98 protein-coding genes and 2 pseudogenes (2 of these 100 running past the window's edge) are annotated in these 115343 nt (G+C 64.2%); 68 read left to right on the top strand and 32 right to left on the bottom strand.

Annotated features, from left to right (window positions below; translation table 11 throughout):
* The 4 genes from P5W99_RS20360 to ampC all read right to left on the bottom strand — a co-directional run.
* Positions 1-279, bottom strand: the beginning of a protein-coding gene (locus P5W99_RS20360) for a PhoX family protein (protein WP_421026915.1). It extends 1689 nt beyond the left edge of the window; the window shows 279 of its 1968 coding nt (coding positions 1-279); the start codon lies at positions 277-279; the stop codon falls past the left edge of the window.
* 206 nt (positions 280-485) lie between these two features.
* Positions 486-1598: an alanine racemase gene (gene alr / locus P5W99_RS20365; protein WP_421026916.1), complete on the bottom strand. Its 1113-nt coding sequence runs from the start codon at positions 1596-1598 to the stop codon at positions 486-488.
* Between the two features lie 144 nt (positions 1599-1742).
* The gene (locus P5W99_RS20370; RefSeq protein ID WP_421026917.1) at positions 1743-2072 is read right to left on the bottom strand and encodes a DUF2322 family protein; all 330 of its coding nucleotides are present in this window, start codon (positions 2070-2072) and stop codon (positions 1743-1745) included.
* Between the two features lie 73 nt (positions 2073-2145).
* Positions 2146-3309, bottom strand: coding sequence for a class C beta-lactamase (gene ampC / locus P5W99_RS20375; RefSeq protein ID WP_421026918.1), 1164 nt, complete (start codon positions 3307-3309; stop codon positions 2146-2148).
* A 171-nt stretch (positions 3310-3480) separates the two neighbouring features.
* Here ampC and P5W99_RS20380 point away from each other — a divergent pair, with 171 nt between their 5' ends.
* A complete protein-coding gene (locus P5W99_RS20380; protein WP_421026919.1) occupies positions 3481-4353 on the top strand; it encodes a LysR substrate-binding domain-containing protein in 873 nt (290 codons plus the stop codon).
* A gap of 21 nt (positions 4354-4374) precedes the next feature.
* Here P5W99_RS20380 and P5W99_RS20385 read toward each other — a convergent pair whose 3' ends face one another.
* Together P5W99_RS20385 and shiA are read right to left on the bottom strand one after the other, a co-directional pair.
* Complete coding sequence (locus tag P5W99_RS20385; protein WP_421026920.1) at positions 4375-5145, bottom strand: IclR family transcriptional regulator domain-containing protein; 771 nt, start codon at positions 5143-5145, stop codon at positions 4375-4377.
* Positions 5146-5225: 80 nt separating this feature from the next.
* Positions 5226-6545: a shikimate transporter gene (gene shiA, locus P5W99_RS20390; RefSeq protein ID WP_421026921.1), complete on the bottom strand. Its 1320-nt coding sequence runs from the start codon at positions 6543-6545 to the stop codon at positions 5226-5228.
* A 268-nt stretch (positions 6546-6813) separates the two neighbouring features.
* Here shiA and P5W99_RS20395 point away from each other — a divergent pair, with 268 nt between their 5' ends.
* From P5W99_RS20395 to P5W99_RS20410, 4 genes are all read left to right on the top strand, one after another.
* Positions 6814-7932 (top strand): 4-hydroxyphenylpyruvate dioxygenase family protein, encoded by a 1119-nt coding sequence (locus P5W99_RS20395; RefSeq protein WP_421026922.1) that lies wholly within the window; start codon positions 6814-6816, stop codon positions 7930-7932.
* Between the two features lie 105 nt (positions 7933-8037).
* A complete protein-coding gene (locus P5W99_RS20400) occupies positions 8038-8985 on the top strand; it encodes a dihydrodipicolinate synthase family protein (RefSeq protein WP_434662682.1) in 948 nt (315 codons plus the stop codon).
* A gap of 225 nt (positions 8986-9210) precedes the next feature.
* Positions 9211-10977 carry an L-arabinonate dehydratase gene (gene araD, locus P5W99_RS20405; RefSeq protein WP_421026923.1) on the top strand — a complete coding sequence of 589 codons (1767 nt, stop codon included), beginning with the start codon at positions 9211-9213 and terminating at the stop codon, positions 10975-10977.
* 213 nt (positions 10978-11190) lie between these two features.
* A complete protein-coding gene (locus tag P5W99_RS20410) occupies positions 11191-11985 on the top strand; it encodes a TSUP family transporter (protein WP_421026924.1) in 795 nt (264 codons plus the stop codon).
* Positions 11986-11989: 4 nt separating this feature from the next.
* On the opposite strand, the gene P5W99_RS20415 is transcribed toward P5W99_RS20410, so the two are convergent.
* Both P5W99_RS20415 and P5W99_RS20420 read right to left on the bottom strand, forming a co-directional pair.
* Positions 11990-12826 carry an NAD-dependent epimerase/dehydratase family protein gene (locus P5W99_RS20415; RefSeq protein ID WP_421026925.1) on the bottom strand — a complete coding sequence of 279 codons (837 nt, stop codon included), beginning with the start codon at positions 12824-12826 and terminating at the stop codon, positions 11990-11992.
* 73 nt (positions 12827-12899) lie between these two features.
* Entirely contained in the window at positions 12900-14168 is a 1269-nt protein-coding gene (locus tag P5W99_RS20420) for an MFS transporter (protein ID WP_421027099.1), read from the bottom strand.
* A gap of 327 nt (positions 14169-14495) precedes the next feature.
* Between P5W99_RS20420 and P5W99_RS20425 the strand changes: the two genes are divergently transcribed.
* Both P5W99_RS20425 and P5W99_RS20430 read left to right on the top strand, forming a co-directional pair.
* Complete coding sequence (locus P5W99_RS20425; RefSeq protein ID WP_434664448.1) at positions 14496-15428, top strand: aldose epimerase; 933 nt, start codon at positions 14496-14498, stop codon at positions 15426-15428.
* A gap of 132 nt (positions 15429-15560) precedes the next feature.
* Positions 15561-16250, top strand: coding sequence for a FadR/GntR family transcriptional regulator (locus P5W99_RS20430; RefSeq protein WP_421026927.1), 690 nt, complete (start codon positions 15561-15563; stop codon positions 16248-16250).
* A gap of 164 nt (positions 16251-16414) precedes the next feature.
* Here the strand turns inward: P5W99_RS20430 and phaP are convergent, their stop codons facing one another.
* On the bottom strand, positions 16415-16975 hold the full coding sequence (gene phaP, locus P5W99_RS20435) for a TIGR01841 family phasin (protein WP_421026928.1): 561 nt from the start codon (positions 16973-16975) through the stop codon (positions 16415-16417).
* 352 nt (positions 16976-17327) lie between these two features.
* Here phaP and P5W99_RS20440 point away from each other — a divergent pair, with 352 nt between their 5' ends.
* From P5W99_RS20440 to P5W99_RS20460, 5 genes are all read left to right on the top strand, one after another.
* Positions 17328-18791, top strand: a complete 1464-nt coding sequence (locus tag P5W99_RS20440) for a catalase (RefSeq protein WP_421026929.1) — start codon at positions 17328-17330, stop codon at positions 18789-18791.
* Positions 18792-19101: 310 nt separating this feature from the next.
* Positions 19102-19677 carry a cytochrome b gene (locus tag P5W99_RS20445; RefSeq protein WP_421027100.1) on the top strand — a complete coding sequence of 192 codons (576 nt, stop codon included), beginning with the start codon at positions 19102-19104 and terminating at the stop codon, positions 19675-19677.
* A 20-nt stretch (positions 19678-19697) separates the two neighbouring features.
* Positions 19698-21167, top strand: coding sequence for a glycosyltransferase family 2 protein (locus P5W99_RS20450; protein WP_434664451.1), 1470 nt, complete (start codon positions 19698-19700; stop codon positions 21165-21167).
* A gap of 184 nt (positions 21168-21351) precedes the next feature.
* On the top strand, positions 21352-23028 hold the full coding sequence (locus P5W99_RS20455) for an acid phosphatase (protein ID WP_421027102.1): 1677 nt from the start codon (positions 21352-21354) through the stop codon (positions 23026-23028).
* Positions 23029-23580: 552 nt separating this feature from the next.
* A complete protein-coding gene (locus tag P5W99_RS20460) occupies positions 23581-25008 on the top strand; it encodes a sugar efflux transporter (protein ID WP_434662686.1) in 1428 nt (475 codons plus the stop codon).
* A gap of 47 nt (positions 25009-25055) precedes the next feature.
* Here P5W99_RS20460 and P5W99_RS20465 read toward each other — a convergent pair whose 3' ends face one another.
* Positions 25056-25535, bottom strand: coding sequence for a hypothetical protein (locus P5W99_RS20465; protein ID WP_421026931.1), 480 nt, complete (start codon positions 25533-25535; stop codon positions 25056-25058).
* 628 nt (positions 25536-26163) lie between these two features.
* On the opposite strand from P5W99_RS20465, the gene P5W99_RS20470 reads away from it, so the two are divergent.
* The 10 genes from P5W99_RS20470 to P5W99_RS20515 all read left to right on the top strand — a co-directional run bounded on the left by P5W99_RS20470 (position 26164) and on the right by P5W99_RS20515 (position 41750).
* On the top strand, positions 26164-27711 hold the full coding sequence (locus P5W99_RS20470) for an NADH-quinone oxidoreductase subunit M (RefSeq protein WP_421026932.1): 1548 nt from the start codon (positions 26164-26166) through the stop codon (positions 27709-27711).
* A 356-nt stretch (positions 27712-28067) separates the two neighbouring features.
* Positions 28068-28955: a ubiquinol oxidase subunit II gene (cyoA, locus tag P5W99_RS20475; RefSeq protein WP_035533912.1), complete on the top strand. Its 888-nt coding sequence runs from the start codon at positions 28068-28070 to the stop codon at positions 28953-28955.
* 6 nt (positions 28956-28961) lie between these two features.
* Positions 28962-30998 carry a cytochrome o ubiquinol oxidase subunit I gene (gene cyoB, locus P5W99_RS20480; RefSeq protein WP_421026933.1) on the top strand — a complete coding sequence of 679 codons (2037 nt, stop codon included), beginning with the start codon at positions 28962-28964 and terminating at the stop codon, positions 30996-30998.
* A complete protein-coding gene (cyoC, locus tag P5W99_RS20485; RefSeq protein ID WP_421026934.1) occupies positions 30998-31609 on the top strand; it encodes a cytochrome o ubiquinol oxidase subunit III in 612 nt (203 codons plus the stop codon). The genes cyoB and cyoC overlap by 1 nt, the downstream gene beginning before the upstream one ends.
* Positions 31610-31939, top strand: a complete 330-nt coding sequence (gene cyoD / locus P5W99_RS20490; RefSeq protein WP_421026935.1) for a cytochrome o ubiquinol oxidase subunit IV — start codon at positions 31610-31612, stop codon at positions 31937-31939.
* A 211-nt stretch (positions 31940-32150) separates the two neighbouring features.
* Positions 32151-32753, top strand: a complete 603-nt coding sequence (locus P5W99_RS20495; RefSeq protein WP_434664454.1) for a TetR/AcrR family transcriptional regulator — start codon at positions 32151-32153, stop codon at positions 32751-32753.
* Between the two features lie 201 nt (positions 32754-32954).
* Positions 32955-33638 carry a type 1 glutamine amidotransferase domain-containing protein gene (locus P5W99_RS20500; protein WP_421026936.1) on the top strand — a complete coding sequence of 228 codons (684 nt, stop codon included), beginning with the start codon at positions 32955-32957 and terminating at the stop codon, positions 33636-33638.
* A 317-nt stretch (positions 33639-33955) separates the two neighbouring features.
* Positions 33956-35053, top strand: a complete 1098-nt coding sequence (locus tag P5W99_RS20505; protein ID WP_434662691.1) for an NADH:flavin oxidoreductase/NADH oxidase — start codon at positions 33956-33958, stop codon at positions 35051-35053.
* A 157-nt stretch (positions 35054-35210) separates the two neighbouring features.
* Positions 35211-41186, top strand: coding sequence for an excinuclease ABC subunit UvrA (gene uvrA / locus P5W99_RS20510; RefSeq protein WP_434662693.1), 5976 nt, complete (start codon positions 35211-35213; stop codon positions 41184-41186).
* Between the two features lie 333 nt (positions 41187-41519).
* On the top strand, positions 41520-41750 hold the full coding sequence (locus P5W99_RS20515) for an H-NS family nucleoid-associated regulatory protein (protein WP_035533873.1): 231 nt from the start codon (positions 41520-41522) through the stop codon (positions 41748-41750).
* A 97-nt stretch (positions 41751-41847) separates the two neighbouring features.
* On the opposite strand, the gene P5W99_RS20520 is transcribed toward P5W99_RS20515, so the two are convergent.
* Positions 41848-42045, bottom strand: a complete 198-nt coding sequence (locus P5W99_RS20520; protein WP_421027109.1) for a hypothetical protein — start codon at positions 42043-42045, stop codon at positions 41848-41850.
* Between P5W99_RS20520 and P5W99_RS20525 the strand changes: the two genes are divergently transcribed.
* On the top strand, positions 42005-42583 hold the full coding sequence (locus P5W99_RS20525; RefSeq protein WP_421026939.1) for an NnrU family protein: 579 nt from the start codon (positions 42005-42007) through the stop codon (positions 42581-42583). The two genes, P5W99_RS20520 and P5W99_RS20525, sit on opposite strands and share 41 nt — an antisense overlap.
* Positions 42584-42718: 135 nt before the next feature.
* On the opposite strand, the gene pcaG is transcribed toward P5W99_RS20525, so the two are convergent.
* Both pcaG and pcaH read right to left on the bottom strand, forming a co-directional pair.
* Positions 42719-43309, bottom strand: a complete 591-nt coding sequence (gene pcaG, locus P5W99_RS20530) for a protocatechuate 3,4-dioxygenase subunit alpha (protein WP_421027104.1) — start codon at positions 43307-43309, stop codon at positions 42719-42721.
* Positions 43309-44013, bottom strand: coding sequence for a protocatechuate 3,4-dioxygenase subunit beta (gene pcaH, locus P5W99_RS20535; protein WP_421026940.1), 705 nt, complete (start codon positions 44011-44013; stop codon positions 43309-43311). Before pcaH ends, pcaG begins: the two co-directional genes overlap by 1 nt.
* A 137-nt stretch (positions 44014-44150) precedes the next feature.
* On the opposite strand from pcaH, the gene pcaQ reads away from it, so the two are divergent.
* The gene (pcaQ, locus tag P5W99_RS20540; protein ID WP_421045914.1) at positions 44151-45191 is read left to right on the top strand and encodes a pca operon transcription factor PcaQ; all 1041 of its coding nucleotides are present in this window, start codon (positions 44151-44153) and stop codon (positions 45189-45191) included.
* Positions 45192-45203: 12 nt separating this feature from the next.
* Here pcaQ and P5W99_RS20545 read toward each other — a convergent pair whose 3' ends face one another.
* Positions 45204-45887, bottom strand: a complete 684-nt coding sequence (locus P5W99_RS20545) for a helix-turn-helix domain-containing protein (protein ID WP_421026942.1) — start codon at positions 45885-45887, stop codon at positions 45204-45206.
* 326 nt (positions 45888-46213) lie between these two features.
* On the opposite strand from P5W99_RS20545, the gene P5W99_RS20550 reads away from it, so the two are divergent.
* Positions 46214-46417 carry a DUF6900 domain-containing protein gene (locus P5W99_RS20550; RefSeq protein WP_421026943.1) on the top strand — a complete coding sequence of 68 codons (204 nt, stop codon included), beginning with the start codon at positions 46214-46216 and terminating at the stop codon, positions 46415-46417.
* Positions 46418-46715: 298 nt separating this feature from the next.
* Here the strand turns inward: P5W99_RS20550 and P5W99_RS20555 are convergent, their stop codons facing one another.
* The 4 genes from P5W99_RS20555 to P5W99_RS20570 form a co-directional block, all read right to left on the bottom strand.
* Positions 46716-47222, bottom strand: coding sequence for a metal-dependent hydrolase (locus P5W99_RS20555; RefSeq protein ID WP_421026944.1), 507 nt, complete (start codon positions 47220-47222; stop codon positions 46716-46718).
* 116 nt (positions 47223-47338) lie between these two features.
* Entirely contained in the window at positions 47339-47692 is a 354-nt protein-coding gene (locus P5W99_RS20560) for a sugar ABC transporter ATPase (RefSeq protein WP_421026945.1), read from the bottom strand.
* 376 nt (positions 47693-48068) lie between these two features.
* A complete protein-coding gene (locus tag P5W99_RS20565) occupies positions 48069-49232 on the bottom strand; it encodes a porin (protein ID WP_421026946.1) in 1164 nt (387 codons plus the stop codon).
* Positions 49233-49236: 4 nt separating this feature from the next.
* On the bottom strand, positions 49237-49653 hold the full coding sequence (locus tag P5W99_RS20570) for a hypothetical protein (RefSeq protein ID WP_434662699.1): 417 nt from the start codon (positions 49651-49653) through the stop codon (positions 49237-49239).
* Positions 49654-49961: 308 nt separating this feature from the next.
* Here P5W99_RS20570 and P5W99_RS20575 point away from each other — a divergent pair, with 308 nt between their 5' ends.
* Positions 49962-50498 carry a hypothetical protein gene (locus P5W99_RS20575; protein ID WP_421026948.1) on the top strand — a complete coding sequence of 179 codons (537 nt, stop codon included), beginning with the start codon at positions 49962-49964 and terminating at the stop codon, positions 50496-50498.
* A gap of 50 nt (positions 50499-50548) precedes the next feature.
* On the opposite strand, the gene P5W99_RS20580 is transcribed toward P5W99_RS20575, so the two are convergent.
* Complete coding sequence (locus P5W99_RS20580) at positions 50549-50980, bottom strand: hypothetical protein (protein ID WP_421026949.1); 432 nt, start codon at positions 50978-50980, stop codon at positions 50549-50551.
* 368 nt (positions 50981-51348) lie between these two features.
* On the opposite strand from P5W99_RS20580, the gene P5W99_RS20585 reads away from it, so the two are divergent.
* The 8 genes from P5W99_RS20585 (at position 51349) to P5W99_RS20620 (ending at position 60061) form a co-directional block, all read left to right on the top strand.
* Positions 51349-52017 (top strand): CDP-alcohol phosphatidyltransferase family protein, encoded by a 669-nt coding sequence (locus P5W99_RS20585; protein ID WP_434662702.1) that lies wholly within the window; start codon positions 51349-51351, stop codon positions 52015-52017.
* A complete protein-coding gene (locus P5W99_RS20590; RefSeq protein ID WP_421026951.1) occupies positions 52014-52859 on the top strand; it encodes a HalD/BesD family halogenase in 846 nt (281 codons plus the stop codon). Before P5W99_RS20585 ends, P5W99_RS20590 begins: the two co-directional genes overlap by 4 nt.
* Positions 52856-53866 (top strand): flippase-like domain-containing protein, encoded by a 1011-nt coding sequence (locus P5W99_RS20595; RefSeq protein ID WP_421026952.1) that lies wholly within the window; start codon positions 52856-52858, stop codon positions 53864-53866. Before P5W99_RS20590 ends, P5W99_RS20595 begins: the two co-directional genes overlap by 4 nt.
* A 21-nt stretch (positions 53867-53887) precedes the next feature.
* Positions 53888-54667, top strand: coding sequence for an NTP transferase domain-containing protein (locus P5W99_RS20600; protein WP_421045922.1), 780 nt, complete (start codon positions 53888-53890; stop codon positions 54665-54667).
* A gap of 218 nt (positions 54668-54885) precedes the next feature.
* On the top strand, positions 54886-56289 hold the full coding sequence (locus P5W99_RS20605) for an MFS transporter (protein ID WP_434662706.1): 1404 nt from the start codon (positions 54886-54888) through the stop codon (positions 56287-56289).
* 167 nt (positions 56290-56456) lie between these two features.
* Entirely contained in the window at positions 56457-58223 is a 1767-nt protein-coding gene (ggt, locus tag P5W99_RS20610; RefSeq protein ID WP_434662708.1) for a gamma-glutamyltransferase, read from the top strand.
* 504 nt (positions 58224-58727) lie between these two features.
* Positions 58728-59009 carry a hypothetical protein gene (locus tag P5W99_RS20615; RefSeq protein ID WP_421026956.1) on the top strand — a complete coding sequence of 94 codons (282 nt, stop codon included), beginning with the start codon at positions 58728-58730 and terminating at the stop codon, positions 59007-59009.
* Between the two features lie 26 nt (positions 59010-59035).
* Positions 59036-60061 (top strand): VTT domain-containing protein, encoded by a 1026-nt coding sequence (locus P5W99_RS20620; protein ID WP_421026957.1) that lies wholly within the window; start codon positions 59036-59038, stop codon positions 60059-60061.
* 77 nt (positions 60062-60138) lie between these two features.
* Here the strand turns inward: P5W99_RS20620 and P5W99_RS20625 are convergent, their stop codons facing one another.
* Entirely contained in the window at positions 60139-60840 is a 702-nt protein-coding gene (locus P5W99_RS20625) for a carbonic anhydrase (protein WP_421026958.1), read from the bottom strand.
* A 436-nt stretch (positions 60841-61276) separates the two neighbouring features.
* Positions 61277-62521 (bottom strand): MFS transporter, encoded by a 1245-nt coding sequence (locus P5W99_RS20630; RefSeq protein WP_421026959.1) that lies wholly within the window; start codon positions 62519-62521, stop codon positions 61277-61279.
* 114 nt (positions 62522-62635) lie between these two features.
* Here P5W99_RS20630 and P5W99_RS20635 point away from each other — a divergent pair, with 114 nt between their 5' ends.
* Together P5W99_RS20635 and P5W99_RS20640 are read left to right on the top strand one after the other, a co-directional pair.
* On the top strand, positions 62636-63517 hold the full coding sequence (locus P5W99_RS20635; RefSeq protein WP_421026960.1) for a LysR substrate-binding domain-containing protein: 882 nt from the start codon (positions 62636-62638) through the stop codon (positions 63515-63517).
* Positions 63518-63926: 409 nt separating this feature from the next.
* A complete protein-coding gene (locus P5W99_RS20640) occupies positions 63927-64337 on the top strand; it encodes a BON domain-containing protein (protein ID WP_421026961.1) in 411 nt (136 codons plus the stop codon).
* Between the two features lie 152 nt (positions 64338-64489).
* On the opposite strand, the gene P5W99_RS20645 is transcribed toward P5W99_RS20640, so the two are convergent.
* On the bottom strand, positions 64490-65443 hold the full coding sequence (locus tag P5W99_RS20645; protein WP_421026962.1) for a LysR family transcriptional regulator: 954 nt from the start codon (positions 65441-65443) through the stop codon (positions 64490-64492).
* 252 nt (positions 65444-65695) lie between these two features.
* On the opposite strand from P5W99_RS20645, the gene P5W99_RS20650 reads away from it, so the two are divergent.
* Both P5W99_RS20650 and mmsB read left to right on the top strand, forming a co-directional pair.
* Complete coding sequence (locus P5W99_RS20650) at positions 65696-67222, top strand: CoA-acylating methylmalonate-semialdehyde dehydrogenase (protein ID WP_421026963.1); 1527 nt, start codon at positions 65696-65698, stop codon at positions 67220-67222.
* Between the two features lie 42 nt (positions 67223-67264).
* Positions 67265-68155 carry a 3-hydroxyisobutyrate dehydrogenase gene (gene mmsB / locus P5W99_RS20655; RefSeq protein ID WP_421026964.1) on the top strand — a complete coding sequence of 297 codons (891 nt, stop codon included), beginning with the start codon at positions 67265-67267 and terminating at the stop codon, positions 68153-68155.
* A gap of 53 nt (positions 68156-68208) precedes the next feature.
* On the opposite strand, the gene P5W99_RS20660 is transcribed toward mmsB, so the two are convergent.
* Both P5W99_RS20660 and P5W99_RS20665 read right to left on the bottom strand, forming a co-directional pair.
* The gene (locus tag P5W99_RS20660; protein WP_421026965.1) at positions 68209-69285 is read right to left on the bottom strand and encodes a phytoene/squalene synthase family protein; all 1077 of its coding nucleotides are present in this window, start codon (positions 69283-69285) and stop codon (positions 68209-68211) included.
* A 102-nt stretch (positions 69286-69387) separates the two neighbouring features.
* On the bottom strand, positions 69388-70338 hold the full coding sequence (locus tag P5W99_RS20665; protein WP_421026966.1) for a LysR substrate-binding domain-containing protein: 951 nt from the start codon (positions 70336-70338) through the stop codon (positions 69388-69390).
* 123 nt (positions 70339-70461) lie between these two features.
* Between P5W99_RS20665 and P5W99_RS20670 the strand changes: the two genes are divergently transcribed.
* The 5 genes from P5W99_RS20670 to P5W99_RS20690 all read left to right on the top strand — a co-directional run bounded on the left by P5W99_RS20670 (position 70462) and on the right by P5W99_RS20690 (position 79741).
* On the top strand, positions 70462-71637 hold the full coding sequence (locus P5W99_RS20670) for a M20 aminoacylase family protein (RefSeq protein ID WP_421026967.1): 1176 nt from the start codon (positions 70462-70464) through the stop codon (positions 71635-71637).
* Between the two features lie 81 nt (positions 71638-71718).
* Entirely contained in the window at positions 71719-73047 is a 1329-nt protein-coding gene (locus P5W99_RS20675; RefSeq protein ID WP_421026968.1) for an MFS transporter, read from the top strand.
* A 326-nt stretch (positions 73048-73373) separates the two neighbouring features.
* Positions 73374-75077 (top strand): efflux RND transporter periplasmic adaptor subunit, encoded by a 1704-nt coding sequence (locus P5W99_RS20680; RefSeq protein ID WP_434662712.1) that lies wholly within the window; start codon positions 73374-73376, stop codon positions 75075-75077.
* Between the two features lie 3 nt (positions 75078-75080).
* Positions 75081-78242, top strand: a complete 3162-nt coding sequence (locus P5W99_RS20685; RefSeq protein WP_421026970.1) for an efflux RND transporter permease subunit — start codon at positions 75081-75083, stop codon at positions 78240-78242.
* A gap of 2 nt (positions 78243-78244) precedes the next feature.
* Positions 78245-79741, top strand: coding sequence for an efflux transporter outer membrane subunit (locus P5W99_RS20690; protein ID WP_434662715.1), 1497 nt, complete (start codon positions 78245-78247; stop codon positions 79739-79741).
* A 17-nt stretch (positions 79742-79758) separates the two neighbouring features.
* Here the strand turns inward: P5W99_RS20690 and P5W99_RS20695 are convergent, their stop codons facing one another.
* Positions 79759-80124: a hypothetical protein gene (locus P5W99_RS20695; protein ID WP_175196501.1), complete on the bottom strand. Its 366-nt coding sequence runs from the start codon at positions 80122-80124 to the stop codon at positions 79759-79761.
* Between the two features lie 355 nt (positions 80125-80479).
* Here P5W99_RS20695 and P5W99_RS20700 point away from each other — a divergent pair, with 355 nt between their 5' ends.
* The gene (locus P5W99_RS20700) at positions 80480-81136 is read left to right on the top strand and encodes a peroxiredoxin (protein WP_421026972.1); all 657 of its coding nucleotides are present in this window, start codon (positions 80480-80482) and stop codon (positions 81134-81136) included.
* A gap of 122 nt (positions 81137-81258) precedes the next feature.
* Here P5W99_RS20700 and P5W99_RS20705 read toward each other — a convergent pair whose 3' ends face one another.
* From P5W99_RS20705 to P5W99_RS20715, 3 genes are all read right to left on the bottom strand, one after another.
* Positions 81259-82122, bottom strand: a complete 864-nt coding sequence (locus P5W99_RS20705; RefSeq protein WP_421026973.1) for an ABC transporter permease — start codon at positions 82120-82122, stop codon at positions 81259-81261.
* Between the two features lie 46 nt (positions 82123-82168).
* On the bottom strand, positions 82169-82963 hold the full coding sequence (locus tag P5W99_RS20710; RefSeq protein ID WP_421026974.1) for an ABC transporter ATP-binding protein: 795 nt from the start codon (positions 82961-82963) through the stop codon (positions 82169-82171).
* A gap of 85 nt (positions 82964-83048) precedes the next feature.
* A complete protein-coding gene (locus P5W99_RS20715) occupies positions 83049-84068 on the bottom strand; it encodes an ABC transporter substrate-binding protein (protein ID WP_421026975.1) in 1020 nt (339 codons plus the stop codon).
* Positions 84069-84271: 203 nt separating this feature from the next.
* On the opposite strand from P5W99_RS20715, the gene P5W99_RS20720 reads away from it, so the two are divergent.
* From P5W99_RS20720 to P5W99_RS20730, 3 genes are read left to right on the top strand one after another with little or no spacing between them, the layout of a single operon-like run.
* Complete coding sequence (locus P5W99_RS20720; RefSeq protein ID WP_421026976.1) at positions 84272-84949, top strand: response regulator; 678 nt, start codon at positions 84272-84274, stop codon at positions 84947-84949.
* A 22-nt stretch (positions 84950-84971) separates the two neighbouring features.
* Positions 84972-86378: a sensor histidine kinase gene (locus tag P5W99_RS20725; protein ID WP_434662720.1), complete on the top strand. Its 1407-nt coding sequence runs from the start codon at positions 84972-84974 to the stop codon at positions 86376-86378.
* Positions 86379-86410: 32 nt separating this feature from the next.
* Positions 86411-86689, top strand: coding sequence for a hypothetical protein (locus P5W99_RS20730; protein WP_434662723.1), 279 nt, complete (start codon positions 86411-86413; stop codon positions 86687-86689).
* A 42-nt stretch (positions 86690-86731) separates the two neighbouring features.
* Here the strand turns inward: P5W99_RS20730 and P5W99_RS20735 are convergent, their stop codons facing one another.
* Positions 86732-87586, bottom strand: a complete 855-nt coding sequence (locus P5W99_RS20735; RefSeq protein WP_421026979.1) for an IclR family transcriptional regulator — start codon at positions 87584-87586, stop codon at positions 86732-86734.
* A 301-nt stretch (positions 87587-87887) separates the two neighbouring features.
* Here P5W99_RS20735 and P5W99_RS20740 point away from each other — a divergent pair, with 301 nt between their 5' ends.
* The 7 genes from P5W99_RS20740 to P5W99_RS20770 are packed head-to-tail and all read left to right on the top strand — an operon-like array spanning position 87888 to position 94702.
* Positions 87888-88979, top strand: coding sequence for an ABC transporter ATP-binding protein (locus P5W99_RS20740; RefSeq protein ID WP_421026980.1), 1092 nt, complete (start codon positions 87888-87890; stop codon positions 88977-88979).
* The gene (locus P5W99_RS20745; protein WP_421026981.1) at positions 88972-89889 is read left to right on the top strand and encodes an ABC transporter permease; all 918 of its coding nucleotides are present in this window, start codon (positions 88972-88974) and stop codon (positions 89887-89889) included. The genes P5W99_RS20740 and P5W99_RS20745 overlap by 8 nt, the downstream gene beginning before the upstream one ends.
* A gap of 27 nt (positions 89890-89916) precedes the next feature.
* The gene (locus P5W99_RS20750) at positions 89917-90711 is read left to right on the top strand and encodes an ABC transporter permease (protein ID WP_421026982.1); all 795 of its coding nucleotides are present in this window, start codon (positions 89917-89919) and stop codon (positions 90709-90711) included.
* Positions 90712-90763: 52 nt separating this feature from the next.
* Positions 90764-91093, top strand: coding sequence for a (2Fe-2S)-binding protein (locus P5W99_RS20755; protein ID WP_421026983.1), 330 nt, complete (start codon positions 90764-90766; stop codon positions 91091-91093).
* Positions 91090-92514, top strand: a complete 1425-nt coding sequence (locus P5W99_RS20760; protein WP_434662729.1) for an FAD-dependent oxidoreductase — start codon at positions 91090-91092, stop codon at positions 92512-92514. The genes P5W99_RS20755 and P5W99_RS20760 overlap by 4 nt, the downstream gene beginning before the upstream one ends.
* A complete protein-coding gene (locus P5W99_RS20765; RefSeq protein WP_421026985.1) occupies positions 92507-93643 on the top strand; it encodes an NAD(P)/FAD-dependent oxidoreductase in 1137 nt (378 codons plus the stop codon). The genes P5W99_RS20760 and P5W99_RS20765 overlap by 8 nt, the downstream gene beginning before the upstream one ends.
* A 12-nt stretch (positions 93644-93655) precedes the next feature.
* Positions 93656-94702: an ABC transporter substrate-binding protein gene (locus tag P5W99_RS20770; RefSeq protein WP_421026986.1), complete on the top strand. Its 1047-nt coding sequence runs from the start codon at positions 93656-93658 to the stop codon at positions 94700-94702.
* An 83-nt stretch (positions 94703-94785) separates the two neighbouring features.
* Here P5W99_RS20770 and P5W99_RS20775 read toward each other — a convergent pair whose 3' ends face one another.
* Complete coding sequence (locus P5W99_RS20775; RefSeq protein ID WP_421026987.1) at positions 94786-95406, bottom strand: alpha/beta fold hydrolase; 621 nt, start codon at positions 95404-95406, stop codon at positions 94786-94788.
* A gap of 317 nt (positions 95407-95723) precedes the next feature.
* Here P5W99_RS20775 and hutC point away from each other — a divergent pair, with 317 nt between their 5' ends.
* The 6 genes from hutC to hutG all read left to right on the top strand — a co-directional run bounded on the left by hutC (position 95724) and on the right by hutG (position 102635).
* On the top strand, positions 95724-96437 hold the full coding sequence (hutC, locus tag P5W99_RS20780) for a histidine utilization repressor (RefSeq protein ID WP_421027105.1): 714 nt from the start codon (positions 95724-95726) through the stop codon (positions 96435-96437).
* 264 nt (positions 96438-96701) lie between these two features.
* Positions 96702-98390 carry a urocanate hydratase gene (hutU, locus tag P5W99_RS20785; RefSeq protein ID WP_421042689.1) on the top strand — a complete coding sequence of 563 codons (1689 nt, stop codon included), beginning with the start codon at positions 96702-96704 and terminating at the stop codon, positions 98388-98390.
* Positions 98387-99076 carry a HutD/Ves family protein gene (locus P5W99_RS20790; RefSeq protein WP_421025304.1) on the top strand — a complete coding sequence of 230 codons (690 nt, stop codon included), beginning with the start codon at positions 98387-98389 and terminating at the stop codon, positions 99074-99076. The genes hutU and P5W99_RS20790 overlap by 4 nt, the downstream gene beginning before the upstream one ends.
* 36 nt (positions 99077-99112) lie before the next feature.
* Positions 99113-100339: an imidazolonepropionase gene (hutI, locus tag P5W99_RS20795; RefSeq protein ID WP_434662735.1), complete on the top strand. Its 1227-nt coding sequence runs from the start codon at positions 99113-99115 to the stop codon at positions 100337-100339.
* Positions 100340-100374: 35 nt separating this feature from the next.
* The gene (locus P5W99_RS20800; RefSeq protein WP_434662737.1) at positions 100375-101775 is read left to right on the top strand and encodes a formimidoylglutamate deiminase; all 1401 of its coding nucleotides are present in this window, start codon (positions 100375-100377) and stop codon (positions 101773-101775) included.
* A gap of 50 nt (positions 101776-101825) precedes the next feature.
* Positions 101826-102635 (top strand): N-formylglutamate deformylase, encoded by an 810-nt coding sequence (gene hutG, locus P5W99_RS20805; RefSeq protein ID WP_421025307.1) that lies wholly within the window; start codon positions 101826-101828, stop codon positions 102633-102635.
* A 92-nt stretch (positions 102636-102727) separates the two neighbouring features.
* Here the strand turns inward: hutG and P5W99_RS20810 are convergent, their stop codons facing one another.
* Positions 102728-103600, bottom strand: coding sequence for a LysR family transcriptional regulator (locus tag P5W99_RS20810; protein WP_421026989.1), 873 nt, complete (start codon positions 103598-103600; stop codon positions 102728-102730).
* A 114-nt stretch (positions 103601-103714) separates the two neighbouring features.
* Here P5W99_RS20810 and P5W99_RS20815 point away from each other — a divergent pair, with 114 nt between their 5' ends.
* From P5W99_RS20815 to P5W99_RS20845, 7 genes and pseudogenes are all read left to right on the top strand, one after another.
* Complete coding sequence (locus P5W99_RS20815; protein ID WP_421025308.1) at positions 103715-105352, top strand: gamma-glutamyltransferase family protein; 1638 nt, start codon at positions 103715-103717, stop codon at positions 105350-105352.
* A 145-nt stretch (positions 105353-105497) separates the two neighbouring features.
* Complete coding sequence (locus P5W99_RS20820) at positions 105498-106814, top strand: MFS transporter (protein WP_421026990.1); 1317 nt, start codon at positions 105498-105500, stop codon at positions 106812-106814.
* Positions 106815-106922: 108 nt separating this feature from the next.
* Entirely contained in the window at positions 106923-107168 is a 246-nt protein-coding gene (locus tag P5W99_RS20825) for a hypothetical protein (RefSeq protein WP_421025309.1), read from the top strand.
* A gap of 338 nt (positions 107169-107506) precedes the next feature.
* Entirely contained in the window at positions 107507-108793 is a 1287-nt protein-coding gene (locus P5W99_RS20830; protein ID WP_421025310.1) for a TolC family protein, read from the top strand.
* A 10-nt stretch (positions 108794-108803) separates the two neighbouring features.
* Entirely contained in the window at positions 108804-110270 is a 1467-nt protein-coding gene (locus P5W99_RS20835; protein WP_421025311.1) for an efflux RND transporter periplasmic adaptor subunit, read from the top strand.
* Positions 110271-110276: 6 nt separating this feature from the next.
* Positions 110277-112771, top strand: a pseudogene (locus P5W99_RS20840) (efflux RND transporter permease subunit); the annotation flags it as partial.
* Positions 112767-113351: pseudogene (locus P5W99_RS20845) on the top strand (ATP-binding protein); the annotation flags it as partial. The pseudogenes P5W99_RS20840 and P5W99_RS20845, both read left to right, overlap by 5 nt.
* A 58-nt stretch (positions 113352-113409) precedes the next feature.
* Here the strand turns inward: P5W99_RS20845 and P5W99_RS20850 are convergent.
* The gene (locus P5W99_RS20850) at positions 113410-113691 is read right to left on the bottom strand and encodes a DUF4148 domain-containing protein (protein WP_421025312.1); all 282 of its coding nucleotides are present in this window, start codon (positions 113689-113691) and stop codon (positions 113410-113412) included.
* Positions 113692-114095: 404 nt separating this feature from the next.
* Here P5W99_RS20850 and P5W99_RS20855 point away from each other — a divergent pair, with 404 nt between their 5' ends.
* Positions 114096-115343, top strand: partial view of a xanthine dehydrogenase family protein molybdopterin-binding subunit gene (locus P5W99_RS20855; protein WP_421025313.1) — the 5' end (the start) only. Its footprint extends 1617 nt past the window's final position; 1248 of the gene's 2865 nt are visible here — the first part of the coding sequence; it begins with the start codon at positions 114096-114098; its stop codon lies beyond the right edge, outside the window.

A 115343-nucleotide genomic window follows, 5' to 3' on the forward strand; every position in this document is an offset into this window, starting at 1 on the left:
ATTGCTCGATGAGCCATCGGAGAAGGCCACCGAGAGGGTCGAGCCGACCGTCGTGGTGGCCATGGCGGCTGCATCGTCGAGCGTGGGCGCGGCCATTCCCGAAAACATCGCGGAGGCGAAGGTAGCGGCGGCGGCAGTCGGCGTTGCCGCCGGGCTGTCGTTGCCGCCGCCACACCCCGTCAGCAAGGCGGGCAGAGCGGCGCCCGAAAGCGGAAGCATGGGGGCGCCGGCGAGAAACTTCAGGAGCTGGCGGCGAGAAGTGTTGGGCAACGCGGGCATGAGGGATTCAATTGGGGTTGTTTGAATCCCGTAAGACTAATGTTTGAATATGAAAGTTAAATGAAATGAAATTGTGGGCATTCGTTTGAATGCTCCAGGAAATGGGGAAATGGGGAAATGGGGAATTGGGGAGCCGTTGCATGCCGTCGATTACGACGCGGGTCTTGTGGCGCCCTTGCTGATCGTGCTGCCTTCCGTTTGCGTCCTCAGGCCGTCACGCTCTCGGCAGCTTCGCGCTGTGCGGATGTGAGCGTGTCGACCTGCACCGGCACGCGCCGCGCGACGGCGCACATCAGTTCATAGCCGATCGTGCCCGATGCTTCGGCCACCTCATCGACTTTCACGTTCTCGCCCCACAGCTCCACCTGCGAGCCGATGCCCGCGTTCGGGCAAGGCGTGAGGTCGGCGGTCAGCATGTCCATCGACACGCGCCCGACCACGTGTGTGCGCACGCCATCGACAACGATGGGCGTGCCAGTAGGGGCGTGGCGCGGATAGCCGTCGGCATAGCCGCACGCGACCACGCCGATGCGCATGGGCCGCTCGGCCTCGTAAGCACAGCCATAGCCGACCGTTTCGCGCGGCGCCAGCGTTTGCACGCCGATGATCTTGCTCGCGAGCGTCATGGCCGCGCGCAGCCCGACGCCCTCGACATGCCGCGCCACGCCCGTGGGCGACGCGCCGTAGAGGATCGTGCCGGGCCGTACCCAGTCGCGATGCGCGCGCGGATGCCAGAGCACCGCCGCCGAGTTCGACAGCGAGCGCTCGCCGGGAATGCCTTCGGTGGCGGCATCGAAGCGGTCGAGCTGCCAGTCGATGGCGCTGTCGTCGGCGTTCGCGAAGTGCGTCATGAGCGCGATCTTGCCGATGGTGGGCGTGGCGCGCGCGCGCTCCCAGGCCGCGCGGAAAACGTCGGGCCGGTAGCCGAGGCGGTTCATGCCCGAGTTCATCTTCAACTGGATGTCGATCGGCTGCTGCGTGCGCGCTGCCGCGAGCAGCGCGAGCTGCTCGTCGCAATGCACGGCTACGGTCAGGCGATGCGCGACGGCGGTGGCGACATCGGCGCTATCGAAAATGCCTTCGAGCAGCAGGATGGGCTTGGTCCAGCCGAGCTCGCGCACGCGCACGGCCTCGTCGAGGTCGAGCAGCGCGATGCCGTCCGCGCCGGCCAGCGCCGGATAGATGCGCTCGATGCCATGACCATAGGCGTTGGCCTTGACGACGGCCCAGACGCGCGCGCCGGAGGCGCTTTGCTGCGCGGTCTGCAGATTGTGACGAACGGCTTCGGGATGGATGCGAACGGAAATCGGGCGCGGCATGAGCGATCCTGATGGCGAGGGTGAGTGGCGTTAGCTAGTGGTTTCCGCAATCGTATTGATTTTTACCCAGTTATTTTTAATGTATTTTTCCGGGAATTTGGGTTTATCCACTGCTGACGCGCCACTCGCATCAGGCCCTCGGGATCAGGCGGCGAACACGTCGATGCGCAGCGGCTCGCCGCCCGCCACGATTTCGAGCAGGCGGTCGACGTTCGGGTGCGCACCGGGACGGTTGCGCGCGTCGGCCGTGTGCTCGGCGAACACGGCGAGGCCATGCTCGGCCGCCTTGGCGTCGAGCGTGCCGAAGGCCTGCTGCAGATAGTGGTAGACCGCGAGCGAGCCTTGCTTGCCCGGCTTGTTCTCGATGCTGGCCACCACCGCGCCCTGGCCGTTCACGAGATCGATGCGCTCGATGCCCTCGATGGCGGGCAGTTGCGCGAGATTGTCCTTGAATGTGGTGCCGGGTTGGATCACTGGAAACACTCCGTTTGAGTTCGATGGATTGCGTGGGGTCCGTATCTTAGCCGATGCGTTAGCCGATCGATGTTCAGCGCTTCGCATTCGCAATCGCTCCGAGGATCGCGTAGGCCGCCTTCACGCGCGCCTCGTTCGGATACGACTTGTTGGCGAGGATCACGACACCGATTTGCTGCGCCGGTATGAACGCCACGTAGGTCGAAAAGCCGTTGGTCGACCCGGTTTTATTCAGGAGCGCCTGGGATTGCGGCGGCATCGGCGGCGTGAGCGCTTGCGCAGGCAAGCCCTTGTAGAGCGCATCGGGGCTGTTGCCGCGCTGGAGCGTCGGCAGGGGGACCGGCCACGGATACTGCTCCCACACGAGGTCCTGCGTGAACACGCTCGCCGTGTAATAGCCCGTGTGCGTACAGGCGATCGCGCGTTGCCACGGCGCGTCGAGCGGCGCGAGACCCATGTTGGCGTCGAGATAGCGCACGAGGTCGCCCGTGGTCGAGCGCAGGCCATAGGCTTCGTCGGCGAATACGCCGGGATGCAGCCGCACAGGCGCGTCGTGCTTGTCGTAGCCCTGCGCATAGCGCGGCATGCTGGAGGCGGGCACGTCGAGCCACGTGTGCGTCATGCCGAAGGCGGGCAAGAGATCGTTCTGCACGGCGTCGCGAAACGGCCTGCCCAGGCCTTGAGCGGCCGCCCGCCCCAGCAGGCCGATGCCGAGATTCGAATACACGCGCTGCGAGCCGATCGGACCCGGCGGTTGCCAGTCGCGCAGCCAGGCCGTCATTTGCGCGTCGTTCGTGATGTTGTCCGGCACGAACAGTGGCAGGCCGGAGGTATGCGTGCCGAGGTTGAGCACGCTCACGCGGTCGAACGGGCTGCCGCGCAATGCGCTGACGTACTGGCTCGCGGGCGCGTCGAACGAGAGCTTGCCGCTCGTTTGCGCATGGCAGGCCAGCGTGGCGGTGAACGTCTTGGTGAGCGAGCCGAGTTCGAACAGCGTCTCGCTGTCGAGCGCCGGCGCGCCCTTGGCCTTCGATGCGACGCCGTAGTTGTAGAACGCATGCTTGCCGCCCACGGTAATGCCCACCGCCACGCCCGGAATGCCGTATTGCGCCCGCAGCGGGGCGATGGCGCCATCCACGGCGGCTTTCACATCGGATTGGGCGGCGCTGGCGGTGGCTGCCGCGCACGCGAGCGTCATCAGAAAGAGTTTTAGCTTGGTTTTCATACGATGGGCCATGACCAGGTTTTCGGAAGGGCTTCGTGAAGCGCGCGAGCAGGCGAAACAGCACGAAACCAGAGGCATGTCCGCGAAAAAGCACGACATGCGCCGGGGATTGTGGTGCGTTGCCGGGCTCGCGACAAGCGACGATAATTTGGCTCTGACAAAAGCCAATCTAATAGGTCGCTCATGCGCCCCAATTTACCGCTGCATGCGCTCAGAGCCTTCGAGGCGTCGGCGCGCCACTTGAGCTTCACGCGTGCGGGCCTCGAATTGAAGGTCACGCAGGCCGCGGTCAGCCAGCAGGTGCGCACGCTCGAAGAGTGGCTCGGCGTGCCGCTCTTCAGGCGGCTGCCGCGCGGGCTCGGCATGACCGACGAGGCGCGCGCGCTCCTGCCCGTGCTCAGCGACGCGTTTGGCCGCATCGAGGCTGTGCTCAAGCAGTTCGAGGGTGGGCGCCTCCACGAGGTCTTGACGGTGGGTGTGGTGGGCACCTTCGCGATTGGCTGGCTGATGCCGCGGCTCAAGTTGTTTCGCGAGGCGCATCCGTTCGTGGAACTGCGCCTGCTCACCAACAACAATCTCGTCGATCTCGCGGGCGAAGGGCTCGATTTCGCGATCCGCTTCGGCGACGGCATGTGGCCCGCCACCGAGAACACGCGCTTGCTCGACGCGCCGCTTGCCGTGCTGTGCGCGCCCGAGATCGCCCGGCGGCTTGCCGCGCCCGCCGATCTCGCGAAAGAGACGCTGTTGCGCTCCTATCGCACCGACGAATGGCTGCGCTGGTTCGTGGCCGCCGGGCTCGAGCCGTGGACGGTGAGCGGGCCGATCTTCGATTCGTCGCGGCTGATGGCCGAGGCGGCCATGCAGGGCGCGGGCGTGGCGCTCGCGCCCGCGCGCATGTTCGCGCGCGAGTTGCAGGCGGGACTGCTGGCGCGGCCGTTCGATGTCGAGGTGCCGACCGGCAGCTATTGGCTCACCTGGCTGCGCTCGCGCGCGATGTCGCCGGCGATGCAGCTGTTTCACGACTGGGTCGTGCAGGAGGCGGGGGCCGGCGGGTGAGGCGTTGCCCGCCTGCACCGCTCATAAGACGTTCAACATCGCCAGCGCCGTTTCCTGCAGATGCGGGAGCACGCGTTTGAGCGCGGCTTCAGCGTTTTCATTGCCTATCGACATGTTGGTGCTGAGTGCGGCCACCACGTCGCCGCTGCGGTTGCGCAACGGCACGGCCACGCCGCGCACGCCCACCTGCAATTGCTGCTCGATGAGCGCATAGCCGTCGGCGCGTGCGCGCACGATTTTCTCGCGCAAGCGCGCGGCGCTCGTGATCGTATGCGGCGTGAACGGCACGAGTTCGACCGTATCGAGCCAGGCCGATACCGCCTGCTGATCCTCGAGGTGAGCAAGCAGCACCACGCCGGGCGAGATCAGCGGCGCGGGCACGCGCGCGCCGAGCACGAAGCCCGTGGTCATCACGCGCGAGACGCCGTTGCGTGCAATCACCACGAGATCCCAGTCGTCGAGCACGCTCACGTAGGCCGATTCGTTGAGCGTCGCGCTCAGCTGCTGCAAGTACGGCTGCACGGTGCGGGGCAAGCGCGCCGAATCGAAATACGACCAGCCCACGCGCAGCACGCGCGGCGTCAGCCCGAAGAGCCGCCCGTCGGTATGGACATAGCCCAGCGATTCGAGCGTCAGCAAATAGCGCCGCGCGGCGGTGCGCGAGAGCCCGGTGCGTTCGGCGGCTTGCGTCGCGGTCATGCGCGCGTGCTGATTGTCGAAGGCTTCGAGAATGGCGAGGCCTTTTTCGAGTCCGGCGATCCAGTCGCGTTTGGCAAGGGACGTGGTTTTCATGAGCGGATCGCGCAAAGGCCGGGCATGTGCCCGGCCTTGTTCTGTGTTGATTGCGAGCGCTGGAATGGGCGCGTCGCGGCTTACGCTTTCGCGGGCTTCATGCTCGCGGCCACGATCAGCGAGATCAGGCAGCCGATGGCGAGGTAGGCGGCCACCAGATGCCACGTGCCGCCGCCGAAGCTCACCAGCGCCACAGCGATGAATGGCGTGAAGCCTCCGCCCACCACGCTGGCGAATTGATAGCCCACGCCCGCGCCGCTATAGCGGTATTCGGCGCCGAACAATTCGGTGAAGAGCGGCTGCTGCACGCTCACCACCATGTCGTGAGCGAGATTGGCGAGCGCCACCGAGAAGATCACGATCCACACCGTCGAGCGCGCTTCGAGCGCGAGAAAGAACGGCACGGCGCTCGCAAGGCCGACCACCGCGCCGATCAGATAGATGCGGCGCAGGCCGAGACGGTCGGCGAGCCACGCGAAGCAGGGAATGGTCACGCACGAGAGCGCGCCGACGAACAGGCCGATACCGAGAAACAGATCGCGCGAAAGGCCGAGGTTGGCGGTCGAATAGCTGAGCGCGAAAGCGGTCACGATATACATCGTGAAGAGTTCGGCGAGGCGCAGCGCGACGATATAAAGAAACGCTTTCGGATGACGCGTGAGCGCTTCGAGCACCGGCATCTTGAGCTTGCGATGTCCGTGCTCGACCTTCTCGACGAACTCGTGCGACTCGTCCATGCTCGAGCGCACCCACAGGCCCACGAGGACCAGCACCACGCTGAAGATGAAGGGCAGGCGCCAGCCCCACGAACGGAACGCGGCGTCGCCGAGCGCGTGGCTCAGTAGCGTGACGATGCCGGTCGCGAGCACGAGGCCCACGCCGTAGCCCACCTGCACGCCGCTGCTGTAGAACGCTTTTTTGCCAGCGGGCGCGCTTTCCACGGCCATGAGCGCCGCGCCGCCCCATTCGCCGCCCACGGCGAAGCCCTGGATCGCGCGAAACAGCACGAGCAGCACAGGCGCCCACCAGCCGATCGAGGCGAAGGTGGGCAAAAAGCCGATGGCGACCGTGGAGAGGCCCATCATCATGACGGTGAGCACGAGCATGCGCTTGCGCCCGAGCCGGTCGCCGTAGTGGCCGAACACCACGCCGCCGAGCGGCCGGAACAGGAAGCCCACGCCGAAGGTGGCGAAGGCCGCGAGCGTGCCCATGTTGCGGCCGATGTTCGGGAAGAATTCCGCGTTGAAGACCAGCGCGGCAACGATGCCGTAAAGCAGAAAGTCGTACCAGTCGACGACCGCGCCGACGAAGCTGCCGAGCGCAGCCTTCTTCGCCTGGCTGCGCGAGCGGTGGAGGTTGGCCGGGTCGGCGGCGTCCGTGGTGTCGAGGGTGGGGGTCATGAGGGTGTCTCCTTACGCTGGTCTCATGCAAAGCCGCTTGCCTGGGGAGCCGCGACGGTGAGACGGAGCATAGGACCGCGCAGGCGCCAGGGCAATGCGCCAGGCGCGCACGATGCGCGATAATCGCCCAGGCGCGTGCGATTATCGGACGTTTTTCGGGTTAGCACCAAGGCCGGCGAGGGGGGCGGGCATCCCTCGGCTTGGGTGAAGTGTACGATCTGGTTAAAATCTGCGTTGCCCTTTCTCGTCCGTTTCAGGAGTCTTCCGCATGTCGTCCAACCCCCGTTCTGCCTCGCAGGATCAGGCCAATCCGCTTGGCATGGCCGGTCTGGAGTTCGTCGAATTCGCAGCGCCTGAGCCCGCGGTGCTTGGGGCGCAGCTCGCGCAACTGGGGTTCAAGGCCATCGCGCGCCACGTGAGCAAGAACGTCACGCTGTATCGCCAGGGCCAGATGAATTTCCTCGTCAACGCCGAGCCCGATTCGTTTGCTTCGCGTTACGCCGAGGAATACGGCATGGGCATTTGCGCGATCGGCGTGCGCGTGGAGAACGCGCGGCGCGCCTTCGAGCACGCCTTGCGGCTGGGCGCATGGGCATTCGAAGGCGAGCGCCTCGGCAGTGGCGAGCTCAAGATTCCGGCTATCCAGGGCATTGGCGATTCGCATATTTATTTCGTGGACCGCTGGCGCGGCCGGGGCGGCCAGCGTGGCGGCGTGGGCGATATTTCGATCTTCGACATCGACTTTCGGCCCATCGATGTCGCGACCGCACAGGCCGATCTCGACCACGGCGGCACCGGCCTCCAGCGCGTCGATCACCTCACGCAGACGGTGGGCGCGGGGCGCATCGGCGAATGGCTCGACTTCTATCGCGATCTGCTGCATTTCCGCGAGATTCACGAGATCGACGCGAATTGGCATGTGGCGCAGGGCTCGCGCGTGATGGTGTCGCCGGACGGCGAAATCCGTATTCCTGTGTACGAAGAGGGCACGCGCCGCACCGAGCTCATGCACGACTACCTGCCCGATCATCCGGGCGAGGGCGTCCAGCACATCGCGCTCGCGACCGACGACATCGTGCCGTGCGTCGACGCGTTGAAGGCCAATGGGGTGGAGTTCGTCGAGCCGCCTGCCGCGTATTACGACTCGGTCGACGCGCGCCTGCCGGGCCACGGCGTCGATCTCGATGCGCTGCGCCAGCGCCATGTCCTGATCGACGGCGAGATTGGCGCGGACGGCGTGCCGCGGCTGTTTTTCCAGACCTTCGTGAAGCGCCGCCCCGGCGAAATTTTCTTCGAAGTGGTGCAGCGCAGCGGCCATCATGGCTTCGGCGAAGGCAATCTCGACGTGCTGGCGCGCTCGCGCGCCAGTCAGCCGACCCAGCCCTGACCACGACGCCAGGCGCCCCTCCAGGCCAACCCTAACAAATAGATCAAGTTGTTTGACAACCAAGCGAGGCGCGGATGTCGATCACCCATCCCAGCGCGAGGCCTCATGAACGTGTCCCCGATCGTCGAGCGTGAATTCGCCTCGACCGTGATGGCAGTGCCGCCTCTGGCACGCCGCGCCGATTTCTCGCTCGATGTCGAACAAAACTGTAAGCTCGTTCGCCACATGGAAGCGGGGGGGCTGCGCACGCTGCTGTACGGCGGCAACGCGAATCTTTATCACGTCGCCGCGAGCGAGTTTCGCGACCTGCTCGACATGCTGGCGGAGGCGACCTCGCCCGGCACTCGCGTGATCCCGGCCATCGGCCCCGACTACGGCAAGATGCTCGACCAGGCGCGCATCCTCGCGCAGACGCGGCACCAGACCGCCATGGTGTTGCCGCTTGCCGGCTTCACCACGCCCGCGGGCGTCGAGGCGGGCCTCATGCGCATCGCCGACACAGCCGGCATTCCGCTCACGCTCTATATCAAGAGCGAGAGCTATGTCGACGCGGACACGCTGGCGCGCCTCATCGATCGCGGCGCGCTCATTGCGGTGAAATACGCCATCGTGCGCGAGGACCCATCGAACGATCCTTATTTGCGCCGCCTGCTGCAGAGCGTGAGCGCGTCGCGCGTCGTCTCGGGCATGGGCGAGCGTCCGGCGCTCGTGCATGTGCGCGATTTCGGCCTCGCCTCGTGGACCACGGGCTCGGGCTGCATCGCCGCGCGCGCCGTGACGGCGCTGCTCGAGGCCGCCAAGGAAGGCCGCGCCGACGAAGCACAACGGCTCTACGAAGCTTTCATGCCGCTCGAAACGCTGCGCGACGACATCTCGCTGATTCGCGTGCTGCACGACGCCGTCACGCTTTCGGGCATCGCCGACATGGGCGCGATCCTGCCGCTGCTCTCGCATTCGCCGGCCGAGGCGCTGCCCGCCATCGGCGCGGCCGCGCGGGCTTTGCTGGCGTTCGAGCGGTCGCTGGCGGGTTCGGCGCAGGCGGCGCATGCATGAGCGGAACGAACACGCAGATCACCACTGGAGCGATGCTGCTAGCGCCTGTATGACAGGCATTCCGGCAAACGTCCAATAAAGGCTCACAACGCTTCCTCCTGTTGCTTGACAACTTCAGGCGCGGATCGGCATCCTTTGATGCGCAGCGAGCGTGAAGGCGTGGCGCTAGCGGAGCGCCGACGGTTTGACTGGAACATCCGCGGAAACACCTGGGGCCAAGGCAAGATGAGCAACAAGCGAAAGACCCCCGAAACACTGCGCAGTCACCGCTGGTATGGCGCGAACGACCTGCGTTCGTTCGGCCATCGCTCGCGCACGGCGCAGATGGGCTACAGCCGCGAGGAGTACGCGGGCAAGCCGGTCATCGCGATCCTCAATACGTGGAGCGAGATGAACCCCTGCCACACGCACTTCAAGCAGCGCGTGGAAGAGGTCAAGCGCGGCATCTGGCAAGCAGGCGGTTTTCCCATCGAGCTGCCGGTGCAGACGCTCTCCGAGCCGTTCCAGAAGCCCACCACGATGCTCTATCGCAACTTCCTCGCGATGGAGGCCGAAGAGACGCTGCGCTCGTATCCGGCCGATGGCGTGGTGCTGATGGGCGGCTGCGACAAGACCACGCCCGCGTTGCTGATGGGCGCGATCTCGATGAACCTGCCGACCATCTTCCTGCCCGCCGGCCCGATGCTCAACGGCAATTGGAACGGCATGACGCTCGGCTCGGGTTCGGACACGTGGAAGTACTGGGCCGATCTGCGCGCGGGCAACATCACCGAGGACGACTGGAAGGGCGTTGAAGGCGGCATTGCGCGCTCGCCGGGCCACTGCATGACGATGGGCACGGCCTCCACCATGACGAGCGCCGCCGAGGCGCTCGGCTTCACGCTGCCGGGCTTTGCGTCGACGCCCGCGCCCGATTCGCGCCACGCGCAGCTGGCGGCGAAAACGGGCATGCGCATCGTCGAGATGGTGTGGGAAGACCTGAAGCCCTCGGACATCGTCACGCGCCAGGCGGTCGACAACGCCGTGACCACCTGCCTCGCGCTCTCGGGCTCGACCAACGCCATCGTCCACATGATCGCGCTCGCGCGCCGCGCGGGCGTCGAGCTCACGCTCGCGCAGTACGACGAGATCGCGCGCCGCACACCGGTGCTCGCGAACATCCGCCCGACCGGCCAGTACCTCATGGAGGACTTCTATTATGCGGGCGGCCTTTGCGCGATGCTCAAGGAGCTCGGCGACCTGATCGACGGCACGCAGATGACCGTGAACGGCAAGACGCTCGGCGAGAACATCGCCGATGCGCAAATCCATAACGAAGCGGTGATCTATCGCCGCGCGAAGCCGCTGATGCCGGATACGGGCCTCGCCGTTCTGCGCGGCAATCTCGCGCCCGACGGCGCGGTGATCAAGCCGGGCGCGGCCGAAAAGCGCCTGCACGTGCATACAGGCAAGGCCATCGTGTTCAAGGACTACAACGACATGGCTGCGCGCATCGACAGCGAAGCGCTCGATTGCGACGAGAACAGCGTGATCGTGCTGCAGCACGCGGGGCCAGTGGGCGCGCCGGGGATGCCCGAATGGGGCCAGCTGCCGATTCCGCAGAAGATCCTCAGAAGGGGCGTGCGCGACATGCTGCGCATTTCCGACGCGCGCATGAGCGGCACGAGCTACGGCGCCTGCGTGCTGCACGTGGCGCCGGAATCGTTTATCGGCGGACCGCTCGCGCTTGTGCAGGACGGCGACCTGATCGAGCTGAACGTGCCCGAACGCCGCCTCAACGTGCTCATCTCCGACGCGGAAATGGCGCGCCGCAAGGCCGCATGGGTCGCGCCCGCGCCGCGCTTCACGCGCGGCTATGGCGCGATGTACCAGATGCACGTGATGCAGGCGGACAAGGGGTGCGAATTCGATTTCCTGCAACGTGACGGCGTGGCCGGTACGAGCGGCGGCGGTGGTGGCGATAGTGGTGGTGGCGAGCCCGAAATTCACTAAGGGATTCCCAGCGGGATCGACAGCGCGATCGACAGCGGGCATGCGACGCGTCGTAGCCCGTGCGGTCAGTCCGCGATTTTTTCGGGAGCGTGCAATTTAGTGCGCCAGGTGCGCTTCGCGCGGCTGCGCTATCATGCAGTCCGCTTTTCAAGATAAATCTGGCCGAATGCGCGGGGACGCCTCGCGTGCCTCGCCACGCACCCGACCTCTTCAATGTTCGACTTCCATCTCTCCGGGGGCGTCCTGCTCCCGCACATGCAGGCGCTCGATGTGCTCGAACTCTGCGGCATTGCCATTGCGCTGGTGCTCGGCGGCATGGTGAAGGGAGTGACCGGCATTGGCGTGCCGCTCGTCGCCATGCCAATCCTCACGCATTACCTGCCCGTGAAGCAGGCCGTGCTGCTGCTCTCGATGCCGATCATTCTCGGCAATATTCCGCAGGCGCTCGAAGGCGGGGAGCTGTGGAAGACCGTCAAGCACATTGCCGCGCCGCTGCTCGGCACCGTGATCGGCAATATCGTGGGCGTGGCCGTGCTGATCCGGCTCGAGCCGCACCACGCGCTGGCCGCTTCGGGCATCACGCTGATCGTGGCCGCTGCGTTGATGCTGGCTTCGCCGCGGCTCAAGCTCGCGCCTTCGATCGTCAAGCCGGTGGGCTTCGCGCTGGGGTTCGGCGCGGCGCTCATGGAGAGCATTGCGTCGGTGCCCGGGCCGCTGCTCGCGATGTATCTGATCGCCACGGGCGCGACGGGCCGTGCGTTCACCAAGCAGATCGCGATCATTCTCGTGGTTTCGGTGCTCACGCTGGTCACCACCTTCAGCGGCGGCGCGCACGCCAGCGGCGCCGACCTCGCGATCTCGGCCGCGGCAAGCCTGCCGTCCATCGCGGGCATGTTCCTGATCCGGCCGTTGCGCGACAAGTTGCATCCGCTGGCTTTCCGGGTCATCGTGCTCGTGTGCGTGCTGGCGGCGGCGGTGCAGATGATCATCAAATCAGGCGTGATTTGAGGCGTCACGCCTGCTTGCCGCGCTTTTCCACCGGCGTGAAATCGAAGCTCGCGAAACTTCCGCCCTGATAGCGCTGTGCAACGGCATCGAGCGGATTCTCCCTGGCGAGAATTTCGTCGGCGTAGTCTTCGGCGTTTTGCTTCGGCTGGTAGCCCAGGCGCTCGGCATCGTCACGCTCGCCGCTTTGCATCCCGTGTTGTACCCAATAGCTGCGCGTATTGTTCGACACGCCCCACACGAGCGCAAAGCCGATCGACTCCGCATTGATCACGCGATCGACGAGATGGAACAGGTCGTCGTGGCCGAACCAAGTGCTCAAATGGCGGAACTCGGTGGGCTTCGGCAGGCAACTGCCGATGCGCACGTTCACAGTCTCGATGCCGTGCTTGTCCCAGTAGAGCCGCGCGAGCGATTCGCCCCACGCCTTGCTGAGCCCATAAAAACCGTCGGGGCGAAATGCGCAGTCGAGCGTGAGCTTGTCTTCCACCGGATACATGCCGATCGCGTGATTCGAGCTCGCGAACAGGATGCGCCTGGTGCCATGGCGGCGCGCCCCTTCGTAGACTTCGACAAGGCCGCGCAGGTTGTTCTCGATGATCTCGGGCAGGGGGCGCTCGACGCTCGTGCCGGCCATGTGGATCAGCACGTCGACGCCTTCGAGCAGGCGGTCGACCACTGCGGGATCGCGCAGATCGCCGTGCATGACATCTTCGCCGGGAACGAGCGGCTCCAGCGGCTTCGAGCCAGCCGCGGAACGCAGGTTCACGCCGCGTTCGAGCAGGCCCTTGCGCAAGACGGTGCCGAGCTGACCGGCCGCGCCGGACAATGCAACTTTCTTCACGGTGGAGTTACCTCACATAAGAACGCCGAAAGCCGGCGCCCGAGCGTGCCCCGGGCGCCGGCCGATGAAGCGCTCAGGCTTTCGCCTGGTGCGCCGGCTGCAGCGCGGCGCCAACTGCCTGGTCGCGTTCGTTGTCGTTGTGCTGGTTCGAAATCAGTCGCCAGGCCACCACTGCGCCGATCACATCGAACAGCATGAGGCAGACGAACAACGGGTTATAGCCGATCGTGCTCGCCATTGCGCCGACGACAAGCGAGAACACCGTTGCGCCGAGGTAGCCGAGCATGCCCGAGAGGCCCGTGGCGGTGGCCACTTCGTGCTGGCCGAAGACATCCGAGGCGAGCGTGAACAGGGCGCCCGAAATGGTCTGGTGCGCGAAGGTGCCGACGCAGAAGAGCGCGATGGCGGCATACGGGCTCGCGACGAGCCCGACGCAGGCCGGGCCGATCATCAGCACCGCGCCGGTGGTGATGACGAGCTTGCGCGAGGTGATGAGCGAGCAGCCGAACCAGCGGATGAAGAGCGGCGCAAGATAGCCGCCGACGAGGCAGCCGAGGTCGGCGGCGAGGAACGGCATCCACGCGAACAGCGCGATTTCCTTCAGGTTCATGTGGCGCACGGTGAACATATACAGCGGAATCCATGCGCCGAAGGTCTGCCATGCCGGCTCCGCGAGCATGCGCGGGATGCCGATGCCCCAGAAGCGGCGCTGCTTGAGCACTTCCTTCCACGACGGGCGCTTGCCGGAGATGCGCTGTTGCGCGGCGTCCTGGCCTGCACGAATGTACTCGGCCTCGTCCTGCGAGAGCCGCGGGTGTTCGGCCGGCGAGCGGAACAACACGAGCCACAGCGCGACCCAGATCAGCGCGGCGCCGCCGGTCACCACGAAAGCGAATTGCCAGTTGTACTTAAGAATGCACCAGACCACGAGAGGCGGAGCGATCATCGCGCCGATCGACGTGCCGGTGTTGAGCCAGCCCGTTGCGACCGAACGCTCCCTGGCCGGAAACCACTGGCTGATGGCCTTCATGCCGGCCGGGAAGATGGCCGCTTCGCTTGCGCCGAGCAGGCCGCGGAAGAAGGCGAGCGCGGGCCAGCTGGCGGCAAGGCCGTGGAGCATGTTGGCGATGGCCCAACCGAACGCGAAGATCGCAAAGCCGATTTTGACGCCCACGGAGTCGAGCACGAAGCCGGCGATGGGCTGAGAGAGTGCATAGCAGGCCTGGAAGGCCGTGACCACGTACGCATACTGTTGCGTGGACATGTGCAGCGTTTCGGTGAGCGTGGGCGCCGCGACGGAAAGCGAACTGCGCGCGAGATAGTTGAAAACGGTGCCGATCATGATGAGGCCGATGATCCACCACCGCAGCCCCTTGATAGTCTTGCGTTGCACTGCTCGTCTCCTGGTGTGCCGGGTGATCGGCATCTACATGTAAGACAGCATTCTATTTGCCGTGAAGTTGTAAAGCAAATTGTGTCTCGATGGGGATTTCCCTGGGCGCGCTGCGGCGCCCATGCTTGCGGGGCGGGCTGAGTTGATCGACGGCTTGGCTCGTGATCGAGACGAGGCGGCGAGTTGATAATGATTTTGTTGTATTACAACAATGCGAGCGAGGCCGACGCGGTACCAAAAGGCCACGTCGAAATTTTTCTCCTTTTCCGATACGAAATGGCGCAGTTTCAGGGGCAGGACATCATCGAAATCGTGCGCGGCGGCTCGTGTCTGCGGGTTGCGCCGCAAGCCGGCGGGCGGCTGCTCTCGTGGCATGTGCATGGTGCGCCGATCATTCACTGGCCCGATGAGGCCGACTGGAGCCAGCCCGCGCTGGTGCGCGGCGGCAACCCGCTGCTGTTTCCTTTCATCGCCCGCCATCGCGTGGACGGGCGCATCGGGCTATGGCGCGACGCGCAAGGCGTGGTGCGCGAAGTGCCGATGCATGGCTTCGCGCGCGATCTGCCATTCGATGCGCACGTGGACGCGCAGGACCATGGCGTGCGCCTGACCTTGACCGACAGCACGGCTACGCGCACGGGCTTTCCGTTCAGTTTTCGCTTCGAAGCCGTTTATCGGCTCGTGGACGAAACCACGCTCGACGTCGAGTTGATGACGACGAACACGGCCACGGCGGGCGCAACCGCGACGCACGATGACCGCATGCCGTACTACGCCGGCCATCACTTCTATTTCGCCTTGCCGCATGGGCAGCGCAGTGCGTCGACGCTCGCGCTGCCGCGCAACGTGTACCGGCATCAACTCGCGGACGGCACGACGACAACGCCCGAGGCAGGCGCCGAGCGCTATCGCTTCGACGACGCGCGGATCGTCGACCGGTTTCATTGCCTCGAAGGCGCGCCGGCGTCTCCGGTGCGCATCGAAATGCCTGCGCTGCGGCGCGCCGTCGAGATCGATTTGCGCCGTCCTGGCTCGATACCCTGGTATGCCGTGACGTCGTGGACGCTCGCGCCCGATTCGGACTTTTACTGTGTGGAACCCTGGCTCGGCCTGCCCGATGCGATCCACAGCGGCCTTGGATTGCGGTGGCTGGAGCCGGGGCAGACAGAAGAGGCTTCGTTGCGCATCAGCGTGAGCACGCTCGATTGACGGGCGGGTTGGGCAACTCAGGCGGTTTCGCGTTTGCGGCAAGCCGCGCGGCAGGCCCGGTGCGCTCAATGCGCGCGCCGTATGACTTACAATCCGAAACACACCTGACAACTTCGCACGTAGCACTTCACCATGGCTGAGCAGAAAGCGCCGAACATGCCGGCGCGGATTTACAGCGACATCCTGAGCCGCATCATCGAAGGCGAATACAAGGAAGGGGAGCGGCTGCCGACCGAGCACATGCTCGCGGAACGCTTCGCGACCTCGCGTCCGACCGTGCGCGAGGCGCTCGCGCAGTTGCGCGCGGACGGCATCATCGCCACGCGCCATGGCTCGGGAACGACGGTCATGCGCCGCCCGGACCCGGACGTGCGCCGCTTCGCGCCACTCGAAACGTTGTCGGACATCCGGCGCTGCTACGAGTACCGCGTGGTGGTCGAGGCGGGCGCGGCGGCCCTCGCCGCGCAGAAGGCCGACGACGCCGATGTCGCCGCGATTCGCCACGAATGGGACAACCTCCAGACCATCGTCGAAACGTCGGGCATTGGCGCGAAGGACGACTTCGCGTTTCATATGGCCGTGGCGCGCGCATCGAAGAATCAGTTCTTTATCACCGCGCTCTCGGGCATCCAGGAGCAGATGGTGTTCAGCATGAACCTGTCGCGCAACCTCTCGCTCGTGAAGTCCATCGAGCGGCAGCGCATCGTGCAGCAGGAGCATCTCGAAGTGCTCGAAGCCATTCAGGCGCACGACTCCGGGCGCGCGTCGCGGGCCATGCGCGAGCACCTCGAGAACGCGGTGAGCCGCATGTTCGGTTCTTGATCCACGCTTGGGGCCGTGTTCGGCCCATGAATGAAAAAAGCGGGCTTCGCTGGTGCGAATCCCGCTTTTTGTTTGACCGAGACACCCGTTCGGGCACCCGGTCAGCAACGCCGAGAGGCGTTGTTTTTAATGGCCTGGCTTAAGTGGCTTAAGTGGCTTATGGCTTAAGCGGATTGCTTCGCGCCACGCGTGGCTTGAGCGGCGGCCTTCGATGCAGCCTTGGTGACCGCTTCGAAGTTGCTTTCGGCCATTTCGGCAGCCTGCTTGGCAGCCTTGTTCACCGACTCGTAGGCGCCTTGAGCAGCCGTGATCGCCGACTTGAATGCCGCGACAGCGGTTTCCGAACCGGCCGGTGCGTTTTTCGCTGCGTTGTCGATCAGCGATTGCACGGCGTGCTGCTGCTGCTCGAACTGGCTTTGCGCGGCTTGCGCGAATTCCGTGTGTGCGGCCGAGACGATCGCGTAGACGTTGCGGCCATAGGCCAGCGCCTTTTCGGCGGCCGGTTGTGCGAAGCCTGCTTGCAGGGCGAAGAAACCTTGCGGGTCCTTGGCCGACAGCGTGCGCTGGGCGTGCTCCTGGCCTTCCACGATGGCGGCGCGAGCCGTCTCGATGTTCAGTTCGGCGAGCTTGACTGCGCCTTCGAATGCCTTGTTCGTGAGGCCGAAGAGGGCTTCAAGACCGGCTTTCTGGGTCGCGGCGAATTGTTCGGGGGTAGGCAGAGTCATGTCGTCGTTCCTGAGGGTGGACCGCTACGTCGGTTCCGTTACGAAAAAAAGAAAGCTTTTCTGTCGATCGATCACCGGTTCGCGCATTGGTGCGATGCAGCAATCGATTCCATGATATCTCAAAACAAATACGTGTCAAGCAATTTTTTGTGCGTCGCACCAATTTCGTAAGCACCTGATTCACCTCGGAAAATCGAGACACAGCGAAGGCGTTCCGAAAGCGTCGTTGTGCACCCGGAATTTCCGATGCGAAACGCATGAAGCGCGCGCTGAACTGCCCACGCGCAGCCTGTTGTGACCGAAGGCACAATGGCGCTCTCTGGCCACCTCTGGTCGACACAGGAGATGTGAAATGGCTGATTCGAGCGGCAAGTCTTTCGGCAAATCCACGACGAGCACGGGCGCGCCGGCCGTCAGCGACCGCAATTCGCTGACCATCGGCCCCGATGGCCCGATTCTGTTGCACGACGTGCATTTTCTCGAGCAGATGGCGCACTTCAACCGCGAGAAAGTGCCGGAGCGCCAACCCCATGCGAAGGGCGCCGGCGCGTTCGGCGAGCTCGAAATCACGGAGGACGTCTCGAAGTACACGAAAGCGGCCTTGTTCCAGAAGGGTGCCAGCACGGAAGTGCTCGCGCGTTTTTCCACGGTGGCCGGCGAGATGGGCAGCCCCGACACCTGGCGCGACGTGCGCGGTTTTTCGCTGAAGTTCTATACGTCCGAAGGCAATTACGATCTGGTCGGCAACAATACGCCGGTGTTCTTTGTGCGCGACCCGATGAAATTCCCTCACTTCATCCGCAGCCAGAAGCGGCTGCCCGATTCGGGCTTACGCGACAGCCACATGCAATGGGACTTCTGGACCAGCAATCCGGAGACGGCGCACCAGGTCACGTATTTGATGGGCGAGCGCGGGCTGCCGAGGACATGGCGCCATATGAACGGCTACGGCTCGCATACGTACATGTGGATGAACGCGCAGGGCGAGAAGTTCTGGGTCAAGTATCACTTTCATACGAACCAGGGCATGCAGTTCTTCACCAACGCCGAGGCGGAAGCCATGTCTGGCCGCGACGCCGACTTTCATCGCCGCGACCTCTTCGAGGCGATCCAGCGCGGCGAGCATCCGTCGTGGACAGTTTCGGTGCAGGTCATGCGCTATGCCGACGCCAGGACCTATCGCTTCAATCCGTTCGATCTCACCAAGACGTGGTCGCACAAGGACTACCCGCTCATCAAGGTCGGCACGATGACGCTCAATCGCAACCCGGAGAACTTCTTCGCGCAGATCGAGCAGGCGGCGTTCTCGCCGGGCAACACGGTGCCGGGCATCGGGCTGTCTCCGGACAAGATGCTGCTGGGCCGCGCGTTTGCCTATAACGATGCGCAGCGTGCGCGCATTGGCACGAACTTTCATCAATTGCCGGTGAACCGTCCGAAAGTGCCGGTGCAGACCTATATGTTCGATGGCAACATGACTTACGAGCACAGCGGCAGCGCGCCGGTCTATGCGCCGAACAGCGGCGGGCGTCCGTGGGCCGACCAGACCGGCTCCGTAGAAGCGGGCTGGGAATCCGATGGCGAAATGGTCCGCAGCGCCTATACGTTGCATGCCGAAGACGATGATTTTGGCCAGGCGGGTCATCTCGTGCGCAACGTTTTCAATGACGCGCAACGCGTGCAACTCGTCGACCAGGTGGTGGCGAGCATGAACGGCGTGCGCAGCCCGGTGCGCGAGCGCGTATTCGAGTACTGGAAAAATATCGATGCCGAGGTTGGGCGCGCGATCGAAGCCAGGGCGGGCAACAGCAAGTAAGGCCACTGTTAGCTGGCTTGTTATTGCGTTGAATGTTTGAACCGGCGCGGTGCTTGTGCACCGCGCCGTTTTTTATCGATGCGTGGCTGTGCGTGCCTCGTGTCATCGGCACGAAGTGTGCCGTGGTGCTTCTGCGTGAGCGCGAGGTGAGGGCGCATAATGCGCGGATCGTCGTGCGGTGCATGCAGTCTGCGCGGTCCGCATTGCACGCGAGGGAATAAATCCGCCGCGCGGCGCGTTATTCCAGACTGAAACGTTACGGCATGCTCACGTGAAAACTTCCCTTTCCACCGCACCCGGTCCCGCGGCCATGGCATCCGCGCAAAAGTACACGCACGTTGCCGTGCTGCTGCACTGGTCGATCGCCTTGCTGATCCTCGCTAACGTCGCACTCGGCCTGACCGCCGCGCTGTTGCCCGACGGCGCGCTTTCCGACGAGTCGATTCGCTTCATCATCGACACGCACAAATCCATCGGCATCACCGTGCTCGGCCTTGCGATCCTGCGTGTGCTGTGGCGCTTCACGCACCGGCCGCCGCCATTGCCCGCCGAGTTCCCCACGTGGGAGCGCACGGCGGCGCATGCCGCGCACATTGCGCTTTACGTGCTCATCTTCGCAATGCCGATTTCGGGCTGGCTGCACGACTCCGCGTGGGCGGCCGCCGCGTCGCATCCCATGTATCTGTTCGGCCTGTTTGAGTGGCCGCGCATCGGCTTCATCATGAATCTCGATTTGGCGACCAGGAACCAGCTGCACGATCAGTTCGGCGCGCTGCACACGGCGTGCAGCTATGCGCTGTATGGCGTGCTCGCGCTGCATGTCGCGGGGGCGCTCAAGCATCAATGGATCGATCGCCATTCGGTGCTGCGCCGGATGATGCCGTGAACACCGCAACGAAGACTGCCTTGAACAACTCGCTAGAGGAGGCGCTCGCTCGCACGTCGCCGCGCCTCGCGCCGCCGCGAACGCCGTTTGCCAGCATCGCGATTCACCTGGGCGTCATGGTGCTGTGGTGCGTGTTGTTTGCGCGCGCATTTCTTCTGCAAGGCGTGGTTGCGTGGTCGACCGGCATGGCCTATGTGATTTACGACACGCTGCTGCTCGTGTTCGTGGCATGGCAGGCGCGCGTGCTGCTGCGTCCAGCCGGCGCGGCGGCGATCACGGCTGCTGCTGCGCCCGGTTCGCAGCCGACGCTCGGCGTGATCGTCGCCGCGCGCAATGAGGCGGCAGTGCTGCCCATCACGCTGGACGCGCTGTTCGCGCAGACTCGCGCACCGCAACAGATCGTGATTGCCGACGATGGCTCGAGCGACGGCACCGCAGTGTGGCTTGCGCAGCGCTATGGGCTGGCCGATCCGGGCGAAGGGTGCTTGAGCCCGCCTTCACCTGACTATCCGACTCTGCGCTGGCTGAAGCTGCCGCACGGCGGCAAGGCGCGCGCGCTCAATGCGGCGCTCGGCGTGATCCGGACCGACGCGGTGATGACGGTCGATGCCGACACGCTGCTCGAACCCGACGCTTGCGCGGCCATGATCGACGCGTTTGGCCGCGAGCCAGTGCTCGTGGCAGCGGCGGGGCTGCTCATGCCGGTTTGCGGACACTCGCCGAGCGGGCGCTTTTTTCAGTGGTTCCAGACCTACGAGTACATTCGCAATTTCATCTCGCGCTTCGCGTGGATGCGCGCGGACAGCCTGCTGCTCGTCTCCGGCGCGTTCGCGGCCTTCCGGCGCGACGCGGTGATGGCGGTGGGCGGGTTCGATCCGCATTGTCTTGTAGAGGATTACGAACTGATCCACCGGCTGCGGCGCTATTCGGCGCGTGAAGGTCTCGGCTGGGACGTGCGCGTGATTGGCGCCGCGCGCGCCCGCACCGACGCACCCGGCACGCTTGCGAGCTTTCTGCGGCAGCGCCGCCGCTGGTTCGCGGGTTTCTTGCAGACCCAATACTGGTATCGCGATATGACCGGGAACCGTCGCTACGGCAAGCTCGGTCTCATGATGCTGCCGGTGAAGGCGTTCGATACCGTGCAGCCCATTTACGGCCTGACGGCGTTCGCGCTGTTGCTCGGATTTCTCGTCGATGGGCGCTTCACGATCGTGCTGCCGGTGCTCGCGGTGATCGTCGGGAAGATCGTGATCGATCTCGCGTTTCATCTGTTTTCGGTGCATTTATACCGGCGCTGGAGCGGCGACCGTACGACCTCCAGTTTCGGCATGGCGCTGCTTGCGGCGATCTTCGAGCCATTCTCGTTCCAGTTGATGCGCCACGCGGGCGCCGCGCTCGGCTGGCTGTATTTTTTGCTCGGGCGCCGCAAGTGGGGCGTGCAGCAGCGCACCGGCCTGGGCGTACCTCGGGGGCGCGGGACGGTGGTGTAGCCGGTTGCGCCGAATGCGGCTGAATGTGCTGCGGAGCCCGCATATCGGCGCGCTCACGGTATCCTCCTCGTGACATGCGGAGCGCACGCGCTCGCGTGATTTCCGATACGACACAGGAGGCAAGCCGATGCGGCAAGACGACCCGAAGGCACCGGACCCGCAAAGCCATGACCAAGCGCTGGGCATGAGCAGCCCCGACCACATCGGCACGGACCATCATGGCCCGGACGATCCCGCCCGTCGCCGCGTGCTGGGCGGAATCGCAGCGGTTGGCGTGGGCCTCGCGCTCGGCGGCTGCCAGTCGTCCGCCCGCAGCGCGGGCGAGGCGCCGCGCAATGCCGGCGACGCGCGCCTCGACGCGGCGCTGCGCGACCAGGTGCGCCACATCGTCGTGATCTATGCGGAGAACCGCAGCTTCGTCAATCTCTACGGCGACTTCCCGGGCGTGCAGACGCCGCTTTCCCGCGTGCCTGCGCAGCGCTACATGCAACTCGACCGCGACGGCAAGACGCCGCTCGCGCAGTTGCCGAAGATCTGGGGCGGACTGGTTCCGCAGGCGCAGGAACTCGACGGCAAGCGCTACATGATCGGCCAGGAGGACATTACGGGGCTTGCGAACCGGCCGTTTCGCATCGGCGACGCGCACGGCAATCCGTTGCCGAACGGAATCAAGACGCGCGATCTCATCCATCGCTTCTACCAGAACCAAATGCAGATCAACGCCGGCCGCAACGACCAGTTCGCCGCGTGGGGCGATTCGGGCGGCCTCGTGATGGGCTATTACGAGAACTCCGCCGTAACACTGCGGCTCTGGAAACTCGCGCAGCAATACACGTTGTGCGATAACTTTTTCATGGCGGCGTTCGGCGGCTCGTGGCTCAACCACATCTATCTGATCTCCGCGCAGGCGCCGTACTATCCCAACATTCAGTCGAGCCCGGCGAAGCACCTCGTCTCCGTGCTCGAGGGTGACGACCCGCTCGGCACGCGCCTGAAGCTCGCGCCCGCATGCCCGCCTTCGGCGCTGGGCGGGCCGCCGAAATTCGTGAACGACGGCCTGTTCACGCCCGACGGTTATGCGGTCAACACCATGGCGCCGCCGTATCAACCGAGCAGCGTGCGGCCGGCCGAAGACGGCAATCCCGCATGGGCCGATCCCGCCAATCCGCGCGTGATGCCGCCGCAAACCTACGCGACGATCGGCGACCGGCTCTCCGCGAATGGCGTCGACTGGGCCTGGTACAGCGGCGCCTGGCAATACGCGCTGGACCACCGCGACACGGGCGCCGTGCCCGACTTCCAGTATCACCACCAGCCGTTCAACTACTTCGCCAACTACGCGCCCGGCACGGCCGCGCGCGCACGACACCTGCGCGATGCGGGCCTCGGCGACGATCCGGCCACCAACCGCCTGCTCGCCGACATCGACGCGGGACGGCTGCCCGCCGTCACCTTCTACAAGCCGCAGGGCAACCTGAACATGCACGCGGGCTACGCCGACGTGGCGTCGGGCGACCGCCATATCGCCACCGTGATCGAGCATCTGCAGCGCAGCGAGCACTGGGCGAATACCGTGATCGTGATGACGCACGACGAGAACGGCGGCTGGTGGGATCCAGTCGCGCCGCCCCAGGGTGACCGCTGGGGGCCGGGCTCGCGCGTCCCGGCGCTCGTGGTCGCGCCGTTCGCGAAGAAGGGCTTCGTGGACCACACTTTCTACGACACCAACTCGATCCTGCGCTTCATCAGCCGCGTGCACGGACTCGCGCCGCTCGACGGCGTGGCATCGCGTGAGCGCGCGTGCGCCGCGCGCGGGCAGATGCCGCCGGGCGATCTGACTGCGGCACTCGATCTGGCGTGATGGCATTCGTGGTCGCATGGAGCGGGGAGCGGCGGGTTGCTCATTGGAAACGCAGTTGCCGCTTCCGTGACTGAATCGATGAACTTGTCGTCCGATCAATGAGTTGGCGAGATCCCCAGGCGGTTATCAACAGAGTTGTCCAGAAAAACTGTGGACAACTTTTTCGTGCAAAATTTGTGCATTCGCCGTGGCTCCCGCAGGCTTGTTTTTTAAAATCATGGACTTGGCATCGATGTCCCAAGGTTGCCCACAAGGCTGTGAACAAAATCTGTGGACAAGCGTGGCGCTAGTTTTCGTTTCTGCGGCAAATTTGCTGCATTCGGAAACGGCACGCACAATCCGATACGCATCAGACACTTGCCGCACTCGTCCCTGAGTTACGCACAGGCCTATGCACGAAATCTGTGGATAGCGCACCCAGATGCTGACACGCCTGGCAAGCGCCTTGCGCGCGGCGCGGCTTGCGCCCGATAATCGCCCTCGATACGCCTGATTACGACATGATCGCGACGCCTGCGTGTCGCGGCTTCTCCTCCCACTCTGCGTCGCGCCGTGCTCAAGAACTCGCGCTTTGCCGGTCTTCTGCGTATTCCCGGTTTTCTGCCGCTCGCCGGCGCCACGCTCATGCTGGGCGTGGCGATGTCGTTCACCGCACCGTACCTGTCCTTGTTCGGCGTCGAACGCGCCGGCATGACGCCGTTGCGGCTCGGCGTGTTCATGACTGCGATCGCGGCGAGCGGCGTCATCGCCAGCACGGCGGCCGGGCGCTGGAGCGATGCCTCGGGCAAGCATCGGCCGCTGTTGCTCGCTTCGCTGTGTGCGGCCACGCTTGGCTATTTGTGCTTGTGCGTCGTGCGCGATTACCGCTTGCTGCTCGCGGTGGGCGTGGTGTTCATCGGCGCGGGCGGCTGCGCGCTCTCGCTCGTGTTTTCGTTCAGCCGTGCGGCGCTGCCGGCCGCCGACGATGCCGAGCGCACCTTCGCGAGCGCGACCTTGCGCACGATTCTGTCAGCAGCCTGGGTGTTCGGGCCGGCGGTTGGCGCACTGGTGCTCGCGGCCACCAGCTTCTATGGGCTATTCCTGTTTGCGGCGGCGAGCTTTGCTGTGTGCGGCACGATCGTCTGGCGCATGCGCGAGCCGCGCCAGGACGAGCACGCGACTCAGCATCTGATGACGCGGCCCACGGCCGAGGAGGTGGCCGCGGAGCTGGCGCAAGAGGCCATGGCGCCGTACGAAGGCCAGCCGCTCACCCAGGCCGAGGTGCAGCCTGCCGTGACGCAGCGCGCGCATGCGAGCGCCCCCGACGTCTCGCAGAGCGACATCATGCGCGCGGTGGTGGCGCTCACGCTCATCGGCCTCGCCGCCAACGCGACGATGATCGTGCTGCCGCTCTATATCGTGCATGGCCTGCAGGGCTCGCGCCTCGACGTTTCGATCATGCTCGGGCTCGGCGCGTTCATGGAGATTCCGATGATGCTCGCGCTCGGCGCGAAAGCGTCGCGGCTGAACAAGTTGCGCTGGCTCGCGGCCTGCGCCGTCGTGCACGCGGTGTATTTCGTGTCGATGTCGGCAGCGCCGGGCGTGTACGCGCTGATTCCCATGCAGATCCTCAACGCATTCGTGGTGGCCGTCACCTCGTGTCTCGGCATGACCTATGTGCAGGACCTGATGCCCGAATCGCCCGGGCGCGCCACCGCGCTGTTCTTCAACGCATCGCGGCTTGGCTCGATTCTGTCCGGCGTGCTCTCGGGCCTGCTCGTGCAGGCGTTCGGGTATCGCGGCACGTTTCTGTTCTGCGGCGTGCTCGCGCTTTGCGCGCTTGTGCTGTTCGCGGTCCCGGGCGAAATGTACCCGCGCCTGGCGTACGCGGCGCGGCGTTATGCGCGCACCCGCAGCACCCGCAGCACCCGCAGCACCCGCAGCACCCGCAGCACCCGCAGTACGAAGCAACACAACAATGTAGTTGGCGATCCTGATTGATTTTCCGCTGGCGAAAAACCGCGCACTCGTTGCGCGGCCCCAAGCATTCAATGCATGTACGTAACGCGGCGCGCGCGGTGGCTCAGCCGCAAGCCAGCATCGAGCAGCGCGATGGCGAACCAGCGCGCGGTCTTGAGCATGCCGCTCACGCTCGATGTCGGCAGCCAGTCGTTGAGCAGTTGCACGGCGGCCTCGCTGCGGGTCGATTGCAGCAGCGCGATGACCTGCAGCAGCGAGCCTTCGTCCTTCGCGAGCTCGGATGCGCAGCGGCAGCGCGTGTCGAGCGGCCGGCACGAGGCGCGGCACAGGGTGGCCATCAAGTGTTCGAAGTGGTCGATGCCGTGAGGGGCGAGCCCGGCCTCGGCTAGCACGCCGCGCCAGTTTTCGGCTTTGCCATGCGCATCGCAGTGCGGACGCAGCCAGGTGCGCACCGCGCGCAGCACGGTTTGCTCGGCGCTGTCCGGATGCTGGACGAAGGTTTCGTCGATCAGCGTGTCGTTTCTCGCGAATAGGGTAGTCGGGTTCATGAAGCCTCCTGTCGGCTGGAAGGCGTGCTTCAGCACGGACTCTGGCATCATGATGCTGCAAATCCTTCTTAAATGCAAATGATTATCATTTAATAAATTAACCATGGTGGAATTGAGGCTATTTGGCGTGCTGACTGTGCGGCGCGAAACGAACGGGAGGTTTTTTGCACCGCGCAAACGCGTGCGGGGCGGGGCAGGCACGGTTTCTCGCCCCTGAGTTTTGTGTATAAGTCATTGAACCGAAAGAAACAAGTAAGGTATTATTCGGGCCGCGCGGAGCGACGACATGTCGCTCCTGGGTTGATCAAGGAAGTCTCAAGGGGGACTTTCCAGATCAAAAAACATGCGTCTGACGCAATGTGTTGTATTTCGTCTTAGTATGAATCTGAATAAAAACAATGACTTGTATCAAGCTTTGATCCGGTGCGAGTTGTTGCGCTGCAAAACTTCCGTATTCCGATTACCCTCGTTAACCCTTGAACGTGTGTTGCATTTCGCCTTGTAGCTGACAAATTCGTTACAGCGCGGCTGGTCCGATTTTCACCCCACGTCAATCTTTCAAATTGCTTGCGCACCAATCCGTGCGCCGAGGAAGCTATTCGCTCCGCATTTTTAGGGTCCCGTTGAAATGCATTCCGTTCCATTCCTGAGTCTGGCGATCTGGATTCCCATCCTGTTCGGCGTGGCCGTCCTGCGCGTCGGATCGGATCGTCAACCGCAGCGCGCGCGCTGGCTGTCGCTGATCGGCGCCATCGTTGGCCTGCTGTTGACCTTGCCGCTGATCACTGGTTTTGACAACCACGCTGCCGGCATGCAGTTCGTCGAATTTCGCAACTGGCTGCCCGAGTTCGGGGTTGCCTGGCGTCTCGGGATCGATGGCATTTCGATGTGGCTCGTCGTGCTGACCGCGTTCACCACGCTCGTGATCGTGATCGCCTCGTGGGCGTCGATCACGGAGCGCGTCGCGCAGTACTTCGGCGCGTTCCTGATTCTCTCGGGTCTGATGGTCGGCACCTTCGCGGCCACCGACGGCATGCTGTTCTTCGTGTTCTTCGAAGCGACACTGATTCCGCTGTACCTGCTGATCGGCACATGGGGCCACGCTCGTCGCACCTACGCGGCGGTCAAGTTCTTCTTCTTCTCGCTCGCGGGCTCGCTGCTGATGCTGCTGTCGATGCTGTATCTCTACAGCCAGTCGCACACCTTCGACATGTCCGTGTGGCATAACCTCACGCTCGGCTTCGTTCCGCAGATTCTCATCTTCATTGGTTTCTTCGCGGCCTTCGCGGTCAAGGTGCCGATGTGGCCGTTCCACACCTGGCTGCCCGACGTCCACCTCGAGGCGCCCACCGGCGCGACCGTGCTGATGGCGATGCTCAAGCTCGGCGGCTACGGCTTCCTGCGCTTCACGCTGCCGATCACGCCCGACGCCGCGCACTTCTTCGCGCCGGCGATCATCACGCTCTCGCTCGTGGCGGTGGTGTACTCGAGCCTGCTCGCGCTCGCGCAGACCGACATGACCAAGATGCTCGCGTACTCGACGGTGGCTCACATGGGTCTCGTCACGCTGGGCCTGTTCCTCTTCAACCAGATCGGCACCGAAGGCGCGATCGTGCAGATGATCTCGTACGGTTTTGTCTCGGGCGCGTTGCTGCTCTCGGTCGGCGTGCTGTTCGACCGCACGAAGACGCGCACGATCTCGGCCTATGGCGGCGTCGCCAACGTGATGCCGCGCTACGCCGCTTTCATGATGCTGTTCTGCATGGCCAATCTGGGCCTGCCGGGCACCTCGGGCTTCGTGGGCGAGTTCATGGTCATCATGGGCGCGATCCGCGTGAACTTCTGGGTCGGCGCGATTGCCGCGACGACCGTCATTCTGAGCGCTGCGTACACCCTCTGGATGTACAAGCGCGTGATCTTCGGCGCTGTGGCGAACAAGCGCGTGGCGAAACTGGCCGACCTCGGCCGCCGCGAAACGCTGATCTTCGCTTCGCTCGCAGCGCTGGTGCTGGCAGTGGGCCTCTACCCGAAGCCCATGACCGATGCGATCGAGCTCTCGGCAGCGAACCTCGTGAACCAGGCAGGCCGCTCGAAGCAGCCCGCTGACGACGGTGCGCCTGCGGAAGCCGTGCGTGCGGGCACCGACGTGCGTGCCGCGCAGCACTCGCCGACGTAACGACGTAAAAGTCGTGATCAGCAAGGAATGACGGCGCACCTCGCGCGCCGCCCCGCCATGAGGCGGCGCGGCGCGCAGGTGCGTCCAGAAGGTTTCGAATTTTGATGTTCGAAAAAAGCCGCTGCGGATCGGTGTCAAGGCCGTATCGGGGCGCGATGTGCGTGTGTTTCCGAGGCGCGACAAACCTCGCGAACACATGCGACATAGTGTCTCGATTTCGGTTTTGACAAAGATCATTTCTGCATTCATTGATTGTCTTCGATCAGAGCGGCTGTATGATTCGGGCGCGCTTCCCTTGTCTCATGTCAAAGGGGTGTGTCCGGAACTATTCAATGAATGAATTTCAGGCAAACGTGATGAAAAGAACGACCTTGCAAAGGTTATTGCTTCCCGTGAGTGCCGGATTGGCCATGTGTCTTTCCGGATGCAACTTGGAAGTCCTCGACCCCAAAGGCAGCGTGGGGATGGCGGAAAAGTCGCTGATCGCGACCTCCACCTGGGCCATGCTGATCGTGGTGATCCCCGTGATCATCCTGACGCTGTGGTTCGCGTACCGTTACCGCGCGTCGAACCGCAACGCCACTTATGCGCCCAAGTGGTCGCACTCGACGGCTATCGAAGTCGTCGTCTGGACCGTGCCGACGCTGATCATTCTGTTCCTCGGCGTGCTCACGTGGAAAACCACGCATGAGCTCGACCCGTACAAGCCGCTCGAATCGAACGTCAAGCCGATCAACGTCGAAGTGGTCGCGCTGGACTGGAAGTGGCTCTTCATCTATCCGGACCTCGGCATTGCCACGGTGAACCAGCTGGCTGTGCCCGTTGGCACGCCGGTGAACTTCAGCATCACGTCCGACTCGGTGATGAACTCGTTCTTCATCCCGCAACTGGGCACCCAGGTCTACGCGATGGCCGGCATGCAGACGCGCCTGCACCTGATCGCGGACGAAGCCGGCGATTACGCGGGCCTGTCGGCGAACTTCAGCGGCAAGGGCTTCTCGGACATGAAGTTCCGCACGATCGCAACGAACCAGCAAGACTTCGACGCATGGGTCCAGAAGGTCAAGGCGTCGCAAACGTCGCTTTCGATGGATCAGTACGCGACGGTCGCCAAGCCGAGCGAAAAGGCTCCGGTTGAGTACTTCTCGACGGTCGACCCGAAGCTCTTCAACAACATCATTGCGAAGTACAACAACGGCCACGTCACGAATTTCAGTGACCCGTCGTGCGTGACCAAGGGGTAACCAGGCATGTTCGGAAAACTTACACTGGATGCCGTTCCGTATCACGAGCCGATTATTCTCGGCACGATGTTCGGCATGGCGGTCATCGGCGCACTCTTGCTCGGTGGCATCACTTACTTCGGTAAGTGGAAATACTTGTGGACGGAGTGGCTGACGAGTGTCGACCACAAGCGTCTGGGCGTGATGTACATCATCGTCGCTCTCGTCATGCTCGTGCGCGGCTTCGCCGACGCCATCATGATGCGTAGCCAGCTCGCGCTCGCGTACAACGCGCCGGGCTTTCTCCCGCCGCATCACTACGACCAGATCTTCACGGCGCACGGCGTGATCATGATTTTCTTCATGGCCATGGCCTTCATGGTCGGCCTGATGAACATCGTCGTGCCGCTGCAGATCGGTGCGCGCGACGTGGCGTTCCCGTTCCTGAACTCGCTGTCGTTCTGGATGACGGCCGTTGGCGCGGCCCTGCTGATGATCTCGCTGGTCGTCGGTGAATTCGCGCAGACCGGCTGGCTCGCGTATCCGCCGCTTTCGGAGCTCGCATACAGTCCAGGGGTTGGTGTCGACTACTATCTGTGGGCGCTCCAGATCTCCGGTGTCGGCACGCTGCTGACCGGCGTGAACTTCTTCGTCACCATCATCAAGATGCGTGCCCCCGGCATGACGATGATGAAGCTGCCGGTGTTCACGTGGACGGCGCTGTGCACGAACGTGCTGATCATGGCTTCGTTCCCGGTCCTGACCATCGCGCTCGCGCTGCTCGGCCTCGACCGCTACTTGGGCATGCACTTCTTCACGAACGATGCCGGCGGCAACGCCATGCTGTACCTGAACCTGATCTGGGCCTGGGGTCACCCTGAGGTGTACATCCTGATCCTGCCGGCGTTCGGCATTTTCTCGGAAGTCGTTTCGACCTTCTCGAAGAAGCCGCTGTTCGGCTACAAGGCAATGGTCTATGCGACCTGCGCGATCATGGTGCTGGCGTTCCTCGTGTGGCTGCACCACTTCTTCACGATGGGTTCGGGCGCGGACGTCAACGCGTTCTTCGGCATCGCCACGATGATCATCTCGATCCCGACGGGCGTGAAAATCTTCAACTGGCTGTTCACGATCTACCGCGGCCGCCTTGAGTTCAACTCGGCCGTACTGTGGACGCTCGGCTTCATGGTCACCTTCACCATCGGCGGCATGACCGGCGTGATGATGGCGATCCCGGGCGCGGACTTCGTGCTGCACAACTCGCTGTTCCTGATTGCTCACTTCCACAACGTGATCATCGGCGGCGTGGCGTTTGGCTACTTCGCCGGCATGAACTTCTGGTTCCCGAAGGTATTTGGCTTCAAGCTCAACGAAAAGCTCGGCAAGCGCGCGTTCTGGTTCTGGCTCACGGGCTTCTATGTCGCGTTCACGCCGCTGTACGTGCTCGGCTTCATGGGCGCAACGCGTCGTCTGAACCATTACGACAACCCGGCATGGCATCCGTGGATGATCATCGCCTGGTTCGGCGCCGTGCTCGTGCTGATCGGCATCGTGCACCAGTTCGCACAGCTGTACGTTTCGGTTCGCGACCGCAACCTGCCGGAAAACCGCGACCTGACGGGCGATCCGTGGGGTGGCCGTACGCTGGAATGGTCGATCTCGTCGCCGCCGCCGTCGTATAACTTCCCGGTTATCCCGCACGTGAGCGAGCTCGACGAATTCGCGCACATGAAGGAAATGGGCCGCGAAACGCCGGACGTCGCGAACACGAAGTACACCGATATCCACATGCCCTCGAACACGAGCGCAGGCGTCTTTATCGGCTTCTTCAGCCTGGTGGTCGGCTTTGCGGGCATCTGGCACATCTGGTGGCTCATGATCGCTGGTTTCGTCGGCATTCTCGCGACGGCAATCGGCTACAGCTTCCAGAAGAACGAGGGTTACTACATCCCGGCCTCCAAGGTCCGGGCCGATGAAGAAGCGCGTAATCGCGCACTGGTCAAGGCGTTCGAAGACAAGCAGCGCCGTGGCAAGGTTGACGAAGCAGCACTGGAGGCCAACTGATGTCGACGAATACAAGTGCGGCCGCACTGGCGGCGCACGATCACCACGATCACCCGCCGTCACATTCGGTGTTCGGCTTCTGGCTGTACCTGATGACGGACTGCATTCTGTTCGGCTCGCTGTTCGCAGTGTTCGCCGTGATGCAGCACCAGTTCGCAGGCGGCCCGACCGGCAAGGACCTGTTCGACATTCCGGGCGTCGCGCTGGAAACGGCAGTGCTGCTGCTGTCGTCCATCACGTACGGCTTCGCGATGATCGGCGCGTACAAGAAGCGCACCGGCCAGGTGATGTTCTGGCTGGCCGTCACGTTCCTGCTGGGCGCGACCTTCCTGTACTTCGAACTGCATGAATTCGCGCACCTGATCGAAGAAGGCGCGGGCCCGCAGCGCAGCGCGTTCCTCTCGTCGTTCTTCACGCTGGTGGCCACCCACGGTATCCACGTGACGTTTGGCATGCTCTGGATGATCGTGCTGATGGTGCAGACCCTGAAGGCGCCGGAAATCGGCGAGCGCGAAATTCGCCGCCTGTCGTGCCTGAGCCTTTTCTGGCACTTTCTGGACATCGTCTGGATCTGCGTGTTCTCCTTTGTTTACCTTGCGAGCGTGATCTAAATGAGTGCTCATTCCATCCACGAAGAAGAAAGCCACGGCAGCCTCGGCGGTTACCTGGCAGGTTTCGTCCTGGCGGTGGTGCTCACGGCCGCTTCGTTCTGGCTCGTGCTGCATGGCGGCTTCTCGCGCGAAACCGCGCTGCTCGGCCTTGCCGTGCTGGCGGTCGTGCAGATCCTCGTGCACCTCGTGTTCTTCCTGCACATGAACTCGTCGTCGAGCCAGCGCTGGAACGTGACCGCGTTCACCTACACGGTGCTGACGGTGTTGATCATCGTCGGCGGTACGCTGTGGGTCATGCATAACGTCGGCATGAATATGATGTCGCGTTAATTTCTTGTCTTGTCAAGTCCGGCGCTCGCGCCGGGCGCGACGGCCAAGACAACGCCGTCTGGGTTCGCGCCCGGCGGCGTTTTTCGTTTTTGAGCCTGGAGTTTCGTTTCGGAAACGATGCGGAGCGCTGGAATTTCCGATCGTGGAAAACACTACGCCGGATGCGTGTTTACTAGACGACTGGTCTATTCCGCCGGTAACATGGCAACCCATGAACGCAGCGCCAGCCGTCGAAACGCGGCAACACATTCTCGATACTGCCATGCCTATCTTGCTGGGCAAGGGTTTTTCGGCCGTGGGTCTCAATGAGATCCTCGCGGCTGCGGGGGTCCCCAAGGGGTCGTTCTATCACTATTTCGGCTCGAAAGAAGCGTTCGGTGAAGCGTTGCTGACGTCGTATTTCACCGAGTACTCGGAACGCCTCGCGGCGCAACTCTCGAGCGAGGTGGGTACGCCGGCCACGCGGCTCATTGGTTATTTCGACGCGTGGCGCGTGATGCAATGCGCGGACGGTCCGGACGGCAAGTGCCTGGCGGTGAAACTGGGTGCGGAAGTCAGTGATCTTTCGGAGACGATGCGCGCGGTCCTGCGCCGCGGCACGGACGAGATCATCGGACGCATTGCGGCATGCATCGAAGAAGGTCGCGCGGATGGGTCGCTTGCGGGCGTGAACGATGCTGTCGTAACGGCGGGGGCCCTGTATCAGCTATGGCTGGGTGCGACGTTGATGGAGAAGATCCGCCGCGACCGCAGCCCGCTCGACGCTGCGATGGCGACTACGCGGCAGTTGTTGAATCTCCCGGCAGGCGATTGATCGAACGCGAGCCGGCGTTTCCGGGCATCAGCATTGCAATGAAGCGGCGCGCTTGAGCGGGCGCCATGCAAATGGGCTGGTGCAGCCTGTTACTAGACGACTGGTCTAATAGTCCGTTTCCGGCGTGCTGTGCGGAGCAGTTTTCGAGGTGGGTCGCGCAGATTGCGCAAGCGACGGACATCACCGAAAAGAGGAACCTTGATGAAAGTACTGATCGTTTTGACTTCGCACGAAGACCTCGGCAACACGGGCAAGAAGACCGGTTTCTGGCTCGAAGAATTCGTCGCGCCGTACTACGCGTTGCGCGACGCGGGGGCGCAAATCACGCTGGCTTCGCCCATGGGCGGCCAGCCGCCGCTCGATCCAAAGAGCGGCGACCCCACGGCTCAGACCGACGCGACGCGCCGTTTCGACGCTGACGCCACGGCGCGTGCCGAGCTTTCCAATACGAAACGCCTCGTCGAGATCGACGCGAGTGCGTTCGACGCGGTGTTCTACCCCGGCGGCCACGGCCCGCTGTGGGACCTCGCGGAAGATCCGGTCTCGATCGCACTGATCGAGAAGACAATTGCGGCGGGCAAGCCGGTCGCTGCCGTGTGCCATGCACCGGGCGTGCTGCGTCATGTGAAGGGTGCGGACGGCCAGCCGCTGGTGGCGGGCAAGGCGGTCACCGGCTTTTCGAATAGCGAAGAAGCCGCGGTGCAGCTGACCGATGTGGTGCCGTTCCTTGTCGAGGACGTGCTCAAGGAAAACGGTGGCAAGTACACGAAAGCCGCTGACTGGGCACCGCACGTCGAAACTGACGGATTGCTCATCACGGGGCAGAACCCAGCTTCGTCGGAGCCGGTTGCCCACGCGCTGCTTGCGGCGCTGCGCAGCAAGTAAGCACGGGCTGGTCGCCTGTAAAGAACTGCAGGCACGGCGAGTCCAGCTTCGAGTCTCGTCACCGGATGCTTCGCACGCGAGTTGTATCCGGTGAGCGCGCCGGTTTGCCCGTTGCGGGCCGGTGCTCAATCGATGGCGGCGGCGAATTCATGACCGCCGTCGTCCGCTTCTGGTCTCTATTTCCTTTCGGCAACGCCAGGAAATCCCGATTTTTCAGCCGATCCGCGCGCATTGCGCGCTTGCGTCAATCAGTAACCGTTACGTGATCGGAGCGAGCCACTAAAGTGGCGGCTCCGGTTAATACAGGAGAGCATTTGATGTCTGCATTGTTCGAGCCGTTCAAGCTCAAGGGCGCAACGCTGCGCAACCGCATTGCCGTTCCGCCGATGTGCCAGTACATGGCTGTCGACGGCATGATCAACGACTGGCATCACGTCCACTACGCTCAAATCGCACGCGGCGGCGCAGGCCTCGTGATTGTCGAGGCCACGGCGGTTTCTCCGGAAGGCCGCATCACGCCGGGCTGCGCGGGCATCTGGAACGATGAGCAGGCCAAGGCCTTTGCGCCGACGGTCGCCGCAATCAAGGCGGCGGGGGCGGTGCCGGGCATCCAGATCGCGCACGCGGGCCGCAAGGCGAGCGCGAACCGCCCGTGGGAAGGCGACGACCATATCGCTGAAGGCGACGCGCGCGGCTGGCAGGCGATCGCGCCGTCCCCGATCGAGTTCGGCGCGCATCTGCCGAAGGTCCCGCGTGCAATGACGCTCGACGACATCGCGCGCGTGCGCGAGGATTTCGTTTCGGCGGCCAAACGTGCGCTCGACGCCGGCTTCGAATGGCTCGAACTGCACTTCGCGCACGGCTATCTCGGCCAGAGTTTCTTTTCCGAACATTCGAACCAGCGCAACGACGCCTATGGTGGCAACCTCGAAAACCGCAGCCGTTTCCTTCTGGAAACGCTGGCCGCGGTGCGCAAAGTCTGGCCGGAGCATCTGCCGCTGACTGCGCGTTTCGGCGTGATCGAATACGATGGCCGCGACGAGCAGACGCTCGCCGAGTCGATCGAACTAGCCAGGAGCTTCAAGCGCGAAGGGCTCGACATGCTCGGCGTGAGTGCGGGCTTCTCGACGCCGGCTGCGCGGATTCCCTGGGCGCCGGCGTTCCTCGCGCCGATCGCGCAGAAGGTGCGCTGCGCCGCGGGGCTGCCGGTGTCATCGGCGTGGGGTATCGGCACGCCCGAGCTTGCGCAACGTTGCGTGGCCTCGGAGCAACTCGATCTGGTGATGGTCGGCCGCGCGCATCTCGCGAATCCGCACTGGCCGTACTTCGCCGCGCAAGAGTTGAAGGTCGAGCGCGCTGCATGGACGCTGCCCGCGCCTTACGCGCATTGGCTCGAACGTTACAAAGTGAGTTAAGCGGGGCGACGGGCAAATATTGCCCATCGGAAATCGAGCGGTGCACACGTCCGGCGTGCTGTATAAATATACAGTAGAATTCTGACCACGACAGCCCGCGCCGGGCTGCGAACGGCCGGGCGGCACCGCCCGGTATCCTGCATTTGATCCAGCCGGAATGCCAGCGCAAGTGAGCGATAACCGATCCATTCGAATCCGCGGTGCCCGCCAGCACAACCTCAAGAATCTCGACCTCGATTTGCACACCGGCCAAATGACGGTGGTGACCGGACCGTCCGGTTCGGGCAAGTCGAGTCTCGTATTCGACACCCTTTACGCGGAGGGTCAGCGCCGTTACGTCGAAACCTTCAGTGCCTATGCGCGTCAGTTTCTTGACCGCATGGACCGGCCTCAGGTCGATCGCGTCGACGGTGTGCCGCCCGCCATTGCCATCGACCAGACCAATCCGGTGCGCAGTTCGCGCTCCACGGTCGGCACGATGACGGAACTCAACGACCACCTGAAGCTGCTCTACGCGCGTGCCGCGAATCTTTTCGACCGCGTGACCGCGCAGCCGGTGCGCCACGATACGCCCGAGACGATTTACGCGGAATTGCGCGCACGCACGGCGGCAGACGACCCGCGCCTCGTCGTGACGTTTCCGGTCGAACTGCCCGAGACGACTACTGAAGAAGAAGTCGCGCAGTGGCTTTCCGCGAGCGGCTATACGCGCGTGCAGGCGCAGCGCGAAGTCAAGACCGCCGACGGCACGCGCAAGATGCTCGACGTGGTGGCCGACCGCTTCCGCTTGCAGAACGCCGAAAAGAGCCGCGTGATCGAGGCGATCGAGGCTTCGCTCAGGCGCGGCGCTGGACGCGTGAACATTTATGTCGTATCGGAAACCAACGGCGCCGCCGACGTTTCCGATGCGAAATCCGAGCCGCTGATCTGGCGTTTTTCCACCGGCCTCCATTGTCCCGACAGCGATCTGCGCTATGCGGATCCGCAGCCGGCGCTGTTCTCGTTCAACTCGGCTTACGGTGCGTGCGAGGTGTGCCGCGGCTTTGGCCGCGTGATCGGCGTCGACTGGGGGCTCGTGATTCCCGACGCGCGCAAGACGCTGCGCGGCGGCGCGATCAAGCCGCTACAAACGCCCGCGTGGAAGGAGTGCCAGGACGACCTGATGCGCTACGCCGCCAAGGCCGGCATCCCACGCGACACCGCGTGGTTGGAACTGACGCAGGAGCAGCGCGACTGGGTGCTCGACGGCACGCCTGACTGGAAGGGCAGTTGGCAATCGCAGTGGTATGGCGTCAAGCGGTTCTTCCAGTATCTGGAGTCGAAGGCGTACAAGATGCACATTCGTGTGCTGCTTTCGAAGTACCGCAGCTATACGCCGTGCGAAACGTGTGGCGGCGCGCGTCTGAAAACGGAAGCGCTGCAATGGCGCCTCGGCACCGGCGAGAACGCCAGCGAAGTGCTCGCGCCCGAAGCGCGCTTTATGCCGCACGGCGTGGAGTGGTCGCGCGCGCAGCTCGAAGCGCTGCCCGGCCTCACGCTGCACGATGTCATGCTGCTGCCGATCGAGCGCATTCGCCGCTTCTTCGACAGTCTTTCGCTATCCTCAGCACTGCTTGACGACGCGCTCAAGTTGCTGCTCGCTGAAGTGCGCACGCGGCTGAGGTATCTGTGCGACGTCGGCCTCGGCTATCTCACGCTCGACCGCCAGAGCCGCACGCTCTCGGGCGGCGAGGTGCAGCGCATCAACTTGACCACCGCACTCGGCACGTCGCTTACGAAAACGCTGTTCGTGCTCGATGAGCCGAGCATCGGCCTGCATCCACGCGATCTGAACCGCATCGTCGAGGCCATGCAGCGCCTGCGCGACGCCGGCAACACGCTAGTGGTCGTCGAGCACGATCCCTCGGTGATGCTGGCCGCCGACCGTCTGATCGACATGGGGCCGGGTCCCGGCGAGCGTGGCGGCACGATCGTCTACGATGGCACGCCCGACGACATCCGCTCGTCCGGCACCTTGACGGGCGAGTATCTGGGCGGTCGCCGGGCCGTCGCCGACGCGTCGCACTGGACACGCCGAGCCGTCGATGCGGACACGCCGCGCCTCGTGCTCGAAGGCGCGAGCGAGCACAACCTGCGCGATGTCACGGTGGACATTCCGTTGCAGCGGCTCGTGTGCGTGACGGGCGTATCGGGCTCGGGAAAATCGACCCTGGTGCAGGATGTGCTGTATCCGGCGCTCGCGCGCCATCTCGGCAAGGCGACCGAAGCGCCGGGCGTCTATCGCCAGCTAAGCGGCGCCGGGCAGATCAGCGACGCCGTGTTCGTCGACCAGTCGCCGATCGGCAAGACCGCGCGCTCGAATCCGGCCAGCTACGTGGGCGCGTTCGACGAGATTCGCAAGCTGTTCGCCAAGGCGCCGCTCGCGAAGCAGCGCGGCTACACGGCGGGCATGTTCAGCTTCAACTCGGGCGAGGGGCGTTGCCCGACCTGTGGCGGCTCGGGCTTCGAACATATCGAAATGCAGTTCCTGAGCGACGTCTATCTGCGTTGCCCGGACTGCGACGGTAGCCGCTACCGCCCTGAAGTGCTCGAAGTGAAGATCGAGCGCGGCGGCCGCTTGCTTTCGGTGGCGGACGTGCTGGATCTCACCGTGAGCGAGGCGGCGCAGTGCTTCAGTGAGGACGTCGAAGTATTGCGGGTGATTCAGCCGATCGTCGACGTGGGCCTCGAATACGTGAAGCTCGGGCAGCCCGTACCGACGCTTTCAGGCGGCGAGGCGCAGCGCCTGAAGCTCGCGGGCTATCTCGCGGAAACGGCGCAGGCGAACGGCAAGGGGAGCAAGGAGACCGCAGCGGGCGGGCGCCTTTTCATGTTCGACGAGCCCACCACCGGCCTGCATTTCGACGACATCGCCAAGCTGATGCGTGCGTTCGGCAAGCTGCTGGCGAGCGGCCATTCGCTGCTCGTGATCGAGCATAACCTCGACGTGATCCGTGCTGCAGACTGGCTGATCGACCTCGGCCCCGAAGGGGGCGACGCGGGCGGCGAGGTGGTGTGCGTGGGCACCCCGGACGACGTGACCGCTTGCCCGCGCTCGCATACGGGCGCGGCGCTCGAACGTTATGAAGCCGCGCTCGGCAACGGTGTCGGCACGCTAGTTGCCGAAGAAGAAGGCGTGGCGCTGCAGACGGCGTTGCGCGCGGCGCAGGCGCGCCGCGAGATTCAGGGCGAAGACGTGGTGCGCATCGTGAACGCGCGCGAGCACAATCTCAAGGCGCTCGACGTCGACATTCCGCATGGCCGGTTCAACGTCATTACCGGCGTGTCGGGCTCGGGCAAGTCTACGCTCGCGTTCGATATTCTGTTCCATGAGGGCCAGCGCCGTTACCTCGAATCGCTGAACGCCTACGCACGCTCCATCGTGCAGCCCGCTGGGCGGCCGGAGGTCGATGCGGTCTACGGCATTCCGCCCACGGTCGCCATCGAGCAGCGTCTGTCGCGCGGCGGCCGCAAGAGCACGGTGGCGACCACGTCCGAGGTGTGGCACTTCCTGCGGCTGTTGTATGTGAAGCTCGGCGTGCAGCATTGCGTGCACGATGGCACGCCCGTGACGTCGCAAAGTACCGATGCCATCGTCGCGCAGCTGCTGCGCGAGCATCGCGGCCAGCACGTGGGACTGCTCGCACCGCTCGTCGTGAACCGCAAGGGCGTGTACACGGATCTCGCGAAATGGGCCAGGGCGCGTGGCAATACGCATCTGCGCGTGGATGGCGAATTCGTGCCGGTGGCGCCGTGGCCGAAGCTCGACCGCTTCCGCGAGCACACGATCGAGTTGCCGGTCGGCGATCTCGTGATCGAGCCCGAAAACGAGGCGCAATTGCGCCAGTTGCTCGACACGACGCTCGAAGCCGGCAAGGGTGTCATGCATCTGCTGGCGCCGCTCGACGGGCTCGATCATGCAATTGGCAACGGCAATTCGACTGCGCGCATCGGCATGGTGAAAGTGCTCTCGACGCGGCGTGCCTGCCCCGTGTGCGGCACGAGCTATCCCGAGCTCGATCCGCGCATGTTCTCGTACAACAGCAAGCACGGCTGGTGCACGACCTGCGTGGGCACCGGCCTTGCGCTCACGCGCGAGCAGCGCGCGGTCTATGACGATACCGTCCTTGCCGCCGACGATCGCGGCCGCGAGCAGACTTTGCCATCGGAAGAGCAGGAGCCGGAGGGCATGGTCGACGAGCCGTGCCCGGATTGCCACGGCACGCGCCTGAATCCCGAGGCGCGCGCGGTGACCTTCGACGCGCATGCGATCGTCGATGTCGCACAGTGGACCGTGGCCGAAACGCGCCGTTGGATCGAATCGCTCGAATTGAACGGACGCGACGCGCAAATCGCGCGCGACGTGGTGAGCGAAATCCGCAGCCGTTTGCAGTTTCTCGAAGAAGTCGGGCTCGGCTATCTGAGCCTCGATCGCGCCGCGCCGAGCCTCTCGGGCGGCGAGGCGCAGCGCATCCGCCTGGCTGCGCAGCTCGGCAGCAATCTGCAGGGCGTGTGCTACGTGCTCGACGAACCGACGATCGGCTTGCATCCGCGCGACAACCAGATTCTGCTCGATGCGCTGCGCAGTCTCGGCGAGAAGGGCAACACGCTCGTCGTCGTCGAGCATGACGAAGACACGATCCGCCGCGCGGATCACATCATCGATATCGGGCCGAGCGCAGGCAAGCGCGGCGGACGCGTAGTCGCGCAGGGCAAGGTCGCCGATCTCGCGGCCCAGGCGGACTCCATCACGGGCCGCTATCTTGCGCATCCGATCGTGCATCCGTTGCAGTCGCGCCGCGAGGTGAAACCGGCGCGCGCGGGCCGCGAAGCGGTGCCCGCGCAGTGGCTTACGGTGCATGGCGGCAAGCTGCACAACCTGCGCGATGTGACCGCGCAGATTCCGCTCGGCCGCCTCGTCGCGATCACGGGCGTGAGCGGCTCGGGCAAATCGACGCTCGCGCGCGACGTGCTGCTTTCGAATCTGCTCGACGCGGTGGGGCGGTCGGTGCTGTCGTCGCCGGCAGAGCGCCGCGCGCGCAAGGCGGCGAAGGAAAGCGCGCCAGGCGCGGCTGAGCGCCGCTCGAGCGTTCTGGCGCGCACGAGCGTGAAGCCGAAGCTCGATGTTTCGCATGTGTGGCAGGGCTGCGACTCAATTAGCGGATGGGAAACCATCGACCGCGTGCTCGAAGTCGACCAGACGCCGATCGGAAAAACGCCGCGCTCGTGTCCCGCCACCTATATCGGCGTGTGGGACGCGATTCGCCGACTCTTTGCCGATACGCTCGAGGCGCGCGCGCGTGGCTACAGCGCGTCACGGTTTTCGTTCAATACCGGCGACGGCCGCTGCCCGGCGTGTGAGGGCCAGGGCGTGCGCACGATCGGCATGAGCTTCCTTCCCGATGTGAAAGTTCCGTGCGATGTCTGCCATGGCCAGCGTTTCAATCCGGAAACCCTGGCTGTAACGTGGCGCGGCCGGAATATTGGCGAAGTGCTGACGATGGAAATCGACGAGGCCGTGGAGTTCTTCGGCGCGATCACGAACATTGCCCATCCGTTGCAACTCATGAAGGACGTCGGGCTTGGCTATCTCACGCTCGGTCAGCCGTCGCCGACGCTCTCGGGCGGCGAGGCTCAGCGCATCAAACTCGTCACGGAGCTTTCCAAAGTGCGCGACGACGTCACCCGGCGCGGGCAGAAGGCGCCGCATACGCTCTACGTGCTCGACGAGCCCACCGTGGGCCTGCACATGGCGGACGTGGCGCGCCTCATTCGCGTGCTGCATCGCCTCGCCGACGCAGGGCATAGCGTGGTCGTGATCGAGCACGACCTCGACGTGATCGCCGAAGCCGACTGGATTATCGACCTCGGCCCCGAGGGCGGCGTGGGCGGCGGCACGATTGTCGGCGCGGCGCATCCGGAGGGGCTCGTGAAGGTGGCCGCGAGCCACACCGGCGCGGCACTGCGGCCCGTGCTCGCGCGCACGGCGAGCGGCGCGCAGTCGTTGCCGTCCTTGGTGGTGCGCGACGAGGGAGCGGACGATGCCGACTCCGATGGCGCGCGTGCCGCGAATCGGCGGGCCAGCGCTTCGTAAGTGGTCCCGTGGCGGCTCCATGGGCGCGTCGTGCTCGACGCCCGCGAGCGCTCCGTGTGGGCCTCGCGGGCGTCAAACCGCTTGATCTGGGCGGCTCGCGCAAGGTATGATGGGCTCCGCTTGCAGCAAGTCGCCGTGCATTTTTAGCGGCACATTCTGGCGAGTGGAGCAGCGGACCTCAGATCCCCTCCGAACCGGTCGCGGGTTTCATACCCCGGCCACCTCATCAGTGCAGCAGGGCTTCGCGGCAACTGGCGAAGCCTTCGTCTTTTCAGGGCAGACGAATCGATATCGATCGACGCCTGGTTCTTGCGATGCGAGAGGAATTATCCGATGTTCGACCTCGACGGTGAGGCGCGCGAACGGCTCATCCTGTGGATTAAACGCCGCATGGAAGAGTACGACATTACGCTCGAAGATCTTGAATTATCCATTGCCGAAAGTGAACGGCAGCCGATGTACCGTGATGCATACGGCAATACCTGGAATGGGGAAGGCGACATGCCGTCCTGGTTGTTGCGTTACAAGCATGCGGGGCAGGACATAGAGCATTTCCGCTGCTAGTGGCGAGGTGTTGCGCGGCAGGCTGTCTGGTGGTTTTGCCGGTTCTGGCAGTATTTTCAGTATCGTTTTAAAAATACCTTTTGGTGGATATTGCCATTTAATCAATGGCGCTTCGTATCCGCCCGTTCCGGTTTGACCATAAGCCGTTTAAGCGCATATTCATCGGCAGGTTGTTGCTCTTGCCGATTGGCCGCGCCATGGCGTTGCGCAACAATGCCGGCCATTGCGCTAGTGCCGCATTCAGGGGGGCTAATATGGCGTTGCTGGTGTTGGGGCTGGCAATTTTCATCGCCATGCATTTGATTCGTGTCGTGGCTGCACCATGGCGCGAGGCGCAGATCGAGCGGTTCGGCATGCCTGTGTGGCGCACTTGCTTCGGGCTGTTGTCGATTCTCGGCGTCGTGTTCATCGTCCGGGGCTACGGCCTTGCACGGCGCTATCCCGTGCCGGTCTGGCTCCCGCCGTTCGGAATGGCGCATGTCACCGCATTGCTTACCGCGATTGCCTTCGTGATGATTGCGGCCGCCTGCGTGCCGGGCAATCACCTCAAGCGTGCGCTGGGCCAGCCCTTTTTGAGCGGCGTGGCGCTCTGGGCGTTCGCGCATCTGCTCGCCAACGGCACGCTGCACGCCATCGTCCTGTTTGGCGCATTGCTGGTTTGGGCGCTGATCAAACTGCGTGCAGACCGGCGGCGCGATCGCGAGGCTGGCGTCGTACGCGCGCAGGGCACGTTTGCATGCGACATGCTGGTCGTCGTGAGTGGACTCGCCGCGTGGGCCGTATTCGCTTTCTGGCTCCATGGCGTGCTGATCGGCGTGCGCCCGCTCGGCTGACGCGCTGCAAAAAAGAAGCCTGCTCAAGGCAGGCTTCTTCACGGTACGACTGGGAGTTCCGCGATCAAATCGCAGCCGCTGCGATTTTTTGAGGCGTCCGTGAAAGCCGCATGAAAGTGCGCGACGGATTTCAGGTCACAGATCGAAGAACACCGTTTCGCGTTCGCCCTGCATGCAGATATCGAAGTGATAGACGATATTGCCAGACTGCTCGGTGCGCCGCGCGACCAGGGTGTGGCGACGCGCTTCGGGTACCGAGGCGAGCACCGGATCAGCGGCATTCGCGGCGGCCTCGTCGTCGAAATAGAGCCGTGTGAACGTGTGCGTGAGCATGCCGCGCATCATGACGATCACGTTGATGTGCGGGGCTTCGTCCGGTTGCTCGCGTCCCGGCTTTACCGTGCGTACGATGAAGCGCTGCTCGGGGTCCGTGCCGGTGCCCACCCGCGCGAAGCCGCGAAAGCCGGTTTCGGCCACTTGCGCGCGCGACGCGGGATATTGGCCGCTGGCATCGACTTGCGAGAACTCCAGCATGGCGTCGAAGACCGGCTTGCCGTCGCCGTCGATCACGCGGCCCATCAGCGTGATGTGCTCGCCGGGTGTTTGCGGGCCGGCCATCTCGGGCGTGAAGAGGCTCTTGAAGTCGAAGTCGTATTGCTGCGGGCACAGCCCGTAGGCGAAGTACGGGCCGACGGTTTGCGAAGGCGTTTCCTTGAGTGCCATGATCAACGCTCCATGGGAGTCTGGTTCGGGCCGCGCAGCACGATGTCGAATTCGTAGCCGAGTGCAAAGCCTTCTTCGGTGGTGTCGAGCGAGAAGCGCGAGATCATGCGATCGCGCGCCTGCTCGGGCGTGCCCTGGAAGATCGGGTCGTAGGCGAGCAGCGGGTCGCCGGGAAAATACATTTGCGTGACGAGGCGCGAGCCGAAGTAATCACCGAATAGCGAGAAGTGAATGTGATTCGGCCGCCACGCATTGGGGTGGTTGCCCCACGGGTATGCGCCCGGCTTGATCGTGAGAAAGCGATAGCGGCCTTCGTCGTCGGTCAGGCAGCGTCCCGCGCCCAGAAAATTCGGATCGAGCGGCGCATCGTGCTGGTCCTGCTTGTGAACATAGCGTCCCGCAGCGTTGGCCTGCCAGATTTCCACGAGCGAGTTGCGCACCGGCTTGCCGCCGTCGTCCAGCACGCGGCCTGTGACGATGATGCGCTCGCCGAGCGGTGCGCCATTACGCGCCGCATTGCGCGTGAGATCGTGATCGAGCGCGCCGAGTTCTTCCGCGCCGTACACAGGCGCATGCAGATTGCGCAATTTTTCCTTTAGTGGAATCAGCGGCAAGGTCGGGCCGCGCTTGACCGACGAGCGGTACGGCGGATAGACATACGCCGGATGCGAGTCGAAGTCGCGCGGCGACAGGAAGGACTCATCCATGGGGTGTCTCCTGGCAGGATGGTGGTAAGAGGGTGCGAAACGCGGCGGACGGTCGCAGCGCGCGCATGCAGCCACTTTATCCAAGGCGAAAAGTTATGCAAAATGACGTTTTCTCGCGTCTCGTATAACCAATCGTTATGCAAAACCGGCTTGCGGACTCGCGCGTCAAATTTCGTCACCTTCAGTGCTTTCTCGCGGTTGCGCAGTTCGGCAGCGTGCAGCAGGCGGCTGAGAGCCTTTCGATTACGCAACCTGCGGTGTCCAAGACGATCGCCGAACTGGAATCGGCGCTCGGCGTGAGGCTGTTCGAACGCGGCCGTCACGGGGCGGTGCCCACGCGGGAGGGCCAGCTTTTCATGCCGCACGCGAGCGCATGCGTGAGCGCGCTGCGCCAGGGGGTTGCGCTGCTGGCACGCGAAGAGGGCGTGGTGGCGGCAACGCTCGATATCGGAGTGTTGCCGACCGTGGCGACCGCACTCGTGCCTGCCGCGTTGCGGCGCTTCGGCAGCGAGTGGCCGCGCGTGAGCGTGCGGCTCATGACGGCTGCCAACGCAGAGTTGCTCGAGCGACTCAAAGCAGGGGCGATCAGTTTCGCGGTCGGCCGTCTTGCGGATCCGGAGCGCATGGTGGGACTGAGCTTCGAGCAGCTTTATAACGAACCGCTGGCGGTGGTCGTGCGCTCGGGTCATCCGCTCGCGCAGGAGGTTGGATCGGCGCCGCTGCTTGCGCCGTTTCCCACGCAGTTTCCGCTCGTGCTGCCGCCGTTCGGAACGCTGATTCGTCAGGCCGCGGACAGTCTGCTGGCGGCGTGGGGCGCGCCTCCGCTTACCTCGTTCGTCGAATTATTGTCGGTCTCGGTGGGGCGCGCCCTTGCACTCGAAAACGAGGCTGTCTGGTTCGTGCCATCTGGGGCGGTCGAATACGATCTGCGCGAGGGGACGCTGGTGCGTCTGCCGGTGCCAAGCGCGGGCGGCGAGGAGCCCGTCGGGCTGATCCAGCGCACCGACACCCAACCGACGGCCGCGGGCCGAGCATTGATAGACGCAGTGAGGGAAGCCGCGCGCGAACGCAATGCGGCAGCGCATACCACCCCGGCGGTGCGGCGCGGGCGCCAACGCTCGCACGCGGCCGCCGTCACCGGAGGCAAGGGGCGCTCGGGCGGTGCCAAAGGCAAATAAAGCGTTCGTGCCTCAGGTTGCAGGAAGTTTCTTTTTGGAACGGGGCGGCTTGCTGGGCGGCGGGGCCGCTTCCGTGGCTTCGGCGGCTTCGAGTGCGCCGGGCACCGTGGCGCCCGTCGACATCCAGAGCACGAGCGCGTCTTCCTTGCTGGTGGAAACGGCAAAGTGGCCGGTGCGGCTGTCGAAGTAGAGGCTGTCGCCGGCCTCAAGATGTGTGGGGGTGTAGAGCTCGGTGTGCAGACATACGCTGCCGCTGATCACATAGATGAATTCTTCGCCTTCGTGCCGTCCCCAGTCTTCGAATGCGTCCGCCGAATGGGCCGTGACGCGCACGAGAAACGGCAGCATGGCCTTGTGCGCAAGCTCGGTGGCGAGCAATTCCATCTCGTAGCCGCGATACGCGTGCGGCTTGCCTGCGCCGCGCCGCGTCAGTGCGCGGCGGCCGCCGAAGTCGAGCTTCGGCGTCGAGCCGAATAACTCGCCCAAGTCGATTTTCAGGCCGGCAACGATCTTCTGCAGCACGTCGAAGGTGGGCGACATCAGCCCATTTTCGATTTTGGAGAGCGTGGAGCGCGACACGCCGCACGCTTGGCTCGCGTGTTCGAGCGTCAGGTCGAGAACGAGGCGGGCGGCGCGGACGCGGCGGCCGAGGTCTGCGGTCGACGAAGCCGCTGATTGCGTGAGCGTGGAGTCCATGAGTGGTGACGAGCAGGATCGGGTGTTCTGACACGTTTCCGATCATAGCAAACCGTCGCCTTTAGGAAACATCGGCCGGATGACTAACGTTTGCAATCTGACTATCGGCGTCACGCGGGTTCGACAGATCGTATGGTTTCGATTCGCGCTACTAGGGAACCGAATTGACCATCTTTAAAGATTGCCATGGATCTTGTCGTCGTGGAAAAGGTCTTTCAGTAAGAATTTTGATTAGAGCCTCGATCAGCGTCGCGTGGTCACGCGGCGAATCGTATGGCGATCCTTGCTATTTGATTGGACGATATAGATCAAGTTTGGAGAAGAAAATGCGCGACGAACGTCTCGAACTGCTGTTGGCCATTTCGCGTAGAACGCTCGGCATCGAGCGCTTCGAGTTGACCGGCAAGCAAACTGTGGACTGCCATCTGGTCAGTGCGGAAGCCGTTGGCCGCGCGCTGGAATCCGCGTATGACGCAGGGCTGATCATCGGTCGAAGGGTGGGGCGCGACGAATGCGTCGAAGGGTCGTGAAAGGGCTTGGTCGGGCAGCGGCGTTATTTTTCCGACCGGAAACCGCGCTGCGTATTCGAAGTTTCCGATAGGAAATTCAAATAGCGCTTTGGACGTGCGTTTCTCGAACCCGGCGGTAACAACGCCAACCGCGAACGGGCCCTGCGCGCGATCCTGTTCTCCGCACCAGGCACGGCCGGACAGCCGTCAGGCGGCGCGCTCATTTAATTTGGATAGCAGATCAAACTGTGTGTCGCGTGCGCACCGCGATCTGCTGCGCAGTCAGTCAATCAATGCGACCGTTGCTAGCTTGCAAGCGTCAGGCAAGCCGGCGTAGCGGCTCGAGCGACCACCCATGCGGTACGCCATGCACGGCGAAGAACCACGCGGCAACCCACGAGGCCGCGACAACGATCAGATCACATCGGCCGCTGCGCCACAAATTCAACGAGTGGCGCTGCACGATCCACGGCACGCCGAGAGGATTCGGCCAGTCCGCGAACAAATGGATCAGACCGCCGCACGCGAAGCCGAATGCCGGTGCGGCAACGGGCAGATGCCCGAGTTCGCGATACGACCACCAAAGCAGGGCAATCCAGCCCACGCCCCAATGCGTGAAGGTCCGATGGGTAATCCAGAGTCGGCGCTTCTTGCTCCACCATGCAACCTCCAGCCAGTCGGGCGCAGTGCCGCCGGCCACGCCCGCAACGAACGCTAGTGCGGCATAGAGATGCCATGGGCTGTCCGCTCCGGCGTGCGTGACGATTGCAGCGGCGATAACGCCGGCAGCCCAGCCGGTGGCGTGATGTGCGGTCCCTGATGCCATGAAGCAGTGTGAGTGCAAAGTCGAAAGAGGGCGCAATCTTCGCAGATGCGACGGCTTCGTGACAGGGGGTACACGAGGAATTCACCGCGCGCCGATCGAGACCGCCGCTTGATAACTCAGGTTGCGCAGCGCGCCACGGCGAAGCGCAGATTTTCCTCGGGCAGATCGTTCGAGCTGGACGCTCCGTGCGTCACGCGAATTACCGATCCGCTGCCGTTCGGCGTGAGTGAGACGAAGTATGAGGCGTTCGAACTCGAGCCAATCGCGAGTTCGGTGGCGTTGCCCGAGTGCGATTCATGCGTGTGCGACAGATGGCTTCTGAGGCAACTCGCGATTGACGAAGGCGAGCGTGCCGAGGATGCGTAGACCATTGCGCCATTGCCCGAGCTGGTGCTGGGCGGCGACGATCCGCAGGCGGCGACGAGTGCGAGCGGCAAGGCGGCGGCAAGACGTTGCGTGAGCATATTCATGGGCGTCGTAGCGAATGCAGGGAAAAAGCAGCGCGCGATGCGCTGCGGCGGGCGTGTAGATGAGTATACGCACAGGTCTGACAGTGCAGGTTCACGCAGAAGTAAGAAGATGCAACACGGCGAACCTGGCGTGCGAGCTAGCCGCGATAGCACTACGAAAGTTGCCGATACGAAATTGAGAAAACGCGCGAGAAAAATTCGGAGCAAGGCCCAGGGAACGAGTCGGGGGAAGGCAGCGCAACAATCCGCATGAACGAAGCGAAACAAAAAACGCACATGCGGTTGTGCCGCATGTGCGTTGGGTAGAAAGCGGGCAGAGCGGCGAACCTCGCGGCCTGCCCGAAGGCTTGCGCTGCGAGGCGCAAGCCGGTCCGTTTTAGAAGCGGTGACGCAGGCCGATCGTTGCGGCAACCTGGTTGCCCGTCGACGAAGGCGACAGCGTGTTGATTGCCGCGACGTTGGCGATCGGCACGCCGTTCTGCATGCCGAGCGAACCCGATGCGTGCTGGTACACGCCGGCGAGATAGACGTCGGTGCGCTTGCTGAGCGAGTAGTCGGTGCCGACCATGACGGTGTGCCACTTGGGATGCTGATCGCCAGCGCCGGTGCCGGTCACGGTGCCGTCAGTGAATGTGTACGAACCCATGAGCGAGAGCGCCGGCGTAAAGTGGTAGGAACCGTTGATTTCGTAGTTGTTGAGGTGCAGGTTCAGGCCGCTGACCCCAGCGATATTCATGCCGCCGCTGCCGAGGCTTTGCAGACCGTCGATCTGCGAGTGCGAATACACAAAACCGAACTGCGCCGCGCCGTACGTATAGTTCGCACCGGCGCCGAAGCTGCGTTGCGAGCGGGCCGAGATGTTCTGGTCAGCCGAGGCTGCGCCATTGGCGTTGCCGCCATAGGTGCCCGAGTTGTTCAACTGCAGGTAGCCAGCCGCAAGATTGAGCGGGCCGCGGTTGTACGATGCGCCTGCGCTCCATGCGCGGCTGTTGGAGAAGCCCCCGGCCTCATTCGAAAAGCCGTACATGCCGCCGAACTGGAAGCCCGCGTAATTCGCGCTCGAGTACTTGACCGCATTCTTGATCGAGAACGACTGCGCGAAGTTATCGTTGTCGAACGGGTGGCCGGCCAGGTTGTTGCCGTAGCCCATGCCCGCTTCCGAAAGCGGCGCGAGGTACTGGTTCATCGAGTCGTACTGGCGGCCGAGAGTCAGCGTGCCGTACTTGTCGCTCTGCAGGCCGACAAAGGCTTGACGGTTGAAGCCATTGTCGCCGTTCTGGTAGCCGCCGTTATTGAGGTTGAAGCCGCTCTCCAACGTGAAGATCGCCTTCATGCCGCCGCCAAGGTCTTCAGCGCCTTTGAGGCCGAAGTAGTTGTGCGACAACGCCCCGGTGCCCTGCGCCCACTGGCTGTGGCCACCAGCGTTGTTCGCATAGAGGAGGCCGGCATCCAGCGAGCCATAAAGGGTTACGGTGCTTTGTGCATGTGCGCTCATTGCAAATGCACCAATAATGCCTGCGACAATAAAGGTTTTTTTCATGCTTTTAACTCCGAACTGTACTTGGGAATCTCACGGGGAACGAATGCTGCGGTGTTCCTGTGGTCTGAAGATTCGGAGCGAAGTTTATTCCGGCAATCTCGATGTTTTGTTCTGTGCGGCGAAACAATACATTTTCAAAATCGTAATAGCGATTTTTATATTTGTAAGTTGCTGCGTTGAAACGATTTTTCTGGATAAATGGACGATGCGACAAAATGCGCCATTTGAGACATGTTGTGTGGGCGCGACGCCGTAGGTGGCCTATCGGTCGGGATTGAGCGCTATCATGACGTGTATTACGAGATATTTCAATCGATTTGTGCAAGGTACTGTTCCAAATCGGGGTCTCTATTGAAAGAGATGTCGGCGTTACAATTGCACCCAGCCCTCGACCAAGGGTGGTCTTTTTCATCTGTTTCACGCGGCCTCCGGGCCGCGTTTTTTTTTTGGCCCGTTGATATTGAAATATTTTCAGTTCGAATTGATGCGCGCAAAATAGTGTTGCGAGAAACGATGAAAGTCTATTGCCGCGTTTTGGCGCGCACAGGTCGCGGCCATTTTCGGATGCATGCGCTAAAGGACTGCGCTATTTGAAATCGGGCAAATTCACGGCGAACCGAACAATGGCGCGGGAAGGGAGCATGGCCGCTGGCCGGACGCTTGCGGTTAAAATCTTGCCCCTGCCCGCGATGCAACGGGCAGCTTCCGCAGAACCCGATGGAAACCGCCATGACCGATTCTTCGCCCGCTGTCTCTCCCGCCGATCCCTCCGGGGACACCTTGCACGATCCGGATGCCGGCTCGTCCGAAGTGGTCCAGGACCCGCGCTTGTGGCACAAGGACGGCTGGATGGCGCGTGTCATCAAGAATGAGGACGATGACGGCTGGGCCGTCGAAATGATCAAGGATGGCGAGCCCGAGCCCGCACTGGTTGGTCCCTGGACCATGGGCCGCGACAAGAAGAATCCGAAGCCGCTCGACACGTCGGCGTTCAACACGCTGGTGAAAACGGCATCCGAGGTGTTGCGCCGCCACGAGCAGCAATTGCATGCGATGCTGCACAAGCGCCTGGGTGTGCAGACCGACGACGGCGACATCGACGTGACTCTCGATATCGTGCCCGACGAATACGAACCCTACGCGCTGCTCACGGCGCTCGACGCGTTCGGCGAGCAGATCGCGCAGGTGCGAGTCGCACCCACCTTCAAGCTGACCAAGGCGCGAGCCGAGTCCTGGGTCGAAGGCGGCTTCGGCCGTATCGATTGACGTGACGGCGCAATCACACGGTAATCAATAAGGCGCCGGCGAGAGGGCGCTCAGTCCTGCTGGCAGAAAATCGCGGTCAGCAACGGCCCGGCATGATGGACGATGGCGGTATTGCCGGCCGCGTCGAGCGCTTCCTGCACCCGGGCCTGCGTGGCCACGACCACCGCGCCATATGCCGAGCGCGCGATCGGCTTGCCGCTGCCGGTCTGGAATAGCGGGTCGTCTTGCTGGAAGCCGACGATCGCGAACACGCTGAAGCCATAGGCCGTAAGGTGCTGACCGCTCGCGGGCCAGAACGCGTTGATCGAATTGCTTTCGACCCTCATGGGCTTTGCGTTGATCAGCTTCTGGTCGATGAGCCCGGAGATGAACTGGTGCGCCGATTCCTTGCAGGTCAGCCCATCGTCGAGTGCAGCGGCATGGCCTGCGAGAGGCACGAAGGGCAGCGTTCCAAGCAGAAAAGCAGCAGTAAGACGTTTCATTGAAATTCTGGCGAGTGAGTCGCGCTGATGCCCGGCATCCCCACGCGTTGCCTGGGGCGCGCGCACAGCGGATTGCACTGTACGCGGGTTCGGGCGAACTTGCTTGCGGTGCCGTTTCCGGTGCCACATTGTGGGACCCTCTTGCGAGTCCCGGGCGACGTGGTCTCATTGTTCCTTTCAATTTCGCTTGCGCATCCGGAAAATCTGCAAGTTTTCTGGAAGCCGTATATTATTTCGCGGTTATGACTGGAAAAGACAAATCTGCCGAGTCGGTCCCAAGCGTGGTCCCAAACGGGGTCCCAAACGCGGTCCCAAGCGCGGTCCCAAACACGTCCCCCAGTGCGGCCCCGAAACCCGCTCCGCGAACGGTGCCGCAGCCGCGCACATGGGACGCGCGCGCGGCGCGCTGGCTCGTGACGCCGCTCGTGCCGACCTGCGTTACGCCCAATCATCTGACCACGCTGCGTTTGCTGATCGGCCTCGTCGGGGCTTACTATCTGGCGCGCGGCGACTTCCTGAATGTCAATATTGGCGCATTCTTGATTGTCTTGTCGAATTTCGTTGATCACACGGATGGTGAGCTCGCGCGGATCAGCGGTAAGACCAGCCGCATCGGCCATTTCTACGATCTCGCCGCCGACGCGGTAACGACCGTTCTGTTGTTTCTCGGCATGGGCTACGGGCTCGGCGCCGTGGCTGCCGCAACCGGCGCCCCCGCGACCGAATGGCGAGTGCCGCCCGTCGTGCTTGGCGGGATCGCGGGCGTGGCGGTTGCCGTGATCTTCTTCCTGCGCATGCGCATCGAGGAAATGGCGGGCAAGGCCGGCACCCAGCAGGCGTTCATCGGCGGCTTCGAAACGGAGGACGTTCTCTATCTGTTGCCGCTCGTCACGCTCACCGGGATCGTCGGGCCGTTCGTGGTGGCCGCTTCTCTCGGCGCGCCGCTTTTCGCCATCTACGTGGTGCTCGACTACTGGCGCGTCACGCGCCGCGTGAGCTCGGGCAAGGAAACCCGTCAGGTCTGGATCAGCAGATGAGTGTGCAAGCAGAAGAACAAGTCGCGTCCACCGGGCGTTTCGCTGGTGCACCGACCGCCGCGTCGGCAGCCGGACTGGCGTCACGGCCTGATGCCGCAATCGGCCAGGCGCTGGGCAAGCTGGACGCCGCGCAACTGCGCGACGAGTACGTGAATCAGGGCTCGTTCCTCTATCTCTCCGATTTCTTGCCTCGCGACGCGACGCAGCGGCTCATCGATGCCGCCAACGCGCTCATGCCCGAGGTCAATCGCAATTTCATCCCGGGCCACAAGGCCGGTGGCAGCGTGAGCCGTCACACGATCGACCGCTTGCAGCCGTATATCGCGGAGCTGTACCGCTCGCCGAAGCTCATCGCGTGGCTCGAAAAAATCACCGGGGACCGGCTTCAGCTTTCTCCCGAAGACGATCCGCATGCTTACGCGCTCTATTACTACACGCGCGCGGGCGATCACATCGGCTGGCATTACGACACCTCGTATTACGACGGCCGTCGCTATACGGTGCTGTTGGGCGTGATCGACGAATCGTCGTGCATTCTCGACTACGAACTGCACACGCGCGACGACAGCAAGCCTGACGAGCCGGGTGCCGTGCAATATCCGCCAGGCGCGCTCGTGCTGTTTGACGGCGACAAGCTGCGCCATCGCGTGACGCCCAGCCGCGAAGGCGAGGTACGCGTGTCGCTTACGTTCGAATACGTGACGAACCCGAATATGCGCCCGTGGCGGCGTTTCATCTCGAACATGAAGGACGCCATCGCGTACTTCGGTTTTCGCCAGGTGTTCCGCAAGGCGCTCCAGTCCGCGCGCGCGGGCGGCGGCAAGGCCGGAGGCCCGGTGTGAGCCGCATTGCCATTTTGCTGTTGTCGGTCGGCACGGCACTCTTCATCGCACTGCTTGCATGGCAAGGCATCGGCTCGGTGACGGGCGCGCTCGCAGCGGCCGGCTGGGGGCTCGCGCTGGTGGCTGCGTTCCACGTCGTGCCGCTCGTGCTCGATGCCGGCGCGATCGCGGTGCTGTTTCGCAAGAGCGGGCAAGTTGACCGGCGCGACGCGGTGCTCGCGCGCTGGAGCGGCGAGTCCGTGAACAGTCTGCTGCCCGCAGGGCAGATCGGCGGTCCGGTCGTCATGGTGCGTCAGCTTGCGCAGCGCGGCATGGCCATGCGCGACGCAGCTGCGGCCATCACGGTGAGCACGACGCTGCAGGCGCTCGCGCAAATCGTCTTCGCGGTGTTCGGCATCGTGCTCTTTTCGGTCTGCGCAGCGGACGACGCGCCGCGCAATCTCGGCATGGCCGCGCTGATCGCGACCGGCGTGCTCGCCGGCCTGATCGGCCTTTTTTACGCCGCGCAACGGCGCGGTTTGTTCGGCCGCGTGCTGCGTCTCGCTTCGAAGGTGTTCGGCAAGCGCGACTGGTCGGCGCTCGCCACGCGAGCCGATGCCGTCGACGCCGCTGTCAAGGCGCTCTATGCCGATCGCTCCCGCGCGGCGGCCAGCTTCGCGTTGAGCTTCGTGGGCTGGCTCGTCGGCACCGTGGAGGTGTGGCTCGCGCTGCATTTCCTCGGTCACCCCGTTAGCTGGGTCGATGCGCTGCTGCTCGAAAGCATCGGCCAGGCGATTCGCGGCGCGGCTTTCGCCATTCCCGGCTCGCTCGGCGTGCAGGAGGGCGGGTATCTGCTGCTCGCGCCGCTCGTCGGTCTGCCGCCCGAGGCGGCGCTCGCGCTCTCGCTCGCCAAGCGCGCGCGAGAAATCGTACTGGGCCTGCCGGGCCTGCTTTACCTGCATATCAGCGAACGTAGCTGGCAGCGGCGGCGTGCGGTGAGCGTGCCGGCTGTCGAAGTTGCCGATTGATTTTTTTCACCCAAGGAACGCATGCGCGCCATTATTCTCGCGGCAGGTCTCGGCCTGCGCCTTCAGCAACCCGCTGGAGAACAGTTTCCGAAATGTCTGCTGCAATTCGAGGGCCTGACGCTGCTCGAGCGCCATCTGCAGATGCTCGAGTCGGCGGGTGTGACCGAAGTCGTGCTCGCACTCGGCTTTCAACCGGAGCTGGTCGAGGCCGAGATCAAGCGCATCGGCTGGCCGCATGAAGTGGAGGTGGTGCTCAATCCGCGCTTCGATCTCGGCAGCGTGCTCACGGTGCATCGCACGGCGCAAGCGCTCACGCGCGGCGGCGACGTGTTGCTGATGGACGCCGACGTGCTTTACGACGAGCGCGTGTTCGCGCCGCTCGTGGCGGGCGAGGCGCCGGCCAACCGCCTGCTGATCGACCGCGACTTCGAGGCGGGCGACGAACCCGTGAAGCTGTGCCTGCGCGATGGCGTGCCCGTCGAACTGCGCAAGCAGCTCGCAGTCGGTTTGAAGTACGACACGATTGGTGAATCGGTGGGTTTCTTCCGCCTGAACGAAGCGACGGCGCGCCGCTTTGCGCAAATCGTCGAAGGCTATGTCGATACGGGTCGTGCGAACATGCCGCACGAAGAAGCGTTGCGTGATTTGCTGCTCGAACGCGGCAGCGAATTCGAAACCGCGGACGTCACCGGCGCGCCGTGGATTGAAATCGACTTCCCGAATGATGTGAAACGCGCTGCGGAAGAAGTGCTGCCGCAATTGGCGCCGGCCGTGAGCCGCGTGAAGCAGGCGGCGTTTTGAGGGCAGGCTGAGCCGCATTTCGTCTCCGCCATGCAGGGGCCGTGAAGGGCGTTGCCGCGTGAATGCGGTAATGCACCGCACGGCCCTCGTGATTTTCCCGGCGCGCTGCTTCATGTTTTTGTGCGCCGCTTCATCTGTTGCGGATTCACCGTTTTTGGCAACACAGTGCCATAATGGCAGCTTTACGCCATCAGCCCCGCTGATTGTCGTTTCCGCCCATGCCCCTTGCCCTAGGCACTTTCATCGTTCCGCTCATCGTCGCGTGCTCGATGTTCATGGAGAACGTGGACGCGACGGTCATCGTCACATCGCTCCCCGCGATGGCCCGCGATCTCGGCCAAAGCCCCATCACACTCAAGCTTGCTGTCACGAGTTACGTGATCGGATTGGGCGTGTTCATTCCCATTTGCGGCTGGGTTGCCGACCGCTTCGGCTCGCGCAACGTGTTTCGCACCGCCATCGGCATTTTCATGGCGGGCTCGCTGCTGTGCGCCGCGTCCAGGTCGCTCGAGATGTTCGTGGCCGCACGTTTCGTGCAGGGTATCGGCGGCGCGATGATGGTGCCCGTGGGGCGCATCATCATCTTTCGCTCGCTGCCCAAATCGGACTTCATTCGCGCCGTCAACTATCTCACCGTGCCGGCCTTGCTCGGTCCCGTGATGGGGCCGCCGCTCGGTGGCTTCATCACGACGTATCTGCACTGGCGGCTGATTTTCTTCGTCAACATTCCGATTGGCCTGCTCGGCATCTGGCTTGCGAACCGCCACATCGCGAACATGCACGAGGAGCATCCCGGACCCATCGACTGGATCGGCTTTCTCCTCTCCGCGGGCGGTGCTTCGCTCTTCATGCTCGGCCTCTCGCTCGTGGGCGGAGAACTGGTTTCCAATGCGAAAGCCGTGGCGATGTGCGTGGCCGGCGCGCTGCTGCTGGGCGCTTACTGGCTCTACGCGCAACGCGTCGAACGGCCCGTTCTCGATCTGAAATTTCTGCGCATCCCGAGTTTTAACGCGAGCGTGGCTGGCGGGTCGCTGTTTCGCATCGGACTGGGCGCCGTACCGTTTCTGTTGCCGCTCACCCTGCAGGAAGGGCTCGGCATGACAGCGTTTGTTTCAGGCGCCATCACGTGCGCGTCGGCATTCGGCTCGATCTTCATGAAGTCGGTAGTTTCGCGTGTGCTGGGCCGCTTTGGCTTTCGCCGCACCTTGATCGTCAACGCCGCGCTGGCGGGCGCGTCCATTGCCGTCTATGGGCTGTTCACGCCGGGCACGTCTGTCTGGCTCATCTGGCTCGTGGTGCTGTTGGGCGGCGTGTTTCCCTCGCTTCAGTTCAGCGGCCTCAACTCGCTCGCTTACGCCGACATTCCCACCCGGGACATTGGCCGCGCCACCAGCGTCGCCAGCGTGATCCAGCAGGTTTCGCTGGGGCTCGGCGTGACCATCGCGGGCATCGTGCTGCAGATTTCGCATCGGATACAGGGGCATTCGACCATCGTGTGGTCGGACTTCTGGCCGGCGTTCTTTGTCGTGGCGCTGTTTTCTGTGGCTTCGATCCCGGTGACGATGCGCTTGCCCGCCAACGCAGGCGAAGAGATCGCGCGCGGGCGGCACGGCAATACCTGATTTTTTCGCCCGATTTCGCTTTTGCTTGTCGGGGGATGGCTATCGGCGGATGGCCTGATCGCAAACGTTTTCTGTGCGTGCTATAAGCGCAGGATCCGGGCTGAAAGTCGAATGAAAAACCGGGTCGTAAGTTGGTGCTCGATGAACCGAATCATGGAGGTCACTCAATGAAGCTGGTCGATAGAACGAAAATTTCCGCTGCTGCTCTCGCACTCGTTTCGCTTTCCGCCTTGTCCGCGGGCTTTCTCGAAGCCACGCCCGCCATTGCGAAGGACACGCAGCAGCGTCCCGCCGTACTGAACGCATCGGCGGTGGCCGTTGCCGACAAGTACGCTGCCGACGCCGCAGAACAGATCTTCAAGGAAGGCGGCAATGCCGTCGATGCGGCGGTCGCGATTGCCTTCTCGCTGGCGGTCACGTACCCGGAAGCCGGCAACATCGGCGGCGGCGGATTCATGACGCTGTATGTGAACGGCAAGCCGTACTTTCTCGACTATCGCGAGCGCGCGCCGCTGGCGGCCACGCGCAACATGTACCTCGACGACAAGGGCAATGTGATCGAGGGCAAGAGCCTCTATGGCTACGACGCCGTGGGCGTGCCGGGCACCGTCGAGGGCATGTGGGAGGCCCAGCGCCGCTTCGGCAAGCTGCAATGGAAGCAGGTCCTGCAGCCCGCGATCAAGTACGCGCGCGACGGTTTCGTCGTCGACGAGCAACTGGCCAAGCGCCGCGAGGAGGCGTCGAAGGAGTTCGGCGGCAAGACCAATTTCGACCAGTTCTTTGGCGAGATGAAAGAGGGCGCGAATTTCAAGCAGCCTGATCTTGCGGCCGTGCTCACGCGCATCGCGACCCAGGGCGCGAAGGACTTCTACGACGGCAAGACCGCCGACCTGATCGCGGCGTCGATGAAGGGCCACGGACTCATCACCAAGCGCGACCTGCAGGAGTACAAGGCCGTCTGGCGTCAGCCGGTGGAAGCCAGGTGGAACGGCTATGAGGTGATCACGGCGCCGCCTCCGAGCTCGGGCGGCGTCGGTCTCGTCCAACTGCTCAAGATGAAGGCGATGCTCGCGCCGCAGTTCAAGGATGTGCCGCTCAATTCGCCGCAATACATCCATCTGATCGCGGAGATCGAAAAGCGCGTGTTCGCCGATCGTGCGCAATACCTCGGCGACCCGGACTTCTACAAGGTGCCGGTTGCCCAGTTGACCGACGACGCCTATCTCGCCAAACGCGCCGCCGACGTGAACCCCGACAAGCCGTCGGACACCAAGGGCGTGCAGCCTGGCCTCGGCACCTCGATGCCGGAAAAAGCGGACGCGGCGCACGGCAACAAGATGCCCGAAAAGGCGGAGACGACGCACTTCTCGGTGGTCGACAAGTGGGGTAACGCCGTGTCGAACACCTATACGATCAACGGCTACTTCGGCTCGGGCGTGGTGGTGCCGGGCGCGGGCATCGTGCTGAACGACGAAATGGACGACTTCTCGGCCAAGCCGGGCGTGCCGAACATGTTCGGCGTGGTGGGCAGCGATGCGAATGCGATTGCGCCGAAGAAGCGCCCGCTTTCGTCGATGAGCCCCACGATCCTCACCCGGGACGGCAAGGTGGCGCTCGTGATCGGCACGCCTGGCGGCTCGCGCATCTTCACGTCGATCTTCCAGGTCATCAACAACATCTACGACTTCAAGATGCCGTTGAAGGACGCGGTGGGCGCGATGCGCTTCCATCATCAACTGCTGCCGCCCAACACGATCTTCTGGGAGCCGTACCATCCGATCGACGGCGATCTCGCCAAGCAGGTCGAGGCCAAGGGCTACGTGCTCAAGGGTCAGGACTTCAGCGGCGACATCCAGGCGATCCGCATCGACGGCGATACGCCGGAGGCGGCCGCCGATCCGCGCGGACGCGGCGTGACACGCGTGATTCAATGAATCGAAGCTCGCATGCGATGAATGTTCGTATGCGTTTTGTCGTCTTTATTGAGGATTCGGCGATTGGATTCATCGCGTAGTGTGCAAGCTCCGGTGACGTGAAAACTCAACCGGCGTGTGTTTTCCCGGGCGGCTTTTGCCGCCCGTTTTTCTTTCCCGGCTTCGGTCGCGCGCACGCACGGGTTTTCTTGAATGGGCCGGGAACGCTAAATACGCTCTGATGTTTGCGGCTGCTCCGATGTTTGTGCACACAATGGCAACGGGTCGACCCGGCAGCCATCCAGGCATTTTTCAACTCACGGTCATTCACGTCGCGCATGCTTCTCACTAGCCGCGAACTGGCGTTGCGCTCCAACGTCTTCAAGCTGATGGCCGACCGCACGTTGCCCGAGGGCGACCTGCGGCTCGAAGTGGGGCGGTTCATGCCCGACCTGCTGCACGCGGACTCTGGGTTCCTGTGTGTGGGATGGCGTGCAGGAAAATGCGCGTCGTGTGGCGTTGAACATGTCCGCCGGCACTCTGGGCGATTACGAGCACTACTTCCAGTACCGCGATCCGTTGGCGCACGCGTTGCTCTCGCGCCGCGGGGCCGGACGGGTGAGCGATCTGCTCTCGCATGAGTCGTTCGTGCGCTCGCACGGCTGTTGCAACCGCCGCGGCGCTGAGTTGATGTGGGCGAGATGGTGTGTTGCGCGACGCGAAGCAAGGTGGCAAGCAAAAATGCACCCGGTTAGGGTAATCTCCAACTTCGTGCTGCATCTGCACATCAATTTGCTTTCGGATTAAAACGTTTTCGCGCAGGAAATCCCGATATGTGGACGCTTCCCACCGCCATCCCGCCCGATTTCGGTGCCGGGGTGGTTTTTCTCAGCGTGCTCGTGACGCAGCTGGGCGCGCCGGTTCCCGCTGCGCCGGTGTTGATACTGGCGGGCACCATGGCCGCGGGACAGGAAGCGTCGTATGCGAGTCTGCTGCTGGCTGCGGTCGTCGCGACCTTGTTCGCCGATACGCTCTGGTTTACGGCGGGCCGCATGCGCGGCCGTCGCCTGCTCAATTCGCTCGTCCGCTTTTCGCTTTCGCTCGATACGACGATTCGTGTGGCGCGCAATGTGTTCGAGCGCCACGGCGCGCCCATCCTCGCAGTGGCGAAGTTCGTGCCCGGCTTGGGACTCATGTCCGCGCCGCTGCTCGGCACCACGTCGATGGACCTGCGCCTTTTCCTGATCTGGGACGCCGTGGGGGCAACGCTTTGGGCCGGCACATGGCTCATCGGCGGGGCGGCCTTGCACACACAAATTGCCCGCTTCGCGATGTTCGTGCGCGCCAACGGCTGGACCATTTTTGACGTGCTCGCACTGGCGGGCCTGCTATTTCTCGCTTATCGCTGGGTGCGCCGCATGCAGTTGCGCCGCTGGCTGGCCACCCACCGGATTTCGCCCGCGCAGCTCGACGAGATGATGAAATCGCCGCTGCCGCCGCTCGTGTTCGACGCACGCCCCCAAAGCGTGCGCGAGAGGGAGGCTTATCGCGTTCCGGGCGCGCGTCCGCTCGATCTGGACTCGACCGAGGTGCTCGCGCCCGAACTGCTCGCGCGCGCGATTGTGGTGTATTGCGTGTGCCCGAACGAGGCGACGGCCAAGCGCATCGTGAGCCGGCTGCGCAGCAAGCAGATTCATCACGCTCACGCGCTCAAGGGCGGCCTCGACGCCTGGGAGCGCGATGGCTATCCCGTCGAGCCGCTTTCTGCGGAATTTCATGGCGCATATGCGCGCGAGGACGAGGCGTTCGAAGCGGGCGCCGAGCAGGAGTTCACAGTTCGGGCCGGCGTGCCGGAGTAGTTCGACCGCTCGTCGCCGCCTGTCGGCACATCAGGCGGCCGTGCTTGCCGGGCCGCGGCATGACCTGTTTCGGCGGTTCAGCCCGTGGTGTCCTTGAGCATCCGGGCGCGCGCCGCGCCGAGCGATTCGAAGCGGCCGTGGGTGTCGTCGAAGATGGAAATCGTGCCGTGGCCGATGTCGTACACCCAGCCCTGCACCTGAAGCTTGCCTTGCGCCACGCGGGCCGCAACCGCAGGGTGAGTGCGCAGGTGCGTGAGCTGCAGGCGAACGTTTTCCTCCACGAGCGCCTGCACCACTTGATCGGGGTTCAGCCCGCGCGTTTGCACGACGCTGCGCGCCGCTTCGGCGTTGCGCAGCCAGGCTTGCACCGTGGGCATGTCCGCCGCGGCCTCGGGGCCATCGGCGAGGCCCTTCATGGCGCCGCAGTCGGTGTGGCCGCACAGCACGATCTGCCGCACGTTCAGCGCGAGCACCGCGAATTCCACGACCGCCGAGACACCGCCGAGCATTTCCCCGTAGGCCGGCACGATATTGCCGATGTTGCGGCAGACGAACAGCTCGCCGGGGCGCGTTTGCGTGATCAGTTCGGGCGAGACGCGCGAATCGGCGCAGGTGATGAAAAGCGTATGCGGCGCCTGGAAGTTGGCAAGGCTGCGAAACAGCTCCTTGTCACCCGGGAATACGTTACGAGCGAACTCATCCACGCCGTCGAGAAGGTGCAGCAAATCGCAACCACACGAGTCGGAATGACCGTCGTGCGAATGGGTATGGTCTGGCATGGAAGTTTCTCTCTTAGTCATGAATCGACACATTCGAATAGCAACAGCGGCAGTTTATGCCGAGTTACGTCCGGTCGCTGTGTTTCGGTTCGGAAAATTCCGTCCGATCGTGCGTTTTCTGGTTTCCCGATCATCACGAGCCTGCGCAAGCCGCATATAAAACATCGTGTCGCGAGGCTTGCCTTATTCGTCATACAACCGGTCAGTCGGTTGGCCTGGCGAGCGACGCCGAAGTCCGGACGGCGCGCATCTACCCGAGGCCGGCGGGGCAGCATTGTACTCGACGCACGAATATATGCGAGGGGTGGGGAAGGAGGGGGCTGGGGGCAAGCGGAACCGCTGGCACGTGATCGAACCGATTACGGGCACCGATTTCGCGCCGCGGGAAATTAGTTTGGATGCCGAAGGACTCGAGGCATGGCCGATGCGTTCGAACTCACGATTCCATGACGGGGTGTGCGGCGCCGGCGCGCCGGTTCGGCAGGAAGTACCATACGCCGGCGAGCACCTGCAGCCCGATCAGGCTGGCCCAGACGGCTTGATGGGCGACGACCGGATAGCGGCCGTCCACGGCGCTCCAGCGGCTGAGCGCTGCGCCGATCGCGATCTGCGCGAAAAAAATTCCGATGAAGATGACGAGCGTGAAAGTGGTGTTGACACGGCCAATCAGGCGCGGCGGAAAGTGTTCGGCGAGCACGGCGTAAGTAAGTATCCCGGTGCCGCCCAATGCGCCATACGCGGCCCATAGAAACGCAGCGGGCAGCGGCACGCGGGCTGCGAGCAGCGTCTGGACGAGTACGAAGAGCGTCATGGTCACGCCGGAAAAGCGCGCGACGCTCACGCCATAATGCTCGAAGGTGCGTGCGAGCGCACCGAACCCGATGTTGCCGACGATGAACGCGCCGCCGAGCACGGAAATGAGCGACGCCGCGCGCGAGGCCGCATCGGCGGTGCCGGCGGGCGCCATGTCGCGCAGGAAGGCGCCCACCCACAGCGACTGCATCGCGTAGAACACGATCTGCGTGAAAGCAGAGAACGTCGCGGTCTTCCAGAACGCATGGCTGCGCAGAATGTGGGCGGTGCCCTTGAATTGATCGAGCACACTCGCTTGATGATGGGTGTCGCGCGTATGCGGACCGCCGATCCAGATAATGGCCGCGACTGCCGCCGTGAGCACGGCGAGCCCGACGCTCACGCTGCGCCACGGCGCGATCGTCAGCAGCCAGGAGAGCGGTGCGCCGACCGCTACGCCGCCGAGGCCGCCCACCGCCATCACGAGGCCGTTGACGAGCGTGAGCTGGGCGACCGGGAAGTGCTGGGCGGTGGCCTTGAATGCGCCGCCAAGGCAAACCGAGACGCCCACGCCAACCATCAGACGCCCGGCCATCATCGCGCCCATGCTGTGCGACAGCCCGAACACGAGCGCGCCGGCGGCGGCCACCAGCATCACGCACGCGGTGACGCGGCGCGGGCCGAAGTGATCGAGCAGCACGCCGGCGGGGATTTGCGCGCCTGCGAAGCCGAGGAAGTAGAGGCTCGTAAGCGTGCCCAGATCGGTGGCGGTGAGGCCCATTTCATGCGTCAGGAATGGGGCAAATCCCAGATTGACGCCGCGAAAAAGATACGAAATGAAATAGCCGAGTGCGAAAACGGCGAATACGCGCAATCTGAGTGCGGTCATGGTGCGTACGAGACCTGAAAGCGAATGGAATAACTGGCTCACGATTATTGGCGAGAAGCCGGTTCCGATGCCAGCGAGAGATTTCAGACGCGATTGTGAGTAGAATTTGACGTCATGTCCCGACCGCTCCCACCCTTGCAGGCCCTGCGCGCGCTCGAAGCAGCGGCGCGGCGGCGCAGTTTCAGCCGTGCGGCCGAAGAATTGCATTTGACGCATAGCGCCGTGAGTCATCATCTGCGCGCGCTTGAAGCCGAGTTGGGCGTCGAGCTGTTTCGCCGCGTGGGCAGCCGCATGATTCCCACGGCGGCCGGCGCGCAGCTTGCCGATCGTGTGAGGCGCAGTCTCGAAGAACTGCGCGAGGCGCTCGACGCCACGCGTCCGGGCGTGAGCGGCGTCACGCGGCTCGAATTGAGCGTGATGTCCGATTTTGCTTCGGTCTGGCTGATACCGCGTTTGGGCGACTTCTACGACCGCCATCCGAACGTCGATCTCTCGTTGCGCATGCACGCCGACGTCACGCCGCCCGATCCTTATCCGTTCGATATCGGCATCTGGCATCGGCGCGTGGACGAGCCGGGTTTCCAGTTCCGCAAGCTGCTGGACGATCAGGTGGTGGCCGTCTGCAGTCCCGCGTTGCTCGCGCGCTACCCGGCGTTTCGTATCGAAGACCTCGCCGCCATGCCGTTGCTGCGCTTCTCGCGCCGCTCGTGGCGCGACTTCTTCGAAGCGGCAGGCGTGGGGGGCGACGAGCCCGAACGCGGACCGGTATTCGACGATGCCGGTCTTCTGCTGCAGGCCACGGTGGCCGGGCAAGGCGCCGCCACAGCGCGCCTGCAACTCGCGCGCGGCTTCATCGATCGCGGCGAGCTGGTGCAACTGGGGCAGGTGCGCATTCCCGCGTCGCTGGACTATTACTTCACGTGGCGCGAGGGTCATCCGCGCGAGGCGGCGATCCAGCAGTTCTATCGCTGGGTGAAAACGCAGCTCGTCAATTAACGCATGCTATTTTTTTATGAGTAAATGCGGGTAAAACCTGTGTCCGGGCCTGTCAACGGCACGCTATCGGTATGCGTTGCTGGTCAATAAGGACCTGCAATGCCGCATACATGGAATTAGCGGTATCGGTCATTCATGAAAGGGAAGCGTTAGCCGTAAATGCCGTTCAATAGCATTTGCAATGGTGGCAGCATTGAGTGGCAATAGCGGCTGGCAATTGCAGGTTTCGCGTCAGGTCTGACGTAAATGGAGTATCGTTACTTCCCAATGCGCTCTTCGTGGCGGACTCGACCGGGAATCAATGGGGAGTCAGCCGCATTGGCAGCGGCTGTTTAACCGGCAGTGAATGGTATGTAGTGCACCGGTCCATCGAGGGCCATCAAAAAACTGTGACAACAGGAGAAACCGCATGAAGGCTATTCAGGCGTTCAAACTGGCAGCCGGCACGATGCTGGTCGCCGCTTCGCTCCACGTGTATGCGCAGACCGCCGCAAGCGCACCGGCCGCCGCTCCGGCAGCCGCCGCGCCGACAGCTGCACCGACCGACGCCGCCCAGGCCCAGGTGAAGCAGTCGAAGGCCGAACTCAAGAAGGCAAAGGCCGCTAACCGCGCGCTGTCGCGCAAGGTGCGTGGCGCACTCGCCAAGGACAAGAACATCAGCGTGGCCAACATCACCGTGCGCGCCAAGGACGGCGCCATCGTCCTGCAAGGCACCGTGCCGGAGCAGGCGCAGATCGACCACGCCACGGAAGTGGCGAAGGGGGTTGCTGGCGTGACGTCGGTTAAGAACGCGCTGACGATCCGTCCGGTCGGGACCTGATAGTTGGACCGTGACTGAATGGCATCCGGAACGGAGTCGGTCCGTTCCGGATGCATTCGGGTTCACCAATTTTGGTTTTTACTGCGGAAGCCGTACATGCAGTCCGTGAACCGGATTGCATGTACGGCTTTTTCTTCATGTCATTGGTGCAGTCAGGGCTCGATGTAGTGCATCTCTGACGACTCGCCCATTAGCAGCGCCTGGTTCGCATCCGCAGCCGCACGCAAATAATCCCAAAGAGACGTGATGCGCCGCAGCTTGCGCAAATCTTCCCGGCTGCATAGCCAGAAACGCCGTGTCACGACGATTTCGTCCGGCAGGATCGCCACGAGCCGCGGGTCGGGCTCGGCCATGAAGCAGGGCAAGATGGCGAGCGCGCTGCCTTGCAGCGCGGCATGATATTGCGCGATCACGCTCGTGCTGCACAGGCTCGCCGTGACGTTCGGCGCCGTGCGTTCGAGGTAGAGCAGCTCGTGGCTAAACGCGAGATCCGCGACATAGCTGATGAACGCGTGATGGCGCAGGTCGGCCGCCGTCCGGATGGGAGCATGCTGCTCGATATAGTCAGATGTCCCATATAAACGCAGGCGGTAGTCGCATAGCTTCGTATAGACGTATTGGCCGCGTTCGGGGCGCTCGAGCATGATCGCCAGATCGGCTTCTCGCTTCGAGAGGCTCACGAAATGCGGCACCGGTAGCAGATCGATCGACATGTCGGGGTGCTTGCCGGTGAAGCGGGCCAGTTGGGGAGCAAGAAAGAAGCAGCCGAATCCTTCGGTCGACCCCACCCGCACATGGCCGGAAAGCGATTGCGCGCCGAGCGCGAATTGCTCGCTCGCCGACTGGACCGTGCTTTCGATGGTGTCCGCATAGGCCAGCAGGCGCTGGCCTTCGGCCGTGAGCACGAAGCCGCCCGAGCGCGATTTGTCGAACAGCACCGTGCCCAGCGCCGCCTCCAGTTCGCGCACGCGGCGCGCGACCGTGGTGTGGTCGACGCCGAGGCGCCTGGCCGCGCCGCTGGCGCGCTGCGTGCGCGCTACTTCCAGGAAATAGCGTAAATCGTCCCAGTTCAGCGTCTCCATCGGCCTCATTGTGCTTTTTTGCATATCGGATGGGTTTTTTCGTCTCTACAACGTGGATATTCGAATAACTATACTCGGTTGGAGACCGCTTCATAAGCGCCCGCCTACAATGAAATAAAGATGGAGACACGCGATGCCGATCAGCACGCCGCCACGACGCCTTCGTTTGCGCACTCCGATGCGCTCACGCCATGCCTGAAGCACCCCGAAATTAGATCGTAATCCTGTCTATCCGGCTCACGCCGGCCCGTTCAGACTTTACAGAGAGAGTTCAAGATGAACGCAGTCACCCAGGCCTCCAACGCTCAAGTCTCGACCGTCAAGCTGTTGATCGGCGGCGAGTTCGTCGAATCGAAAACCACCGAATGGCGCGATATCGTCAATCCGGCCACCCAGCAAGTGCTGGCGCGCGTCCCGTTCGTGACCGTCGAGGAAGTCGACAGGGCTGTCAAGAGCGCGCATGCCGCGTTCGCGACATGGAAGAACACGCCGATCGGTACGCGCCTGCGCATCATGCTCAAGCTGCAGGCGCTGATTCGCGAGAACATGTCGCGCATTGCGCAGACGCTCACGGCGGAGCAGGGCAAGACGCTGCCCGATGCCGAGGGCGACATTTTCCGCGGCCTCGAAGTGGTCGAGCACGCGTGCTCGATCGGCACGCTGCAACAAGGTGCGTTCGCTGAGAACGTCGCCGGCGGCGTCGATACGTACACGCTGCAGCAGCCGCTAGGCGTATGCGCGGGCATCACACCGTTCAATTTTCCCGCGATGATTCCGCTATGGATGTTCCCGATGGCGATCGTCTGCGGCAACACGTTCGTGCTCAAGCCGTCCGAGCAGGATCCGCTCTCCACGATGCAGCTCGTCGAACTGGCCGTGCAGGCGGGCGTTCCCGAGGGCGTGCTCAATGTGGTGCACGGCGGCAAGGAAGTCGTCGACGCGATCTGCACGCATCCGCTCGTCAAGGCGATTTCGTTTGTGGGCTCGACGGCGGTGGGCACGCATGTCTATCGGCTGGGCAGCGAGCATGGCAAGCGTGTGCAGTCGATGATGGGCGCGAAGAATCACGCGGTCGTGCTGCCCGACGCCAACCGCGAGCAGGCGCTCAACGCGCTCGCGGGCGCGGCATTCGGCGCAGCGGGCCAGCGCTGCATGGCCACTTCAGTGGTCGTGCTCGTGGGCGAGGCCCAGCAGTGGGTGCCCGAACTCGTCGAAAAGGCGAAGACGCTGAAGGTCAATGCCGGCAACGAACCGAAGACCGACGTCGGCCCGGTCGTCTCGCGTGCCGCGAAGGCCCGCATTCTGGGCCTGATCGAATCGGGCGTGAAGCAGGGCGCCACGCTCGCGCTCGATGGCCGCGACGTGAAGGTGCCCGGCTATGAGAATGGCAATTTCGTTGGCCCGACGGTGTTCACCAATGTGAAAACCGATATGGACATCTATACGAACGAGATCTTCGGGCCGGTACTCGTGGTGCTGACTGCGAATACGCTCGACGAGGCCATCGCCATCGTCAATGCGAATCCGTTCGGCAATGGCGTGGGGCTCTTTACGCAAAGCGGCGCGGCGGCGCGCAAGTTCCAGAGTGAAATCGACATTGGTCAGGTGGGCATCAATATTCCGATTCCGGTGCCGGTGCCGTATTTCAGCTTCACGGGCTCGCGCGGCTCGAAGCTCGGCGATCTCGGTCCGTACGGCAAGCAGGTCGTGCAGTTCTATACGCAGACCAAGACCGTGACGGCGCGCTGGTTCGACGACGCCACCCTCAACACCGGCGTGAACACGACGATCAACCTGCACTGAAGCGCCGCAGTTGCCTGATTAACCATCAAGGGAGAATCGCTCATGAAAATCGGTTTCGTCGGGCTGGGCCACATGGGGGCGCCCATGGCGCTCAATCTGCTCAAGGCAGGGCACGCGCTTACCGTGTTCGATCTGAGCGCCGAGGCGATGCAAACGCTCGCCGACGCGGGCGCAACGAAAGCCGCGTCGCCCAAGGCGGCCGCCGCGGGCGCGGAGTGGGTCGTCACGATGCTGCCCGCAGCGGCGCACGTGCGCACCGTGCTGACCGCCGAGGACGGCGTGCTGGCGGGCATCGCTAAGGGCGTGACGATCATCGATTCGAGCACCATTGACCCGGCGAGCGCGAAGGCGTTCGGCGCGCTCGCCGCGAACAACGGCAACGCATTCGTGGATGCGCCGGTGTCGGGCGGCACGGGCGGCGCGGCGGCGGGCACGCTTACGTTCATGGTGGGCGGCAGTGCCGCGCTCTATGAAAGCGTGAAGCCCGTGCTTTCCGGAATGGGCAAGAACATCGTCCATTGCGGCGAGACCGGCACGGGGCAGGTGGCGAAGATCTGCAACAACCTCGTGCTCGGCGTGACGATGGCGGGCGTGGCGGAAGCGATGGCGCTTGGCGAGGCGCTCGGCATCGACGCGAAGGTGCTGGGCGGCATCATGAATACGTCGACGGGGCGCTGCTGGAGCTCGGACACGTATAACCCGTTCCCGGGCGTGATCGAGACGGCGCCTTCGTCGCGCGGCTACACGGGAGGCTTCGGCACGGATCTGATGCTCAAGGACATGGGCCTCGCGACCGATGCCGCGAAGACCGTCCACCAGCCCGCTTATATGGGCGCGCTCGCACAGCAGCTATACCAGGCGATGAGCAGCCGCGGCGACGGCAAGCTCGACTTCTCGGCCATTATCAAGCTGTATCGCGGCGAGAAGGGCTGAGCGGTTCGCAGTGCATGTCCGGCGCGTGCTTTTAACGGCACGCGCCGTTTTTTTTACGCCTTCTCGATTGCGGCCATGCGTGCCTCGATACGTGCGAGCAGGCGCTTGAACCATCGGTCGAGCAGCGCATTGGAAGGTGCTGCGAGCGTCGAGCACGCAAGAATGCGATAGACATCGTTGCGCGTGACTTTGGATGGGCGCGCGGGATCGAGCCAGTCGTCGTTGCCGACCAGCCGCTCCAGCGTCTCGAGGCCGATGAGGATTGGCCACAGGCACGCGAGCCGCAGGCGCACGGACAGGCGCGGCAAGGCGAACGTGTAGTCGATGGCGGCGCGGAAGTGATCGAGCGTGATGCGCACGAGCCCGAACATCAGCGGCCGGGCGCGCGCCGAGGTGCCGGGATGGAGCAGGTCCTCGGGCGTGAGGCCAGCCTGCGCGAGCATGGTCGCGGGCAGGTAGCAGCGGCCGATGCGCAGGTCCTTGCCGCAATCGCGCAGCACGTTGACCATTTGCAGCGCCTTGCCGAAGCGCACGCCGCGCTGGTGCATCGTTTCGCGCAGCGCGGGGTCGAGCGTGCCGGGCAGATGCATATAGGTCATCTTCGTCCAGAATTCGCCCACGCAGCCCGCCACCAGATACGTGTAGCGGTCGAGCGCGTCCCACGTGCCGAGCGCGGCGACCTTGCCTGAGCGCTCGTCGGGGAAGGTGTTCAGATCGAACTCCATGCCCTCGGTGAGCGTCGTGACGATCTCGCGCACGGCCGTGCGGTCGGCCTGCTCGAGTTGCGCCAGCACGTCGAGCGCGCCGTCGAGCGATTCGAGCAGCAACTTCTCGTCCGATTGCGTTTGCTGGCCCGCGACTTCGCCGGCGATGCGCTGCAGGGCATCGTCGTGCGCCGCACTGCAAGCCGTGCCGTTGATGCGCTCGCGCAGCGCAAGCAGCAGCGCGAGACGCTGGGGCGGCGGAATCAGCGAGGTGTCGGCGATGGTGTCGGCGGCGCGCGCGAGCAGATAGGCCTCGCCCACCGGGTCGCGCATCCCGGCGGGCAGCACGCGCATGGTGAGGTAGAACGAGCGGGAAACGCCTTTGAGCAACGGACCGAGCAGGAAAGCCCGATTAGAATTCTGCATGTCGATGGGGGCAGTGGAACGGCAGCCGCATTGTAGCGTGGACGAGTGACGGGGGATCGGAGCGGTTCGATCGACGCACGCCGGCAAGCCCGCCCACGCGCCTCAAATCAGTAGCTCTAGCGAGTGATAAAGCCGGCGCCGTTCCGGATCCTGGGACGCCTCGCCCGCGTGGATCGCCTCCTTGAGGCAGGCGAGAAAGCATTCGGCGGCGGCGGAGAGCGGCACGCCGCGTCGCGCGACCACGCTCACCACGGTGCGGTCCACTTCCTCCTGGAGCGAGAGCGCGCGCAGGTTCTCGCGCGCGAAGCGCGTCTCAACGAGCGGCCACGGGAAGATGCTTGCCATGTCGGTGTTCATGATGAGTCCCATGGCCACCACGAAAGAATGGGCGAGATGCACCGTGCGCGGCAGCGGCAGGCCGTGGCGGCGGAAAATATCGTCGGTGATCATCTCCTTGCTCGCCGGATCCCAGTTGAGCAGCCATTCGCAGTCCTGTAGTTCCTCGAGCGACTGCGCGTGCTCGAGCGGATGGCCCTTGCGCACGACCACGGCGGATTCGGTGGCGAAGATAGGCGTCTGCGTGAATTCGGCGTGCAGCGAAGCCGGGCCTGGCTTGCCGAGCGAGAAGTCGAGCGTGCCGTCGCGCAGCCGCGGCATGACGATATTGAGCAGTCCCTCATAAAACTCCAGTTGCATCCCCGGCATGCGCGCGCGAAACAGCGTCACGGCGTCGGGCAGGAACGAGAGCGCGAGCCACGGCGTTACGCCGATCGAGAGCTTGCCGCTGCCGCGCCCGCGCCGCGCGTCGAGTTCGTCCTGGGCGCGCGACATCTGGCGCACGATGGCCCGCGCATGCACGAGCAGCGCCTGGCCGGCCTCGGTGAAGGCGATGCCATTCGCATTACGCGTCACGAGCGCGATCTGCTGCTCGGCTTCCAGCTCCCGCACGGCCTTGGTGGCGGCTGCGGGCGAGATGCCCAGCGCGCGCGCCGCCGCGCGGATGCTGCCGGCGTCGGCCATGGCGACGAGCGCCCTGAACTGGTGGAACTTCATAAGTGGAAACCCGAGTGAGAACCTGCGGTTGGCAGGCTAACCATTCTAGGACTGTCCGGGGGAAAACGGCGTGTTTATCCTGAGACGTCACGCAATCCATGCTTTGAACACAGGAGACGACGGATGAACACCATGGCGATCCCCCCGGCTATCGCGGAAATCGAAGCAGAAATGATCGCGTTGCGCCACGCGATCCACGCGCATCCGGAGCTCGGTTTCGAGGAGTTCGTCACGAGCGACCTCGTGGCCGGGCGGCTCGCCGAATGGGGCTACGAGGTGCACCGCGGGCTGGGCGGCACCGGCGTCGTGGGCACGCTGAAAGTAGGGACGGGCACGAAGCGCCTTGGCCTGCGCGCCGACATGGACGCGCTGCCCATCCAGGAAAACACCGGGCTCGATTACGAGAGCCGTGTGCCCGGCAAGATGCACGCGTGCGGCCACGACGGCCACACGGCCACGCTGCTCGCGGCGGCGAAGCATCTCGCGCAGTCGCGTTCGTTCGACGGCACGCTGCATCTCATTTTCCAGCCCGCCGAAGAAGGGCTCGGCGGCGCGAAGCGGATGCTCGACGAAGGTCTGTTCGAGCACTTCCCCTGCGATGCGGTTTTTGCCATGCACAACATGCCGGGCTTTCCCACGGGCAAGCTCGGCTTCCGACCGGGGCCGTTCATGGCGTCCTCGGACACGGTGATCATCGACATCGACGGGCGCGGCGGCCACGGCGCCGTGCCGCACAAGGCCATCGACCCCGTGGTGGTGTGCGCGAACGTGGTGCTCGCGCTGCAAACCATCATTTCGCGCAATGTGCCGCCGCTCGACATGGCGATCGTCACGGTGGGCGCGATTCACGCGGGCGAGGCGCCCAATGTGATTCCACAGACCGCGCAGATGCGGCTCTCGGTGCGCGCGCTGCGCCCCGAGGTGCGCGACCTGCTCGAAGAGCGCATCACGACGCTCGTGCACGCGCAGGCGAGCGCCTATGGCGCCACCGCTCGCATCGATTACCAGCGCCGCTACCCGGTGCTCGTGAACGACGCGGACATGACGGCATTCGCGCAAGACGTCGCGCGCGAATGGCTGGGCGAGGCGGGCTTGATCGACGATCTCCCGCCGCTCACGGGCAGCGAGGACTTTTCGTTCCTGCTCGAGCACTGCGCGGGCAGCTATTTGATCATCGGCAATGGCGACGGCGAAGGCGGCTGCATGGTCCATAACCCCGGCTACGATTTCAACGACGACTGTCTCGCAACCGGCGCCACGTACTGGGTGAAGCTCGCCGAGCGCTTCTTGCGCGCCTGAGCCTGACCATCGTCCAAAGTGCACTACAGCGCATTCGATCAACGCTTCTGATCAAGATACAAAGACATGAGGAGACCCACGATGAACGCCACTTCGCTGAATTCGCAGGCGAACGCCGACGCGCACGGGCACACGCGCGCCTCGCGCGCGAAGGCCATCGCCGCGATCACGCTCGGTAACGGCCTGGAGTTTTTCGACTTCACGGTCTACAGCTTTTTTGCGACCACCATCGGCACGCTGTTCTTTCCGGTGCACGGTTCGCTGAACCAATTGCTGCTGGCCGTGGGCAGCTTCGGCGTGGGCTTCATCGTGCGGCCGCTCGGCGGCGTGCTGATCGGCGCATTCGCCGACCGCGTGGGCCGCAAGGCGGCCATGACGCTCACGCTCTGGCTCATGGCGCTCGGCTCGGCGATGATCGCGTTCGCGCCCACCTACGCGCAGATCGGTCTCGCCGCGCCCGCGCTGATCGTGCTCGCGCGGCTCGTGCAGGGCTTCGCGGTGGGCGGCGAGGTGGGCGCCTCGACCACGATGCTGCTCGAATACGCCGACGACCGCACGCGCGGCTTCTACGGCAGCTGGCAGTTCGTGAGCCAGGGGCTCAACGTGGTGTGCGGCGCGCTGCTTGGCGTGGCGCTTTCCTCGGCGCTCTCGCCCGAGGCGCTGCAGAGCTGGGGCTGGCGCGTGCCGTTCGTGATCGGCATGCTGATCGTGCCGGTGGGCGTCTATATCCGCCGCCATCTCGACGAAACCCTCGAGCACGCCGAACCCGTGGACATGACCGCGCCCGTGACCGAGACTGCGCGCCCGCTGCTCGAGATCTTCTCGAAGCATCGTGCGGCGCTCGTCGCGGGCGTCGTGACGACCATCGGCGGCACGGCGGCGAACTATATCGTGCTGTTCTACATGTCCACCTATGCGATCAAGATCCTCGGCCTGCCGATGTCGGTGGGCATGAGCGCGGCGCTCGTGGCCGCGCTCGTGACGGCCGCGTGCTCGCCGTTCGCCGGCATCCTGTCCGACCGCTTTGGCCGCAAGCGGGTGTTCGGCTATTCGCGCGTGCTGCTGGTCGCGGTGATCTATCCGGCCTTCATGGTGATTCACGCCATGCCCACGGTGCCGACGGTGCTCGCCGTCGTCGCCGTGCTGGGCGCGCTCGTCGCGTTCACCGCGGTGCCCAACATCGTCATGCTGCCGGAGCTGTTTCCGCAGTCGATCCGCGTGACGGGCATGTCCATCGTTTATTGCGTGGGCGTGTCGATCTTCGGCGGCTTCGCGCAGTTCTTCGCGACCTGGCTCATCAAGCTGCTCGATAACCCGCTCGCGCCAGCCTGGTATCTGATCGGATGCGGACTCGTTTCGCTGCTGGCCTTGCCGCTGATCCGCGAACCGGCGGGCCGGCCGCTCGACTGAGCACGCCAGCGGCTCGAAGGCGTCAGTCAGGCGGACGGGGCCGCCTGGGCGCTGCCTCGGCCGCTGTAAAGGTTGGCATTCCGACTTTTCTTGATTTGTTGCTGTTTGCGTAACATTTCGCTCAATTATTTCGCAATTCGTAGACAGTTTTGATTGCCGGCAAACACCTGTCGTTTGCAGACAATCTCGACGCAGCCAAAAAGAGAAACACAGTAAGATTTCGCTCCGGGCTTTCTGGCGGCGCAGCATATTCGGCATATCCGGCATGACGGGATTCGTCCGGTGTTCGTCGGTCCAGCGCTGATCGTCGAAAACGGAGAAAAAGCATGACGAGCGGAATCAGGGTGGCACGGCTGTGCCTGTCCGTGGGAATGGCATTGGGGGTCGCTGCATGTCACGACAAGACGCCTGAGGCGTCGGCGCGGCCGCCTGCGAATGTGGACGTAATCAACGTCGCGATGCGCGACGTGCCAGTGGTATTCGATTACGTGGGGCAGACCGAGAGCTCGCAGCAAGTCGAGATACGCTCCCGCGTCAACGGCTTTCTTGAAAAGCGCATCTACGAAGAAGGTTCGCTGGTTCATCAGGGCGACGTGATGTTCCAGATGGACCGCAAGCCCTTCCAGGCCGCGCTCGATGCTGCGAACGCCGAATATGCGCAGCAAAAGGCGCGGCTCGACACGGCGCAGGCCAATCTGGCGCGTGTACGCCCGCTCGCGGCCAAGAATGCGCTGAGCCAGAAGGACCTCGACGATTCCGTGGGCCAGGAACGGGCTGCCGCGGCGGCGCTCGAACAGGCGCGCGCCAATGTCACGAGCGCAAAGCTGAATCTCGGCTACACCACGATCACGGCGCCCGTCACCGGGCTGTCGAGTTTTGCGAAGAAGCAGGACGGCTCCTATATCGACGCCACTAATAGTCTGCTCACCTACGTTGCGAAACTCGATCCCATGTGGATCAACTTCTCGCTTTCCGAAAACGAGATGCTGAGCCTGCGTTCGCAGGTGAAGAGCGGCGCGCTCAAGCTGCCGCAGATCGGCGAACTGGAGGCGGTGATCGTCCTCGCCGACGGCAGCGTGTATCCCGAGCGCGGCCGCATCAAGTTCGCCGACGCTTCCCTGAGCGAAGAGACGGGCACGTACATGATTCGCGCCGAAGTGAAGAACCCGACCGGCAGCTTGCGGCCGGGGCAGTTCGTGCGTATCAAGCTGCTGGGCGCCGATCGGGCGAACGCGGTGGCGGTGCCGCAGGTGGCCGTGCAGCAGGGGCCGCGCGGCGCATACGTGTGGACCGTGGATAAGGATGGCAAGGCGCAGCAGCGCGCGGTGGAAACCGGTGAATGGAACGGTAACGACTGGGTCATCAGTTCGGGGCTGCACGCGGGTGACCATGTCGTAATCGACAACACGCTCAAGCTGATGCCGGGCGCACCCGTGAAGGAAACGGTGGTGCCCATGCCGTCGGACGAGGTGAAGATCGGCGGGCAGCCGGTTGGCGCGGCCGATGCCAATGGCGCGAACGCCGCCAACGCTGCCAGTGCCGCGGGCGGTTCGGGCGCGGGCAACACCGGTATGGCGGGTGCGGGCAGTGCCGGCGGCACGAATGCCAACGCGAAGGCGGCGACGGCGGCACAGGCGGCCAACGCGAAGGCAGGCGCCGGCGCGGCAGGCCAGACGAAGGCGTCCGCCGCCAATGCGAACGCAACCGGGCTGGCGCAGCTTTATTTCGCGCCGGGCAGCGCGAGCCTCGACGCCCAATCGGCCACGGCGCTCGCCGCGGTCGCACAGCGTCTTGCCGCATCGCCCGAGGCGCATGTGGTGATTTCGGGCTACGCCGATTCGAGCGGCTCCTACGCGAGCAACGAGCGCCTCGCCCATGCGCGCGCCTCGACCGTGCGCACGGCGCTGATCGTTGCGGGCGTGCAGGACGCGCGCATCGAGATGCGCAAGCCTGCGAAGGTCGTCGCGACGGACCCGGCCGACAAGTCCCGCCGCGTGGACGTAACGCTCTCGCCCGCAGCGGGAGGTTGAGCGATGAAGTTCTCGCACTTCTTCATCGACCGGCCGATTTTTTCGTCGGTCCTGTCGATCATCATCGTCCTCGCTGGCCTCGTGGCCATGTTCAACCTGCCGGTCGCGCAGTTTCCCGACATCGCGCCGCCGCAGATCACGGTGACAGCGACCTATCCGGGCGCGAGCGCCGACATCATCGCGCAGAACGTTGCCGCGCCCATCGAGCAGCAGGTGAACGGCGCGGACAACATGATGTACATGAACTCGTCGAGTTCCTCGACGGGCAACATGACGCTTACCGTGTTCTTCAACATCGGCACCGACCCCTCGCTCGCCCAGGTGGACGTGCAGAACCGGGTGAACCTTGCGTTGCCCACGCTGCCCGAGGCGGTCACGCAGCAGGGCGTTTCGGTGCAGAAGCGCTCGTCGGCGTTCATGATGGTGATTGCCGTTTATTCGCCGGATAACACGTTCGACCAGCAGTACGTCGCGAACTACGCGAATGTGTATGTGCTCGACGCCATCAAGCGTTTGCCGGGCGCGAACCAGTCGGCGATCCTCGGCTCCGCCGATTATGCGATGCGCGTCTGGGTCAAGCCGGACCGCATGGCCAAGCTCGGCATTACCGTGGGCGACGTGAAGAGCGCGGTTAGCGCGCAGAATCAGCAATTCTCGGCCGGCCGTCTCGGCCAGTCGCCAACCGGCGACCCGGTGCTGCAGACTTTCCCGGTATCGACTGGGAGCCGTCTCACCGACCCCTCCCAGTTCGACAACATCATCCTGCGCGCCAAGTCGGGCGATGCGGCTATCGTGCGCATCAAGGACATCGGCCATACCGAACTGGGTTCGAAGGACTACTCGATGCGCGGCCGCTACAACGGCAAGACGGCCACGCTGCTCGCGGTCTACCAGCAGCCGGGCGCCAACGCGCTGCAGGTTTCGAAGCAGGTGCGCGCCACGCTCGAGCAGTTGAGCAAGAGCTTCCCGGCCGGCCTCAAGTATGAAATCGCGCTCGACACGACGACGTTCGTGCACGAGTCGATCGACGAGGTGGTGAAGACGCTGCGCGATGCGGTGATCCTCGTGATCCTGGTGGTCTTCATGTTCCTGCAAAGCTTCCGCGCCACGCTGGTGCCGCTGCTGGCGGTGCCGGTGTCGATCGTGGGCGCGTTCATCGGCATGCTGGCGTTCGGCTTCTCGGTGAACATGCTCACGCTATTCGGCATGGTGCTCGCGATCGGCATTGTGGTGGACGACGCCATCGTCGTGATCGAGAACGTCGAGCGCAACATGACCGAGTTCAAGCTGCCGCCGAAGGAGGCGGCCAAGCGCGCCATGGACGAGGTGAGCGGCCCGGTGGTGGCGATCGTGCTCGTGCTGCTTGCCGTGTTCATCCCGGTTGCGTTCCTCTCGGGCATCACGGGTCAGCTCTACAAGCAGTTCGCCGTGACCATCGCGGTCTCGGTGGTGCTTTCGGGCATCGTCGCGCTTACGCTCTCGCCGGCGCTGGCCGCCATTCTGCTCAAGCCGGGCGAACACAAGAAGAACCGTTTCTTCACGTGGTTCAACGAGCGCTTCGAGCGGCTGACCGAAGGCTATGGCAAGTCGGTGCAGTCGGCCATTCGCCGCGTCACGCTCTCGATCTTGCTGATTGCCGTGATGTGCGCCGCCACCGGTCTGCTCTTCAAGAAGATCCCGACGTCGTTCGTGCCGGTCGAGGACCAGGGCTATCTGTTCGGCGCGGTCATCACGCCGGATGCCGCGAGTCTCGACCGTACCGGAGACGTTTCGAAGCGCGCCGAAGACTGGTTCATGAAGCAGCCAGCGGTGAAGGCCGTGGCCGCGCCGATCGGCTACAGCCTGATCGACGGGCAATACAAGGCCAACGCCGGCACGCTGTTCGTCACGCTCAAGGACTTCCATGATCGCGGCAAGAACGGCTCGGCCAGCGACCTCATCACCGCGGCCAGTCGCGCGTTCGCGAGTTTCAAGGACGGTGTGGTGATACCGGTCAATCCGCCTTCGATCCCCGGCCTCGGCACGACGGGGGGATTCGAGTTCTGGGTGCAGACCACTGGCGACGGCAGCTATCAGCAGCTCGAAGAGAAGGTGCGCCAGGTGATTGCGAAGGCGCGCCAGAATCCGGCGCTGCGCAGCGTCAACTCGACCATCGACACGAACTCGCGGCAATTGCTCGTGGAAGTGGACCGCGAGCGCGCCGAATCGCAGGGCGTGGCGGTGCAGGACGTCTATGACGCATTGCAGACGATGTTCGGATCGTCGTACGTGAGCCAGTTCCCGAAGGGCAGCCGCCTCTTCCAGGTGATCGTTCAGGCCGAGCCGCAATACCGCCTGCGTCCGCAGGACATCCAGCAGCTCTACGTGCGTAACCGCTCCGGAGACATGGTGCCGATCAAGGCCGTCACGACCTACAAGTTCGTGAACGGCGCGGACATCGTCAACCGCTTCAACAACTTCCCGGCCGCCAAGATCACGGGCGACGCCGCGCCCGGCCATAGCTCGGGTGAAGCGATCGCGGCGATGGAGGAGATTGCGAACGAGGTGCTGGGCGACGGCTACAGCTTCGCGTGGAGCGGCCAGGCCTACGAGGAAAAGACCGCCGGCTCGACGGCGGGGCTCGTGTTCGGCTTCGCGCTGCTGATGGTGTTCCTGATTCTCGCCGCGCAGTACGAGAAGTGGTCGCTGCCGGTCGGCGTGCTGCTGGCGGTGCCGTTCGCGGTGTTCGGCGCGCTCGTGGGCATTCTGATCCGCGGCATGGAAGACGACGTGTACTTCCAGATCGGCCTCACGGTGCTGATCGCGCTCGCGGCAAAGAACGCTATTCTGATCTTCGAGTTCGCCGTGGAAATGCGCGAGAAGGAGGGCATGTCGCCGTACGAGGCGGCCCTGCACGCCGCGAAGCTGCGTCTGCGGCCGATCATCATGACCTCGCTGGCGTTCATTCTCGGCTGCGTGCCGCTCGCCATCGCCAGCGGGGCGTCGGCGGCAAGCCGCCGCTCGCTCGGCACCGGCGTGGTGTTCGGCATGCTCGGCGCCACGCTGATTGCGCTGTTCTTCATTCCGATGTTCTTCTGGGGTCTCGAAACGCTCTCGTCGCGCAAAAAACCCACAGCCGAACCGGACTTGCCGCCGCCGGCGGCGCCGCCCGCGCAGGAGGGTTGAACATGAGCCCGAAAATCATGCGCGCGGCGAAACCCGCATTGAAGCCTGCCTTGAAATTCGCGTTGAAGCCTGCATTGAAACCGATCTTCATCGCCGCGAGCACGCTCTGGCTCGCGGCCTGCGCAGTGGGCCCCGACTACCATCGGCCCACGGTGGACACGCCGTCCACCTACCGGTTCGCATCGTCCGATGCGGAAGTGGTCGATACGTCGCTCGACTGGTGGAAGCAGTTCAACGACCCCGTCCTCGACGATCTGGTCACGAAGGCGCTGGCGCAGAACAAGGATCTCGGCATTGCGGCGGCACGCGTCGAAGAGTATTACGGCCGCTATGTCGTCGCGCGCTCCGGACTGTTCCCGCAAGTGGGCGTGAATTTCGGCGGCTCGCGCAGCCGTGGCGTGCCCGCGCCCGGCTATCCGCCGCTGGTCGGCAATCAGGTGCAGCTTCAGGGCGTGGCGTCGTGGGAGCTCGACTTGTTCGGGCGCCTGCGCCGTCTGACCGAAGCCGCGCGCGCCGAGTATCTCGCCACCCAATCGGCGCAACAGGCGACCCGCATTGCGCTGATCGCCAATGTCGCGACGGCCTATCTGCAACTGCGCGACTACGACAATCAACTGGTGATTGCGCAGGAGACGCTCAAGAGCCGCGACGACTCGGTCAAGCTGTTCGAGGAGCGCTTCGGGGGCGGCGTGGTCTCGAAGCTGCAACTGAGCCAGGCGCGCTCCGAATACGAATCCGCGCAGGCATCGGTCTATTCGATCCAGAAGCAGATCGCGCAGCAGGAGGACGCGATTTCCTTGCTGCTCGGCCAGAATCCGGGGCCGATTCCGCGCGGCAAATCCATCTCGCAGCTTGCCGTGCCGGCGATACCGGCGGGGTTGCCGTCGTCGCTGCTGGAGCGCCGCCCCGATATTCAGCAAGCCGAGCAGACGCTCATCGCGGCCAATGCGCAGATTGGCGCCGCTCGCGCGCAGTACTTCCCGGAGATCTCGCTCACGGGCATGTTCGGCGCGGCCAGCACGGCGTTATCCGGTCTCTGGACCGGGCCTGCGCGGGTATGGTCGTTCGCGGGCGCGGTTTCGCAGCCGATCTTCCAGGGAGGCGCGATCGCGGGCTCCGTGCATTCGGCCGAGGCCGCGCACCAGGAAGCGCTGCTGAACTACGAGCAGACGATTCAGCAGGCCTTCGCGGATGTCGAGAACTCATTGGTGGGCGCCGCGCGTGCGCACGATCAGCTCGAGGCCACCACGCGCGAGGTGGACGCGCTTGCGCAGTACGCATCGCTTTCACGCGATCTCTACGAGGGCGGCTACACGAGCTATCTGGAAGTGCTCGATGCCGAGCGCAGCCTGTTCGCAGCGCAAATCCAGCAATCGCAGTTGCAGGATCAGCGGCTCGCGGAGGTCGTGAACCTCTACAAGGCGCTCGGCTACGGGTGGACGCCGCCGGCACAGGCGGGTGCGAGCCAGGCTCCGCAACATCCCGCGCCGCAGTCCTGACGCGCGGGGGTGGCGAGTCAGTCGGGGGAACTGCGGTCTGCGAGCGCGAGCTCGCAGTCCTTCAGTACCTGCATGACGAGCTTGGCCTGATAGTTGAGGTCGTCGGTGTCGAGAATTTCCTCGACGGCGTCGCGCGCCCAGGTGGCGTCGACGAACCATGCGTGCTGTCTGGCGATTTCCTGGGCGATCGCGGTCAGCCGCGCGATCGCGAGCCAGTCGGCTTCACGCGCGTGGCGGTCGAGCCACTTGTGCGCTGCCTGCACGTGAAAAGCCGCGTTGGGCCAGGTTTCGTTGAGGTAGTAGGCTCCGAGGCTCCCGCAGGTGAGCCAGCAGAGCAGCTCCACGCGGTCGCGTGGGCTCAGATGGTGGCGTACATCACTCATGGCGACGCTCGCGAAGGTGACAGAGTTCGATTGACGGGCACATGCGCGCTACGACTCCGGGATTCCACAATATCATGCCTGGCTCAAGCTCGTTGGAGCAATAGACGTGCCGCGCGCGCAGTCTACGGGAATAGCGTCGCCTGGCTGCGGGTGGTATGCAAACCAGGACTGACACCAGGCTGAAATCAAACTGCACCCGGTCCCAATCCCGCCACGCCTTGGTCGCGCCCCATATCGCCGAACGCCACTTCAACAAATCGCAAAACCGTCCGCTGGACTTCCTAAAATCAAGAGTCGAGAACACGCCTTGCACGACCGCGAGGCGCTGTAGTGCAACCACCCTTGGAGGCTCGAGATGACCATTCGTCTAGGAGAAGATGCACCCGATTTCACTGCGGAAACGACCGAAGGACCGATTCGTTTTCACGAATGGATTGGCGATCATTGGGCCATTCTGTTCTCCCATCCGAAGGATTTCACGCCCGTCTGCACGACCGAGCTCGGCTACATGGCCCGGCTCAAACCCGAATTCGACAAGCGCAATACGCGCATCATCGGCCTGAGCGTGGATCCGGTGAGCGACCACCAGAAATGGGTCAAGGACATCGAGGAGACGCAGGGCAACGCGGTCAACTATCCGCTGATCGGCGATGCGGACCTCAACGTCGCCAAGCTCTACGACATGATTCATCCGAACGCGAGCGGCGGCGCGCCGCGCACGGCGGTCGACAATGCCACGGTGCGCTCGGTGTTCATCATCGGGCCGGACAAGAAGGTGAAGGCCATGCTCGTATATCCGATGAGCTCGGGCCGCAATTTCGATGAAGTGCTGCGTTTGCTCGATTCATTGCAACTAACTGCCAAGCACACGGTGGCCACGCCTGTAAACTGGAAGCCGGGCGAAGACGTGATCATCCCGACTTCGGTGTCGGACGATGCGGCCAAACAGAAGTACCCGCAGGGCTTCAAGACGCTCAAGCCGTATCTGCGCACGGTCGAGCAGCCCAAGTAGCGCGGGGTTTTCGGGGGTAGCGGAGTGGTAAAAAAAGCGGCGCACAAAGGTGCGCCGCGAATGACAGGCCGGAGGATATCAGCCTCTCGCGCCCGGACAGCCTTGACAGGAGACGATCAGAATCAGTTCGTGGAGGTGGGCCGCCATTTGAGCAGACGATGCTCCACGGCGGTGAGCAGGTAGTCGGCCATCAGCGCGACTACCGCGAGCACGATCATCGCCGCGAACACGCCGCTCGCGTTGAACGCGCCTTGCGCGGTCGAGATCAGCAGACCGATGCCTTGCCTGGAGCCCAGGAATTCGCCCACCACGGCGCCCACCAGCGCGAAGCCGAAGCTCACGTGCAGGCTCGCGAGAATCCACGAAAGCGCCGAGGGGATCACCACCGACGTGGTCACCTGGCGGCGCGATGCGCCGAGGATCTGCGCATTGGCGATCATGTAGCGGTCCGCTTCGCGCACGCCCTGGAACGCATTGGCGAATACCACGAAGAACACCATCACCACGGCGAGCGCCACCTTCGACGCCATGCCGAGTCCCAGCGCGATCACGAACACCGAGCCCAGCACCACGCGCGGAATCGAGTTGGCGATCTTGATGTAGAGGCTGAAGACGTCGGAGAGCAGCTTGTTGCGGCCCAGCACGATGCCGCAGAACACGCCGCCGATCGAGCCGATGATGAAGCCGAGCCCGGTTTCCTCGAGCGTGACCCAGACCTGGGTGAGCAGCGGGCCTTGCGAGGTGCCGTTCACGAACCAGTCGACGATTTGCTCGAAGATCAGCGAGGGCATCGAGAAGAAGAACGGGTCGATCCATTTATGACGCGCGGCCAGTTCCCAGCCGCCGAGCACGACGACGAGCACCAGAATGCGCAGGCCGATCACGAGCGCATGGCGCTGGCGGATGCGGCGCTGCGCGGCGCGCTCGACGGCGTCGAGCGAGGCCGCGTCGATGCCTTGCGGCAAGGTTTGTTGCGGGGTGGACATGAGCGAGCGCTCCAGCTTGCTTGATGTTTTGGCCAATTCGACCGGGTTAGCCGATCTGCACTTCTTCGCGCAGGTCGTGCCAGATATCGCGCGACAGCTCGACGAAGTGCGGTGCGTAGCGGATTTCCGAGGTGATGCGCGGGCGCGGCAAGTCGATCTCGTACACCTTCTTGAGCGTCGCGGGCCGCGCCGTGAGCACGAACACGCGGTCGGCCAGCGCAATCGCTTCTTCGAGGTCATGCGTGACGAACACCACCGAGCCCGTGCCGCCCCACAGTTGCAGCAGTTCGTCCTGCATCAGCGTGCGCGTTTGCATGTCGAGCGCCGAGAACGGCTCGTCCATCAGCAGGATTTCGGGCTTGTTGATGAAGGTCTGCGCGAGCGCGACGCGCTTGCGCATGCCGCCGGAAAGCTGATGCGGATAGTGCTTGCCGAACTTGTCGAGGCCGACGCGGCGCAGCCATTCGTTCGCCTCGTCGTAGGCCGCCGATTTCGAGCGGCCGCGAAACAGCGGGCCGGCGGCCACGTTGTCGAGCACCGAGCGCCACGGAAACACGGCGTCGGCCTGAAACACGAAGCCGATGCGCGGATCGATGCCGTTCACGGGCGCGCCCATCACGCGCACTTCGCCCGTGGTGGGCTTGAGCAGGCCCGTGATCATGCTGAGCGTGGTGGACTTGCCGCAGCCCGTGGGACCGACGATGGCAACGAACTCCCCACGGGCGACCGCCATGCTGAAATCGCGCAGGGCGAGCGTCGCCTTGCCGTCGGGAGAGATGAAGCGGCACGATACGTTGCGCAGCTCGATGGCCGGCGTGCCTTGCGCGTGGAGGGAGCTCATGCTTCGTTGCCTCGGTAGTGCGTCGTCGATGGTGCGTGGTCGATAGGGTGTTGATGCAGCGTCGATGTCGATTTGCGTGGCGGCGTTACTTTGCCGCCGTGGCGGTCGCGGCCGGCAGATAATCGTTCGAGTACGTCTTCGCGAGATCGATATGCTTGCCCTTGACCGAAGGGTTGAAGGCGGAAAGCACCTTGAGCACGGTCTCCGGACCATCGGCGGGCATGCGGCCGTCCTTCGTGAACATCGGCAGCGAAGCGGCCAGCGCCTTTACATAGAGATCCTTATTACTGCCGTAGTAATCCTTCGGCATTTTCTCCGCGATCTCCTCGGCCTTATGCGTCGCGATGAAGTTGAGCGTGCGCGAGAACGCATGCGCGAGCTTGGTGGCTTCGTCCTTGTGCGACTGCGCCCAGGCGCGCTGCACATAAAAGCTCGATGCCGGGTAGGTGCCGCCCAGCGCGGTGCGCGTGCCGTCGAGCGTGCGCATGTCCACCAGCACCTTGGCGTCGCCGGTCTGCAAGAGGCGCGAGACGGTGGGCTCGGTCGTCATGCCCGCGTCGATGCGGTTCTGCTTCATCGCGGCGATGAAGGTGGCGTCGGCGCCCACGGGCAGCAGCGTGTACTGGTTCGAGGCAATGCCGGCGCGCTGCGCGAGGTATTGCGTGAGGAAGCTCGTGGACGAGCCCAGACCCGTCACCCCGAGCGTCTTGCCCTTGACGTCGGCCATGCTCTTGATCGTGCCGGCCGCCGCGTTCGACACCATCTCCACTTCGCCCGGCACCTGGCCGAAGATCACCAGCGTCTGGACTTCCTTGCCCTTGCTTTGCAGATCGATGGTGTGGTCGTAGAAGCCCACCACGCCCTGCACGGCGCCCGCGAGCAGCTCGTTCTCGGCGTCCACGCCGGCCGGCTGCGACTGGATTTCCACGTCGAGCCCTTCGTCCTTGAAGTAGCCGAGCTGCTCGGTCAGCTTGGCGGGCAGGTAGATGATTTTGGTTGCGCCGCCCACCATGATGGTGATCTTTTCCGCGTGCGCGGCGGCGGAGGTGGCGGCGAGGGCGAAAGCGACACTCGATACGGCGGCGATCTGGCGCAACGTGGGCATCGTGGAGTCTCCTTGAGTATGGCGCGAGGCCTCGCGGGCCGCGCTTTTTTGATGGATGCGGCCGATTATAGAAACGCTAACCTTTCTGCCAGCCTTCGATACCCCTTCACGAACGTCCGTGTTAACCCGCAAGGCGGCCATGCTCGCGGGGCGGCACAATCCGGCACAATCGCCGCACACGGTTTCCATCCAACGCCCCGCCCATGAAGCTGTTGCTCATCGAAGACAACCCCACGCTCGCTCACTGGCTCGTCAAGACGCTGGTGGAGCAGGGCTTTGCCTGCGATGCGGTGCAGGACGGCGATGCCGCCGATTCGCTCCTGCGCACCAATGCCTACGATGTCGTGCTGCTCGACCTGAACCTGCCGAAGCTTTCGGGCAAGAACGTGCTGCGGCGGCTGCGCCAGCGCGGCGACGCCACGCCGGTGATGGTGCTCACGGCGAGCGGATCGATCGACGAAAAGGTGGAACTGCTGGGCAGCGGCGCCGACGACTATCTCGTCAAGCCCTTCGAAGTGCGCGAACTGGTGGCGCGCGTCAAGGTGCTGATCCGGCGGCAGACGCCGGCGCGCGCCAACGAAGTCAGTTGCGGCGACCTCGTCTTCGACATCAACACGGGGCGGTTCACGCTCGACGGCGCGCCGCTCAACGTGACGCCGCGCGAGCGCACCGTGCTCGAAGCGCTGATGCTGCGTCTGAACAAGACCGTCTCGAAGTCCGCGCTGGCCGACGCGATCTTCACGCTCGCCGACGATCCGAGCGAAGACGCCATCGAGATCTACGTGTCGCGGCTGCGCAAGAAACTCGAAGGCAGCTCGGCCACGATCGTCACGCTGCGCGGCCTCGGCTATTTGCTGCGCAAGCGCGACGAAGTGGCTTGAGGCATGACGAGGAACCCGCGCGATGACGAGTAGCCTGCGCATCCGGCTGTTGTGGTGGATGCTGGTGCCGCTCGGCCTGTATGTGATTTTCACGACCACCTACGAGTATCGCGCGGCGCGCCACACCGCCGATCTCGTGCAGGACGGAAGGCTGCTTTCGTCTGCTCGCATGCTTGCGGGTTCGGTGGAGTGGAGCGACGGCGCGCTGCGCGCGAACGTGCCGCCGGCGGCGCTCGAGCTTTTCGCGTCGCCGCAGCGCGATCAGGTGTTCTACCACGTCAGCGTGGAAGATGGCCCGCTGCTCGCGGGCATGCCCGATTTTCCGGCTTCGGGAACGGCGCCCGCCGTCGACGCGCCGGTCTGGTACGACGCCGCGCTGCACGGCGAGGCGCTGCGCGCAGTGAGCGTGCTGCGCTCGATGTACGACAACGGCCGCGTCTGGCGCGTGCGCGTTTCGGTGGGCAAGACGGAGCATTCGCGCGACGCCATGACGACGGCTTTGTGGCGGCCCCAGCTCGCGCGCCAGATCGGCATGGTGCTGCTGGCGGTGGCGCTGGCGTGCATCGGCCTCACGTTCGAGCTGCGTCCGCTCATGAAGCTCAAGAACGAGGTCGCCGACCGCGATCCGATGCACCTCGTGCCGATTCGCTCCGAGGGGCTGCATGCGGAGCTGCGGCCCGTGGTGGATGCGATCAACCAGTGCATCGCGCGCCTCGGTGCGCAAAACGCCGCGCAACGGCGCTTTATCGCCGATGCATCGCATCAGTTGCGCACGCCGCTTACGCTGCTGGGCACGCAATTGCAGTACGCGTGCTCGCAGGGGACGCTGGATCCGGCGCTTGCCGAGGTTTTCGCGGCCATGCGCGAGAGCAATCGGTCGATGGTGGCGCTGACAAACAAGCTGCTGTTGCTGGCGCAGGCCGAGGCGTTCGACACCGCGCAGCGGCCTGGCGTGCCCGTGGATATGGCACAACTCGCGCACGAGGCCGTGGAGGGGCTCGTGATGCTGGCTCAGGCGCGCGACATCGACCTCGGCGCGGAACTGCATGGCGCGGCGCTCGTTTCGGGGCACCGCGAACTGCTGCGCGCGATGGTGAGCAACCTCGTTGATAACGCGCTGCGCTATACGCAGCCTGGAGGCCGCGTCACCGTGGGCGTGCAGTCGCGCGAGGACGCGGTGACGCTAGAGGTGCTCGACGACGGACCCGGCATTCCTGCCGAAGCGCGTGCCCGCGTGTTCGAGCCGTTCTTCAGGGCGGCATCGGACACGGAGGGCACGGGGCTCGGCCTCGCAATCGTGCGCGAGATCGTGCATTCGCACGGTGGCGAAGTCGGCCTGGATGCGGGCGCGAACGGACGCGGCGTGCGTGCGCGTGTGCGGCTCGCGCGGTTGCGCGAGCCGCGGCAGGAGAAGGTTATCGAAACGTAAGCACGCCAGGCACTTGCGCCCAGTCGATCGGCATGGGCGATTCGTGCAATATCGTGGGAGTTTATTCGACGCGAGACAACAGCATCCCCGCGCAGCGCGCGCGAGGCGTGGTCTTCATGACGTGCCATAACGCCATCTGGGAGCTCGCGGAAACATTGCACGAAGACTGCACGAAGCGGGCCATAACCCCGACAAGCATCGCAATCGATGCGCTGGCTGCCGATCTGACCAACCATGTCATTCCAGAAGCCATCGTGGCACCAGGCATCATGGCAACCGTGCTCGAGCTTCGGCAGTTGGGCTTTTATTGAAATGATGGTCTGCCGGGGCGGCTTTAGCCAGGAGGATACCGCTTACGCCAATGGCTGTGTCGTCATCGCGCGCGTGAGTCCGTGCATGGGCCGGCGCACCGCCACGTCGAACGGATTGGTCTGGGGGCCGATGATCTCCGCCTGACGTTTGAGCAATTCGACGATTGTCGGCAAGCGCTCCTCGGTCAAGCGAGCAGCCAGCGTGCCGACGCTCAGCGCGCCCACTGCGCAACCGTTGCGGTCGAGGATGGGCACGGCCACGCCTGCCATGCCCTCCAGCACGCCGGTATTGCGCCCCGCGTAGCCGAGCTTGCGCACGCGCTCGATCTCCGTGCGCAGATAGACCTCGTCGAGCACGCCATAGCTGCGCAGGCGCGGCACGTTGAACCGGATGATCTCCTCACGCTCGGCCTCGGGCTGAAAAGCGAGAATCGCGAGGCTGCCCTGGCCCACGCCCAGCGCGACGCGCCCGCCGATGTCGCCCGTGAACGAACGGATCGGAAACGGCCCTTCGCACATGTCGAGGCACACTGCATCGAAGCTGCTTTTCACGAGCAGAAAGATCGTGTCGCCAAGGCTTGCGCACAGGCGCAACAACGCGGGGCGGCACAGCGTGCGCATGCCGCTCGGATTGCCGGCCTGCGCGGCCATTGCAAAGAAGTCCACGCTCAGGCGATAGCGCTTCGTGCCTTCATCCTGCTCGACCACGCCCTCGGCAATCAGCCCCTGCAGCAGGCGGTGCACCGTTGCCGGCGTGAGGCCGACGGCCTTGGCGAGCGTTGTTACGCGGCTGCCTTGCGCCTCGCTTTCTCCCAGCGTGCGGATCACCGCGAATGCGCGTTGCAGGACGCCCGCGCCGCGGGCGTCGTCGCTTTGCATGCCACTTTTCTCTTCCATTGCTGTTGCGTCTCTGTCGATTTATTCCATTCAGCGGAATATCTGGCCGGTAACCATACGGTTTGATGCGCTGTCTGAATCCGTGTGCCACAGCCTGTGCGGATTTGCTTGTGAGCATTCATTCAGGGATTTCCCGATGATCGCCTGATGAAATGACGTGGCCGTGAGTTCGTCAATATATTCCATCAAACGGAATATAAGACAAATTTCTATCATTCATTGGAATTTTAAATTGACGGTCGAAAATTTGGCTAGCTAGAGTCGCTTCAACGCAATGCGATCGATTCAGGAAGGCCAGACCATGTCGTTCCTCACGTTGACGGATGTGTCGAAATCGTTCGGCGACTTGCAGGCGGTCGCCGATATCAACCTGTCGGTGGAAAAGGGCGAATTCGTGTCGCTGCTCGGCCCCTCGGGCTGCGGCAAAACCACGACGCTGCAGATGATTGCCGGCTTCGTGGAGGCCACGCACGGCCGCATCACGCTCGATGGCCGCGACATCACCCACATGCCGCCGAACAAGCGCGGCCTCGGCATCGTGTTCCAGAGCTACGCGCTGTTTCCGCACATGAGCGTCGAGCAGAACGTGAGCTTCGGCCTGGAGATGCGCGGCGTCGAGAAGGCCGAGCGCAAGGCGCGCATCCACGAGGCGCTTGCGCTGGTGCGTCTCGATGCCTATGCGCACCGCTTTCCGCGCGAACTCTCGGGCGGCCAGCGCCAGCGCGTGGCGATCGCGCGTGCGATCGTGATTGCGCCGCCGGTGCTGCTGCTCGACGAGCCGATGTCCAATCTCGACGCCAAGTTGCGCGAGGAGATGCAGTTCGAGTTGCGCGCGATTCAGCGCAAGATCGGCACGACCACGCTGATGGTCACTCACGATCAGTCGGAGGCGCTTTCGATCAGCGACCGCGTGGTCGTGATGGAGCATGGGCGCATCACGCAGGTCGATACGCCGTATCGCGCCTACGAACGCCCCGAGAACGACTTCGTCTCGCAGTTCATCGGCAAGGCCAACATGCTCGCGGGCCGCATCGTCGCGCGCGAGGGCGACACGATCCGCGTCGATCTCGGCAACGACCTCGCGGAGACGGGCTCGATGGCGCAGTTGCCCGAGCGCGCTCGGGCGGTAGGCGTGGGCGACGCGATCACGCTGTGCATCCGCCCCGAAAAGCTCAAGCTGTGCGCAAGCGGCTCGGGACGTCTCGCGGGCCGCGTGACGAGCCGCTTCTTCCTCGGCAGCCAGTGGCTCTACCGGCTCGACAGCCGTGCCGGAGAGATGCTCGTGTGCTGCCAGAACGAAGGCAATGAGCCGCTTGCGGAAGGCGACCAGGTGGGCATCGACTGGCATAGCGACGCGATTCGCTTCATCCGGCAGGACGGCCCCCATGTCTAGCACGCTTCCCGCTTCTCAACCCACTCCGCAACGCGCGCCGCGCGCCACGGCACACGGGGGCTGGCAGGCTTATCTGCCGCTGTGGCTCATGAGCGCGCCCGCGCTGTTGCTCTTCGCCGCGCTCGTGCTCGTGCCGCTCGCCATGACGTTCGCGCTGACTTTCTACCGTTTCGATCCGTCGAGCGGCCCAGTCGCCGCATTCGATCTGCACAACTATGTAGAGGTGCTCGGCTCGTCGTACTTCCATACGATCTTCCTGCGCACCTTCGGCATTGCCGCGTTGACCACGCTGCTGTGCGTCGTGATCGGCACGCCCGAGGCCTACATTCTCTCGCGCATGCAGGATCCGTGGCGCTCGCTATTCCTGCTCGTGATTCTTGCGCCGCTGCTCGTTTCGGTGGTGGTGCGCGCGTTTGGCTGGAGCATGCTGCTCAACACGAACGGCCTCGTGAACCAGTTCTTCGGCCTGTTCGGCGCGGGGCCCTTCAAGCTCGAATACACGACCTTCGCGATCGTCATTGCGCTCGTGCACGTGATGCTGCCGTTCATGGTGATTCCCGTGTGGACCTCGCTGCAGCGGCTCGATCCGCAAACGGAGCATGCGGCGCTCTCGCTGATGGCGTCGCCCGCCACCACGCTGCGCCGCATCGTGCTGCCGCAACTGTTGCCCGGCATTCTCTCGGGCAGCCTCATGGTGTTCGGCCTCTCGGCAAGCGCGTTCGCGATTCCGGGCCTGCTGGGCGGCAGGCGCCTGAAAGTGGCGGCGACCGCCGTCTACGACCAGTTCCTCAGTTCGATGAACTGGCCGCTCGGCGCAACGATCGCCGTGCTCCTGCTGGTCGCGAATCTGGTGGTGATGCTCACGTACTACCGCGTGCTCGAGCGCCGCTACGCCCGCAGCATGGGCTGATGTTCCTGCATCGTCGGATTACACATCATGCGCAAAAACGGACTGCTCGCTCTCACGTTCCATAGCCTGGTCATCCTGTTCGTGCTGGCGCCGCTCGTCATCGTCATTCTCGTGGCCTTTACGCCCGACGAAACCCTGACGCTGCCCACGCACGGTTTTTCGCTGCGCTGGTTCCGTGCCATTCTCGACTACCCGGACTTCATCACGGCATTCTTCAACAGCCTGAAGCTCGCCTTCGCCTCGGCCACGCTCTCGCTCGCCATCGCGCTGCCGGCCGGGCTCGCGATTGGCCGCGCGCGTTTCCCGGGGCGCGGTTTTCTCAACGCGCTGCTGCTTTCCCCGCTCGTGATACCGGGCCTCGTGCTGGGCATCGCGCTGCTGCGCTTCTTCGCGCTGATCGGCGCAACCGGATCGTTCGCCTGGCTGATTCTCGCGCACATGATCATCATCACGCCGTTCGTGATGCGGCTCGTGCTCGCCTCGGTGAGCGGCCTCGACCGCAGCATCGAGCATGCGGCCTCGTCGCTCGGCGCGAACGCGTGGACCACGTTCCGTCGCGTCACGCTGCCGATGATCGTGCCCGGCATCACGGGCGGGTGGCTGCTCGCGTTCATCAATAGTTTCGATGAACTGACGATGTCGATCTTCGTGACGTCGCCGCAGACCGTCACACTGCCCGTGCGCATGTACATGTACGCGACCGAATCGATCGACCCGATGATGGCGTCCGTATCGGCGCTCGTTATTTTTATTACCGCGGGCGCGATGCTGCTGCTCGATCGCGTCTACGGGCTCAATCGCATCCTGATCGGGCGGCACTGAACGCAGTGCCGATACTTCGCCTGACTTTTTGACGCCAGCCAGTTGACCGCATATGAGCACCGTCACGCCGCTTCCCTTTGCCCAGTTTGTCCGTGTTGCCGAAACGGCTCGCGCACGCGTGTCCTTCGTTCTCGACGGCGTCGAGGTCGAGGCGCTCGCGGGCGACACGCTGCTCACCGCGATCCTCACGCAGCAGCGGCGCGTGCGCCGCAGCGAATTCAGCGGCGCGCCGCGCGCGGGCTTTTGCCTGATTGGCGCGTGCCAGGACTGTTGGGTCCGCTGCGAGGACGGCACACGGCTGCGCGCTTGCTCGACGCCGTTGCGCGAAGGCATGCGTGTGCTCACGCAAGACAATCCGGATAACGAAGGAATTGGGAAATGAGCACGATGACTCCTCGTATCGTTATCGTCGGGGCGGGGCCGGCCGGCATTCGCGCTGCACAGACGCTCGTCGCCGCTGGCCTGCGGCCGACCGTGATCGACGAGAACGCGCGCTGGGGCGGGCAGATCTATCGCCAACCCGAGGCGGGCGCCGGTTTTTCGCGCACCAGGGCCGCGCTCTACGGCTTCGAGGCGACGAAGGCTCACGCGGCTCACGAAGCCATGGCACAGATTCTTTCGAAGATCGACTACCGGCCCGATACGCTCGCCTGGTCGTGCGAGCCCGGGCGGATCGAGACCTTGGGCGAGGGCAGGGAAGCGAGCGTGCCGTGGTCGCATTTGATCATCGCGAGCGGCGCGACCGACCGCATCGTTCCGCTGCCTGGCTGGACCCTGCCCGGCGTCTATACGCTCGGCGGCGCACAGGTCGCGCTCAAGGCGCAAGGCTGCGCGATCGGCCATCGTACCGTGTTTGCAGGGACCGGCCCTCTGCTCTATCTCGTCGCTTACCAATACGCAAAAGCGGGTGCGCAGGTGGCTGCGGTTCTCGACACCAGCCCGTTCTCGCGCCAGGCCGCTGCCGCGCCCGCGCTGCTCAATCAACCGGCCACGTTCGCGAAGGGCGTTTATTACGTGGCCTCGCTCAAGGCGCGCGGCGTGCGTGTCGAGCATGGCGTGTCTCTCGCGGCCATCGATGGCCGCGAGGCCGTCGAAGCGGTTCGCTGGCGCTCGGCCAAAGGTGTCGAGCAGCGTCTCGCATGCGACGCCGTCGGCCTCGGTTACGGCCTGCGTCCGGAAACGCAGCTCGCCGATCTTGCGGGCTGCCGCTTCGGCTTCGATGCGCTCAACCGCTGCTGGCTGCCCGAGCGCGACGCGGCAGGCCGTAGCTCCTTCGAAGGGGTCTATCTCGCGGGCGACGGCGCGGGAATCGCGGGCGCGGATGCAGCGGAACTGGCGGGCCGCCGTGCCGCGCTCGCCGTGCTCGAAGACCTCGGCATCGCATCGGCGGGGCAGTCGCACGATGCGGCCACCATCGAGAAACGTCTCGAACGCATCGCGCGCTTTCGTGCGGGTATCGAGCAGGCCTTTACGCCGCCCGCCGATTGTGCCGCCAGTTGGCCCGACGATCTGACCGTCTGCCGCTGCGAGGAAGTGAGCGCGGGCACGTTGCGCAGTTGTATCCGCAGTGGCCTTGCAACGGAAGTCAATCGTCTGAAGGCGCTCACGCGCATCGGCATGGGACGCTGCCAGGGACGCATGTGCGGCGAATCGGCCGTGGCGCTGCTCAGCGCGGAAACCGGCAAGCCGCTGCACGAAGTGGGCCGGTTGCGTAGCCAGGCGCCCATCAAGCCGATCCCGATTTCACCCATGCTGTTCGAGGACGGCGTTCAGGTCGTCGACGAGGAAGCCCACGATGAATGACACACGCCATTTCCAGGTGGTGATCGCGGGCGGCGGGCTCGTGGGTGCTTCGGCGGCGCTCGCGCTCGCACGCAAGGGCTTGAGCGTGGGCCTGTTCGAGCGCCGCTTTTGCGGCGCGCAGGCAAGCGGCGTGAACTACGGCGGCGTGCGCACCCAGGGCCGTTCCGCCGAGCAGTTGCCGCTGGCGGTACGGGCCCGGCGCGTCTGGAGCCGTCTGCCCGAACTGATCGGCATCGACGGGGAGTTCGTTGTATCGGGGCATTTGCGCCTCGCGCGCCGCGAGAGCGACATCGAGGCGCTTCACGCATGGTCCGCGATGGCGCGCGAACACGGTGTCGAGTCGCAGGTCATGAGCGGCGACGCGTTTCGCCGCCGCTACCCGTGGGTCGGCAAGGCCGCGATAGGCGGGTCGCTGTGCGCGAGCGACGGCCAGGCGAATCCGCGTCTCGTCTCGCCCGGCTTCGCGGCGGCGGCGCGCCGCGCGGGCGCGCACGTGCAGGAGCAAACCGCGCTCGGCAACCTGAGCTTTGATGGGCGCCGCTTCCAGATGCGCGCTGGCGAAGCACGCATCAGCGCCGACTGGTTCATCAATGCCGCCGGCGCCTGGGCCAACACCGTCGCGGGCGCATTCGGGGAGGTGGCGCCGATGAAGCCGATTTATCCGAACATGTGGGTGACCGAGCCGCTGCCGCGTTTTATTCAGCACAACCTGGGCGTGTATGGCGGCGGCGTCTACGCGCGCCAGGTCGAGCGCGGCAACTGCGTGATCGGCGGCGGCCGCGGACACGGCGACGGCGAGTACGCGCAGCCTTCCAGCGATACCACGCGCGCCGTCATGCGCGAAGCCTGCGCGCTGCTGCCCGGACTGCGCAACGCGTTGCTGATTCGCACCTGGAGCGGCGTAGAAGGCGAAACGCCGGATAGCAATCCCATCATTGGCCCCAGCCATACCACGCCACGCTTGCTGCACGCCTTCGGCTTTTCCGGCGGCGGCTTTTTGCTCGCGCCGGGCGTGGGTGAAGTTCTTGCTGAGCTCGTCATCGAAGGCACAGCGAGCACGCCCATCGAACCGTTTTCAATCGGCCGCTTCACCGAGCCTTCCGTTCATGCCGCTCTCCCCATCCAATAAGGAGTCCACTTGATGAAATTCGCACGCACATTGGCTTCGCTGGCTGCGCTTTGCGCCTTGGGTCTTTCCACCTCTGCCTGGTCGCAGACGAAGACGATCTATATCGGCATGAACGGCGGTCCGATGGAGAAGGCCTACACGAGCCAAGTCCTGCCCGACTTCGAAAAGGCCAATAACGTCAAAGTCGTGGTCGTGCCGGGCACGTCGTCCGACGTGCTGGCCAAGCTCATGGCGAACCGCAACAGCCCGCAGATTCATGTGGCTTTCCTCGACGACGGCGTGATGGCGCGCGCGGTCAGCATGGGCGTGTGCGAGAAGCTCGACGATTCGCCGGTGCTCAAGGAACTGTATCCGTTCGCGCGCATGAAGGGCGACATGGGCGCGGGCGTGCAACTCGGCATGACCGGCATCGGCTACAACACCAAGCTGTTCGCCGAGAAAGGCTGGGCGCCCCCCACTTCATGGCTCGATTTTGAAAATCCCAAGTACAAGGGCAAAGTGGTGTTCCAGTCTGCTTCCAGCAGCACCTTCGGGCTGCACGGCTTTCTGGCCATCAACCGCCTGATGGGCGGCAGCGAGAACAACGTCGAGCCGGGCTTCACGAAGTGGCCGAGCACGGTGGGGCCGAACGTCGTCGAATATATTCCGAACTCCGCCAAGCTCTCGGAGATGATCCAGACGGGCGAGGCCGGTATCTTCCCGCTCACGCCCACTGCCGTCGGCGACCTGAAGGATAAGGGCTTGCCCGTGGCCTATGCGAATCCGAAGGAAGGCGCGGTGCTGCTGCTCGTCGACCTGTGCGTCGTGAAGAACAATTCCGATCCGCAACTCGCGCAAAAACTCGCGCAATTCCTGCTTTCGGCGCCTGCTCAAAGCAAGGCCGCGGCTGCCGGCAAGCAGATTCCCACCAATCAGAACGCGACCATGCCGCCGGACATGCAAAAGAGCCTTGGCGACCTCAACCAGCTCGTGAAGAAGGTGACGGTGGTGGACTGGGACGTGATCAACCAGCATCGCGCACAGTGGGATTCGCGCTGGAACCGGCAGATCGAGCAATGAACTGACGCGTGCATGGATGCCGCTCGCCATGCACGCGTCTTGTGACGGCAGCGACGCGTAGCCAGACCGGTCTCGGGCGCTGACTACGCGGCGACGCCCGCTTGCAGGAAATCGTCGACGAGCGGTGCAAGCACGCGCGCATGCTCGCATGCGAGGTCGTGGCCGCCGCCGTTCACCACGTCGAGCTCCGAGTTCGGCAACAGTTCGAGCAGTTTTTCGCCGACGGCTAGCGGGCTGATGGGATCCGCGTCGCTCCACAGCAGCATGACCGGCTGCTGGACATACGCAAGCTCGCTCGTGAGGTCCTCGCGCAAGGTGAGGAACCAGTCGGGCAAGTGCGGGTTTTGCGCGGCGAATTCCTCGCGCCAGTCGCTCGCGCCGAGCGCCTGGGTGTCCAGGCCGCCCGAGGTGGCGGCAAGCACCAGATGCGTGACGAGCGCCGGCTTGGCCAGCGCGGCACGCAACGCGAGCACGCCGCCCATCGACTGGGCGATCAGCGCGCTAGGCCGGTCGATCTGCTGGACGATCTGGCGCACGAGATCCTCGAAATTCTCGACCTCGGGGTCCGCGGGTGCGCCGCCGAAACCCGGATAAGTGAGGAAGCGACGCTCGGCGGGATGCTCGAGCTGGTCTGCGAGCGGCTGCCAGAACGCGGGATCGCCCGACGCGCCGGGCAGGAACAGGAGTTGGGTGGGAGCGTTCACGTTGGAAGGCCTGTAGCGTGGGTCTTGCGGATTCCGCGCAGTTGCGGTCGCGGGCTGCGCCGCCGGGTCGCCGTTGAGGCGTCGCCGCCGGAGTGGGAGCCGCCGATCTTAGCACGGGCCCAGGCTCGCGCCGCCTCGCGCGGGGCGGAACGGGCGAGGCATCGGCGAACGCATGGACCAACACGTGCGGCACGACCGATCGCTGACGGTACAATGTGCCCCGGTCAGGTTGGCTTTGCCCGAGCGCAGCGCTCGTGCCCAGTTGAAAACAAGGCCGAAAGCCGGGCAATGCGCCCGCCCATTTCCAGATGACGATTATGCAAAACAAGCCGGCGCGCGGCACGCCTTTGCCCGCATACGAACAGATCAAGCGCCACGTCCTCGCCCAGATCGAAAGCGGCGCGCTCAAGCCGGGCGACGTCGTGCCCTCCGAAACGGAGATGGTCAAGGAGTTCGGTGTTGCGCGCATGACCGTTTCGCGCGCGCTGCGCGAACTCATGGCCGAAGGGGTGCTGAACCGCGTGCGCGGTTCGGGCACCTATGTCGCGCCGCGCCAGTACGAATCGACGGTCCTGCAGATCCGCAACATCGCCGATGAAATCGCCGCGCGCGGCCATCGCCACACGGCGCGCGTGCTCGCGCTGGAATCCAGCGAGGACCCGAATGCCATCGCCGCGCTCGAACTCGACGCCGGGCCGGCGTTTCATTCGCGCATCGTGCACTACGAAGAGGGTGAGCCGATTCAGTACGAGGATCGCTACGTCAATCCCGAGGTATTTCCCGACTATCTCGCGCAGGATTTCACGCTCGAAACGCCGAACAATTACATGGTGCGCCTCGCGCCCATTCAGCGCGCGGAGTTCCGCATCTACGCGCAAAAGCCGGACGCGCACGTGCGCCAGCATCTCGCCATGGAAATCGGCGAGCCCTGCCTGTTGCTGCTGCGCCGCACGTGGGTCGGCAAGCACGTCGCGACTTCGGTGCGGCTCTGGCACCCGGCTTCGCGCTTCCATCTGGCCGGCACCGTCTGAAATGGCGCGGCTTCGCGCCGCTGCCATCATCTTGTCTAGTCAATAGGCGCCTTCGTCCGGCGTTCCATCCCTTCTATCCCTTGAGTCCCCGCTGGAAAACCCGCCAGGGTAATTCCCTACGCTTGTTTTGTCGAAACGAGTTGTATATACAACTTGGCGGCGGTAGACTGGTGCTCACGTTGCCGCGACGCCGTTTCCGGCCATCGCCCGGTGTGGGCAGAAGGGCCTGGGCCGCGCAAGAACTTCTATCCCGAGACGAATGCCATGAACCATCCGAACTTCACCGATCCCCGCCTCGACCCGAGCCGCACGATCCGCGCACCGCGCGGCAGCGAGAAGGTGTGCAAGACCTGGCTGGCCGAAGCCGCGTACCGCATGATCCAGAATAATCTGGACCCGGAAGTGGCCGAGCACCCGCACGCGCTGGTGGTGTACGGCGGCATTGGCCGCGCCGCGCGCAACTGGGAATGCTATGACCAGATTCTGGCGTCGCTGAAGGACCTGAACGAAGACGAAACGCTGCTGATCCAGTCGGGCAAGCCGGTGGGCGTGTTCCGCACGCATGCCGACGCGCCGCGCGTGCTGCTCGCGAACTCGAACCTCGTGCCGCACTGGGCCACGTGGGAGCACTTCCACGAACTCGACCGCAAGGGCCTCATGATGTACGGCCAGATGACGGCGGGCAGCTGGATCTACATCGGCTCGCAGGGCATCGTGCAGGGCACCTACGAGACGTTCTTCTCGGTGGCGAACCAGCACTTCAAGGGCGACCCGTCGGGCCGCTGGATCCTCACGGGCGGCCTGGGCGGCATGGGCGGCGCGCAGCCGCTGGCCGCGACGATGGCGGGCTTCTCGATGATCGCGGTGGAATGCGACGAGACGCGCATCGACTTCCGCCTGAAGACGCGCTACGTGGACCGCAAGGCCAGGACGCTCGACGAGGCGCTGGCCATCGTCGAGGAAGCGAAGAAGGCGGGCAAGCCGGTTTCGGTGGGCCTGCTGGGCAACGCGGCTGACGTGTTCGCCGAGTGCGTGGCACGCGGCATCACGCCGGACTGCGTGACGGACCAGACGAGCGCGCACGACCCGATCAACGGTTACCTGCCGCAGGGCTGGACGGTCGAGCAGTGGCGCGAGGCGCAGAAGGTGGCGCCGGAAAGCATCGTGAAGGTGGCTAAGCAGTCGATGGCGCACCAGGTGAAGGCGATGCTGACGCTGCAGGAACGCGGCGCGGCGACGCTCGACTACGGCAACAACATCCGCCAGATGGCGCTGGAAATGGGCGTGGAGAACGCGTTCGACTTCCCGGGCTTCGTGCCGGCGTACATCCGCCCGCTGTTCTGCGAGGGCAAGGGCCCGTTCCGCTGGGTGGCGCTCTCGGGCGATCCTGAGGACATCTACAAGACGGACGCGAAGGTCAAGGAGCTGATTCCGGACGATCCGCACCTGCACAACTGGCTGGACATGGCGCGCGAGCGCATCGCGTTCCAGGGTCTGCCGGCGCGGATCTGCTGGGTGGGCGTGAAGGACCGCTATCGTCTGGGCCAGGCGTTCAACGAGATGGTGAAGAACGGCGAGCTGAAGGCGCCGATCGTGATTGGCCGCGACCACCTGGACACGGGTTCGGTGGCAAGCCCGAACCGCGAGACGGAATCGATGAAGGACGGCTCGGATGCGGTGAGCGACTGGCCGCTGCTGAACGCGTTGCTGAATACGGCGGGTGGCGCGTCGTGGGTGTCGCTGCACCATGGCGGCGGAGTGGGCATGGGCTTCTCGCAGCACTCGGGCGTGGTGATCGTGGCGGACGGCACGCAGGCGGCGCACGAGCGTCTGGGCCGTGTGCTGCTGAACGATCCGGCGACGGGCGTGATGCGTCACGCGGATGCGGGCTACGAGCTTGCGCAGCGGACGGCGCGCGAAGCCGGGCTCAAGCTGCCGATGCTGGGCCGATGAGCATCGCCCGCGAGGTAGACGAAGCGGGCGCCGCGCGGCTCACGCTGCTGCGCGGGGCGGATCTCGTGGCGTCGCCGTGGAAGAACGGCGGCGGCGTCACGCGCGAGATCGCGCTCGCGCATCTGCCGGGCGCCGTGCCGGGCCAGGCTGCCGATGGGTTCGCATGGCGCGTGAGCGTGGCGGACGTCGGGCAGGCCGGCCCGTTCTCGCGTTTCGACGGCGTGGCGCGCACGCTGGTGCTGCTCGAAGGCGCCGGCATGGTGCTCGACGAGACGGCGGCGGACGGCGGTGCGCCGGTGCGCACGCATACGCTGACGCAGGCGCTCGATGTTGCGCGCTTCGACGGCGAAGCGCCGATCGATGCGCGCCTCGTCGACGGGCCCACGCGCGACTTCAACCTGATGGTGCGCCGCGACGCGGCGCGCGCGCAGTTCGAAGTGTGGCGCGAGAACGTGGCGCGCCGCATCGAGGCCGACACCGTGCTGCTCTATTGCGCACAGGGCGAAGCGAAGGTGCGCGTGAATGGCGGCGAGCTCACGGCGCTCGCGGCCGGCGACACGCTGCGCATCGACACGACGCATTTGGCGCGTGCTGTGCGGATCGAAACGCGAGGCGAGGGCGCACTGCTCGCCATGGCCCTCGACATCGTGAACGCGCAAGCGAATCGAGAACCTTCGAGAACCTGATAGCGACGCGGCGCCTCGCAGCGCCGCGCAATCTCCATGAACCAGACTGTCTGGCATCACCTGAAGCTGTGCCCGCAGGGCGACCCCCGGCACACCATCGAAGACGCGGCCATCGCCGTCGAGAACGGCAAGATCGCGTGGCAGGGCGCGGCGGCGTCGTTGCCGGCGAAGTTCGCGCAGTGGCCGCGCGAAGACCTCAAGGGCGCGTGGGTGACCCCGGGCCTCGTGGACTGCCACACGCACCTCGTGTACGGCGGCCAGCGCGCCGACGAATTCGCGCAGCGCCTCGCGGGCGTGAGCTACGAAGAGATCGCGCGCAATGGCGGCGGCATCGTCTCGACGGTGCGCGCAACGCGCGCCGCAAGCGAAGCGGAGCTCTACGCGCAATCGGCCGCGCGCCTCGAGCCGCTGCTCGCCGAGGGCGTCACTGCCGTCGAGATCAAGTCGGGCTACGGCCTCGAACTCGCCGCTGAGCGCAAGATGCTTCGCGTCGCGCGCCAACTCAGCGAGCGCTATCCGGTCACGGTGCGCACGACCTTCCTCGGCGCTCACGCATTGCCGCCCGAATTCGCGGGACGCGCCGACGACTATATCGACGAAGTGTGTAATCGCATGCTGCCCGCGCTGGCCGACGAAGGCCTCGTCGATGCGGTGGACGTTTTCTGCGAACGCATCGGCTTTTCGGTCGCGCAGAGCGAGCGCGTGTTCGAAGCCGCCGCGCGCCGCAATCTGCCGGTCAAGATGCACGCGGAGCAATTGTCGAACAGCGGCGGCGCGGCGCTGGCTGCGCGTTACGGCGCCTTGTCGTCGGACCATCTGGAGTTTCTCGACGAAGCCGGCGTGGCGGCGATGAAAGCCGCGGGCAGCGTCGCGGTGCTGCTGCCGGGCGCTTATTACTTCATTCGCGAAACGCAATTGCCGCCGCTCGACTTGCTGCGCCGCTACGAGGTGCCGATTGCGATCTCGACAGACAGCAATCCGGGCACGTCTCCGACCACGTCACTACTGCTCATGATGAATATGGCGACCACGCTGTTCCGCATGACCGTGCCCGAGGTGCTGCAAGGCGTGACGCAACACGCGGCGCGTGCGCTCGGCGACGCCGAGCGGCACGGCACGCTCGCCGAAGGACGCCCGGCGGACTTCGCGGTGTGGGACGTGCAATCGCTCGCGGAACTGGCTTACTGGATCGGCCGGCCGCTTTGCGCACGCGTCGTGCGCGGCGGCAAGACGGTCTTCGAGCGTCGCTCGAAGACGATTTGAACGCATGAATTGAACGCTTGAAGCAGGCATCGACTATGAATTCCAACTCACGCGCGCTGTTCGCGACGCACGCCTGGCTACCGCAAGGGTGGCGCCGCAACGTGCTGCTCGAATGGGATGCGGCGGGCAACCTCCAACGCGTCCAGGCCGACCTTCCGGCCGCGCCCGCGGGCGTCGCCCAGGCGTCAGGCCCGCTCATGCCAGGCATGCCTAATCTTCATTCGCACGCTTTTCAGCGCGCGATGGCCGGACTCACCGAATACCGCGCGAATCCTACCGACAGCTTCTGGAGCTGGCGCGATCTGATGTATCGCTTCGCTGCGCGCATCACGCCTGACGATCTCGGCGCGATCGCGCGCTGGCTTTACGTGGAAATGCTCAAGGCCGGCTATACGTCGGTCTGCGAATTCCACTACGTGCATCATGCGCACGACGGGCAACGCTATGCCAACCCGGCCGAGCTTGCACAGCGCGTGGTCGATGCCGCGAGCGAGACCGGCGTGGGCATGACCATGCTGCCCGTGCTCTATCAGCACAGCGGTTTCGGCGCGCGTGCGCCGCGCGACGATCAGCGGCGCTTCATCAATACGCCTGAGCAACTGCTCTCGATCATCGAGGCCGTGCGCGGCGAGCGGCCCGAGCATGGCGCATTGCGCTACGGCGTGGCGCCGCATTCGCTGCGCGCGGTCTCGCAGGCGTCGCTGTGCACGCTGCTCGAGGGTCTCGATGCAGCGTTGCCGGGCGCACCCGTGCATATCCATATCGCCGAGCAAACCGCCGAAGTCGACGCTTGCGTCGAGACCGAAGGCGCGCGCCCGGTGCAATGGCTGCTCGATCGCTTCGACGTGAACGCGCGCTGGTGCCTCGTGCATGCCACGCATGTTGACGCTCAGGAGACCAAGGCGCTCGCGAAGAGCGGCGCGGTGGCGGGGCTGTGCCTCACCACCGAGGCGAATCTCGGCGACGGCATTTTCCCTGCGCACGACTATCTCGACGCGCAGGGCGTGTTCGGCGTGGGTTCGGACAGCCATATCGGCGTGGACTGGCGCGCGGAACTGCGCCTGCTCGAATATGGGCAGCGTCTCGTGCGGCGCGAGCGCAACGTGCTGGCCGCGCCGCAGGCGGCGAACGTGGCGGACCGGCTGTTTGCCGCCGCGCTCGCGGGCGGCGCACGCGCTGCAGGCCGCGCAGTGGGCGCGCTCGAAGCGGGCGCGCGCGCCGACTGGATCGTGCTCGATCCGCAGCATCCCGATCTCGCGGAAAAGACGCCGCAGACGTGGCTCTCTTCGGTCGTGTTCTGCGAGCATGGCGAAACGCCCGTGCTCGACGTCTACACTGCCGGCGAGAAAGTGGTCGAAGGCCGGCGTCATCGCGCAGAAGAGCGCCTTTACGCGGACTATCGCAAGACGCTTGCGCGTTTGCTGGCCGACACATGAACGCAGCAAGCTCGACGATGTGCGCTGTAATCCACTGAACGGACCGACTCATGACAGACCTCTACACACTCGAGCGCGGCGACGCGCCGCTCATCGTTTCGATCCCGCATCTGGGCACGTCCATCCCCGAGTCGCTGCGCGGCCAATATACGGATGTGGCCCTGAGCCTCGCCGATACCGACTGGCATCTCGATCGCCTCTACGCCTTCGCGAAGTCGCTGGGCGCGACGATTCTGGGCGCGCGCGTCTCGCGCTATGTGATCGACCTGAACCGTCCACCCAACGACGAAAGCCTGTATCCGGGGCAGACCACTACGTCGCTGTGCCCGACCGAAACGTTCCGCGGCGAGCCGCTCTACCGTGACGGTTGCGCGCCCGATGCCGCCGAGCGCCAGCGCCGCGTGGCCGCGTACTGGCAGCCGTATCACGATACTTTGCATGCCGAACTGAAGCGTCTGCGCGGCAAGCATGCGAACGTGCTGCTCTGGGAGGCGCACTCGATTGCGAGCGTGTTGCCGCGTCTCTTCGAAAGCAAATTGCCCGACTTCAATATCGGCACGCAGGAAGGCCGCACCGCGCATGCATCGGTGCAGGCACGCGTCGAACTGGCTGCGGCAGGCAGCGGATACACGTGGGTGGCGAACGGGCGCTTCAAGGGTGGCTATATCACGCGCCATTTCGGCGCGCCGCTCGACGGCGTGCATGCGGTCCAGCTCGAAATGTGCCAGTCCACCTATATGAACGAGCATGCTCCGTTCGACTACGCGCCGGCGCTGGCCGACAAGGTCGAGCCGGCGTTGCGCGAGATGGTGAGTGGCGCGCTCGACGCCGTGAAGGCGCTGAATGCCGCGATCGCCTGAAGACGGAACGTGTACGCAATAAAAACCGGCTCTGGATCATCGATCCAGAGCCGGTTTTTTCCTTTCGGAAACCCGTTCGGAAATCCCAATACTCAGCGCAGCATTTCCGCTAGCGTGTTGAACAGCAGCGTGCGCTTGTTCGACTTACGATGGATCATGCCCACGGTGCGCATGAACGGCGGATTGCAAAGCGGAATCAGCCGCAGGTTGGCATCGTCGTGCCAGTGGCCGTTATGGAGCACAGGCAGCACGCTCACGCCCACATCGTTGCGCACCAGCGAAACGATTGTTTCGATGGAATTGAGTTCGAGATATTCCTGCGGTTTAATGCCGAGCGTGCGCAAGGCTTCGTCGATCACGGCGCCTGTCGGCACGCGGCGGTCGAAGCGCAGGAAGCTGCGTTCGCGCAGGATGCGGCGCGCGGTGCCTCCCGTCTCGCCGCCCTCGGTGGCGCGGCTCGTCACCAGCATGAGCGGCTCTTCATAAAGCGGCGTCCATGCGAGCGATTCGTGCAGCGCGCCGTCCGCATTGCCAACCACCACGGCGAGATCGACGTCGCCTTCTTCCACCATGCGCGCTAGCTCCGCGGAGCGCGCCGAGGTGAGTCGCACTTCGAGTTCGGGATGCTCGGTCTTCAGATGCGCGACGGCGAGCGAGAGGGCGCCGATCACCGACACCACGGCGCCGACGATGACCGAGCCGCGAATCGTGTCGTCGGCACGAGCCGGCAACTCGTCGATCAGTTCGAGAATGCGCTCGACTTTCGCGCAGATTTCGCGGCCCTCGCGCGTCAACGCGACCTGGCGCGCGCGGCGATCGAAGATCTGCCGGCCCAGTGCTTCTTCGAGCCCGCGCATCTGCAGGCTCACAGCCGCCTGCGTGAGCGCGGTCCGTTCCGCTGCGAGGGCGAATGAGCCGCTACGGGCCACGGCGTGCAGGGTACGCAGCATGCGCAGGGAAAGCATGTAAGCAAATTTTAAGTATTGAAAACAAAATATTAATATTTTTTTGCTCAAGCCTTCAAGATAATCGACGCATCGGCATTCCAGCTATTTCCAATCTTTCCGTTCGATACCGCCATGACACGCTTTGACTGGCAGAACCCTTATCCGACGCCGCGCCTGCCGGTGTTCGCCCGCAACATCGTCTCGACCTCGCATCCGCTTGCCGCGCAGGCGGGCCTGCGCATGCTCTGGAAGGGCGGCAATGCCGTGGATGCCGCGATTGCGGCAGCGGCGGCCATCACCGTGGTCGAGCCGGTGTCGTGCGGCCTGGGCGGTGACGCCTTCGCGCTCGTCTGGGACGGCGCGCAACTGCACGGGCTGAATGCCTCGGGCACCGCGCCCGCCGCCTGGAACCCCGATTACTTCCGGCGCAAGTACGGCGAGGAAAACGGCCTCGCGATGCAGCCCAAGCGCGGCTGGGACACCGTCACCGTGCCCGGCGTGATTGCCGGCTGGGAAGCGTTGCACGCGAAGTTCGGCTCGCTGTCGTTTGCCGAATTGATGGAGCCCGCGATCGAGATCGCCGAGCGCGGCTACGCGCTTGCCTTGATCGTCGCGCACAAATGGCAGGCGGCCATTCCCGAGTTGCACGACCAGCCCGGTTTTGCCGAGACCTTCATGCCGCGCGGCCGCGCGCCCGAGGTGAGCGAGCGCGTGTGCCTGCCGGGCCACGCGGCCACGCTGAGGCGGCTCGCCGAGCTCGGTCCGCGCGCCTTCTACGAAGGGGAAATCGCCGAGCGCATCGCTGCGTTCGCGCGCGAGGGCGGCGGGGCGCTCACGAGCGACGATTTGCGCAACTATCGCGCCGATTGGGTGAAGCCAATCTCGAAGGAATATCGTGGCTATCGGATGCATGAGATTCCGCCCAACGGTCAGGGCATCGCCGCGCTCATCGCGCTGGGCATTCTCGAGCAGTTCGACGTGACGTCGTTGCCGCGCGATGGCATCGAGTCGCAGCATCTGCAGATCGAGGCCATGAAGCTCGCATTCGCCGATGTCTATCGCTATGTCGCCGATCCGCGCTCGATGGAAGTGACGCCCGAACAGATGCTCGACGACGCCTATCTCAAGGAGCGCGCGAAACTCATCGACCTCAAGCGCGCGACGCAGTTCGATTTCGGCATGCCGAGGTCGGGCGGCACGATCTATCTGTCCGCTGTCGACGAACGCGGCATGATGGTGAGCTTCATCCAGTCGAACTACATGGGCTTTGGCTCGGGCGTGGTGGTGCCGGGAACGGGCATCGCGCTGCAGAATCGCGGCTGCGGGTTCTCGATGGACCCGGTCTCGCCCAACGTCGTCGAAGGCGGCAAGCGCCCGTTCCACACCATCATTCCCGGGTTCCTCACGCAGCAGGTGGAGGGCCGCGAAGAGGCGGTCATGAGCTTCGGCGTGATGGGCGGCGACATGCAGCCGCAAGGCCATCTGCAGACGGTCGTGCGCATGCTCGACTACGGCCAGCAGCCGCAGGCCGCTTGCGATGCGCCGCGCTGGAAGGTGAATCGCGATTTCTCGGTCGATATCGAATCGACGCTCGACGCGCAGGTTGCCGAAGAGCTTGCGGCGCGGGGTCACGAGATCAAGAGCATCGACGATCCGTATATGGACTTCGGCTCTGGCCAGTTCATCTGGAAGCTCGATCGCAATGATCCCGAGCGCGGCTACGTGGCAGCGAGCGATTCGCGCCGCGACGGGTTGGCCGCGGGGTTCTGATTGCGTGCAGGGCCGGCGATGCGTGCAACGCGGCCGGCCAGCGCTGGAGCGCCGGCTTTTGATTTTTCCAGATCACTAAGTACAACAAAGCAATAGAGCAGGGAGACGAGACATGAAGAGTGGTTCGCAATCCATTGCGGATGTCATGGCGCCTGAAAGCGACAGCGGCCAAAAGACGCCGCTCACGCGCGCCATGGTGCGCCGCATCGTGTTTTCTTCGTCCATTGGCAACGCGCTCGAATGGTTCGATTTTCTCGTCTACGGCTATTTCGCGCCGTTGATAGCGAAGCAGTTCTTTCCCGTGCACGACGAATGGCTTTCGACGCTGCTCGCAATCGGCACCTTCGGCATTTCGTTTTTGATGCGTCCGCTCGGCGCCATCGTGCTGGGCATCTATGGCGACCGCAAAGGGCGCAAGGCCGCGCTGACGCTCGCCATTGCGTTCATGATGGCAGGCACGCTCGCGATGGCCGTGATGCCGACGTACGCCACGATCGGCATCGCGGCGCCGTTGCTCGTCCTGCTCGCCCGTCTCGTGCAGGGCTTCGCGGTAGGCGGCGAGTTCGGCAGCGCGACGGCGTTCATGGTCGAGCACAGCAGCACGCGGCGTGGCTATTACGCGAGTTGGCAATTCGCCAGCCAGGGCGCGGCGGCGATTCTCGCGGCCTCGTTCGGCTCGTTGCTGGCGCTCTGGCTGCCGCCCGCGGAGCTGGCCTCGTGGGGCTGGCGCGTGCCGTTTTTCTTTGGGCTCGTGCTGGGTCCCGTGGGTTATTACATTCGTTCGCATCTTGACGAAACGCCCGAGTTTCTCGCGAACCGCGAAGCAATCTCGAGGCAGGACGTTGCGCCTGTGAAGCACGAGCATGTCGGCCGCCGCTGGACTGATTTGCTGCTCGCGGTGGGCATCGTCGCACAGTCGACGGTCGGCGTGTATATCCTCCAGCTTTATATGCCGCTGTATGCGGTGAAGCAGCTTCACATGGCAGCGGCTACCTCGTTCGGCGTGGTCGTGCTCAACGGCGGCCTGCAATTCGCGCTTTCGCCGGTCATGGGCGCATTGTCCGATCGCATCGGACGCCTGCGTATCATGCTCACCACGTCGGTTTTGCTGGCGGCGCTCACTTACCCCATGTTTGCCTGGCTAAAGGCGCACCCCACGCTTGAATGGCTGCTCGTGCTGCAAGGCGCGGCCGGTATTTTCAAGGCTGCCTATTCCGGCCCGATGCCCGCGCTCATGTCGGAGATCTTTCCTGTGCAGATGCGCTCGGCCGGTTTGTCGATTGCCTATAGCCTGGGCGTGACGCTGTTCGGCGGTTTCGCGCCCACCATCGCCGAGGTGTTGATTCATTGGACCGGCAACACGCTCGCGCCTGCTTGCTACGTTTCGCTCGCCGCGATCATTTCGGGTATTTCGCTTTCGATCGTGGGCTGGCGCATGCCGCGGCCATCGCGTGCTCGTTGAGCACAACTGTCCGTATCGCTGAACGGACCACGAGGCAGTGCTATATTCGCGGTCCCCGTCGCAATCCAGCGATGAAAAGCTTACGTTTTGACAGGTAGTGGAGAGTGTATGGCAATTGAATACCGGGGTTTTCAAATCAATATCGATACGAAAGCGGATGCAACGGACACGCAGTGGCTATGCCGCGCGGAAATCAAAGGGACGGAAGCTGAAATGCGCGATGTCGCGTTGCCTTGCATGGAGCTTGCGTTTCCCAAACTCAAGATCGACGTGCTGATGGTGGTCAGCATGGTGGAGCATAAGGCTCGTCAATCCGTCGATGAGTGGCTGGCAGCACAGCCGGTCATGGCGTGAGCGCGATGGCGCCTCGCCTGGAAGACTGAAAGGCAGATATTCGCCGCAGGGGCCCGTGAGGGCCCCTTGTCATTGGCGCCGAAGCTTGTGCCCGTCCGGCCTTTCCATTTGATCAAGCCGGGTTGAACTCATTGCGGGTCCGTTCGCCGGGAAATGCTCGCCAGTATCCGGACATTCACATATTCATCAATAAAAATTCGACATGCTGATTAATTGGCGTGCCGGGCAGAGTGTGCGTCGACCGCTTGAAAGATGACAAAAATATCATTTTCGGATCATGTTTGCATTGCATCGGGACCGTAGCATCGGCGGCAAGTCATTCTTCATGCCATCCGCCCATGCATCCGCGCAACCTCATTGCCGCCGCGCTCATGGCTCTGTGCTATTCCGCGCACAGCCAGCCGCTCGCGGAACCTGTTCCATCCGCGCAGGACGCCCCTAAGGCGCTTTCACTGGACGACGCGCTCGGCATTGCCGCTGCGAGTAATCCAGTGTTGCGCAGCGCCGTGGCCAGCGCAAACGCGTCCAGCGGAGCGCTCATGCAGGCAGGCGCGCGTCCGAACCCGAATCTCTCACTGTTGCAGGAAGGTTTTGGCGGCACGGACCGCACCAGCACGGCATTGATCGAGCAGACCTTCGAACTGGGCGGCAAACGCCAGGCGCGGCTCGATGTGGCGTCGTATGGCCGCCAGGCGGCGCTGGCTTCGCTCGACGGGCAGGCGGCGCAGCTTCGCGCAGCGGTGATCACCGCGTTCTACGACATGCTCGCCGCCCAGCGCCAGATGCAGATGGCGCAGGAGTCGGCCGATACCGCGCTGCGCTCGGCCGATATGGCCGACAAGCGCGCCCGCGCCGGCAAGATCTCGCCCGTCGAATCGACCAAGGCGCGCGTGGCCGCCGCCGATGCGCAAATCGCGCTCGCTTCGGCGCGCACGCAGGCGGCGCTCGCGATGGAGAAGCTCGCGAACGTCACCGGAAGCCCGCAAGTGCGCAACCGCCCGGTGACGGGCGATCTCGACGCGCTGCCTGAAATCGAGCCGTTGTCGGCCTTGCAGTCGAGGCTCGACGAGTCGCCTGCGTCGCGCGTCACGCAGGCCGAAGTGCTGCGCAGCAACGCGCTCGTGAGCGTGCAGAAAGCGCGGCGCATGCCCGACATCACCGTCAGCGCCGGTATGAAGCGGGTCTGGACGTCAGGTATTCCGGATAACCAGGCAGTAGTCGGGGTATCCATTCCATTGCCGATCTTCGACACCAACAAGGGTGCGGTTCTCGAAGCGGCCCACAACACCGAGAAGGCGAGTGCGGACCTCGACAGCGAAAAGGCGCGCCTGCAACTGGAGCTTGCGCAGTCCTGGTCGAGCTATGAGAACGCCGCACAGGAAGCGCGTCGGCTAAGGAATGAGGTCCTCCCCGCAGCGAAGCAGACGCTGGACGCCATGCTGCGCGGATTCGAATTGGGCAAATTCAGTTTCCTCGACGTGCTCGACGCACAACGCACGCTGTTTCAGGCGCAGTCCCAATACGTAAGGGCGCCGAGCGCCGCCCATCGGGCCCATGCCGAAATCGGCCGACTCGTCGGCACGCCGCTCGTCGCAGGTCGCGACAGCGCGACCTGCTTGAACTGAAGGATCGAACATGCTGCCCAAACAGAAGATTGCCGCTGCGGCGACTGCATTTTTATTTTGCGTCGCCATTGGCGCGTATGCGTTATCTGGGGAACTGGCTGCACAGAAAGGCGCGACCGCTGGCGCGCCCGACGAACCCAGGGCCGATGGCCTCGGCCCTCGCGGCGGCCGGATCGTCGCCGACGGCCCGTTGGGCGCTGAGATCGTGCTTGCAGAAAAGGCGGGAGACGCGCGCCTGATCGTCTATCCGTTCGTGGATGGCAAGCCGGTTCCCGATCGCGCGACGGTCAGCGCCACGATCACGCGCTACGACGGGTCGCGCGAGCTGCTGAAATTCACTGGAAAGGATGGGAAGTTTGGCAGTACGACAGGAATCGGCACGCCTCATGTGTTCGATGCGGCCATCAACATTCGAGTCGATGGGCGCTCCCGTTCGCTCAACTTTTCGCGTGCGGATGGCGTGGTGGCGCTGAGCCCATCGCAGGTCAAGGCGGCGAATATCGGGCTTGCCACGGTGGGGCCGGCGCAGATTCGCAGCAGTTTCCAGTTGCCAGGCGAAATCAAGTTCGACGAGGACCGGACTGCGCATGTCGTTCCGCGTGTCGCGGGCGTGGTCGAGCGCGTGAACGTCTCGATCGGGCAGCGCGTGCGGAAGGGCGAGGTGCTTGCCGTCATCGCGAGCACGGACCTCGCCGACCGGAGAAGCGAGCTGCTGACGGCCGAGCGGCGTCTCGCGGCGGCGCGTACCGCATACGCACGCGAAAAGACGCTTTGGCAGGAAACAATCTCGGCGGAGCAGGACTATCAACAGGCACAGGTGCAACTGCGCGAGGCCGAAATCGCAACACAGAATGCGCGCCAGAAACTTGCCGCGCTCAATGCCGCTGCGTCCGCGTCCGCGCTGAGCCTCTATGAACTGCGCGCGCCGTTCGCCGGAACCATCGTCGAGAAGCATTTGACGGCGGGCGAATCCATTGCGGCGGATGCCAACGTATTCGTGATTTCCGATCTGTCTTCGGTCTGGGCGGAAATGGCCGTGCCGGCGCAGCGCCTTAACGACGTTCGGGTCGGGCGCGAGGCCACGGTCAGCGCATCGGCGTTCGAATCGCGCGCCACCGGTTCGATTGCATACGTGGGCGCGTTGCTCGGCGAGCAGACGCGCACCGCGCCGGCGCGCGTGGTGCTCGCGAATCCCGAGGGCGCGTGGCGGCCCGGCCTGTTCGTGAACGTCTCGGTGGGGGCGGGCGAGCAGGACGTGCCGCTCGCCATTCAGGCCAGCGCGATTCAGGAGATCAGTGGCGCGGCCTCGGTGTTCGTGCAGTCGCCGAAGGGGTTCGTGGCGCAGCCCGTCGAACTCGGGCGGCGCGACGATCAGAACGTGGAAGTGCTGGGCGGACTGAAAAGCGGTCAGCGCTATGCGGCGGTGAACAGCTTCGTGCTCAATGCGGAGCTGACGAAGGACAGCGTGGAGGAGTGATCGACCATGTTTGAGCGGTTAATTGGCTTTGCCATCGCGAATCGCTGGCTCGTGATGTTGGCCACCGTCGCGGTGGCGGCCCTCGGCATCGCCAGTTTCCGGCAGTTGCCGATCGACGCGGTGCCCGACATCACCAACGTGCAGGTGCAGATCAACACCTCCGCGCCGGGCTACTCCCCGCTGGAAGCCGAGCAGCGCATTACCTGGCCGATCGAGACCGCCATGGCGGGCCTGCCGAATCTGCAGGAGACGCGTTCGATTTCGCGCTATGGCCTCTCTCAGGTGACGGTGATCTGGACATCTACTTCGCGCGCCAACTCGTCAACGAGCGCATTCAGGAGGCGAAGGACAAGCTCCCGCCGGGCGCGACGCCGTCCATGGGCCCCACGTCGACGGGCCTCGGCGAGATTTTCCTCTGGACCGTGGAGGCCTCGGAAAGCGCGAGGAAGGAGGATGGCAAGCCCTATACCCCGGCGGATCTGCGTGAACTGCAAGACTGGGTCGTGAAGCCGCAGCTGCGCAACGTGCCCGGCGTCACCGATGTCGACTCGATCGGCGGATACGTGAAGGAGTACCGCGTCGCGCCGAATCCCACGAGGATGATGTCGTACGGACTCACGCTCGCGGACATCGTGCGTGCGCTCGAGCGCAACAACGAAAACGTCGGGGCGGGCTACATCGAGCGCGAGGGCGAGCAATACCTCGTGCGCGTGCCGGGGCAGGCGCGCGGGCTGGACGATATCGCCAATATCGTCCTGACCAACGCGAGCGGCGTGCCGGTGCGCATGAAGGACGTCGGGCAATTGGGCATCGGCCGCGAGTTGCGCTCGGGCGCGGCAACCGAAAACGGCAAGGAAGTCGTGCTCGGAACCGTATTCATGCTGATAGGCGAAAACAGCCGCAGCGCGGCAAAGGCAGTGTCCCTGAAAATGGACGAGGTCAACCGCTCGCTGCCGCCGGGCGTGAAGGCCGTGCCGGCTTACGACCGCACCGTTCTGGTCGAAAAGGCCGTGCAGACGGTCAAGAAGAACCTGCTCGAAGGCGCGGTGCTCGTGATCGCCGTGCTGTTCATCTTTCTCGGCAACATTCGGGCCGCGCTCATTACGGCGCTTGTCATTCCGCTTTCGATGCTGATGACGTTCACCGGCATGGTCAACGCCAAAGTCAGCGCGAACCTGATGAGCCTGGGTGCGCTCGATTTCGGCATCATCGTCGATGGCGCGGTGGTCATTGTCGAGAACTGCATACGGCGGCTCGCGCACGCACAAGCTCGCGCAGGCAGGCCGCTCACGCGCGACGAGCGCTTCGCCGAGGTGATGCATGCTTCACGTGAGGCGCGCCGGGCCATGATATTCGGACAACTGATCATCATGGTGGTCTATCTGCCGATCTTCGCCTTGAGCGGCGTGGAAGGCAAGATGTTCCATCCGATGGCGATTACCGTGGTGATGGCGTTGGCCGCCGCGATGGTGCTCACCGTGACTTTCATCCCGGCGGCAGTGGCGCTGTTCATCGGCTCGCGGGTGAAGGAAAAGGAAAATCGCGTGATGGGCTGGGCCCGCCGCGCCTACGAGCCGGTGCTGGACCGCTTCATGGAGCGCCCGAAGCGCGTGCTGGTTGCGGCGGTGGCCATCGTCGGCGTTACCTTGCTGCTGGCCACGCGCCTTGGCAGCGAGTTCATTCCGAGCCTGAACGAAGGCGATCTCGCCATTTCCGCGCAGCGCATTCCGGGCACGAGCCTCACGCAGTCCGTGGAGATGGAGAAGGCGATCGAGAAGGCGCTCAAGGAGAAGTTCACCGAGATCGAGCGCGTGTTCGCGCGCACGGGCACGGCGGAAATCGCCGCGGATCCGATGCCGCCCAACGCATCGGACGGATAAATCATGCTCAAGCCGCAGGACCAGTGGCCCAACCCGCGCAAATCGCGCGAGGATCTGATGAAGGAAATCGAGGCCGTGCTGGCCGAGTTTCCCGGCAACGTCTACGAGTTCTCGCAACCGATCCAGTTGCGCTTTAACGAGCTGATTTCGGGCGTGCGCAGCGACGTCGCCGTCAAGGTGTTCGGCGACGACATGAACGTGCTCAACACGACAGCCGGCGAGATTGCCGCGGCGCTGCAGAAGGTGGCGGGCGCCACCGAGGTCAAGGTCGAGCAGACCACCGGCCTGCCGGTGCTCACGATCGAACTGGATCGCGACAAGCTTGCGCGCTACGGCGTGAGCGTGGCAGACGTGCAGGACACGGTGGCGGCTGCCGTGGGCGGCCAGAAGGCGGGCACGCTGTTTCAGGGCGACCGGCGCTTCGATATCGTGGTGCGTTTGCCGGAAGAGTTGCGCTCCGATGTGCAGGCCATCAAGCGCCTGCCCATCGCGCTGCCGGTTAGCGGGGCAAACGCCGCAACGACGGCCCCCACTACCGAGCTCGCGCCCTACGTGCCGCTCGCCGAACTCGCGACGGTGAAGATCGGCCCGGGCCCGAATCAGATCAGCCGCGACAGCGGCTAGAACGGCCGGGGAGTACCGCAGCATCGTTGAATCGAGCATCGACGAATATCAGCGGCTCTCGCGCATGATCGAGGACATGCTGTTTCTCGCGCGCTCCGAGAGTGCGCAGCATCCCCCGGGATTGCGCGAGCTCGACGCCGTGCAGGAAGCGCAGCGGGTAGCGGGCTATTACGAGCCCATGGCCGAGGACGCTTCAGTCGAACTGGTCGTGCGCGGCGAGGGCTGGGTGCAAGCCGATCTCATGCTCTTCCAGCGAGCGCTGAGCAATCTGGTTTCCAATGCGCTCGCGCACGCGCCAACAGGATCGACGATCGTTATAGAGTGCGAAGCATCGGGATCAGGAACGACAATGAGGGTATCGGATACGGGCGCGGGCATCGACGCCGGGCATCGCGAGAAGATCTTCGAGCGCTTCTACCGTGTGGATCCGTCGCGGAACAACTCCGCATCGGGAACGGGCTTGGGGCTCGCCATCGTCAAGTCCATCATGGAGAGCCACGGCGGGACTTGCGGCGTCGAAAGCCAGCCGCATGTCCGCACGACATTTTGGCTGCACTTTCCGGCGCGCGAGGTCTAGCGCCGGCCGCGCGGTGTGAAGGCGCGGCCGCCGATTGGGCTCGAACTACACGCGAGCGTTAGCGCGACGTCATTTGATCGTGCTGGTCGACGGCGGCAGAAGGCTCGCCGCGATGCGTGCCGGCCTCGTGACGCACCTTGTTTTGGGCGATTTGCTGCGCGTTCGGCGGGTACGTCGTCGGGCTCGATTGCGTGAGGCCGTCGTGACGGGCCTGAATCAATTCCTGCTGGACATCGGCGCGCGTTTTACCCTGTGTCTGCGACTGCGCTTGCGCCGCTACCGAAGTGGTGCCGAGTGCGACGGCAAGGGCGACGATGGCAATCGGGAACTTCGCGTTCATGCTGAATCTCCTTCTCTTTGGACTTCCGCAACCGGGAAGCCGGGTTGGACTGGCTCGCTTCCTCGCTGGAAGCTGTGTTCAATATGACGGTTGGGCGGTGCGCTAACGTGATCGCAAGATGACGTTTTCGTAGGAAAAGGACGCGGTGGGCACGCTCCGGTTGCCCGCTATCGCAGGCGGGGCAGAACCGGCCGGACATGGGCCAGGTGGGGGCTGGGCGCAACACGCCGGAAATGGCGCGCATCGCGTAAACCCTTATGGAACGGGCTTTATAAGCGCAATAATAAGTTCCGCATGTGACGATCGCTATGGGCTCGGGCGGGCGCCAATGCCAGAATGCGGGCCGCTCCGCAAGGCACAGACTGTCGCCTTCGCGAGTCGCGCACGCACCTGGAGGTCCCCTCATGAAAAACCACGGCCTGTCACGGCGGGGTTTTCTCAAAGCCAGCATGCTGGCGGGCGTGGCGGTATATGTGGCGCCTTTCGGCAGCCGCGCATTCGCTGCCCTTTTCGAAGAAAAACTCCTCACACCGGTCAAATGGGATGCCGCCAACGGCACGCCCAAGTTCCGCATCGACGGCATCGCCAAAGTCACGGGCTCGAAGATCTTCGCGCGCGATGTTCGCGCGTCGGACATGCCCCACTGGCCGCGGCAGCAGGCCCACGCGCTGATCTTGCGCGCGACCCGGGCCGATCGCCTTTACGAAGGCGTCGACCTGACGCTGCTCGGCGACGATCTCAAGCCTGACCGCATCGTCACTGCCGAGGACATCGCGCGCGACGGCGTCGCGTTCCCGGCCTTCTATGGCGAGGACATGCTGCTGCCCGCGGGCAAGACGCCCGCCTATCTGGGCCACGCGGTCGCGATCCTCATCTATCACGATTTCGCGCGCTTCCGTTTCGCGAAGAACCTGCTCAAGTTCCGCGACGATGTGATCCGCTATGGCGCGGTGACTGGTCCGCTCGAACGCGATCCGTGGGGGACCTTCCGCTACGTGCGCGTGGGCGGCAAGACGCCCTATGACGACGACGTGTATTCGAGCCTCAAGGACGCGCCGATTTTCCCGAGCTCGATGCGCAAGCATCAGCCGGTGTGGCCGGACGCCAATGCGCACGGCAAGGTCGACGAGCAGGGCATGGCCTGGGCCGCCCAGATCGCCGACGAGCTCGATCACGCCTCCGCCGACTGGCTCGTGTTCGACCGCGAGTACAACACGCAGTCGATCGATACGGCCGCGCTCGAGCCTGACAACGCGAACGGCTGGTACGACGCCGCCACGCAGTCGCTGCACCTCGTGGTGCCGACGCAGTCGCCGCTCGAAGTCGCGCAGTCCGTCGCGGAAATGGCCGCGAAGAGCCGCTACCCGGTGAAGCAGCTGTTCCTGCATCCGTGCTACACGGTGGGCTATGGCTCGAAGGATCACTTCAACGTGCCATACTACGGGCTCGTGGCCGCCCTCTATGGCGACGGCCGTCCGGTGCGCTTCGCGAACGACCGCTACGAGCAGTTCCAGACTTCCCTGAAACGCCACGCGTTCAAGATGCATTACCGCATCGCCGTGGACCGCAAGACGGGGCTGCTGCAATCGTTCAAGGGCGACTTCGAGGCCAACGGCGGCGGACGCTGCAACTTCTCGCCTTCGGTGGCGATG

The organism is Paraburkholderia sp. A3BS-1L, from assembly GCF_051125215.1.
In the GTDB taxonomy this organism is placed as follows: Bacteria; Pseudomonadota; Gammaproteobacteria; order Burkholderiales; family Burkholderiaceae; genus Paraburkholderia.

What these genes read in the sequence shown, in the direction of transcription:
- P5W99_RS20400 (WP_434662682.1), top strand. Translation starts at nt 8,038, where the DNA reads ATGAACGTGTCCCCGATCGTCGAGCGTGAATTCGCCTCGACCGTGATG.
- P5W99_RS20550 (WP_421026943.1), top strand. Translation starts at nt 46,214, where the DNA reads ATGCGCGACGAACGTCTCGAACTGCTGTTGGCCATTTCGCGTAGAACG.
- cyoB (WP_421026933.1), top strand. Translation starts at nt 28,962, where the DNA reads ATGTTCGGAAAACTTACACTGGATGCCGTTCCGTATCACGAGCCGATT.
- P5W99_RS20820 (WP_421026990.1), top strand. Translation starts at nt 105,498, where the DNA reads ATGGCGCCTGAAAGCGACAGCGGCCAAAAGACGCCGCTCACGCGCGCC.
- uvrA (WP_434662693.1), top strand. Translation starts at nt 35,211, where the DNA reads ATGCCAGCGCAAGTGAGCGATAACCGATCCATTCGAATCCGCGGTGCC.
- P5W99_RS20715 (WP_421026975.1), bottom strand. Translation starts at nt 84,068, where the DNA reads ATGCCCACGTTGCGCCAGATCGCCGCCGTATCGAGTGTCGCTTTCGCC.
- P5W99_RS20685 (WP_421026970.1), top strand. Translation starts at nt 75,081, where the DNA reads ATGAAGTTCTCGCACTTCTTCATCGACCGGCCGATTTTTTCGTCGGTC.
- P5W99_RS20720 (WP_421026976.1), top strand. Translation starts at nt 84,272, where the DNA reads ATGAAGCTGTTGCTCATCGAAGACAACCCCACGCTCGCTCACTGGCTC.
- P5W99_RS20745 (WP_421026981.1), top strand. Translation starts at nt 88,972, where the DNA reads ATGTCTAGCACGCTTCCCGCTTCTCAACCCACTCCGCAACGCGCGCCG.
- P5W99_RS20665 (WP_421026966.1), bottom strand. Translation starts at nt 70,338, where the DNA reads ATGAAGTTCCACCAGTTCAGGGCGCTCGTCGCCATGGCCGACGCCGGC.
- P5W99_RS20765 (WP_421026985.1), top strand. Translation starts at nt 92,507, where the DNA reads ATGAATGACACACGCCATTTCCAGGTGGTGATCGCGGGCGGCGGGCTC.
- P5W99_RS20615 (WP_421026956.1), top strand. Translation starts at nt 58,728, where the DNA reads ATGTCCGCCGGCACTCTGGGCGATTACGAGCACTACTTCCAGTACCGC.
- P5W99_RS20830 (WP_421025310.1), top strand. Translation starts at nt 107,507, where the DNA reads ATGCATCCGCGCAACCTCATTGCCGCCGCGCTCATGGCTCTGTGCTAT.
- hutC (WP_421027105.1), top strand. Translation starts at nt 95,724, where the DNA reads ATGCAAAACAAGCCGGCGCGCGGCACGCCTTTGCCCGCATACGAACAG.
- P5W99_RS20440 (WP_421026929.1), top strand. Translation starts at nt 17,328, where the DNA reads ATGGCTGATTCGAGCGGCAAGTCTTTCGGCAAATCCACGACGAGCACG.
- P5W99_RS20455 (WP_421027102.1), top strand. Translation starts at nt 21,352, where the DNA reads ATGAGCAGCCCCGACCACATCGGCACGGACCATCATGGCCCGGACGAT.
- P5W99_RS20850 (WP_421025312.1), bottom strand. Translation starts at nt 113,691, where the DNA reads ATGAACGCGAAGTTCCCGATTGCCATCGTCGCCCTTGCCGTCGCACTC.
- hutU (WP_421042689.1), top strand. Translation starts at nt 96,702, where the DNA reads ATGAACCATCCGAACTTCACCGATCCCCGCCTCGACCCGAGCCGCACG.
- P5W99_RS20590 (WP_421026951.1), top strand. Translation starts at nt 52,014, where the DNA reads ATGAGTGTGCAAGCAGAAGAACAAGTCGCGTCCACCGGGCGTTTCGCT.
- P5W99_RS20755 (WP_421026983.1), top strand. Translation starts at nt 90,764, where the DNA reads ATGAGCACCGTCACGCCGCTTCCCTTTGCCCAGTTTGTCCGTGTTGCC.
- P5W99_RS20730 (WP_434662723.1), top strand. Translation starts at nt 86,411, where the DNA reads ATGGGCGATTCGTGCAATATCGTGGGAGTTTATTCGACGCGAGACAAC.
- P5W99_RS20770 (WP_421026986.1), top strand. Translation starts at nt 93,656, where the DNA reads ATGAAATTCGCACGCACATTGGCTTCGCTGGCTGCGCTTTGCGCCTTG.
- P5W99_RS20545 (WP_421026942.1), bottom strand. Translation starts at nt 45,887, where the DNA reads ATGGACTCCACGCTCACGCAATCAGCGGCTTCGTCGACCGCAGACCTC.
- P5W99_RS20705 (WP_421026973.1), bottom strand. Translation starts at nt 82,122, where the DNA reads ATGTCCACCCCGCAACAAACCTTGCCGCAAGGCATCGACGCGGCCTCG.
- P5W99_RS20565 (WP_421026946.1), bottom strand. Translation starts at nt 49,232, where the DNA reads ATGAAAAAAACCTTTATTGTCGCAGGCATTATTGGTGCATTTGCAATG.
- P5W99_RS20740 (WP_421026980.1), top strand. Translation starts at nt 87,888, where the DNA reads ATGTCGTTCCTCACGTTGACGGATGTGTCGAAATCGTTCGGCGACTTG.
- P5W99_RS20750 (WP_421026982.1), top strand. Translation starts at nt 89,917, where the DNA reads ATGCGCAAAAACGGACTGCTCGCTCTCACGTTCCATAGCCTGGTCATC.
- P5W99_RS20725 (WP_434662720.1), top strand. Translation starts at nt 84,972, where the DNA reads ATGACGAGTAGCCTGCGCATCCGGCTGTTGTGGTGGATGCTGGTGCCG.
- P5W99_RS20635 (WP_421026960.1), top strand. Translation starts at nt 62,636, where the DNA reads ATGTCCCGACCGCTCCCACCCTTGCAGGCCCTGCGCGCGCTCGAAGCA.
- mmsB (WP_421026964.1), top strand. Translation starts at nt 67,265, where the DNA reads ATGAAAATCGGTTTCGTCGGGCTGGGCCACATGGGGGCGCCCATGGCG.
- cyoC (WP_421026934.1), top strand. Translation starts at nt 30,998, where the DNA reads ATGTCGACGAATACAAGTGCGGCCGCACTGGCGGCGCACGATCACCAC.
- P5W99_RS20815 (WP_421025308.1), top strand. Translation starts at nt 103,715, where the DNA reads ATGACACGCTTTGACTGGCAGAACCCTTATCCGACGCCGCGCCTGCCG.
- hutG (WP_421025307.1), top strand. Translation starts at nt 101,826, where the DNA reads ATGACAGACCTCTACACACTCGAGCGCGGCGACGCGCCGCTCATCGTT.
- P5W99_RS20560 (WP_421026945.1), bottom strand. Translation starts at nt 47,692, where the DNA reads ATGAATATGCTCACGCAACGTCTTGCCGCCGCCTTGCCGCTCGCACTC.
- P5W99_RS20645 (WP_421026962.1), bottom strand. Translation starts at nt 65,443, where the DNA reads ATGCAAAAAAGCACAATGAGGCCGATGGAGACGCTGAACTGGGACGAT.
- P5W99_RS20695 (WP_175196501.1), bottom strand. Translation starts at nt 80,124, where the DNA reads ATGAGTGATGTACGCCACCATCTGAGCCCACGCGACCGCGTGGAGCTG.
- P5W99_RS20735 (WP_421026979.1), bottom strand. Translation starts at nt 87,586, where the DNA reads ATGGAAGAGAAAAGTGGCATGCAAAGCGACGACGCCCGCGGCGCGGGC.
- P5W99_RS20555 (WP_421026944.1), bottom strand. Translation starts at nt 47,222, where the DNA reads ATGGCATCAGGGACCGCACATCACGCCACCGGCTGGGCTGCCGGCGTT.
- P5W99_RS20380 (WP_421026919.1), top strand. Translation starts at nt 3,481, where the DNA reads ATGCGCCCCAATTTACCGCTGCATGCGCTCAGAGCCTTCGAGGCGTCG.
- P5W99_RS20500 (WP_421026936.1), top strand. Translation starts at nt 32,955, where the DNA reads ATGAAAGTACTGATCGTTTTGACTTCGCACGAAGACCTCGGCAACACG.
- P5W99_RS20520 (WP_421027109.1), bottom strand. Translation starts at nt 42,045, where the DNA reads ATGGCGATGAAAATTGCCAGCCCCAACACCAGCAACGCCATATTAGCC.
- P5W99_RS20835 (WP_421025311.1), top strand. Translation starts at nt 108,804, where the DNA reads ATGCTGCCCAAACAGAAGATTGCCGCTGCGGCGACTGCATTTTTATTT.
- cyoD (WP_421026935.1), top strand. Translation starts at nt 31,610, where the DNA reads ATGAGTGCTCATTCCATCCACGAAGAAGAAAGCCACGGCAGCCTCGGC.
- P5W99_RS20495 (WP_434664454.1), top strand. Translation starts at nt 32,151, where the DNA reads ATGAACGCAGCGCCAGCCGTCGAAACGCGGCAACACATTCTCGATACT.
- P5W99_RS20600 (WP_421045922.1), top strand. Translation starts at nt 53,888, where the DNA reads ATGCGCGCCATTATTCTCGCGGCAGGTCTCGGCCTGCGCCTTCAGCAA.
- P5W99_RS20385 (WP_421026920.1), bottom strand. Translation starts at nt 5,145, where the DNA reads ATGAAAACCACGTCCCTTGCCAAACGCGACTGGATCGCCGGACTCGAA.
- P5W99_RS20505 (WP_434662691.1), top strand. Translation starts at nt 33,956, where the DNA reads ATGTCTGCATTGTTCGAGCCGTTCAAGCTCAAGGGCGCAACGCTGCGC.
- P5W99_RS20640 (WP_421026961.1), top strand. Translation starts at nt 63,927, where the DNA reads ATGAAGGCTATTCAGGCGTTCAAACTGGCAGCCGGCACGATGCTGGTC.
- P5W99_RS20525 (WP_421026939.1), top strand. Translation starts at nt 42,005, where the DNA reads ATGGCGTTGCTGGTGTTGGGGCTGGCAATTTTCATCGCCATGCATTTG.
- P5W99_RS20675 (WP_421026968.1), top strand. Translation starts at nt 71,719, where the DNA reads ATGAACGCCACTTCGCTGAATTCGCAGGCGAACGCCGACGCGCACGGG.
- P5W99_RS20760 (WP_434662729.1), top strand. Translation starts at nt 91,090, where the DNA reads ATGAGCACGATGACTCCTCGTATCGTTATCGTCGGGGCGGGGCCGGCC.
- P5W99_RS20800 (WP_434662737.1), top strand. Translation starts at nt 100,375, where the DNA reads ATGAATTCCAACTCACGCGCGCTGTTCGCGACGCACGCCTGGCTACCG.
- alr (WP_421026916.1), bottom strand. Translation starts at nt 1,598, where the DNA reads ATGCCGCGCCCGATTTCCGTTCGCATCCATCCCGAAGCCGTTCGTCAC.
- P5W99_RS20825 (WP_421025309.1), top strand. Translation starts at nt 106,923, where the DNA reads ATGGCAATTGAATACCGGGGTTTTCAAATCAATATCGATACGAAAGCG.
- P5W99_RS20625 (WP_421026958.1), bottom strand. Translation starts at nt 60,840, where the DNA reads ATGCCAGACCATACCCATTCGCACGACGGTCATTCCGACTCGTGTGGT.
- pcaQ (WP_421045914.1), top strand. Translation starts at nt 44,151, where the DNA reads ATGCAAAACCGGCTTGCGGACTCGCGCGTCAAATTTCGTCACCTTCAG.
- hutI (WP_434662735.1), top strand. Translation starts at nt 99,113, where the DNA reads ATGAACCAGACTGTCTGGCATCACCTGAAGCTGTGCCCGCAGGGCGAC.
- ampC (WP_421026918.1), bottom strand. Translation starts at nt 3,309, where the DNA reads ATGGCCCATCGTATGAAAACCAAGCTAAAACTCTTTCTGATGACGCTC.
- ggt (WP_434662708.1), top strand. Translation starts at nt 56,457, where the DNA reads ATGAAGCTGGTCGATAGAACGAAAATTTCCGCTGCTGCTCTCGCACTC.
- P5W99_RS20710 (WP_421026974.1), bottom strand. Translation starts at nt 82,963, where the DNA reads ATGAGCTCCCTCCACGCGCAAGGCACGCCGGCCATCGAGCTGCGCAAC.
- araD (WP_421026923.1), top strand. Translation starts at nt 9,211, where the DNA reads ATGAGCAACAAGCGAAAGACCCCCGAAACACTGCGCAGTCACCGCTGG.
- P5W99_RS20690 (WP_434662715.1), top strand. Translation starts at nt 78,245, where the DNA reads ATGAGCCCGAAAATCATGCGCGCGGCGAAACCCGCATTGAAGCCTGCC.
- P5W99_RS20410 (WP_421026924.1), top strand. Translation starts at nt 11,191, where the DNA reads ATGTTCGACTTCCATCTCTCCGGGGGCGTCCTGCTCCCGCACATGCAG.
- phaP (WP_421026928.1), bottom strand. Translation starts at nt 16,975, where the DNA reads ATGACTCTGCCTACCCCCGAACAATTCGCCGCGACCCAGAAAGCCGGT.
- P5W99_RS20420 (WP_421027099.1), bottom strand. Translation starts at nt 14,168, where the DNA reads ATGATCGGCACCGTTTTCAACTATCTCGCGCGCAGTTCGCTTTCCGTC.
- P5W99_RS20680 (WP_434662712.1), top strand. Translation starts at nt 73,374, where the DNA reads ATGACGAGCGGAATCAGGGTGGCACGGCTGTGCCTGTCCGTGGGAATG.
- P5W99_RS20700 (WP_421026972.1), top strand. Translation starts at nt 80,480, where the DNA reads ATGACCATTCGTCTAGGAGAAGATGCACCCGATTTCACTGCGGAAACG.
- P5W99_RS20605 (WP_434662706.1), top strand. Translation starts at nt 54,886, where the DNA reads ATGCCCCTTGCCCTAGGCACTTTCATCGTTCCGCTCATCGTCGCGTGC.
- P5W99_RS20430 (WP_421026927.1), top strand. Translation starts at nt 15,561, where the DNA reads ATGGCTGAGCAGAAAGCGCCGAACATGCCGGCGCGGATTTACAGCGAC.
- P5W99_RS20650 (WP_421026963.1), top strand. Translation starts at nt 65,696, where the DNA reads ATGAACGCAGTCACCCAGGCCTCCAACGCTCAAGTCTCGACCGTCAAG.
- P5W99_RS20395 (WP_421026922.1), top strand. Translation starts at nt 6,814, where the DNA reads ATGTCGTCCAACCCCCGTTCTGCCTCGCAGGATCAGGCCAATCCGCTT.
- P5W99_RS20660 (WP_421026965.1), bottom strand. Translation starts at nt 69,285, where the DNA reads ATGCAGAATTCTAATCGGGCTTTCCTGCTCGGTCCGTTGCTCAAAGGC.
- P5W99_RS20470 (WP_421026932.1), top strand. Translation starts at nt 26,164, where the DNA reads ATGCATTCCGTTCCATTCCTGAGTCTGGCGATCTGGATTCCCATCCTG.
- P5W99_RS20465 (WP_421026931.1), bottom strand. Translation starts at nt 25,535, where the DNA reads ATGAACCCGACTACCCTATTCGCGAGAAACGACACGCTGATCGACGAA.
- P5W99_RS20425 (WP_434664448.1), top strand. Translation starts at nt 14,496, where the DNA reads ATGGCGCAGTTTCAGGGGCAGGACATCATCGAAATCGTGCGCGGCGGC.
- pcaH (WP_421026940.1), bottom strand. Translation starts at nt 44,013, where the DNA reads ATGGATGAGTCCTTCCTGTCGCCGCGCGACTTCGACTCGCATCCGGCG.
- P5W99_RS20575 (WP_421026948.1), top strand. Translation starts at nt 49,962, where the DNA reads ATGACCGATTCTTCGCCCGCTGTCTCTCCCGCCGATCCCTCCGGGGAC.
- cyoA (WP_035533912.1), top strand. Translation starts at nt 28,068, where the DNA reads ATGAAAAGAACGACCTTGCAAAGGTTATTGCTTCCCGTGAGTGCCGGA.
- P5W99_RS20790 (WP_421025304.1), top strand. Translation starts at nt 98,387, where the DNA reads ATGAGCATCGCCCGCGAGGTAGACGAAGCGGGCGCCGCGCGGCTCACG.
- P5W99_RS20515 (WP_035533873.1), top strand. Translation starts at nt 41,520, where the DNA reads ATGTTCGACCTCGACGGTGAGGCGCGCGAACGGCTCATCCTGTGGATT.
- P5W99_RS20580 (WP_421026949.1), bottom strand. Translation starts at nt 50,980, where the DNA reads ATGAAACGTCTTACTGCTGCTTTTCTGCTTGGAACGCTGCCCTTCGTG.
- P5W99_RS20810 (WP_421026989.1), bottom strand. Translation starts at nt 103,600, where the DNA reads ATGCTTTCCCTGCGCATGCTGCGTACCCTGCACGCCGTGGCCCGTAGC.
- P5W99_RS20630 (WP_421026959.1), bottom strand. Translation starts at nt 62,521, where the DNA reads ATGACCGCACTCAGATTGCGCGTATTCGCCGTTTTCGCACTCGGCTAT.
- P5W99_RS20670 (WP_421026967.1), top strand. Translation starts at nt 70,462, where the DNA reads ATGAACACCATGGCGATCCCCCCGGCTATCGCGGAAATCGAAGCAGAA.
- P5W99_RS20620 (WP_421026957.1), top strand. Translation starts at nt 59,036, where the DNA reads ATGTGGACGCTTCCCACCGCCATCCCGCCCGATTTCGGTGCCGGGGTG.
- P5W99_RS20445 (WP_421027100.1), top strand. Translation starts at nt 19,102, where the DNA reads ATGGCATCCGCGCAAAAGTACACGCACGTTGCCGTGCTGCTGCACTGG.
- shiA (WP_421026921.1), bottom strand. Translation starts at nt 6,545, where the DNA reads ATGACCCCCACCCTCGACACCACGGACGCCGCCGACCCGGCCAACCTC.